72 protein-coding genes, 18 tRNA genes and 1 riboswitch are annotated in these 82,500 nt (G+C 28.5%); of the genes, 77 read left to right on the plus strand and 13 right to left on the minus strand.

All coding sequences use genetic code 11. From position 1 onward, the window contains the following. The first annotated feature begins 86 nt into the window (after positions 1-86). Entirely contained in the window at positions 87-1,271 is a 1,185-nt protein-coding gene (locus HCG70_RS06060) for a sensor histidine kinase KdpD (protein ID WP_221697562.1), read from the plus strand. Between the two features lie 41 nt (positions 1,272-1,312). Here the strand turns inward: HCG70_RS06060 and HCG70_RS06065 are convergent, their stop codons facing one another. Continuing rightward, the gene (locus HCG70_RS06065) at positions 1,313-2,152 is read right to left on the minus strand and encodes an undecaprenyl-diphosphate phosphatase (RefSeq protein ID WP_221697563.1); all 840 of its coding nucleotides are present in this window, start codon (positions 2,150-2,152) and stop codon (positions 1,313-1,315) included. Between the two features lie 210 nt (positions 2,153-2,362). Between HCG70_RS06065 and HCG70_RS06070 the strand changes: the two genes are divergently transcribed. Beyond that, complete coding sequence (locus tag HCG70_RS06070) at positions 2,363-2,908, plus strand: cysteine hydrolase family protein (protein WP_055276804.1); 546 nt, start codon at positions 2,363-2,365, stop codon at positions 2,906-2,908. Between the two features lie 146 nt (positions 2,909-3,054). After that, complete coding sequence (locus tag HCG70_RS06075) at positions 3,055-4,230, plus strand: ATP-binding protein (RefSeq protein ID WP_042394782.1); 1,176 nt, start codon at positions 3,055-3,057, stop codon at positions 4,228-4,230. Between the two features lie 32 nt (positions 4,231-4,262). On the opposite strand, the gene HCG70_RS06080 is transcribed toward HCG70_RS06075, so the two are convergent. Continuing rightward, a tRNA-Met gene (locus tag HCG70_RS06080) sits at positions 4,263-4,338 on the minus strand. Positions 4,339-4,533: 195 nt separating this feature from the next. On the opposite strand from HCG70_RS06080, the gene nifJ (HCG70_RS06085) reads away from it, so the two are divergent. Then, the gene (gene nifJ, locus HCG70_RS06085) at positions 4,534-8,049 is read left to right on the plus strand and encodes a pyruvate:ferredoxin (flavodoxin) oxidoreductase (protein ID WP_154820547.1); all 3,516 of its coding nucleotides are present in this window, start codon (positions 4,534-4,536) and stop codon (positions 8,047-8,049) included. Between the two features lie 16 nt (positions 8,050-8,065). Here the strand turns inward: nifJ (HCG70_RS06085) and HCG70_RS06090 are convergent, their stop codons facing one another. Beyond that, positions 8,066-8,632, minus strand: coding sequence for an NUDIX hydrolase (locus HCG70_RS06090; protein WP_042394774.1), 567 nt, complete (start codon positions 8,630-8,632; stop codon positions 8,066-8,068). Between the two features lie 141 nt (positions 8,633-8,773). Here HCG70_RS06090 and HCG70_RS06095 point away from each other — a divergent pair, with 141 nt between their 5' ends. Then, a complete protein-coding gene (locus tag HCG70_RS06095; RefSeq protein ID WP_042394771.1) occupies positions 8,774-9,412 on the plus strand; it encodes a lactate utilization protein in 639 nt (212 codons plus the stop codon). Positions 9,413-9,513: 101 nt separating this feature from the next. On the opposite strand, the gene HCG70_RS06100 is transcribed toward HCG70_RS06095, so the two are convergent. Further along, a complete protein-coding gene (locus HCG70_RS06100; RefSeq protein ID WP_042402889.1) occupies positions 9,514-10,668 on the minus strand; it encodes a 3D domain-containing protein in 1,155 nt (384 codons plus the stop codon). A 261-nt stretch (positions 10,669-10,929) separates the two neighbouring features. Here HCG70_RS06100 and HCG70_RS06105 point away from each other — a divergent pair, with 261 nt between their 5' ends. From HCG70_RS06105 to HCG70_RS06130, 6 genes are all read left to right on the plus strand, one after another. Beyond that, entirely contained in the window at positions 10,930-12,126 is a 1,197-nt protein-coding gene (locus HCG70_RS06105; protein WP_195951722.1) for a DHHA1 domain-containing protein, read from the plus strand. Between the two features lie 50 nt (positions 12,127-12,176). After that, on the plus strand, positions 12,177-12,608 hold the full coding sequence (locus HCG70_RS06110; RefSeq protein ID WP_221697564.1) for a hypothetical protein: 432 nt from the start codon (positions 12,177-12,179) through the stop codon (positions 12,606-12,608). 170 nt (positions 12,609-12,778) lie between these two features. Continuing rightward, positions 12,779-13,333, plus strand: coding sequence for a hypothetical protein (locus HCG70_RS06115; protein ID WP_195951721.1), 555 nt, complete (start codon positions 12,779-12,781; stop codon positions 13,331-13,333). An 89-nt stretch (positions 13,334-13,422) separates the two neighbouring features. Continuing rightward, a complete protein-coding gene (locus HCG70_RS06120; protein ID WP_042402897.1) occupies positions 13,423-13,734 on the plus strand; it encodes a phasin family protein in 312 nt (103 codons plus the stop codon). A 25-nt stretch (positions 13,735-13,759) separates the two neighbouring features. After that, positions 13,760-15,364: an AarF/ABC1/UbiB kinase family protein gene (locus tag HCG70_RS06125; RefSeq protein WP_042402900.1), complete on the plus strand. Its 1,605-nt coding sequence runs from the start codon at positions 13,760-13,762 to the stop codon at positions 15,362-15,364. 61 nt (positions 15,365-15,425) lie between these two features. Then, a complete protein-coding gene (locus HCG70_RS06130; protein ID WP_154820548.1) occupies positions 15,426-18,047 on the plus strand; it encodes a calcium-translocating P-type ATPase, PMCA-type in 2,622 nt (873 codons plus the stop codon). A gap of 40 nt (positions 18,048-18,087) precedes the next feature. Here HCG70_RS06130 and HCG70_RS06135 read toward each other — a convergent pair whose 3' ends face one another. Together HCG70_RS06135 and HCG70_RS06140 are read right to left on the minus strand one after the other, a co-directional pair. After that, positions 18,088-19,299 carry an FprA family A-type flavoprotein gene (locus tag HCG70_RS06135; RefSeq protein ID WP_055276817.1) on the minus strand — a complete coding sequence of 404 codons (1,212 nt, stop codon included), beginning with the start codon at positions 19,297-19,299 and terminating at the stop codon, positions 18,088-18,090. Between the two features lie 209 nt (positions 19,300-19,508). Beyond that, on the minus strand, positions 19,509-19,874 hold the full coding sequence (locus tag HCG70_RS06140) for a helix-turn-helix domain-containing protein (RefSeq protein ID WP_052330727.1): 366 nt from the start codon (positions 19,872-19,874) through the stop codon (positions 19,509-19,511). A 433-nt stretch (positions 19,875-20,307) separates the two neighbouring features. Here HCG70_RS06140 and nifJ (HCG70_RS06145) point away from each other — a divergent pair, with 433 nt between their 5' ends. From nifJ (HCG70_RS06145) to HCG70_RS06170, 6 genes are all read left to right on the plus strand, one after another. After that, a complete protein-coding gene (gene nifJ, locus HCG70_RS06145) occupies positions 20,308-23,847 on the plus strand; it encodes a pyruvate:ferredoxin (flavodoxin) oxidoreductase (protein WP_042400730.1) in 3,540 nt (1,179 codons plus the stop codon). A gap of 137 nt (positions 23,848-23,984) precedes the next feature. Beyond that, entirely contained in the window at positions 23,985-24,938 is a 954-nt protein-coding gene (locus tag HCG70_RS06150; RefSeq protein WP_243276498.1) for a hydrogenase small subunit, read from the plus strand. Positions 24,939-24,951: 13 nt separating this feature from the next. Further along, positions 24,952-25,212 (plus strand): nickel-dependent hydrogenase large subunit, encoded by a 261-nt coding sequence (locus HCG70_RS06155; protein WP_221697565.1) that lies wholly within the window; start codon positions 24,952-24,954, stop codon positions 25,210-25,212. Continuing rightward, positions 25,213-25,443: a nickel-dependent hydrogenase large subunit gene (locus HCG70_RS06160; RefSeq protein ID WP_042400724.1), complete on the plus strand. Its 231-nt coding sequence runs from the start codon at positions 25,213-25,215 to the stop codon at positions 25,441-25,443. A gap of 8 nt (positions 25,444-25,451) precedes the next feature. Next, positions 25,452-25,919: a hydrogenase maturation protease gene (locus tag HCG70_RS06165; protein ID WP_042400721.1), complete on the plus strand. Its 468-nt coding sequence runs from the start codon at positions 25,452-25,454 to the stop codon at positions 25,917-25,919. A 181-nt stretch (positions 25,920-26,100) separates the two neighbouring features. Continuing rightward, positions 26,101-26,937, plus strand: coding sequence for a metallophosphoesterase (locus HCG70_RS06170; RefSeq protein ID WP_042400716.1), 837 nt, complete (start codon positions 26,101-26,103; stop codon positions 26,935-26,937). 53 nt (positions 26,938-26,990) lie between these two features. Here HCG70_RS06170 and pflB read toward each other — a convergent pair whose 3' ends face one another. Further along, positions 26,991-29,222, minus strand: coding sequence for a formate C-acetyltransferase (pflB, locus tag HCG70_RS06175; protein WP_042400713.1), 2,232 nt, complete (start codon positions 29,220-29,222; stop codon positions 26,991-26,993). 450 nt (positions 29,223-29,672) lie between these two features. After that, complete coding sequence (locus HCG70_RS06180) at positions 29,673-29,852, minus strand: alpha/beta-type small acid-soluble spore protein (RefSeq protein WP_042400710.1); 180 nt, start codon at positions 29,850-29,852, stop codon at positions 29,673-29,675. 385 nt (positions 29,853-30,237) lie between these two features. On the opposite strand from HCG70_RS06180, the gene HCG70_RS06185 reads away from it, so the two are divergent. The 32 genes from HCG70_RS06185 to HCG70_RS06340 all read left to right on the plus strand — a co-directional run bounded on the left by HCG70_RS06185 (position 30,238) and on the right by HCG70_RS06340 (position 60,257). Continuing rightward, entirely contained in the window at positions 30,238-31,191 is a 954-nt protein-coding gene (locus HCG70_RS06185) for an ABC transporter permease (RefSeq protein WP_042400707.1), read from the plus strand. Next, positions 31,181-32,137 carry an iron chelate uptake ABC transporter family permease subunit gene (locus HCG70_RS06190; RefSeq protein ID WP_042400702.1) on the plus strand — a complete coding sequence of 319 codons (957 nt, stop codon included), beginning with the start codon at positions 31,181-31,183 and terminating at the stop codon, positions 32,135-32,137. Before HCG70_RS06185 ends, HCG70_RS06190 begins: the two co-directional genes overlap by 11 nt. Beyond that, on the plus strand, positions 32,134-32,889 hold the full coding sequence (locus HCG70_RS06195) for an ABC transporter ATP-binding protein (protein WP_042400699.1): 756 nt from the start codon (positions 32,134-32,136) through the stop codon (positions 32,887-32,889). Before HCG70_RS06190 ends, HCG70_RS06195 begins: the two co-directional genes overlap by 4 nt. A gap of 102 nt (positions 32,890-32,991) precedes the next feature. Beyond that, positions 32,992-33,933, plus strand: coding sequence for a siderophore ABC transporter substrate-binding protein (locus HCG70_RS06200; protein WP_042400696.1), 942 nt, complete (start codon positions 32,992-32,994; stop codon positions 33,931-33,933). 256 nt (positions 33,934-34,189) lie between these two features. After that, the gene (gene hisZ, locus HCG70_RS06205; protein WP_042400693.1) at positions 34,190-35,254 is read left to right on the plus strand and encodes an ATP phosphoribosyltransferase regulatory subunit; all 1,065 of its coding nucleotides are present in this window, start codon (positions 34,190-34,192) and stop codon (positions 35,252-35,254) included. A 20-nt stretch (positions 35,255-35,274) separates the two neighbouring features. Further along, positions 35,275-35,898 (plus strand): ATP phosphoribosyltransferase, encoded by a 624-nt coding sequence (gene hisG, locus HCG70_RS06210; protein ID WP_042400690.1) that lies wholly within the window; start codon positions 35,275-35,277, stop codon positions 35,896-35,898. 39 nt (positions 35,899-35,937) lie between these two features. After that, positions 35,938-37,230, plus strand: a complete 1,293-nt coding sequence (hisD, locus tag HCG70_RS06215; protein ID WP_042400688.1) for a histidinol dehydrogenase — start codon at positions 35,938-35,940, stop codon at positions 37,228-37,230. Continuing rightward, positions 37,217-38,290, plus strand: coding sequence for a histidinol-phosphate transaminase (gene hisC / locus HCG70_RS06220; protein ID WP_055291205.1), 1,074 nt, complete (start codon positions 37,217-37,219; stop codon positions 38,288-38,290). Before hisD ends, hisC begins: the two co-directional genes overlap by 14 nt. Continuing rightward, entirely contained in the window at positions 38,268-38,849 is a 582-nt protein-coding gene (hisB, locus tag HCG70_RS06225) for an imidazoleglycerol-phosphate dehydratase HisB (protein WP_042400681.1), read from the plus strand. The genes hisC and hisB overlap by 23 nt, the downstream gene beginning before the upstream one ends. A gap of 27 nt (positions 38,850-38,876) precedes the next feature. Then, positions 38,877-39,491 carry an imidazole glycerol phosphate synthase subunit HisH gene (gene hisH / locus HCG70_RS06230; protein ID WP_042400678.1) on the plus strand — a complete coding sequence of 205 codons (615 nt, stop codon included), beginning with the start codon at positions 38,877-38,879 and terminating at the stop codon, positions 39,489-39,491. After that, on the plus strand, positions 39,488-40,210 hold the full coding sequence (hisA, locus tag HCG70_RS06235; protein WP_042400673.1) for a 1-(5-phosphoribosyl)-5-[(5-phosphoribosylamino)methylideneamino]imidazole-4-carboxamide isomerase: 723 nt from the start codon (positions 39,488-39,490) through the stop codon (positions 40,208-40,210). Before hisH ends, hisA begins: the two co-directional genes overlap by 4 nt. A 19-nt stretch (positions 40,211-40,229) precedes the next feature. Beyond that, complete coding sequence (hisF, locus tag HCG70_RS06240) at positions 40,230-40,991, plus strand: imidazole glycerol phosphate synthase subunit HisF (RefSeq protein ID WP_055276831.1); 762 nt, start codon at positions 40,230-40,232, stop codon at positions 40,989-40,991. A 48-nt stretch (positions 40,992-41,039) separates the two neighbouring features. Continuing rightward, positions 41,040-41,360 (plus strand): phosphoribosyl-AMP cyclohydrolase, encoded by a 321-nt coding sequence (gene hisI, locus HCG70_RS06245; protein ID WP_042400668.1) that lies wholly within the window; start codon positions 41,040-41,042, stop codon positions 41,358-41,360. Positions 41,361-41,362: 2 nt separating this feature from the next. Then, the gene (gene hisE / locus HCG70_RS06250) at positions 41,363-41,683 is read left to right on the plus strand and encodes a phosphoribosyl-ATP diphosphatase (protein WP_042400665.1); all 321 of its coding nucleotides are present in this window, start codon (positions 41,363-41,365) and stop codon (positions 41,681-41,683) included. A gap of 265 nt (positions 41,684-41,948) precedes the next feature. Further along, positions 41,949-42,893 carry a hypothetical protein gene (locus HCG70_RS06255; protein ID WP_052330726.1) on the plus strand — a complete coding sequence of 315 codons (945 nt, stop codon included), beginning with the start codon at positions 41,949-41,951 and terminating at the stop codon, positions 42,891-42,893. A 546-nt stretch (positions 42,894-43,439) separates the two neighbouring features. After that, positions 43,440-44,090, plus strand: coding sequence for an HAD family hydrolase (locus HCG70_RS06260; RefSeq protein ID WP_042400664.1), 651 nt, complete (start codon positions 43,440-43,442; stop codon positions 44,088-44,090). A gap of 199 nt (positions 44,091-44,289) precedes the next feature. Further along, positions 44,290-44,721, plus strand: a complete 432-nt coding sequence (locus HCG70_RS06265; protein ID WP_042400659.1) for an Rrf2 family transcriptional regulator — start codon at positions 44,290-44,292, stop codon at positions 44,719-44,721. A 70-nt stretch (positions 44,722-44,791) separates the two neighbouring features. Further along, positions 44,792-46,168 (plus strand): cation:dicarboxylate symporter family transporter, encoded by a 1,377-nt coding sequence (locus HCG70_RS06270; protein ID WP_042400656.1) that lies wholly within the window; start codon positions 44,792-44,794, stop codon positions 46,166-46,168. Positions 46,169-46,360: 192 nt separating this feature from the next. Continuing rightward, positions 46,361-48,574, plus strand: coding sequence for a stage V sporulation protein D (locus HCG70_RS06275; RefSeq protein ID WP_221697566.1), 2,214 nt, complete (start codon positions 46,361-46,363; stop codon positions 48,572-48,574). A gap of 24 nt (positions 48,575-48,598) precedes the next feature. Further along, the gene (gene ftsW / locus HCG70_RS06280) at positions 48,599-49,798 is read left to right on the plus strand and encodes a putative lipid II flippase FtsW (RefSeq protein ID WP_221697567.1); all 1,200 of its coding nucleotides are present in this window, start codon (positions 48,599-48,601) and stop codon (positions 49,796-49,798) included. 95 nt (positions 49,799-49,893) lie between these two features. Then, positions 49,894-50,409 (plus strand): hypothetical protein, encoded by a 516-nt coding sequence (locus tag HCG70_RS06285; protein ID WP_042400648.1) that lies wholly within the window; start codon positions 49,894-49,896, stop codon positions 50,407-50,409. 64 nt (positions 50,410-50,473) lie between these two features. Further along, positions 50,474-51,349 carry a hypothetical protein gene (locus tag HCG70_RS06290; RefSeq protein ID WP_042400645.1) on the plus strand — a complete coding sequence of 292 codons (876 nt, stop codon included), beginning with the start codon at positions 50,474-50,476 and terminating at the stop codon, positions 51,347-51,349. 61 nt (positions 51,350-51,410) lie between these two features. Further along, positions 51,411-51,719: a hypothetical protein gene (locus HCG70_RS06295; RefSeq protein WP_042400642.1), complete on the plus strand. Its 309-nt coding sequence runs from the start codon at positions 51,411-51,413 to the stop codon at positions 51,717-51,719. A 359-nt stretch (positions 51,720-52,078) separates the two neighbouring features. Then, positions 52,079-52,366, plus strand: coding sequence for a DUF503 domain-containing protein (locus HCG70_RS06300; RefSeq protein WP_042400637.1), 288 nt, complete (start codon positions 52,079-52,081; stop codon positions 52,364-52,366). 102 nt (positions 52,367-52,468) lie between these two features. Then, positions 52,469-52,676, plus strand: a riboswitch (SAM riboswitch). Positions 52,677-52,775: 99 nt separating this feature from the next. Next, positions 52,776-53,738: a methionine ABC transporter ATP-binding protein gene (locus HCG70_RS06305; protein WP_055276837.1), complete on the plus strand. Its 963-nt coding sequence runs from the start codon at positions 52,776-52,778 to the stop codon at positions 53,736-53,738. Positions 53,739-53,751: 13 nt separating this feature from the next. Beyond that, the gene (locus HCG70_RS06310) at positions 53,752-54,387 is read left to right on the plus strand and encodes a methionine ABC transporter permease (RefSeq protein WP_042400736.1); all 636 of its coding nucleotides are present in this window, start codon (positions 53,752-53,754) and stop codon (positions 54,385-54,387) included. Positions 54,388-54,423: 36 nt separating this feature from the next. Beyond that, positions 54,424-55,260 carry a MetQ/NlpA family ABC transporter substrate-binding protein gene (locus HCG70_RS06315; protein ID WP_042400630.1) on the plus strand — a complete coding sequence of 279 codons (837 nt, stop codon included), beginning with the start codon at positions 54,424-54,426 and terminating at the stop codon, positions 55,258-55,260. A gap of 277 nt (positions 55,261-55,537) precedes the next feature. Next, positions 55,538-56,497 carry a YkvA family protein gene (locus HCG70_RS06320; protein ID WP_042400627.1) on the plus strand — a complete coding sequence of 320 codons (960 nt, stop codon included), beginning with the start codon at positions 55,538-55,540 and terminating at the stop codon, positions 56,495-56,497. 86 nt (positions 56,498-56,583) lie between these two features. After that, the gene (locus HCG70_RS06325; RefSeq protein ID WP_042400625.1) at positions 56,584-57,207 is read left to right on the plus strand and encodes a viroplasmin family protein; all 624 of its coding nucleotides are present in this window, start codon (positions 56,584-56,586) and stop codon (positions 57,205-57,207) included. Positions 57,208-57,324: 117 nt separating this feature from the next. Beyond that, positions 57,325-57,507 carry a YtxH domain-containing protein gene (locus HCG70_RS06330; protein WP_154820551.1) on the plus strand — a complete coding sequence of 61 codons (183 nt, stop codon included), beginning with the start codon at positions 57,325-57,327 and terminating at the stop codon, positions 57,505-57,507. 172 nt (positions 57,508-57,679) lie between these two features. After that, a complete protein-coding gene (locus tag HCG70_RS06335; protein ID WP_042400621.1) occupies positions 57,680-58,981 on the plus strand; it encodes a helix-turn-helix domain-containing protein in 1,302 nt (433 codons plus the stop codon). A 13-nt stretch (positions 58,982-58,994) separates the two neighbouring features. Continuing rightward, positions 58,995-60,257 (plus strand): helix-turn-helix domain-containing protein, encoded by a 1,263-nt coding sequence (locus tag HCG70_RS06340; protein ID WP_055276843.1) that lies wholly within the window; start codon positions 58,995-58,997, stop codon positions 60,255-60,257. A 344-nt stretch (positions 60,258-60,601) separates the two neighbouring features. Here HCG70_RS06340 and HCG70_RS06345 read toward each other — a convergent pair whose 3' ends face one another. Further along, entirely contained in the window at positions 60,602-62,668 is a 2,067-nt protein-coding gene (locus HCG70_RS06345) for a helix-turn-helix domain-containing protein (protein WP_055291215.1), read from the minus strand. A 225-nt stretch (positions 62,669-62,893) separates the two neighbouring features. On the opposite strand from HCG70_RS06345, the gene clpB reads away from it, so the two are divergent. Then, positions 62,894-65,494, plus strand: a complete 2,601-nt coding sequence (gene clpB / locus HCG70_RS06350) for an ATP-dependent chaperone ClpB (protein ID WP_042402780.1) — start codon at positions 62,894-62,896, stop codon at positions 65,492-65,494. Between the two features lie 58 nt (positions 65,495-65,552). Here the strand turns inward: clpB and HCG70_RS06355 are convergent, their stop codons facing one another. Beyond that, positions 65,553-66,725 carry an MFS transporter gene (locus tag HCG70_RS06355; protein ID WP_221697568.1) on the minus strand — a complete coding sequence of 391 codons (1,173 nt, stop codon included), beginning with the start codon at positions 66,723-66,725 and terminating at the stop codon, positions 65,553-65,555. Positions 66,726-66,910: 185 nt separating this feature from the next. Beyond that, positions 66,911-67,828 carry an aldo/keto reductase family oxidoreductase gene (locus tag HCG70_RS06360; RefSeq protein WP_042402776.1) on the minus strand — a complete coding sequence of 306 codons (918 nt, stop codon included), beginning with the start codon at positions 67,826-67,828 and terminating at the stop codon, positions 66,911-66,913. 148 nt (positions 67,829-67,976) lie between these two features. Here HCG70_RS06360 and HCG70_RS06365 point away from each other — a divergent pair. From HCG70_RS06365 to HCG70_RS06440, 16 genes are all read left to right on the plus strand, one after another. Then, a tRNA-Gly gene (locus HCG70_RS06365) sits at positions 67,977-68,050 on the plus strand. Positions 68,051-68,121: 71 nt separating this feature from the next. Then, positions 68,122-68,198, plus strand: a tRNA-Arg gene (locus HCG70_RS06370). Between the two features lie 4 nt (positions 68,199-68,202). Beyond that, a tRNA-His gene (locus HCG70_RS06375) sits at positions 68,203-68,278 on the plus strand. 3 nt (positions 68,279-68,281) lie between these two features. Continuing rightward, positions 68,282-68,356: transfer RNA gene (locus tag HCG70_RS06380), tRNA-Gln, on the plus strand. Positions 68,357-68,362: 6 nt separating this feature from the next. After that, positions 68,363-68,438, plus strand: a tRNA-Lys gene (locus HCG70_RS06385). A 7-nt stretch (positions 68,439-68,445) separates the two neighbouring features. Further along, positions 68,446-68,529 (plus strand) — tRNA-Leu (locus HCG70_RS06390). Between the two features lie 5 nt (positions 68,530-68,534). After that, positions 68,535-68,609, plus strand: a tRNA-Gly gene (locus HCG70_RS06395). A 130-nt stretch (positions 68,610-68,739) separates the two neighbouring features. Next, positions 68,740-68,813: transfer RNA gene (locus tag HCG70_RS06400), tRNA-Gly, on the plus strand. Between the two features lie 126 nt (positions 68,814-68,939). Further along, positions 68,940-69,016: transfer RNA gene (locus HCG70_RS06405), tRNA-Arg, on the plus strand. Between the two features lie 5 nt (positions 69,017-69,021). After that, a tRNA-Lys gene (locus HCG70_RS06410) sits at positions 69,022-69,097 on the plus strand. Between the two features lie 14 nt (positions 69,098-69,111). Beyond that, a tRNA-His gene (locus tag HCG70_RS06415) sits at positions 69,112-69,187 on the plus strand. Between the two features lie 3 nt (positions 69,188-69,190). Then, positions 69,191-69,265 (plus strand) — tRNA-Gln (locus HCG70_RS06420). A gap of 6 nt (positions 69,266-69,271) precedes the next feature. Beyond that, positions 69,272-69,347 (plus strand) — tRNA-Lys (locus HCG70_RS06425). Positions 69,348-69,354: 7 nt separating this feature from the next. Beyond that, a tRNA-Leu gene (locus HCG70_RS06430) sits at positions 69,355-69,438 on the plus strand. A gap of 5 nt (positions 69,439-69,443) precedes the next feature. Next, a tRNA-Gly gene (locus tag HCG70_RS06435) sits at positions 69,444-69,518 on the plus strand. Between the two features lie 129 nt (positions 69,519-69,647). Next, positions 69,648-69,721, plus strand: a tRNA-Gly gene (locus tag HCG70_RS06440). Between the two features lie 43 nt (positions 69,722-69,764). On the opposite strand, the gene HCG70_RS06445 is transcribed toward HCG70_RS06440, so the two are convergent. Further along, complete coding sequence (locus tag HCG70_RS06445) at positions 69,765-70,634, minus strand: AraC family transcriptional regulator (RefSeq protein ID WP_042402700.1); 870 nt, start codon at positions 70,632-70,634, stop codon at positions 69,765-69,767. Positions 70,635-70,834: 200 nt separating this feature from the next. Between HCG70_RS06445 and HCG70_RS06450 the strand changes: the two genes are divergently transcribed. The 11 genes from HCG70_RS06450 to HCG70_RS06500 all read left to right on the plus strand — a co-directional run bounded on the left by HCG70_RS06450 (position 70,835) and on the right by HCG70_RS06500 (position 81,984). Beyond that, positions 70,835-71,728 (plus strand): carbohydrate ABC transporter permease, encoded by an 894-nt coding sequence (locus HCG70_RS06450; protein ID WP_042402697.1) that lies wholly within the window; start codon positions 70,835-70,837, stop codon positions 71,726-71,728. 93 nt (positions 71,729-71,821) lie between these two features. After that, positions 71,822-72,679: a carbohydrate ABC transporter permease gene (locus HCG70_RS06455; protein WP_042402703.1), complete on the plus strand. Its 858-nt coding sequence runs from the start codon at positions 71,822-71,824 to the stop codon at positions 72,677-72,679. Positions 72,680-72,691: 12 nt separating this feature from the next. Next, on the plus strand, positions 72,692-74,851 hold the full coding sequence (gene gnpA / locus HCG70_RS06460; protein ID WP_221697569.1) for a 1,3-beta-galactosyl-N-acetylhexosamine phosphorylase: 2,160 nt from the start codon (positions 72,692-72,694) through the stop codon (positions 74,849-74,851). Between the two features lie 108 nt (positions 74,852-74,959). Then, positions 74,960-75,118, plus strand: a complete 159-nt coding sequence (locus tag HCG70_RS06465; RefSeq protein ID WP_156327501.1) for a DUF6903 family protein — start codon at positions 74,960-74,962, stop codon at positions 75,116-75,118. Positions 75,119-75,136: 18 nt separating this feature from the next. Beyond that, the gene (locus tag HCG70_RS06470) at positions 75,137-76,072 is read left to right on the plus strand and encodes a sugar phosphate nucleotidyltransferase (protein WP_055277952.1); all 936 of its coding nucleotides are present in this window, start codon (positions 75,137-75,139) and stop codon (positions 76,070-76,072) included. Further along, positions 76,054-77,184: a phosphotransferase enzyme family protein gene (locus HCG70_RS06475; protein WP_055277953.1), complete on the plus strand. Its 1,131-nt coding sequence runs from the start codon at positions 76,054-76,056 to the stop codon at positions 77,182-77,184. Before HCG70_RS06470 ends, HCG70_RS06475 begins: the two co-directional genes overlap by 19 nt. A 4-nt stretch (positions 77,185-77,188) precedes the next feature. Further along, the gene (locus HCG70_RS06480; protein WP_042402690.1) at positions 77,189-78,601 is read left to right on the plus strand and encodes a phosphoglucomutase/phosphomannomutase family protein; all 1,413 of its coding nucleotides are present in this window, start codon (positions 77,189-77,191) and stop codon (positions 78,599-78,601) included. Between the two features lie 115 nt (positions 78,602-78,716). Then, on the plus strand, positions 78,717-80,090 hold the full coding sequence (locus HCG70_RS06485; protein WP_055277954.1) for a carbohydrate ABC transporter substrate-binding protein: 1,374 nt from the start codon (positions 78,717-78,719) through the stop codon (positions 80,088-80,090). 137 nt (positions 80,091-80,227) lie between these two features. After that, complete coding sequence (locus HCG70_RS06490; RefSeq protein WP_055292337.1) at positions 80,228-81,016, plus strand: glycerophosphodiester phosphodiesterase family protein; 789 nt, start codon at positions 80,228-80,230, stop codon at positions 81,014-81,016. A gap of 76 nt (positions 81,017-81,092) precedes the next feature. Beyond that, entirely contained in the window at positions 81,093-81,458 is a 366-nt protein-coding gene (locus tag HCG70_RS06495) for a single-stranded DNA-binding protein (RefSeq protein WP_042403076.1), read from the plus strand. 262 nt (positions 81,459-81,720) lie between these two features. Next, positions 81,721-81,984 (plus strand): ATP cone domain-containing protein, encoded by a 264-nt coding sequence (locus HCG70_RS06500; protein ID WP_070098873.1) that lies wholly within the window; start codon positions 81,721-81,723, stop codon positions 81,982-81,984. Between the two features lie 49 nt (positions 81,985-82,033). On the opposite strand, the gene HCG70_RS06505 is transcribed toward HCG70_RS06500, so the two are convergent. Then, positions 82,034-82,110 (minus strand) — tRNA-Arg (locus HCG70_RS06505). Positions 82,111-82,500 lie beyond the last annotated feature (390 nt).

Below are 82,500 nucleotides of genomic sequence, written 5' to 3' on the forward strand. Positions count from 1 at the left end.
GCTACCCAGCCATGCTCCTGGCGGAACAACTGGTGCACCAGAGGTCAGTCCATCCCGGTCCTCTCGTACTAAGGACATTTATAGAAGTGAAATTAAATTTAAGCAATATATTTTCAATAAAAAGTATTAATTTTTGGAATATAATTCAATGTAGTTTGCTAATTTATTATGTAATATTATTACTTATCCTAGTAAAAAGGTGTATAAGAAAAAGTGAGTTTATTTACACTATATTTATTACTACGATAAGTATATTTACAATTAGAAGAATTTTTTATTTAAATATTTTCTCTAAATATGCAGAGAAAGTATTAGTTTATAATAGATTTTTAAGTACTATAGCATATTTAATTTTACTTGTTGGATTATATATTGAAGTTGTTAGAAGAATAGAAGTAAGTAATAAATTAAATAATCAAGTAAACAATTTAAAAGACTTTCAAAAAAAATATAATGAAATTAAAGAGATTGAAAAAGCAAAGACTCAGTTCTTTGCAAATTTATCACATGAAATTAAAACACCTATTAATATAATTTATTCATGTTTTCAATTACTTGAAATTAGCAAAAGCCAAGGTGAAAATGCTTTATGGAAAGCTTATTGCAAATATGATGGAACTATAAAACAAAATTGCTTTAGATTATTAAGATTAGTAAATAATCTTGTTGATATTACAAAGATAGATTCTGGATTTATGAATCTTAACTTTGGAAATTATGAAATCGTCAGTTTAGTAGAGGATATTACGTTGTCAATTATTCCTTATGTTGAAGCAAAAAATATTAATGTTTTATTTGATACATACGTTGAAGAACTTATAATAAAATGTGATCCTGAAAGTATAGAGAGAGTAATTTTAAATTTATTATCTAATTCAGTTAAGTTTACTGATGACAATGGAAACATAAGTGTTTTAATGGATGCGGATGATGAATTTGTTACAATCAGAGTTAAAGATGATGGAAGTGGTATATCAAAAGGAGTTAGTGAGCATATTTTTGAAAGATTTGTTCAAGAAGATAAATCTTTTAATAGAAAGAAAGAAGGAAGTGGAATTGGGCTTTCATTAGTAAAGTCCCTAATAGAACTTCATGAGGGAACAGTTTCTTTAGAAAAGGAAGTTGAAAAAGGTTGTGAGATTGTTATAAAGCTTCCAAATGTAAGAATGGAAGAAGATAATGATAATAATAGTAGGATAATAGATGCAGAAAATAAACCATTAGTACAAAAGATTAATATTGAGTTTTCAGATATTTATGAGTTGTACTAAAAAAGACTGAGTAAGTTTACTCAGTCTTTTTTATGTAAAGATTATCTTATTACATAGAAATATGCTAATACTAATATTCCAAGTACAATTCTATACCATCCAAATACTTTAAAATCATTATTTTTAATATAAGACATAAGGAATTTAATTGCTAGAATTGACACAATAAATGCAACAATCATTCCAACTAATAATATAGTAAGTTCACTTCCAGTCATAACAAAACCAGTCTTTAATCCAAACTTAACAAGTTTTAATGCGCTTGCACCTAACATAACAGGAATAGCAAGGAAGAAAGTGAATTCAGCTGCTACAGTTCTTGAAACACCTATTAATAATGCACCAACTATAGTTGCACCAGAACGAGAAGTACCAGGGAAAACAGCTGCTATTAATTGAAATAAACCTATCATTACGGCAACTGTATATGTTATTTCTGTTAAACTATTTATTTTAGGATTTTTACCCTTATTGTAGTTTTCAATAACAATAAATAGAATACCAAATAAAATTAACATAATTGCAACAGTAGTTGGGTTATAAAATAAAGCATTTAAATAATCATCCCATAAAAGTCCAACGATAGCTGCAGGAACACATGCAATTAATATTTTAATCCACATTATAATTGTATCTTTTTCAACTTTAACACCGTTATCAAATTTAAACGGGAAAATCTTTTTCCAATATAATAAAATAACTGCCAAAATAGCTCCAAGCTGGATAACTACTAAAAACATTTCCATAAATTCTTTTGAAACATTTAGTTTTAAAAATTCGTCAACTAAAATCATGTGACCAGTACTACTAACAGGAAGCCATTCGGTTACCCCTTCAACGATACCGAGAATTATGGCTTTTATAATTTCTAAAAATTCCATTAAATTACCTCCAAAATTTAACCATATAATTTATTACTTTACCATTATATAAAAGATTAACCTTTTAATAAAGGTAAAAAAGTTAAATATCAGAAATTTTTAAGAAAATAAATATGTAATTTTTAAAAATAAGTGTATATACAGAAGTAACATTTAGATAGGTGTTATGGTAAAATATATTTAATTAATTTATAGTTAGGAGGATGGATAATGAAAAGAGTATTGGTTGTAGTAGATTATCAAAAGGATTTTGTAGATGGAGCATTAGGATTTGAAAAAGCTAAAGAAATAGAAGAGGGAATATATGAAAAGGTAAATAGTTATTTGTCAAAAGGAGATAAAGTAGTATTTACATATGATACTCATACAGAGGATTATTTAGCAACTAGAGAAGGTAAGAATTTACCTGTAACACATTGTATTTTAAATACTGAAGGACATGAACTTTATGGAAAACTTAGTGAATTCATTAATAATAAAAATACAATTCATATAAATAAGGGTTCATTTGGTATTTCACCTAGTAAAATGATTGAATTAAGTGAAAAACTTGGAGAAAATATTAATTGTATTGAAATTATCGGTGTAGTAACAAATATTTGTGTAATAAGTAATGTAGTAATGTTTCAATCACAATATACTAATGCAGAAATTTTAGTTGATGCTAAGTTATGTGCGGGATTTAATGAAGAATTACATGAAAAAGCGTTTGATGTTATGGAAGGTATACAGGTAAAAGTAATAAATAGAAAATAGATAAAAGTAGGTATTATTAAAGAAGAGTATTAAGGATATAGATTATGGGTATAGAGTATTAAATAAATACTCTATATCTTTTTTATTGAATAAAAATGGATAAAAATGTATTATATAATTAATTTTGTTTTAATGGGGTGAGAAGAATGAAGAGGTTTATTTTATTTAATAGTTTAAATGATGACATAATTATATCTGAAGTGTTAAGTTATTTGGAAGAAGATAATTATGATAAACATCAATATATTTTAAATAGGTTATTAGAAAAGGCTTTGGATTTACCTATTGATGGTGATTTGTTTAAAATGTATTTATGTTATTTAGTAAGACAAGATGAAAATTTGTTCACAATAAAATCAGAAAAAGTTGGTAATGAAATTGATAAAAATTTATTTAATATAGCATTAAATGATATAAGAGTAATTAAAAGATTATTTGATATTTCAGAAGAGTTTTGTACACTAAATGATAATAAAATTTCAGATAATGATCCAATTTTTAATATTTTTAAATATAATGAAGATATAAATACCATAGGAAATTTACTAGTAGATTTTTATTATAAAAATGGTGCTGGTATTATGAATTATTATAAAGGATTTAAATGGGACAAAAATAAGGGGCTAATAGGAATAGAAAATTGTGATCCAATTACTTTTGATGAATTAATCGGAAATGAAATGCAATTAAAAATTTTAATTAATAATACAGAAAGTTTTATAAATGGTGAACTTTGCAATAATGTATTATTGTTTGGTGATAGTGGAACAGGAAAATCCTCTTCAGTAAAGGCTATTTTAAATAAATATTATAATAAAAAATTAAGAGTTATTGAATTAAATAAAAAAGATTTTATGGATTTAAACAATATTTTATCTTTAATTAAACATAGAGGTCTTAAATTTATTTTATTTTTAGATGATTTATCTTTTGAAGAGTTTGAATATGAATATAAAAATATGAAAGCATTAATTGAAGGAGGTTTAGAGGTAAGGCCTAAAAATGTTTTAATTTATGCAACATCAAATAGAAAGAATTTAATAAGAGAAGGGTTTAATGATAGACAAGGAGACGAAATTCATGCTAGAGAAACAGTTGAAGAAAAACATTCTTTAGCTGAAAGATTCGGAGTAACATTGACTTTTTCAGTAGGTAATCAAAATGATTATTTGAATACAGTATATAAGTTAGCTGAAATTTATAATATTAATTTACCAAAGGAAACATTAAAAAGAGAAGCAATTAAGTGGGCAGCATTAAGTAGTGGTAGATCTAATAGAGTAGCAAAACAATTTATTATGTCTGTAAATTCATTAGTATAAATAAAAAAGGATGTCATATGACATCCTTTTTGTGGTTGCGGGAGCAGGACTTGAACCTACGACCTTTGGGTTATGAGCCCAACGAGCTACCGACTGCTCCATCCCGCGTTGATATCTTTATTTATATTATTAGTATAAAACTAAAAAATTATGCAGTCAATACATCTGTTAAAAAAAGTAAAAAAACTTTAAAAGTAATATACATAATATTTTACATTTTTTCAATACTAATAAAGAATGAAAAAATTAATTGATAAAAGCCTAAAGTATAAAATTAAAAACTAATGAAAGAGAGGCAAAAATATGAGAAAAATGAAAACTATGGATGGAAATACTGCAGCTGCATATATTTCTTATGCATTTACTGAAGTAAGTTCTATTTATCCTATTACCCCTTCATCTCCAATGGCTGAACATGTAGATGAATGGGTAGCACAAGGAAAGAAAAATATATTTGGTGAGCCAGTTAAAGTTGTAGAAATGCAATCAGAAGCAGGAGCAGCAGGAGCACTTCATGGAATACTTCAAAGTGGGGCATTAGGAACTACATATACTGCATCTCAAGGATTATTACTTATGATTCCGAATATGTATAAGATGGTTGGAGAGAGATTACCAGGAGTAATTCATGTAGCAGCAAGAGCACTTGCAACTTCATCATTAAGTATATTTGGTGATCATCAAGATGTAATGGCTGCAAGAGCTACAGGATGTGCAATGCTTTCAGAAGGATCTGTTCAAGAAGTTATGGATTTATCACCAGTTGCACATTTAACAGCAATAAAAGCCAGAATCCCATTCGTAAACTTTTTTGATGGTTTTAGAGTATCTCATGAAATACAAAAGGTAGAAATTTTAGAATATGATGAATTAGCTAACCTTGTAGATTGTGAAGCAATTGATAAGTTTAGAAAAAATGCATTAAATCCAAGTCATCCAGTAACTAGAGGTACAGCGCAAAACCCAGATGTATACTTCCAATTATGTGAATCACTAAATAAGTATTATGACGATATTCCATCTGTTGTAGAAGAATATATGAGTAAAATTACAGAATTAACAGGTAGAGAATATCATTGCTTTGATTATTATGGAGATAAAGAAGCCGATAGAATTATAATTTCTATGGGAGCAGTAAGTGAAGTTGTAGAAGAAACAATTGATTATTTAATGAATAAAGGTGAAAAAGTTGGATTAGTAAAAGTAAGGTTATATAGACCTTTTAGTATTGAAAGATTATTAAATACTATTCCAAGTACAGTTAAAAAAATTGCTGTATTAGATAAAACAAAAGAACCAGGATCAATTGGTGAACCACTATATTTAGATGTATTAAGAGCAGTAAATGAAATGGATAACCCTCCAAAGGTAATAGGGGGAAGATTTGGATTAGGTTCTAAAGATCCATATCCAGCAGATATAGCTGCAGTTTATGAAAATTTAAAGAGTAATAATCCAAAGAATGGATTTACAATAGGAATTACTGATGATGTAACTAACTTATCATTAGCATCTGACAAAGAAATAGATGTAGCAGTTGAAGGAACAACAGCATGTAAGTTCTGGGGACTTGGATCAGATGGTACAGTTGGAGCTAATAAGAGCGCAATTAAAATAATTGGTGATCATACAAATATGTATGCTCAAGGTTATTTTGCGTATGATTCAAAGAAATCTGGGGGAATAACTATTTCACATTTAAGATTTGGTAAAAATCCAATAAAGGCTCATTATGAAATAGATAAAGCAGATTTTGTAGCATGTCATAATCAATCATATGTATATTCATATGATGTTTTGGAAGGATTAAGAAAAAATGGTGTATTTGTATTAAATACAATTTGGACTAAAGAAGAGTTAGATGAAAAATTACCAGCTAAAATGAAAAAATATATTGCTAAAAATAATATTAATTTCTATACAATAAATGCAGTAAAAATAGCTCAAGAAATAGGACTTGGAGGAAGAATTAATATGATAATGCAAGCAGCATTCTTTAAGCTTGCTAATATTATTCCAGTTGATGAAGCTATTAAATATTTAAAGGAAGCAGTAGTTACTTCATATGGTAAAAAAGGTGAAAAAGTAGTAAATATGAATTATGCTGCTATTGATAAGGGATTAGAATCATTAGTTAAGATAGATGTGCCAGAATCATGGAAATCAGCTACTGGAGATGAACAAAAAGAAAATATATCTGTTCCTGACTTTGTTAAAAATATATGTATTCCTATGAATAAGCTTGAAGGTAATAATTTACCTGTATCAGCTTTTGTAAATAATAATATAGAAGATGGTACTTTTATGCATGGAACTACTAAATATGAGAAGAGAGGAATAGCAGTAAATGTTCCAGAATGGATTCCAGAGAGATGTATACAATGTAATCAATGCTCATATGTATGTCCTCATGCATGCATTAGACCATTCTTATCTACAGAAGATGAATTAAAGAATGCACCCCAAAGCTTTAAAAAACTTCAAGCTAAAGGTGTTAAGGGAGATGTACCTTATTTCTATACAATAGGAGTTACACCACTTGATTGTACAGGATGTTCTAACTGCGCAGAAGTTTGTCCAGCACCAGGTAAAGCGCTTATTATGAAACCATTTGATTCCCAACATGATCAAATAGAAGCTTGGAATTATGCTGTAGAGGATATAAAGAATAAGAAGAATCCTATGAATAAGAATACAGTTAAGGGAAGTCAATTTGAACAACCACTTTTAGAATTCTCAGGAGCATGTGCAGGTTGCGGAGAAACACCATATGCTAAATTAGTTACTCAATTATTTGGAGATAGAATGGTAATTGCAAATGCAACAGGATGTTCTTCAATATGGGCATCTTCAGGTGCAGCAACAGCATATACAAAGAACCAAGAAGGTCATGGGCCTGCATGGGCTAATTCATTATTTGAGGATAATGCAGAATATGGGCTTGGAATGTTTATGGGGGCAAAGACAATAAGAGAAAGAATTGCTTCTAATATTAAGAAAGCATTGGATGAAAATTTATGTAGTAATGCAAAAGAAGCAATGGAAGATTGGTTAAATAATAAAGACATAGGTGAAGGATCTAGAGAAAGGGCAGAAAAATTAGAAACTGCATTACAAGGATGTAGTGATGAAATTGCAAAAGAAATATTAAAAGATAAGGAATTCTTTATTAAGAGATCACAATGGATATTTGGTGGAGATGGTTGGGCTTACGATATTGGGTATGGTGGTCTAGATCATGTACTTGCAAGCAATGAAGATGTAAATGTTCTTGTATTTGATACAGAAATTTATTCAAATACTGGAGGTCAAGCATCTAAAGCAACTCCAACTGCGGCAATAGCTAAATTTGCAGCTTCAGGAAAGAGAACAAAGAAAAAAGATTTAGGTATGATGGCAATGAGTTATGGTTATGTATATGTAGCTCAAGTTTCTTTGGGAGCTGATAAAAATCAAACAATAAAAGCAATAACAGAAGCTGAAAGCTATAATGGACCATCATTAATAATTGCATATGCACCATGTATTAGTCATGGAATTAAGAAAGGTATGACTAATACACCAGATGAACAAAAGAAAGCTGTTGATTGTGGTTACTGGAACCTTTATAGATATAATCCAACATTAAAGGGTGAAAAGAATCCATTTACATTAGATTCTAAAGAACCAAAATCAGATTTTAGAGATTTCTTAATGGGAGAAGTAAGATATGCAGCATTAGCTAAAGTATTCCCAGAGCTAGCAGAAGAATTATTTGCTAAGACAGAAAAGGATGCTAAGGAAAGATTTGAAAACTATAAAAAGTTATCACAAGAATAAGATAAAAGAGCTGAATTTATAAATTCAGCTCTTTTATCTTTTTATTAAATTTTGAATATACAGTATTTATTATGTAAGGTTCATTACAGTGAATGTCTAGCTCATTGATAGGTAGCCATTTAACACCACTAGTTTCTTCTTCATTGACAATTAGTTTATCTTCTTCATTAGCTTCCAATAGATAAGCAACAGATAAATGCAAATGAGATGATACATATTTACCTTTTTTTATATGACCGTTAACATTAAGTACATCTAATCCAAGTATATTAGTCATAACAGGAGTTACGTTTTTAAGACCTGTTTCTTCTTTAGCTTCTTTTATAGCAACGTGTAGTAAATCAGAATCACCATCTGCGTGACCACCGGTCCATGCCCAGCTCTTATAAATATTATGATAAATCATTAACACCTTTGTTCTTGATTTGTTTACTATATATCCTGAGCTAGTTATATGAGCAATTGTATTTTCTCTTGTTAATATATCATCGTGAAGATTTATACATTTTAGTATTAAATCTTTATCTTTAGCTTCTTGTTCGTTATAAGGTTTATAATTTTTTATATCTTCAATCCAATTCATAATATTAACCCTTTCAAAATTAAAATATACTAAATATAATATCATACATGGTAAGAAAAAAGAATTAGAATATTTATTGGATTGTAATAGATATTAGTTTAAAATTATTATATAAGTTAATTTCAAAGGGGAAAGATTAAAATGGATAATAATATAAAGTGGGTTAATGAAGTGAAAATTAATAGAACAATAGAAGCATTAAGAAAAAATAATATGGAGAGTTTTTTTATTAATACACAAGATGAATTGATTAATAAAATAAAAGAATTAGTTAAAGAAAATAGCAAAGTCACAGTTGGCGGTTCTATGAGTTTATTTGAAACGAAGATTATAAACCATTTAAGAAGTGGAAGATATGAATTTTTAGATAGATATAAAGAAGGATTGAAGCCAGAAGAAATAAAGCAGATATATAGAGAAGCATTCTTTTGTGATGCTTATTTTACAAGTACAAATGCAATAACAGAAGATGGAGAATTATATAATGTTGATGGAAATGGGAATAGAGTTGCTGCGATGTTATATGGTCCAGATAAAGTAATAGTTATTGCTGGTGTAAATAAGATAGTGAAGAATATTAATGAGGCAATTTCAAGAGTAGAAAATCTTGCAGCACCAGCTAATGCAAAGAGATTAAATAGAAAAACACCTTGTGTAATTACAGGAAAATGTATGAATTGCAATAGTCCAGAAAGAATTTGTAGAGAATATACAGTAATAAGAAAGCCAGCACCAAATAGAATTTTTATATTGTTACTTAATGAGAACTACGGATATTAAGAGAGTTAAGAGTTAAGGAAGAAATTCAGCTTAGGCTGAATTTCTAAATTTAAAAGAAACTCCGAAAGGAGTTTCTACATAAACTATAAACTATTAACTAATCAAGGGTATTCTAAAATTTGTACAGTAACTTGTCTTCTTCCCCATGACATACATTCTTCATAACTATTAAGATATACATCGATAATATTACCCTTAATAGCGCCACCAGTGTCAGCAGCAATAGCAAGTCCATATCCTGAAACATAAACTTTAGAGCCAAGTGGTATTACATTTGGATCAACGGCAATAGTACTTATACCGTCTGGATTTCTAACAGGTTTTAAGCCAGAAGCCGTTATACCATGTCCATAATAGGCAGTAGATTCCATAGATAATGTTTTAATTGCTTCTCCAACAGTAGTACCTGTCGTTGGTATAGATGGAGCGTTAAGCTCAGATATTTTTGCTTTAGCATTGCTAATACCTTCTTTAGCCATATTAATAGTTGTTGAACTATTTAATAATGGAATGTAAGAGTTTAATGTATCGATAGCACTTTGCAATTCAGATACAGAAGCAGAAGAAGAGTTAGCAATAGATAATGGCTTTGATATTAATAGCTTTTCATTTTCTTCTATAACTGAAAAAACTGCTTCCTTTTCAGAGTTTAATTGTTCAACATATTGTTCTTGTTCAGCCTTTTTATCTTCGATAGTTTTTAAATCTTCTTCAATAGTGTTTTTTAATAACACTAACTCTGAATTTTTTGTATTTAATGTTTCAATAGTAAGGTCTAATTCTACTTTTTTCTCATTTATATTAGAAAGTATTTGCTTGTCCGTAGAAACTATTTTTGAGATAGCTTGTACCTTAGAAAATAAATCAGATATACTTTTAGAAGTAATTATACTAACTAAAATATTAGAAGTCATATTTGTTTTATACATATTTCTTACTCTATTATCTAATACAACTTGTGCTTCATCTATATCTTCTTTTGTTTGTTCTAGTTTAGCTTCCGTTGTTTTTATTTCATCTTCAATATCTTCAATAGCTGCGTTATTTTCATTTAATTTTATTGTTGTTTTATCAATTTCAACATCTAAATCTTCGATTTTAGAATTTAATTCTAAAATTTGATTATCAAGGGTTTGATATTTTTCTAAGTTTTCATTTATCGTATCTTGTGGTGTAGCAGCATGTACAGAGACAAAACTTAATGATGATGTTAATAATGCTGTAGCAAGGGTTAAAGTAATTAACTTTTTAAACAATAAGTGCACCTCCTATAAGAATAATTATTCTTGACGTTACATTACTATAGAAATTTATATATGTCAAATTTACTGCATTAATATGTAAATTATGAGATATTATAATAAAATAAATAACATAATAGTAAAATTAAATATATTATAGCATATATATATGGAAAAAAATAGAATAAAAAGTAGAGAGTGAAATAGGTTGAATTATGATATGAAGTAATATAAAATTTATAAAATAATGCTTAGGAAATAGTTGGAGGTATTTTAATGGATAAGTTATATTATAAAGATCAATATTTAAAAGAATTTACAGCAGAAATACTTGATGTTATAGAAGTTAACGGTACGTTTCATGTAGTTTTAGATAAAACCGCATTTTTCCCAGGGGGAGGAGGTCAGCATTGTGATTTGGGTTACATAGAAAATCATAAGGTAATTGATGTTTTTGAGAAGGATGGATTAATTTATCATGTTACAGAAACAAAGCCAATTAAGATACATAAAGTAAAGTGTAAAATAGATTGGAATAGAAGATTAGATGGAATGCAACAGCACTTAGGACAGCATGTACTTTCAGGATGTTTTTTTACTTTATTTAATGCTAATACAGTTAGTGTTCATGTTGGAAAAGAAATAAGTACTGTAGATATTCAGGGATTTTTAGATGAAGAATCTATACGAAAAGCAGAAAAAATGGCAAATGAAATCATTCAAGAAAATATTGAAGTAGAGTTTTTAACACCTTCAAAAAAGGAGCTAAAAAAGTTAAAGCTTAGACGTGATTTACCTAATACAGATGAGCAAATTAGAATTGTAAAAATTGGTGATTTAGATATTAATGCTTGTTGTGGGGTTCATCCTAGTAAAACATTAGATCTTCAAATAATAAAAATTAGACGTTGGGAAAAGCATAAAGGTGCAACAAGAATAGAATATCTGACTGGAAAAAGGGCTGTTGAAGATTATTTTAGAAAAGATGAATTTAGAAATAAAATTTGTAAATTTTTAAATTGTGGTGAGGAAGATGCAATACATTCAATGAATAAATTATCAAATGAATTAAAAGATATTAAAGAGGAAAATAGAAAAATAAAGCTTGAAATGGCTGATTATCAAATTAAAGAAATGAAAGAAAATGCCATTAAGGTTAATAAATTAAATGTAGTAAAAAAGATTTATAATGATGGAGATTTAAAGTATCTAACAAAAATTGCAGAAAAAATAACATTAGATGATAATATGGTGGTACTATTTGCAATAAAGTTTGAAGATAAGGTTAATTTGATTTTTGCTTGTTCGAAAAATATTAAAGGTTTATCAATGAATGTATTGTTAAAGGATGCAATTACTTTAATAGATGGAAGAGGAGGAGGAAGTAATTTTCTAGCTCAAGGAGGGGGAAAAAATAGTAATAATTTAGATGGGGCAATGGATTATGCACTACGTAAAATAAACACCTTATAAAGTGATGTTCATATAATAGAGTATGAGATATATTCTAAGGAGATATAATTATGGACATAGAAGCTTCAAAAAATGATAATAATTTAGAAGAAGAATCCTATGAAAATTCTATAGAGGCTGAAGATGATGATAATCTAATAGAAGAAGTGGAAACAATACAAGAAGATTATATTACAGATGAATATGATAATGTTATAATTCATGATTCAGATATAGATAATGGTGAAGAAAATTATAACGATGTAGATGAGTTTAAAGCTGAATCTGAAGATAGTTTTTCAGAAAAGGTTTATTCAGAAAATTATTATGAAGATAAGAATTATAGTTCAGAACAAGATAATAGTAGAGTTATTAAAGAAAGAAAAGAAGCTTATGATGAAGGGTATAAAGATGGTTATGAAAAAGGAGCTAAAGATGCAATAAAAGCTGCTTTTAGAGCAGGTTTTAGATATGGTATAAGAAGAAGTAGATATAGCAAATAATTATAATATATGAGTATAGGTATTAAAGTGTATATCAATTAGGATATATATAATACTTATACTTATTTTATTTTTACAAAATAAGAATAATTAAATAATATATAGGAAAAATAAATATTAAGGGATTCAATTAGTGGTATTATCTTAAATAACCTTGGAGGATAATTATAATGAAAAGAAAAATTATAATATATGTACTTTCCATTTTGTATGTTTTCATGATTGGTTGTGATTCTACTGGGACTAAAGAAAACAATGAAGTAAGCAATGAGAAAGATGAGTTTCAAAATACTGAGTTTGTTAAAAATGAAGGAGAATTAACATATGCATTAACTAATGATTATAGCATCACAATTACTGATAATATTACTTCAGATAATCCTCTTATTATAGAAGGTGAATTCTTTAAAACAGATACAACAGAGGAAAATAATGTTGTAAAGGTTGGAAGAAAATTAAACTTATTTAGTAAAGATGAAGATAATAATATAATTAATAATTATGTTTTAGAGGCTCCTAGTTTAACTATACAAAGTGAAAATACCATAATAAAAGGTGGAACTTTTATAGGAGATATTTATATTAAGGCTAAAGGGTTTGAAATTGATAATACTAAAGTAAAAGGGAATTTATATTTTAAAGATGAAGAAACTAAGGGGACATTTATAAAAAGTAATGCTGCTAGTGTGCAAGGAAAAATAAGTGTTGAAAGAAAAGAGAGTTAGCAAATATATGCTAACTTTTATTTTTAGAATATATTTTAAATTAAAATACATAAATATAAATGTAAATGTAATTTAGGAGGTATATAAAAATGATGGATGAAATAAAAAAAGTATTACTGTTTGGTGTTGGAGCTGTTGCGAGTACCTATGATAAAGCCGCAGAAGTTGTTGAGGAATTAGTGAGTAAAGGAAAAATAACAGTTGAAGAAGGAAAAGAACTTGGAGAAGAGTTAAAAAGAACATTTAATGATAAATGTAAACATGAAGAAAAAAATCAAGTATCAACTACAATTAAAGATATGAATATAGAAGCATATAATTATGTAACTAGAGATGAATTTGAAATGTTAAAAGCAAGGGTATATAAAGTTGAAAGTATGTTAAATGACGAGAAAAAGTAAACTTATTAGATAATGGGAGGTAATTATGGAGGGGAGTTCAGTAACTAGATTCAAAGAAATATTAAAAGTATTCACAAATTATGGATTAGGATATTTATTAGGTAAAAAAGAAGAAAAAGAAAAAAAATCCCCTTCAAATCTTAGAAAGGCATTTGAAGAATTAGGACCAACTTTTATAAAAATAGGTCAAATATTAAGCACAAGACAAGAACTTATACCGGAGGAATATATAATAGAGCTATCTAAATTACAAGATAATGTACCAGCTGATGATTTTGTTAACATGTCAAAGGTATTTTATAATGAGTTTAATAAAGATATTGAAGATGAGTTTCTTTATATAGATAAAGTTCCAATAGCCTCTGCTTCAATAGCTCAAGTATATAGAGGGATGCTTAAAAGTGGTGAAGATGTTGTTATTAAAATACAGAGACCTAATATAAAAGAAACTATGAAGATGGATTTTGATATTTTAATTGGATTGAGTGAAAAGTTTACAAAATTTTTTAAGGATACAGTTGTTGATCCTAAAGAAATATTATTAGAAATTAAGGCATCAACTGAAAGAGAATTAAATTTTATTTATGAAGCTGAAAATATTGAGAAATTTCGAGAATTAAATAAGGATAGTGCTTGTATTTATGCTCCTTTTATTATTCATGATTATACAGGTGAAAATGTTTTGACTCAAGAAAATATTGAAGGGTTTAAAGTAAATGATAAAAAATCGATTGAGAGCTTAGGTTATGATAGAGATGATATTGCAAAAAAACTAACTCTTTCATATTTTAAGCAAGTATTGAGAGATGGATTTTTTCATGGAGATCCACATCCAGGCAATATATTAATTCGTGAAGGTAAAATATGTTTTATTGATTTTGGTATTGTAGGAGCATTATCTAAGGAAAAGCAAGAAGAACTAAATTCAGCTATTACAGCAGTGGCAAATGAAGATATAGATAAACTTACTGATTTTGTTATGAATATAGGTATTAAGAATGGTAAAACAGATAGAGAATTACTTTATAAGGATATTGAATACATGTTCAGAAATTACTATACTACTTCATTAAAAAATATAAAAATTTCTGTATTGTTTCAAGAAATGTCCGATATAGCTAAAAGAAATAATTTAAGAATATCTAGTGATTTTACAATGCTTATAAGAACAATGGTTATGGTAGAAGGATTAGTTGCAGAGCTTTCACCTGAATTAAATATTATTAATTTAGTAATACCATATGTTAAAGGATATTATAAAAATTATTTTTTTGAACAATTTGATGTTAATGATTATTTATTGAAAGGATATAAATTAACTAGGGATAGCTTAAATATTCCGTCACGTTTAATTTCTTTAGCAGATACTTTAATAAGAGGAAGAACAAAGATTAACATAGTAATTGAAGATAAAGATAAATATATAGATGTTTTAAATAAAATGGTTAATAGATTATCTTTTGCTTTGGTAATAGCGGGAATGATAGTGGGATCATCTTTAATTATTAACATAAATCCAGCACCGCGTTTATATGGGGTTTCGATTATTGGATTAATTGGATATTTTGGTTCAGCTGTCTTAGGGTTATGGTTACTGATTTCAATAATAAGATCAGGAAGTCTTAAATAATATAATCTTTAAATTAAGTAAATACTAACATTAGTACAAAAGAGAAGGGAAGGAGATTTAGATGCATTATAAAAAGGAATCTTCAGATGTATTGAATGAAGTAGGTAGTAATATAAATGGAATATCTGATCAAGAAGCAAAGATAAGGCTTGAGAAAAATGGATTCAATGAATTAAAAGAAGGAAACAAGGTTCCTATATGGAAAATGTTTTTAGAAAACTTTAAAGATCCATTAGTAATAATATTACTTATTGCGGCAATAGTACAAATTTTTTTAGGTGAATTTGTAGAATCTCTTATCATATTTGTAGTAGTAATTTTAAATGCTTTATTAGGAGTGACACAAACTCGAAAAGCAGAAAGTTCACTTGATAGTTTGAAAAAACTATCTTCACCTAATTCAAAGGTGTTAAGAGATGGAAAGAAAAAAACAATACCAGTAAGAGAAATTGTTGTAGGTGATATAGTATTTTTAGAGGCTGGAGATTATATACCAGCAGATGGAAGGTTAATAGAGGCACAAAGTCTAAAGGTTGTAGAAGGAATGCTTACTGGAGAAGCAGAAGCAGTTTTAAAGCATAGCGACAAAATAGAAGAAGAGGTTGGTATTGGCGATCAAAGAAATATGGTTTTTAGTGGTGCTACAGTAGTATATGGTAGAGGAACTTTAGTTGTTACAGAAACAGGAATGAATACTGAGGTAGGAAAAGTTGCTACATTATTAGAAAGTGCGGGTAATACACAAACACCACTTCAAGAAAGGTTAGATGATTTTGGCAAAAAGCTAGGTATAATAATTATGATATTAGCAGCAGCCATTTTTATTATCCAAGTAATTAGAGGGTATATTGATGGTGAAAATATGAAAAATCTAATATTTAATTCATTTATGTTTGCTATTGCCGTTGCTGTTGCAGCAATTCCAGAAGCTTTATCATCAATAGTTACAATTGTATTAGCTGTTGGTACAAAAGATATGGCTAAAAAGCAAGCAATAATAAGAAAATTGCCAGCGGTAGAGACACTAGGATCTACAAGTGTTATTTGTACAGATAAAACAGGAACATTAACGCAAAATAAAATGACAGTTGTTGACTTTTTTATGTATGGAGTAAATAAAGCTAAAGTAGAAGAAAAAAATAATAATTCAAGCCAAGTTGAGGCTATGGATTTGTCATCTACACTTTGTAATGATTCTGAAGTAACAGAAACTGGAAAAGAAATTGGAGATCCAACTGAAATAGCATTATTAAGGTTTGCTGAAAAGAGAGGAATTGATTATAAAGAGTTACGAGAAAAATATGATAGGTTAAGTGAAATACCATTTGATTCTGATAGAAAATTAATGTCTACTGTTAACTCTATTAACGGAAATGCAATTATGTTTACAAAAGGAGCTCCGGATGTTGTTTTTGCAAGATCTAATACAGTTCTTAATAATGGTGAAGTAGAAGAAATGACGGAAGAAATTAAAAATGAATATAGAAAGGTGAATGAAGATTTTTCAAATAGAGCATTAAGAGTATTGGCATTTGCAGTTAAAGATGTTCCTGACGAAAATTTTGTTCCTTGTTTAGAAGATGAAACTGAAATGACCTTAGTAGGACTTATGGCTATGATAGATCCACCAAGAGAACAAGTTTATGATGCTGTTAAGGAAGCAACTGGTGCAGGAATAAAAACAGTAATGATCACGGGAGATCATAAAACAACAGCTTCTGCTATAGCAAGAGAGATAGGAATAATGAGTGAAGATGATATTTCTTTAACTGGAAAAGAATTAGATGAATTATCAGATATAGAGCTTAAAGAAAAGCTTGAGCATATTACAGTTTATGCTAGGGTATCACCAGAAAATAAAATACGTATAGTAAAAGCTTGGCAGGAAAAAGGATATATTACTGCTATGACTGGTGATGGAGTTAATGATGCTCCAGCTTTAAAACAAGCAAATATAGGTATAGGTATGGGTAGTGGAACAGATGTAGCAAAGGATGCATCAGCTATGATTTTAACAGATGATAATTTTGCAACTATTGTATCTGCAGTTGAAATTGGTAGAACAGTTTATAGCAATATTAAAAAAGCAATTACATATTTATTCGCAGGAAATTTAGGAGCAATAATTGCTATTTTATTTGCTGTATTTGTAAATTGGTCAAATCCATTTTCCGCATTACAATTACTATTTATAAATTTGATAAATGACTCTTTGCCTGCAATTGCTTTAGGATTAGAAATGGCTGAGCCTAATATAATGAAAGAAAAACCAAGGGATGTTAACGAGGGAATATTAGCTGGTGGAACATGGCAAGCAGTTATAACAAGAGGAATAATAATAGGGGTTTTTGTTATACTTGCACAATATGTTGGAAATTTAACATCGCCAATGTTAGGAGAAGCAATGGCATTTTCAACTGTAACTCTTGCAAGAATTTTTCAAACATTACCTGCAAGATCAAATTATGAACCAGTGCTTAAGGTAGGACTATTTAAAAATAAATACGTTATAGGTGCAATAATAGTATGTTTGTGCTTATATAGTATTGTATTAATACCAGGAGTAAGAGGGATTTTTGATATACCAGATAGCTTTGGTTTATTACAATTAGGAATTTGCTTAGCTTTTGCAATAATTTCAGCATTGATTATGGATATAAGTAAACTATTTAAAAGAAAGTAATAAAAAGATAAGGCTGATGCTTGACATCAGCCTTGTTTTTTTATTTTAAAACTTTATTTGCAAATTCTAATCCAAAATCATAAGCAGATTTTAAGTTTTCTTCACTAGGTCTAAATACTATACCTAGTGGTTCACATACTACATTAAATTTAAGTTGTTTATATCTTTCGTTAATATTTTTAAGAGCTTCTCCACTCCAACCATATGATCCAAAGCAACTTGCTGGTAATCCTTTATGAATTACTGGATTTAATGAAGATAAAATAGTCCATATTTGTGGTAAAGTATCAGATAATAATGTAGGAGAACCTAGTAATAAACCACTACATTGATTAATTTCATTTAATACTTCATTCATGTCTGCTGTAACTAAGTTATACATTAAAATATCAACATCAAAGTTTGAAGCTTCAATACCTCTTTTTATTTCTTTAGCAATTTCTTCAGTATATCCGTATGCAGTAACATATGGTATTACTATGCTTTGTTTTTCTCTTTTTGTTGGTTGACACCATTCTCTATAAAGATTAACAAACTTTTCAATATTAGTATGATCTAATACTAATCCATGTCCAGGACAAATGTACTTTAAGTTTAAATCCTTAATTTTATCAAGTGCTTTAAGCATAAAAGGTTTGAATGGTCCCATAATCATTCTAAAGTAATAATTATAAGCTTCTATATAGTCATCTTCTTTGCTATCTTCAATTGCACTTTTTAAAACACGTTCATCGCAATAATGAGCACCAAAAGAATCACAAGTAATTAATGTTTCATCTTCTATTACGTATGTGTACATTGTATCAGGCCAATGTAATTGAGGGGCACTAATAAATTTTAAAGTTTTATTACCTAAAGATAATGTTTCCCCATCTTTAACTACTTTACTTTTGAAAGGTTTATTAATAATTTCACTTAAATATTTAATAGCTAAAGTGCTTCCAACTACAGTAGCATTAGGAGCATACTCAAGTATTTTTTCAACTGATCCAGCATGATCAGGTTCTGTATGATTAACAACAACGTAATTTATATCCTCTAAATTCACAATAGAGCGAATTTTATCTAAATGTTCATCAAAGAATTTTTCTTTTACAGTTTCAAACAATGCAATTCCATCAGAACCCTTTAAAAGATAAGAGTTGTAAGATGTTCCAAATTTAGTTTCCATTATTATGTCAAAAATTCTTAGGTTTGGGTCAAGGGCTCCTACCCAAAATAGGTCTTCAGTTATTTTGAATGTATTAGACATGTAAAAATCTCCTTTTTTTTATTTATTATTAAATACCTCTATGGTCTATAATAATAATTATAATCTATCAATAACTATTGTCAATAAATAAACAAAGCAAGTGAATCAGTTTAACAGATTTATTTTAGTATTTGCAATAAAATATTAATATATTATAAATTAAAAGAAACTAGCTAACTCAATTACAATTTGCTGTTAGCTAATTTCTTTTAATTTTTTGTATTAGAGTATTCAACTCCATATGAATACATAGATTCAAGAAGAGGAATTATTTTTTTGCCGATATCAGTAAGTCCATATTCTACTTTAGGTGGAACAACAGGATAAACTTTTCTAAATATAAGATTATCTTCTTCTAAACTTCTTAATTGATTGGTTAGCATTTTCTGCGTTGTACCTGGCAACTTTCGTTTTAATTCGCTAAATCTTAGAGTATCATTACTTAAATACCATAAAATTAAAATTTTCCATTTACCAGATAATATTTTATGAACAAGTATCATTGGACATGTTTCATATTTGGCACAACGATCATTAAGACGGCAATCATTATGAAAAGTAAGTATTTTATTCATGATAACACCTCCTTTATTCGTACAAATATAAATAATAACATAAAACCAAGTATAAAACTATATACTTAGTATCTTTTTTGACACTATATATAAAAAAAGTGCCTTCTTGTAGAAAAATAACATAAAGAGTAATATTATGTATGGTCAAAATATCTAATTAATTAGTTTAAGTGTAATTACTTAGATATATAACCATTTAAAAATTTTTTAATTACTATTTAAAAATTAAATGTATAAAGATGGTAGTTTTCTATTGAAGAAATGAAAGTATGTTATTATACTAATAAGTGACAAAAGATTACAAAATTATACTAAGGAATATTTCTAAGAAAAGTACTAGAAAAAAAATAAAAATGAAGTATAATAATTATTATTAAATAACAATTATAATTATTTAAGAAACATTTAGGATGATGAAAGAAGGTATATTATCATGGCAAAGAGAATGATGACTATTGATGGTAATACGGCTGCTGCTCACGTAGCATATGCGTTTACAGATGTAGCTGCAATATTCCCTATAACTCCATCTACTACAATGGCAGAAGTTGTTGATGAATGGGCTGCTCAAGGGAAGAAAAATATTTTTGGACAAACAGTTAATGTTGTAGAAATGCAATCAGAAGCAGGAGCTGCTGGTACATTCCACGGTTCACTTCAAGCTGGTGCATTAACAACTACTTTTACTGCATCACAAGGTCTATTACTTATGTTACCAAACATGTACAAGGTAGCAGGAGAATTATTACCAGGTGTATTCCATGTAAGTGCTAGAGCAATAGCATCTCAAGCATTATCAATATTTGGAGATCATCAAGATGTTATGGCAGCAAGAATGACAGGATGTGTTATGCTTGCAGCTGGATCAGTACAAGAAGTTGCTGACTTAGCTCCAGTATCTCACCTTTCAGCTATTAAAGGAAGATTACCTTTTGTAAACTTCTTTGATGGATTTAGAACATCTCATGAAATTCAAAAAGTTGAAGTATTAGATTATGAAGATTATGCAGAAATGTTAGATAGAGAAGCTTTAAAAGAATTTAGAAGTAGAGCGTTAACTCCAAATAACCCTGTTACAAGAGGAACAGCTCAAAACTCAGATATTTATTTCCAAACAAGAGAAGCTTCTAATAAATTCTATAATGACATAATTCCAATAGTTGAAGAATACATGGCTAAAATGGAAGAGAAGACAGGAAGAAGCTATGGATTATTCAATTACTATGGAGCAGAAGATGCTAAAGAAATAATTGTTGCTATGGGTTCAGTAACTGAAGCTATAGAAGAAACTATAGATGAATTAAATGCTAGAGGAGAAAAATATGGATTAGTTAAAGTTCATTTATTCAGACCATTCTCTGTAGAGCATTTATTAAAGGTTATACCACAATCAGTAGAAAAGATTTGTGTAATTGATAGAACAAAAGAACCAGGATGTAATGGTGAACCATTATACTTAGATGTATGTTCTGCATTCTATGGAAAAGAAAATGCACCTAAGATAGTTGGTGGACGTTATGGATTAGCTTCTAAGGATGTTACACCATCTGATATCAAAGCTGTATTTGATAACTTAAAGAAAGAAAATTCTAAGAACTTCTTTACTGTAGGTATAGAAGATGATGTTACTTTCACTTCAATTCCAGTAGAAGATGAATTAAGAATTGCAACACCAGGAACAGTTAGATGTAAGTTCTGGGGATTAGGATCAGATGGTACAGTAGGAGCTAATAAGCAAGCTATTAAGATTATTGGTGAAAATACAGATAAATACGTACAAGCTTACTTTGCATATGACTCAAAGAAATCTGGTGGGGTAACTATGTCTCACTTAAGATTTGGAGATACACCAATAAGATCAACTTACCTTATTGATGAAGCTGATTACATAGCATGTCACGTGCAAGCTTACGTAAATCAATATGATTTATTAAAAGGTCTTAAAAAAGGTGGAAACTTCGTATTAAATACAATTTGGAACGAAGAAGAAATTGAAAGAAAATTACCAGCTAAGATGAAGAGATACATAGCTGAAAATGAAATAAACTTCTATACAGTTAATGCAACTAAGATTGCTTCTGAAATAGGATTAGGTAGAAGAATTAATATGATAATGCAATCTGCATTCTTTAAATTAGCAGAAATTATCCCACAAGAAGAAGCTACAGAATACTTAAAAGCTTCAATTAAGAAGGCTTACGGTAAGAAGGGTGATAAGGTTGTTAACATGAACTACGAAGCTGTTGAAGCTGGTATGAATTCATTAGTTAAGATTAATGTACCTGAAAGCTGGAAGACTGCTACTGAAGAAGCAAAAGTAGAAACTAAAGAAGTAACAGATTTCGTTAAAAACATAATGAATCCGATGAATGCTTTAGAAGGAGATAAACTACCAGTAAGTGCATTCAATGGATTAGAAGATGGTACATTCCCAGCAGGAACTGCAGCATATGAAAAAAGAGGTGTTGCTACAGATGTTCCAGAATGGAATATGTCAAAATGTATTCAATGTAACCAATGTGCTTTCGTTTGTCCACATGCATGTATTAGACCAGTTCTAGTAACTGATGAAGAATTAGCAAAAGCACCAGCAGGATTTGAAACTAAGAAAGCTACTGGTAAAACATTAGCAGGATTAAACTACAGAATTCAAGTAAGTACATTAGATTGTACTGGATGTAATAACTGTGTTGATATTTGTCCAGCACCAGGTAAGGCATTAGAAATGAAGCCACTTGGAACACAAGTAGAAACAGAAGTAGCAAACTGGGATTTCTCAGTATCAAAAGAAGTATCAAACAAAGAACACTTAACTCCAGGTAAAACAGTTAAGGATAGCCAATTCAAACAACCACTTATCGAGTTCTCAGGAGCATGTGCTGGTTGTGGAGAAACTCCATATATTAAGTTAGTAACTCAATTATTCGGTGATAGAATGATGATTGCTAATGCAACTGGATGTTCATCAATATGGGGAGGTTCAGCACCTTCAACACCATATACAAAGAACCATGAAGGTAAGGGACCAGCTTGGGCTAACTCATTATTTGAAGATAATGCTGAGTTTGGATACGGTATGTTCTTAGCAGCTGATCAAATGAGAAAGAAAATAGCTTCAAATATGGAAAGCTTAATTTCTATGGATATAGCTGAAGAATATAAAGAAGTATTCAAAAACTGGTTAGAAAATAAAGATAACGGAGAGCTTTCAAAAGTTCATTCAAGAGAAGTTGAAGCTATTTTAGCTGAAAACAACATTGAAAATGAAGAAGCAAAAGTATTAGTTGAAGAAATTAAGGAAAGAGCTGATTTCCTTGTTAAGAGATCACAATGGATCCTTGGAGGAGACGGTTGGGCTTATGACATCGGATACGGTGGATTAGACCATGTATTAGCATCAGGACAAGACGTAAATGTATTAGTATTTGATACAGAAATTTACTCTAACACTGGTGGACAATCTTCTAAATCAACTCCTGCTGCAGCTATGGCTAAATTAGCAGCTTCAGGTAAGAAGACTAAGAAGAAAGATTTAGGAAGAATGATGATGTCTTATGGAAATGTTTATGTTGCACAAGTAGCTATTGGTGCTGATAAGAACCAAGTAGTTAAAGCAATGCTTGAAGCAGAAGCTCATAATGGACCATCAATCATTATTGCTTACTCAACTTGTATCAGCCATGGATTAAAGAAGGGAATGGGATTCTCTATAAGAAACATGGATGAAGCAGTTAAGGCTGGATACTGGCATTTATACAGATACAATCCAGAATTAAAAGAACAAGGAAAGAATCCATTTAGCTTAGATTCTAAAGAACCACAAGGAAGCTTTAGAGACTTCATAATGGATCAAGTAAGATACTCTGCAATTGCTAAGCAATTCCCTGAGCAAGCGGAAGAATTATTCCAAATGACAGAAGAACATGCTAGACAAAAATATGCAGAATTAAAGAAGTTAGCAGAACAAGAATAATATATAACTGTGAAATAAATCCGATATATGGATTTATTTCACAGTTTTTTATTTTATTTAACTTTATTTTTATTGATTATTCTATTATGAAATAAAATAAAATAAACATAAATATAATAAAAATAAGGAAAGGTTTTATGTTTATATTTAAAAGTGATAAATATATTATACCTATAGAAGAAATAGATTTTTGGGAAAATAGAATTTTTGATAAAGATACAAAAGATCAAAAGAAAAATAAATTAGCTATGAATATGATAAATAATGCCATAGATAATGTTGAAAATAACAGAGTAAAAAAGATTAATGCTATATGGTTAGAAACTTCAGGGTGCTTTGGTGAAGTTATTTCACTTTTAAATTCAGAAGATCCTAATCTTATATATATGCTGGAGAAATTTGTGGATATGAAGTATTTTGGAAGTATTCAAGGAGATCAAGGTGAGGAAGCTTATAAAAATATAATTGATAATTTAGATACAGAATATATTTTTATAGTATCTGGAGCTATACCAACAAGGGACAATGGTCTTTATACAACAGTAGCTACTTATAAAGGTGAAAAGATAACTGCTATGAAAGCTGTGAGTGATATTTCTAAAAATGCACGTATAATAATTACTGTAGGAACCTGTGCATGTTTTGGAGGGCCTACAGCTGCAAAGCCAAATTTATCAAAGGCTTTAAGTGTAAGCGAATTTTTGAAAAGAACAGATATTATAAAAATTCCAGGATGCCCGGCTAATCCAGTTTGGGTAGCAGGAATATTAGGATATATAGCTTCTGGTGGAATTCCAGAACTTGATAGTAATGGAAGACCATTAGTTTATTATGATACTTTAATACATGATATATGCCCTAGAAGAAAATTTTTTGATCAAGGAATTTTTGCAAAAAAATTTGGTGAAAAAGAATGCATGTTTAAATTGGGATGTAGAGGACCCGTCACTTATGCATATTGCCCAGTAAGTAGGTGGAATAATACTTTTAATTGGCCTATTGAAGATAATACAACATGTATAGGATGTGCATCACCAGGATTTCCAGATGACTATGAACCTTTTGTAAAGTATGACTCTAGTAATGTGTAATAAGGGGATAAATATGACTACTATAAGAATAGTTCCTGTAACAAGAATAAGTGGATTACTTAATATAGAAGTACAAGTTGAAAATAATAAGATTGTAGATGCTAAAGTAAGTGGAAGCCAATTTAGAGGTTTTGAAAAAATGTTTGAGGGAAGGCCACCATTTGACATTATAAGATTAGTTCCAAGAGTTTGTGGAATATGTTCAACACATCATGCAATTACATCTGTAAGAGCTTTTGAAAATGCAATGAATATTACTCCTGATTTAAATTGAATGATATCAAATTATACATTAATACCTCCATCAGCATGGAATTTTTCACCTACAGATAGAAAGGGGTTAAAAGGAACTGTTGAACAAGCTTTAATTGGAGCAGAGATTAATGATATAAATGCTCCAGTAGAAATAGGAAGAATAGTTAGAAGTTTTGATCCATGTTTAAATTGTGCTGTACATGTGACAAGTAATAGGCATAAACCCATAAATATAATAATTAATTCATAGGAGTAACTATGGTTAAGGTTTTTGGAATAGGAAATATTCTTTTAAAAGATGATGGAATAGGTGTAAGGTTAGCAAGAAATATAAAAAGGAGAGTAGATAAAGATAATATTAATGAAATAGAAGTTTTTATTGGAGAAACTGATTATTTATATTGCTTAGAAAACATAAATGATGATGAATTTATAATAATATTAGATTCAACTTATTTTGGAATAAATCCTGGTGAAATTACTTTTAAAAAGCTAGAAGAATGTGATAAGCTAATTAGTAAAGAGATAACTGCACATGAAACAAGCCTCTTAAGTCTGGTGAGGCTTGAGAAAACAAATGTAAATGGCTATTTTATTGGTATAGAAATAGATAGTATAGAATATTCATTGGAATTATCAAATATTTTACAGAAAAGATTTAATTCTATATATGATGAAGTTTATGAATTTATTGTAAAAATAGCTAAAGAGCTTTATTTTTTATAAAAAAAAGTATATTATTAGATTTTAATATAAAATAGAAATTATATTTTAAGTATATAATTTCTATTTTTTAATTTTAAAGTAAAGTACAGTGAGAGAAAATTAATTATATAATACATATAATATAAGCAATTTACTATTTATAGCTTGATAAAAAACTAACAACTTAAAGGAGGATAGGGTTATGGAAATAATAATTGCTATAGCTATGCTTACAGGAGTGTTTTGTTATTATCAAAATAATAAAATTGTAATAACAAATATAAAATTAAAGCAGAAGATAAATAATAAAGTTAGAATAGCACAAATATCAGATTTACATAGTAAAGAGTTTGGAAAAAATAATTATATTTTATATAAAAAAATTATTGAACAAAAACCTGATATTATTGTTGCAACAGGGGATTTGATAGATTCAAGTATGAAAAAGCTTGATGAAATAATTGAATTTTGTAGCAGTATAAATAAAGACATTCCTATGTATTATATATTAGGAAATAATGAAATGAGATGTAGTAGAGTAAGTGAAATAGTAGAGAAGTTGAAAAAAAATAAAATATGTGTATTAGAAAATGAAATAGAATCTATAGAAGTAAAAGGAAATAAGATTAATATTTTAGGATTGGAAGAAAAAAGAATAGATGAAGGTGAATTATTTTATAGTAAAGTTAATAGCAGATATGGCACTGAAAATATAGAAAAAATATTTAGCAGATTAGAAAGATTAGATGGAATAAAAATTGTACTATCACATTATCCTGAAAATTTTGAGTATGTAGAAGAAGGAGCCTATAGTAAATATAATTTTGATATTATGTTTTCAGGTCATGCACATGGAGGGCAGTTTATATTACCAGGAATAGGTGGAATATTTGCCCCAGGACAAGGATTATTTCCTAAGTATTATAAAGGAGTATATGGAGAAAAAAATAAATTAATAGTTAGTAGAGGATTGGGTAATAGCGGATTTCCATTGAGACTATTTAATAGACCAGATTTAGTAATTGTTGATTTAATTTAAAAAATAAGAGCTTATTGCGTGTGCAATAAGCTCTATTTAATATTATAAACAAATTACATTGATTTGTGGAATGTTCTGTTTATAACGTCTAATTGTTGTTCTCTTGTTAATTTAATGAAGTTAACAGCATATCCAGAAACTCTGATTGTTAATTGTGGATATTCTTCTGGGTGATCCATAGCATCTAATAAAGTTTCTCTATTAAATACATTTACGTTTAAGTGTTGAGCACCTTGAGAGAAGTATCCATCCATCATAGTACCTAAGTTATGGATTCTGTTTTCAGGTGTTTTTCCTAATGCATCTGGAACGATTGAGAATGTATTAGAAACACCATCTTGTGAATGTTCATAAGGGATTTTAGCAACTGAGTTTAATGATGCTAATGATCCGCTACAGTCTCTTCCGTGCATTGGGTTAGCTCCTGGTGCAAATGGTTCTCCAGCTTTTCTTCCACATGGAGTTGTACCAGTTTTCTTACCGTAAACAACGTTTGAAGTGATTGTTAATACTGATTGAGTGTGGTAAGCATTTCTGTAAGTCTTGTTTTGTCTGATCTTATTCATCATGCTTTCAACTAACCATGCAGCAATTTCATCAACTCTGTCATCGTCGTTTCCGTATTTAGGGAAATCACCCTCAACTTCGAAATCTACAGCTATTCCTTCTTCATTTCTTATTGGCTTAACTTTAGCGTATTTGATTGCAGAAATAGAGTCAGCACAAACTGATAAACCAGCTATACCACAAGCCATAGTTCTGAATACGTCTCTGTCATGTAAAGCCATTTGTAATTTTTCATATGAATATTTGTCATGCATGTAGTGGATAACATTTAATGTATTAACGTAAAGGTTAGCTAACCAGTCAGTCATAACATCGAATCTATCCATAACTTCATTGTAATCTAAGTATTCACCAGTTAATGGAGCAGTCTTAGGTCCAACTTGCATTCCGTACTTTTCATCTTTACCACCGTTTATAGCGTAAAGTAAAGTTTTAGCTAAGTTAACTCTAGCACCGAAGAATTGCATTTGCTTACCAACTCTCATTGCAGATACACAACAAGCGATAGCGTAGTCATCTCCCCAGTATGGAGCCATTAAATCATCATTTTCGTATTGAACTGATGATGTATCAATAGAAACCTTAGAACAGAAATCTTTAAATCCTTGAGGTAATCTAGTTGACCATAAAACAGTTAAGTTTGGTTCTGGTGATGGTCCTAAAGTATATAATGTGTTAAGTACTCTGAATGAGTTCTTAGTAACTAAAGTTCTACCATCTAATCCCATACCACCGATTGATTCAGTAACCCAAGTTGGATCTCCTGAGAATAAATCGTTGTATTCTGGAGTTCTTAAGAATTTAACTAATCTTAACTTCATTACGAAGTGGTCCATTAATTCTTGAGCTTCTTCTTCTGTGATAACACCGTTTCTTAAATCTCTTTCAATATAGATATCTAAGAATGTAGAAGTTCTTCCTAAAGACATCGCAGCACCATTTTGGTCTTTGATAGCTCCTAAGAATCCAAAGTATAACCATTGTATAGCTTCTTTAGCGTTAGTAGCTGGTTGAGATATATCAAATCCGTAGCTAGCAGCTAATCCTTTTAATTCTTTTAATGCAAGAATTTGATCAGATATTTCTTCTCTTAATCTGATTACATCTTCATCAATTGTTTTAACTTCTAAGCTTAATTTTTGTTGTTCTTTATCTTGGATTAATCTATCAACACCGTATAAAGCAACTCTTCTGTAGTCACCTATGATTCTTCCTCTACCATAAGCATCTGGAAGACCAGTGATAACACCAGATTTTCTAGCTAATCTCATTTCTGAAGTATAAGCATCGAAAACACCTTGGTTGTGAGTTTTTCTGTATTTAGAGAATATTTCAGATATTCTTGGGCTTACTTCATATCCATAAGCTTTAGCTGCATTTTCAGCCATTCTTATACCACCGTATGGCATTACAGCTCTCTTTAATGGAGCATCAGTTTGTACACCAACGATTTTTTCAAAAGCTTGATCAATGTAACCAGGCTTGTATTCATTGATTCCAGATATAGTTTCTGTATCTACATCTAAAACTCCACCATTTTCTCTTTCTTTTTTGAATAGTTCACTAACTTCAGCCCAAAGCTTGTTTGTATCTTCAGTAGCTCCAGCTAAGAAACTATCATCACCTTCATATGGAGTATAGTTAGTTTGAATAAAGTTTCTTACGTCAATACTTTTTGTCCATGAACCTGTTTTGAAATCATTCCATTCTTCTCTCATCATAGCGCCTCTTTTCTAACATTTTATAAATATATATAAGTATTGTCATTTATGTTAAACAATAATTAAATAATAATAATTATTATTTAACAATGGCATATTTAAACTATATCACTAATTTTTGAAATTTTCAAGATAGAAATTAAAAAAATTTATTATAAAAAATATAGCGAAATAGTACATAAATTATAATATCATAGTATTACATGATAAGCAAAGGGAAGAAGTGGAGTAGTTATGATATATATTAAAGAAATTTAGCCAATTAATTATTAAAATGTAAAAAATAATTAAGATACAGGTGTGATAGTTAAAAAATTAACAATAAATTATAATTAATTTGTAAATATTATAAAATTTAATTAAAAAGAGTCTATATGAATATCCTATTAATTTTAAATAAGATATTATAAAGACTCTTTTTCCTAATTAATAATATTTATTCAATTTTTAGATTCCTTTTTCGTATTGTTCTACCATTCTTTTAACCATTTCTCCACCAACACTTCCGCATTGTTTAGAAGTAAGGTTACCATTGTAGTCAGTGAAAGGAACTCCCATTTCGCTTGCTACTTCATTTTTGAATTTAGATAAACCATTTTTTGCTTCTGGAACTAATTTTTGTGCCATTATAAAGTTCCTCCTTTATGATATTTATTTATAAAGTAATCATTTACTTTACACTATTATGTTGTGCAGAAAAGCGTTAAATACTCTATAAAAAAGTAGGGAATAGTACCAAAAAAGTTATTTCTGTATAACGAATACCTTAATTAATATGCTTTTACTAAATTGTAATAATATTCAATATCAATGAGAAAAAAATCAAAATTAACTAAAAAAGTTTTAAAGAAAATAAAAAATATAAAAAATAGAAAAAATACCTAGACAATAGAAGAATAGAATGATAAAATGTGTAAGAAATAAATGAAAATTAATATCAATTAATAAATAATTTCAAATAGAATTATTTATTGTTTTTTGAGATAAGGTAAGGCAATATGGGGGAAAGCAAATGAAGAAAAGATATTTATTTATTGTATTAATAATATTATGTATTGCTTCAATATTTATAGGGGTAACTAATATCAATATTAATGATATATTAACTTTTAATATTGATAAGATTGAAATATTACTAATTAGTAGATTACCAAGGCTTATTGCAATAATCGTAGCAGGAGTTGGATTAAGTATTAGCGGTTTAATAATGCAGCAAATTAGTAAAAACAAATTTGTTTCTCCTACAACAGCAGCAACAGCAGATTTCGCTAAGCTAGGAATTTTATTTTGTATAATGATAATTCCAGGAGCAACGATTATGCAAAAGATGATAGTATCTTTTGTTTTTGCAGGATTAGGCACTGTACTATTTATGAAAATGATAAAAGCAATCAAAATAAAGAATATAGTATTTGTACCTTTAATAGGTATGATGCTAGGAAAAATTGTTGGATCAATAACTACATTCTTTGCATATAAATATGATTTAGTTCAAAATATTTCATCATGGATGGAAGGGGACATGTCTTTAATAATGAAAGGAAGTTATGAATTATTATACTTAAGTGTTCCTATGGTTATTATAGCATTTTTATATGCAAATAAATTTACTATTGTAGGAATGGGGGAAGACTTTGCAATTAATTTAGGATTAAATTACAACTTTGTAATTAATGTAGGCTTAGCAATAGTTTCATTAATTTGTGCAGTTACAATAATTACAGTTGGTAATATACCTTTCTTAGGTCTTATAATTCCCAATATAGTAAGCTTATATAGTGGAGATAATTTAAAGAAAACACTATATCATACAGCTTTATTAGGGCCTATATTCTTACTTGCCTGTGATATTTTAGGAAGAATAATAATATTCCCATTTGAAATGTCAATTAGTTTAACAGTAGGAGTTATAGGAAGTATAATTTTCCTTTATATGATAGTAAGGGGGACAAAAAATGAAGACTAAAGATAAAAAGAGTATAATAATTTTAACAGTTTTAGCTCTAATATTAATAACTTCGTTTTTATTTATTGGTGTAAATAGTGTTAATTTTAAATATGCTTTATATAGAAGAATTCCTAAAATATATGCAATGATATTAACTGGTGCAGCAATCGGTTTTTCATCATTAATATTCCAAACAGTTACAAACAATAGAATATTAACTCCTAGTATATTAGGAATAGATTCACTATATGTATTATTACAAACAACTATAGTGTTTTTATTAGGATCATCATCTGCAATAATAAGCAATGGAAATATAAATTTCATTATTACAATAGTATCTATGCTTTTATTTTCAAGTTTAATATATAAATTTATATTTAAAAAAGGAAGTAAAAATATATTTACATTGTTATTAGTTGGTGTGGTATGCGGTACTTTATTTGAAAGTTTAACTACATTTATGCAGGTTCTTATAGACCCAGTAGAGTTTCAAGTAGTACAAGATAAAATGCAAGCTAGCTTTAATAATATAAATACTGATTTATTATTTGTATCAAGTATTGTAATAATACTATGTATAGGATATGTTTATGATTATTTAAAAATACTAGATGTTATGTCATTAGGAAGGGATGAAGCTATAAATCTTGGAGTAGACTATGACAAAATGGTAAAGAAAATGTTAATAGTAGTAGTTTTATTAACTTCAGTTGCAACTGCATTAGTTGGACCTATAACTTTTTTAGGGCTACTTGTAGTAAATATAGCAAGGCAGGTTATATCAAGTTACAAACATAGTACCTTAGGCATAGGAACTATATTAATTAGCATAGTAGCATTGATAGGTGGACAATTATTTGTTGAACAAGTAATGAATTTTGGTGTATCAGTAAGTGTAATAATTAACTTTATTGGAGGAATTTATTTCATTTACTTAGTAATGAAGGAGAGAAATAGATGATAGAAGTAAAGAATATAAGTAAAGCCTATGGAAATAAAAAAGTAGTAGATAATGTATCTTTAAATATTCAAGAGGGTAAAATAACTTCTTTCATTGGTCCAAATGGAGCTGGAAAAAGTACTCTTCTTTCAATAATGAGTAGACTTTTAAAGCGAGATTCTGGAGAAGTTTTATTAGATGGAAAAGATATTTTAAGTTGGGATAATAAAGAATTAGCGAAAAAAATAGCTATATTAAGACAATCTAATAATATTAATATTAGATTAACAATTAAAGAGTTAGTTAGCTTTGGTAGATTTCCTCATTCACAAGGAAATTTAAAAGAAGAAGATTATAAATATATAGATGAAGCAATTAATTATATGCAGCTTAAGGAATTTGAAGATAGATATTTAGATGAATTGAGTGGTGGACAAAGACAAAGGGCTTATATTGCAATGGTAATAGCTCAAAATAGTGATTATATATTCCTTGATGAGCCATTAAATAATTTAGATATGAAGCATTCAGTAGAAATAATGAAAACTTTAAGAAAGCTTTGTGATGAATTAAATAAAACCGTTGTAATAGTTATACATGATATTAATTTTGCTTCTTGCTATTCAGATTACATTGTTGCATTAAAAGATGGTAAACTTGTGAAAAATGGTGTAACTGAAGAAACTATACAAAAGGAAGAGTTAGAAAATATATATGAAATTGACTTCCATATAGAAAATATTAATAACAGAAATATTTGTGTATATTTCTAATAAAAAGAGAAGTGTATTTTATGGCAAATTATTAAATTTGCCTTTAAATAAGAAATATATTGATAATGAGTATCAATATTAAAAACAAGGAGTGTTTTAAGGATGAAGAAAAAAACAATTTTATCAATAGTAGTTTTATTAGTTATAGTTTTAGGTATATTTGGTATAACTAAATTTGTTGGAGCTGAAGGTAATGCTGAAGGAGAAACTTTAGTGGTTACACATGAGTCAGGAGAAACAACAGTTAATAAAAATCCTAAAAGAGTAGTAGTATTTGATTACGGTATATTAGATTCATTAGATAAATTAGGTGTTGAAGGAATAATAGGTGTAGTTCAAGATGGAATTCCAGAATATTTAAGTAAATATGCTAGTGAAGAATATTCAAGTATAGGAACTTTAAAAGAACCAGATATGGAAAAAATATTTGAATTAACTCCAGATTTAATAGTAATTTCTGGTAGACAAGCTGATTATTATGAAGAGTTAAATAAAATTGCACCAACTATCAATTTAAGCTTAAATAATGAAAATTATTTAGAATCATTTGAAACTAATATGAATATATTAGGAGAAGTTTTTGGTAAAGAAAAGGATGTAGAAAAAGAACTTGCTACAATTAAAGAATCTATTCAAGAGTTAAATACTAAGGTAACAGAAAAAGGTATTAATGGCCTTATTGCATTAGCTAACGATGGTGCATTTAGTGTTTATGGAGCAGAATCAAGATTTGGAATAATCCATAACGGATTTGGTGTTACTCCAGTTGACACAACAATTGAAGGGTCAACACATGGACAAAAGGCTTCATTTGAATATGTAGTAGAAAAAAATCCAGATTATTTATTTGTTGTTGATAGAGCTGCTATTGCAGGAGGAACAACATCAGCAAAAGAATTATTTGAAAATGAATTAATGGAAAAAACAGATGCTTATAAAAATGGAAATATTGTTTATTTAGATCCAAGTATTTGGTATACAGCAACAGGTGGTTTTACATCAACAATGAAGATGGTTGAAGAAATTAATAGTGCTATAAAATAGGTTTAAAGACTAGTTACGTTTTAAGTAACTAGTCTTTTGTTATGTAAAAATTAATAAAATGTAAAATAGTTGATTATGATTAAAACAAATTGATATTTATGTATAAATAAGATTAAAAAAATAGTAATAATATATGAAAATGGAAGATAAAATAATAATTGACAAATAAAACCATATAAGGTATTATTGATAATAACTTTAACACTTTAATCTGCTAAAGGGGGCGATTTGAATTAAAAATATTATACCAGAAGGAATGCGAGATTTTACGGTTGATGAGTGTAAGAGAAGAAATAAGATTATAGAAACTATTACTGAAAGGTTTAGTAAATGGGGATATAGTGAAGTTTCTACTCCAATAGTTGAATATTATAAAACTTTCAATCATAAAACTCAAGATTTAAAAGAAGAAGAAATGTACAAGTTTTTTGATAGCAGAGGAAGAATTTTAGTATTAAGGCCTGATATGACTGTACCTGTTGCAAGATTAGTTAATACTAAATTAAAAGATATGAAGTTACCTCTAAAGCTTTTTTATAATGCAGAGGTTTTTAGAGTACATGAAAGCTTTGAGGGAAAGAGAAATGAATATTTAGATTGTGGAATAGAGTTAATTGGGGCATCTGGAGAAAAAACTGACTTAGAAGTGTTAGTGACTGCATTAGAAGTATTAAAGGCATTAGATACTAAAAAAGAATTTAAGTTAGAGATAGGTAATGTAAATATATTGAAATCAGCATTAAAAGATATGAATTTATCTATTGATAATCAAAATAAGGTTATTGAGTTAATTAATAAAAAAAGTTTAACAAGTTTAAGGGAATATTTAGATGATATAGAAATTAGAAAAGAGTATAAAGAATTTTTAAATAAATTTCCTTGGCTTTTTGGTGGTTATGAAATGATTAAAAAAGCTAAAGGTTTAGCATTTAATGAGGATATGAAAAAAAATATAGAGTATCTTGAAAACTTATATTTAAACTTGCAAAAGCTTGGATATGAAAAGTATTTATCTGTTGATATTAGCATGGTACCAAGAGTGAATTATTATTCAGGAATAATTTTTAAAGGATATGTAAAAGAAATAGGTTCAACTGTTATTAGAGGTGGAAGATATGATAATTTACTAGAGAGTTTTGGTAAAAGTATTCCTGCAATAGGATTTTCAGTAGATGTAAATTTGCTCATTGATTCTTGTGATTATGAAGAAAAAGTTAATTCAGAAAAAATTATTTTAAGTAAAGATAATTATTTGGAAGAATTAAGAAAAGCAATAAATAAAACTAGAAATGGCGAAAAGATAGAAATAATTTATAAATAGAATTAAAAGGTGTGGGTGATTTGATTAGTATAGCGCTTACAAAGGGTAGGATAGAAAAAGGAGCAATTAAGTTATTAGAGCAAGCTGGATTTGGAGTTGAAGAATTAAAAGATAAGGGCAGAAAGTTGATTTTTAATGATACCAAAGAAGATATACGATATTTTTTAGTTAAAGCAAATGATACTGTTACCTATGTAGAACATGGAGTAGCAGATATTGCAATAGTAGGTAAGGATACGTTATTAGAAAAAGAAGAAAATTACTATGAGGTATTAGATTTAGGAATGGGAAAGTGTAAATTTATTGTAGCAACATTACCAGGTACTAATATTTTTAATAAAATAGGCCATATAAAAATAGGTACAAAGTATCCAGCGGTAGCAAAGAGCTATTTTGAGGGCAAAGGAATGGATGTTGAAATCATAAAAATAGAAGGATCTGTAGAGCTTGCACCTATACTTGGAATTAGTGAAGGTATTGTAGACATAATGGAAACTGGTACAACATTAAAGGAAAATGGTCTAGTTGTTGTAGATGAGATTTGTGATATTAGTTCAAGAGTGATAGTAAATAAATCAAGTTTTAAATTAAAAAGAAATGAAATAAATAGTTTTATAGATAAAATAAGAGAAGTATGTAACTAATAGTGTTTATTATATAAAACTAAAGGGGGCAAGGTTAATATGATAGACATAATAGAATTGGACAATAAGAGTATAAAAGAAATTGTAAAATGTTTAAAAAAGAGAAATAACACAGCTGATGTAAGAAGAAATGTTGAAGATATTATTGAAGATATTAAGGAAAATGGAAACAAAGCGTTAAGAGAATATACATTAAAATTTGATAAAGCAGATTTAAAGGATTTTTTAGTTTCTGAAGAGGAAATTAATAATGCTTACAACAAATGTGATAAGTCAATATTAGAGATATTAGAAGAAAGCAAGAATAATATTACTAAGTATCATGAAAAACAAAAAAAGACAGGCTATCTTTATCAAAAGGAATTAGGAATTTATATGGGGCAAAGAATAATTCCTGTTGAAAGTACAGGGGTGTATGTTCCAGGGGGGAAGGCAGCATATCCTTCATCAGTATTAATGAATGTAATTCCTGCAAAGGTTGCAGGTGTTAAAGAAATTATAATTGCAACACCACCTAATAGTGATGGTGAAGTTAATCAAAATATATTAGTAGCAGCTAAAATTTGTGGCGTTAATAAAGTTTATAAAATTGGAGGCGCACAAGCTATTGCAACATTAGCTTTTGGAACAGAAAGTATTAATCCTGTGGATATGATAGTAGGGCCAGGAAATGCATATGTAGCAGAGGCAAAGAGGCAGGTATACGGAATTGTTGGCATAGATATGGTTGCTGGACCTAGTGAAATTTTAGTTATTGCTGAGAATGATGCAAATCCAAGATATATAGCTGCTGATATGATGTCACAAGCAGAACATGATGAATTAGCATCATCAATTTTATTAACAACATCTAAAGAGTTGGCTTTGAATGTTAAGAAAGAAATTAGTATTCAAATTAAAAATCTTTCAAGAAAAGAGATAATAGAAAAATCCTTAAGTGATTATGGAAAAATAATTGTGTGTAATGATATTGATGAGTGTATAAAGCTAACTAATTTAATTGCACCAGAACATTTAGAGATTTTACTTGAAAATCCTTTAGATTACTTAGATGAAATAAAAAATGCAGGTTCTGTTTTTTTAGGATCATATACACCAGAACCTATAGGAGACTATTTTGGTGGTACAAATCATGTATTGCCTACTAGTGGAACAGCAAAATTTTCATCACCATTATCAGTTGATACTTTTGTAAAAAAATCATCATTTTTATCTTATTCAAAGCGTGCATTATATAGGGATGGCAATAAGATAATAAAATTTGCAAACGAAGAAGGATTAACTGCTCATGCAAATTCTGTAAAGGTAAGATTAGATAATGAAGAAAATTAAAAGTTATAAAGGGATAATGAATGATGAATTTGGTATAAGAGTAAATGGTAATGAGAGTTATAAAAATATTACAAAGGATGAATTAAATGAGATTATTGAAGAAGTAAAAAAAATAAATTTTAATAGATATCCGGATAATGATTCTATAGATATAAGAAAAGCATATGCAAATGTAATTGGAGTAAGTGAAGAAAATATTATTGCTGGCAATGGATCAGATGAAATGATTTCTTTAATAATAGATACTCAAATAACTAAAAGGAAAACTGTATTAACTATTAATCCAGATTTTTCAATGTATGATTTTTATACTTCTTTAAATGATGGGATAATTAAAAAATATAATACAGAAAAAGATGGCGAGTTCTCAGTTAGTAAATTTATAACATATGGTAAGAAAGTGGAGCCAAAAGTTATTATCTTTTCTAATCCTAATAATCCAACAGGTCATGTAATAAGCTCAGAAGATATTATTTTTATTTTAGAATCATTTAAAGATACTTTAGTGGTAGTTGATGAAGCTTATTATGAATTTTATGGACAAAGTATGATTGGGTATATAGAAATGTATAAAAATTTAGTTGTTACAAGAACATTATCTAAAGCATGGGGATTAGCAGCACTAAGAATAGGATTCTTAATTGCAAATAAAGAATTGATTAAAAGCTTAAACTTAAGCAAGGTTCCATATAATTTAAATACATTTTCTCAACTAGTAGGATGTATTGTTTTGAGACATCCAGAAAGGATATTAAAAAATGTCGAAGAAATAGTGCATGAAAGAGAAAGATTATATAAAAGATTAAATGAAATACAAAAGAATAGTAATGATGAAATCAAATTTTATAAATCAAAGTCTAACTTTATTTTTGGTAGAACAAAAAATAAAGAAAAATTAAAAAAGGCGTTAGAGGATAAAGGAATATTAATAAGATATTTTGAAGATGATAGCTTTAGAATTTCAGTAGGTTCACCTTTGGAAAATGACTTTATTGTAAATATTATAGGAAATAATATGTGTGAAGTGAGGGAGAAGTGTGAAGAGAATATCTCAAATTAATAGAAAGACTAATGAAACAAATACTATTTTAGACATTGACTTAGATGGAGAGGGAATAAGTAATATACAAACTAATATAGGATTTTTTAATCATATGATTGATTTACTGGCATTTCACAGCAATATAAATATTAATTTAAATGCAGATGGAGATATTGATGTTTGTGATCATCATTTAATAGAGGATGTTGGAATTGCTTTGGGAAAATGCATGAATGAAGCATTAGGAGAAAGAAGAGGAATAAAAAGATATGGAACTTTTTTTCTTCCAATGGATGAAGCATTAGTAATGGTATCAGTAGATATTAGTGGAAGAAGTTATTTGCATTTTGAAGGGGACTTTAAAAGAGAAAATATAGGTGATTTTTCTACAGAAATGGTTAAAGAATTTTTTAGAGCTGTTGCCTTTAATGCAGGAATTACATTGCATATAAGGGTTTTATATGGTGAAAATGATCATCATAAAATCGAAGGGATATTCAAAGCTTTTGGAAGAGCATTAAAAGAAGCTATTACTATTGAAGGTAATAGCATACCTTCTTCTAAAGGTGTTCTTTAAAAAAATTAAAGAATTGTGGGAGGATATATGATTACAATTATTGATTATGGAATGGGCAACTTAAAAAGTGTATATAATGCTTTAGTTAAGATTGGTTTTAATTGTCGTATTTCCGGGGAAATAAAAGATATAGAAAAATCGGATAAATTAATATTACCTGGGGTTGGAGCTTTTAAAGATGCAATGGATAATTTAGAGAAAATGAACTTAATTCCTATAATAAATAAAAAGGTTAATGAGGGATGTCCATTACTAGGCATTTGTTTAGGAATGCAAATGCTTTTTGAAGAAGGATATGAAGGGCAGCCTAGAAAAGGTCTTGGTTTTATAGAAGGAGAGGTTAAGCTAATAGAACCAAATGAAGAAGTAAAAATACCTCATATAGGCTGGAATAGATTAGAAATAAACAAAAAAAGTAAAATATTTAACGGACTTAACGAGGAGAGTTTTGTTTATTATGTTCATAGCTTCATGTCAACAAATATGTCAGAGGATAATTTAATTGCATATTCAGAGTATGGTGGAATTAACATACCAGGAATGGTGAATAAGAGAAATATATATGGGGCACAATTTCATCCAGAAAAAAGTGGGGAAGTTGGATTAAGAATACTTAAGAATTTTGGGGAGTTGATTGTATGATTATAATTCCAGCTATAGATATTATAGATGGTAAACCTGTGAGACTTTATCAAGGTGACTATGATAAGAAGGAAATAGTAGGTAAAGATATATTAGAAATAGCTAAGAGTTTTGAAGAAACAGGAGCAGAATATATTCATTTAGTAGATTTAGATGGAGCAAAAGTTGGAAAATTAGTCAATAAGGAAATAATTATTAAAGTTGCTAAAGAGATAAATGTGCCTGTTGAAGTTGGTGGGGGAATTAGAACTTATGAAGATATTAAGTATTTAATAGATAATGGAGTAAGTAGGGTTATTTTAGGTACAGTTGCAATGGAAGATTCTGAATTTGTTAAAACTGTTGTAAATGAATTTGGAGAAAAAATTGCAGTTGGAGTAGATTGTAAGAATGAATATTTATGTGGAAGAGGTTGGCTTCAAGAGAGTAGGATTCATTATATTAGTTTTTCTAAAAAGATGGAAGACTTAGGAGTTAAAAATATTATTTTAACTGATATTAGTAAGGATGGAACTTTAAAGGGTACCAATATAGATATGCTTAAAAAGTTAAGTGAAAATGTAAAAATCAATTTAACAGCTTCAGGAGGAGTGGCTGGAAGTGATGATATTAAAGAACTTAAAAAATTAAATATATATGGTGTAATTGTTGGGAAAGCAATTTATTCAGGATACATAAATTTAAAAGAAGCTATTGATTTATGTAAAATAAATTCCTAAAAAGATTGAAGGTGAAAGTATGCATACAAAAAGAATAATTCCTTGTCTAGATGTAAGGGCAGGAAAAGTTGTTAAGGGTATAAACTTTGTAGGAATAAAGGAAGTTGGAGATCCTGTTGAGCTTGGGGAATATTACTATAAGCAAGGTGCTGATGAACTTGTTTTTTTAGATATTACTGCCACGCATGAAGGTAGAGGGATAATGGAAAAAGTAGTTGAAAGAGTATCAGAAAAGATTTTTATTCCTTTTACTGTAGGTGGAGGATTAAGAAATATTGATGATATAAAGAGAATACTAAGAGCTGGAGCCGACAAAGTGAGTTTAAACTCAGCTGCTGTAAGAAATAAGGAATTAATAAAAGAAGGTGCTTATTATTTTGGAAATCAATGTATTGTTTTAGCTGTGGATGCAAAAAAAAGAGATGATAATAGTGGTTGGAATGTTTTTGTGAATGGTGGAAGAATTGATACAGGGATAGACGCACTTAAATGGATAGAAGAAGCAACTAAATTAGGAATAGGTGAAATACTATTAACTTCAATGGATACAGATGGAACTAAGAAAGGCTTTGATTTAGAGCTTACTAGAAAGGTAAGTGAACTTACTAATGTTCCAGTAATTGCTTCTGGTGGATGTGGAGCATTAAAAGATTTTGAAGAGGTATTTAAAGATGGGATGGCAGATGCTGCATTGGCTGCTTCATTATTCCATTATGGTGAATTAAGTATTAGAGAAGTAAAAGATTATTTAAAACAAAGAAACGTTAATGTGAGAATGTAGTTATGTGATTTATTAATATGAAGAGAAGTAATTAATGGGAGGTGTGAAATGGAGAAAATAGCTTTAGATTTTGAAAAAGGAAATGGATTAATACCTACTGTTATTCAAGATTATGAAAGTAATGAAGTATTAATGGTTGCTTATATGTCTGAAGAAAGTTTAAAACTTACTTTAGAAAGTAAAAAAACATGGTTTTATAGTAGAAGTAGAAATGAACTATGGAATAAAGGGGTAACCTCGGGGCATTTTCAAGAAGTTAAAGAAATTTGGACAGACTGTGACAATGATACTTTATTAATTAAGGTAATTCAAAATGGAGCAGCTTGTCATACAGGTAAAAAGAGTTGTTTCTTTAGGAGGGTGTGTTAAATATGGTATTAGAAGATATATTTGAAATTATTAAAGATAGAAAAGAAAATGGAGAAGATGGGTCATATACTAAATATTTATTTGATAAGGGTACAGATAAGATATTGAAAAAAGTTGGAGAAGAATGCACTGAAGTAATAATTGCTGCTAAAGGTGAAGATAAAAATGAGATAGTAAATGAAATTTGTGATTTAGCATACCATGTACTTGTACTTATGGCAGATAAGGAAATAACCTTAGAAGAATTAAATGAACAATTAAAAATTAGAAGAAATAAGATTAATAATTTTAAAGGTGAAAGAAAAAGTATTGATAATGTTTAATCAATTTTAATTATTAAGGCGAGTGAATATATTTTCTAATTCAATAAAAAGATTTAATATATAAATTAATGCAAGATAGTTCAAATTAAAATTAATATATTAATGTAATAAGGAGCTAATGTTTTTATGTAAATATAAAAGCATTAGCTTTTAAAATATTTTAATGTAAAAAATATAGAATACATTAAATAAGAAATTAATGAATTTTATTAATTAATGTTTAAAATTATATATATAAGTTAATAATCACAATTGGTGATGTATTGTGATTAATATGTATAGGACATTGGTCAATAGCATAAAAGATGATGAAAATTTTAAAAAATGCAATAATAATTTTAATATAACTAAAGAAGATAAAGAAAAAGGTAAAATTGAATGCCCTAAATGTCATAGTGAAAAAGTGATTAAATTTGGATTTTATAATGGAATTCAAAGATATAAATGCAAGAATGAAGATTGTTGTAAAACATTTATTGATGAGAAAAGTAATCCTTTTAGATATTCTAAAAAGTTTAAAGAAAATTGGGAACAATATTTTGAACTTTTTATTAAAGGGTTATCATTAAGAGAATGTGCTGCTAAAATGGGAATTACGTTAGTAACGGCATTTTTTTGGAGACATAGATTTTTAGCAGATTTATGTGAAAAAAGTTATATCAAAAAAATAGGATCTTATGTTGAATTAACTAAATTGGTTTTATATGAAAATTTTAAAGGTGATAGAGGATATCATGGGGAAGAAAGAGATAAGATTATAGTTGTTAATGCATTAAATGATTATATGGATATAAGTTCAATAATTGCTGGTAGAAAGTTTTTAGGATTTTACGAAATTAGAGATAATATTATACCTAGAATAGATGCTAAAGCTTATGTAGTTGGATTCCAAGATAGTAGATTAAAGATGTTTGCTAATGCTTTAAATGAAATTAGGAATGTAAAGTTAAGAGAAGATATTAATGAGTTAAAAATAGATTTGGCATATTCAAATAAAGTGAAGAAATGGCTTATTAAATTTAATGGAGTTGCAAGTAAGTATCTGGATCATTATTTAAGTTGGAGAGCTTTTGAATATAAAAATAATACAGAATATGAAAGAAAGAATATATTTTCAATGAAAAAAGTATATTCTCAAATTAATGTAAAAGCTAAAATTAGCACATATATATCATGGGGAAATATAAAGAAAAGGACTATAGAAATATGAGTTATTAGATAAAATAAAAAAAGATAGATTTCTACTTATTATAATAATTTATTTAAGAATGTGATGTGAAATTTATAGCTTTTTATTGGGACACTATTTTCTATTTAGAGAATAGTTTATTTTTCATGTTTAAAATTGAAAAATATTTAGTGTTTGTAATACTTTTACATATAGAATTAAATTAAGATAGTATTTAGTGAAGGAGTGTATAATGTTAGATACTTAAGCGTATAGAGTAATGTTATATCAAAATGTTGTTAACAACATTTTGATATAACATTACTCTATATAGAAAAGAATATTAGTACTAAGAAGTTGTAGATTTAAGTTGTTGTTCAATGGCTAAATAACTAGAAATATTAATAAAAGATAATGAAATATTAAAATTAGGTATTCTGTAAAAAAAATATAATGTTATATGAGTATTGAATAAAAAAGTATTTACTAATAAGGCATAAGAAAAACTATGATATAATGAGATTAATACTGTTTGATATAAAAAATCAAAAGTTAATATAAAATTCAAGGGCAATAAGGAGAAATAAAATGATTAAAGCTGTAATTTTTGATTTAGATGGAACGTTGTTAGATACATTAGAGGATTTAGCTAATGCATGTAATTATGCATTAAGAAGTTGTGGATATAAGGAACATGCAGTAAAAGATTATGTGAGATTTGTTGGAAGTGGAAGATATGTTTTAATTCAACGTATATTGCCAGAAGCTGATAGAGAAAATAAAGATATAATCAATAAGGTTTTAGCCTTTTTTGATGAGTATTATGGAGAGCATATGTTAGATACTACAAAACCATATGATGGCATTAGTGGTATGATTGATGAATTAAAGAAAAATAACATAAGGCTTGCTGTTGTATCAAATAAGCCAGATGAGTTTGCAGGCGAAGTAGTTAAAAAGTATTTTGATGATAAATTTGAAATTACTTATGGACAGAGACCTAATCATGCGGTTAAACCAGATCCAAGAACTGTATATGAAGTTATTGACTATTTAAAAGTTAGTAAAGAAGAATGCGTATATGTTGGGGATTCTGATGTTGATATGCTTACTGCAAAAAATGCTAATGTTAAATCAATAGGTGTGGCATGGGGCTTTAGAGGAGAAGATGAATTAATAAATGCTGGTGCAAATCATATTATTCAAAATCCTAATGAGTTATTAGAATTAATAAAATAGATGATCAATAAGAAAATAAACTAGATTAATTAAAATCAATATAGGGTAGTTAGTAATAATAAACTAACTACTCTATATTTTTTACTTTTATTGCTAACAATATAAATATATTGACATTTTATAAAAAAAGAGATAGCATTAACATATTACCGATAGGAATAGTGGGTAATATCTAAAATGCTATAAAGAAGGTGAGTTTATGAAGATTTCAACTAAATCAAGATATGGAATAATTGCATTGATTGACTTGGTAATTAATTCAGAATATGGTTCTGTAACTTTGAAAGCTATATCAGAACGTCAAAATATATCAGAGAGATATTTAGAGCAAATATTTTCATTACTTAGAAAGTCAGGATTAATAATTGGGAAAAAAGGGGCTCAAGGTGGATATACTTTAACTAAACACCCAAATGAAATTACAATAGGAGAAATTTTAAAAGTCTTAGAGGGTGATTTACTTTTAATAGATGTAAAGGAGTATGAAGCAAATGAAATGGAGGGATTTGTAAATAGAGAAATTTGGAGTGAAATAAATAAAAAAATAAATGATTATTTTGAATCAATAACATTAGAGGAAATTGTTAATAAATATAAAAAAGAGAAAGTAGAAATTGTATATTATATATAATTTAAACTAGTATAATATATAATTTTGATGTAATATATAAATGGTATTTATAGACATATAGGAGGGCAAAATGAATAATACTTTTTTATCAGATTTTATAATGATAACAAATTTTAAAACCATAGCATTTATTGCTGTACTAGTAGCTATATTATTTGGTGTAAACCTTATGGCTAAAAAGAAAGTTAAATTTTCAACTAGAATGATAGTTTCTACTATCGCAGGATTAATTTTAGGAGTAATAATACAATTAGTAGCAGGACTGCCAAGTGATCCAAGCGAAGTTCAATGGATTAATGAAGTAAACAAGTGGTATGGACTTATTGGTTATGGATTTATGGATTTATTAAAGATGCTTGTAGTTCCTTTAATATTTGTATCTATTATCAGAGTTATTATAAATATGAAGGCTGGTGAGAATCTAGGAAAATTAACAACAAGATCAATTTTTACATTACTAGGTACTACTGCAATTGCAGCCATAGTAGGTATTATAGTAGGAAATTTATTTAAACTTGGGGTTTCTTCAAATGTAGTTCAAAGTACAAGTGAAATAAGAGAAATAACTCCAGTTGTTGATACATTAAGAGGATTACTTCCATCTAATCCTGTTGCGGCAATGGCTGAAGGTAATGTAGTTGCTGTTGTAATATTTGCAGCATTTATTGGTAACTCAATGAAGATATTAAATAAAAAGTACAGTGATGTTATTAAGCCTGTAACTGATTTAGTTAATGCTTCATATAAGATTATTACTAGTCTTGCTATGACTGTTATTAAATTTATGCCATATGCTGTAGTTGCATTGCTTGCGAATACAATAGCAGGAAGAGGACTAGCAGCAATAAAAGAAGTTGTTTGGTTTATAGTTGCACTTTACTTAAGTATTATTATAGTATTTATAATTCATTTAATAATTATAGCTATGTTAGGTTTAAATCCTATTACTTATGTAAAAAAGGCAATGGAACCTTTGATTTTAGCTTTTACTTCACGTTCTAGTCTTGGTACTTTACCAGTTACTATTGAAACACTAACTGATAAAATTGGTGTTGATAATGGAATTTCTTCATTTGTTGGAAGTTTAGGTTCTAATATGGGGATGAATGGATGTGCAGCTATTTATCCTGCATTAATGGCAGTTACATTAGCTAATATGTCAGGAACTAAAATGGATATTAGCTTCTATGGAATGCTTATAGTTATAATTGTAATTGGATCTTTAGGTATTGCTGGACTACCAGGAAGTGCAACAATGGCTGTTTCAGTAGCAATTTCAGGAATGGGAATGGGAGCATATTTCCCATTAGCAGGAGGAATAATAGCAATTGACCCTATATTAGATATGGGACGTACTATGCTAAATGTTAATGGAACAATGGTTACAGCAGTTGCTGTTGGGAAAAGTTTTAATAAAATTGACAAAGAAAAATATAATAGCAAATAAAATGTATATTTTGGAAGAAAGACCTCTGTAAAAGTGTTTACAGAGGTTTTTATTATGAATTTTATATAAAATTTTCGCGGAAAAAATAGAATATTAATATTAGTATCTTTTGATATAAAGCAAAATGTAGTAGAATAATAGTTATGTAACATAAATGGAATATATGTTAAATCTATGATGGGAGATAGAGGAATGGTAAACAAAAAGAAAAAGAAGAAAAAAGATAAAAAATCATTAGGCTATAAGCAGAGATTGAATTTAGTTTATTCTATTGTATTTTGCTTGTTAGGTTTTTTAGTTATTAGATTAGGATGGTTAATGTTAGTAAGTGGTAGAGCGTTAGAAGCTAAGGCAAATTCAGAGTGGCAAAGAGAAATCAGCGTGACTGCAACTAGAGGTGATATTTTAGATAGAAATGAATCAGTATTAGTATCTTCTGCTAATGTTTATAGACTTGATTTTGATTTGGATGCCATTAGAACTCATATAAAAAATAAAGATGTAACTAAAGAGGAAATTGCAACTCAAATAGCCTCTGTGGTAACAGAAGTAAGTTATGATGAAATTTTGGAAGCATTAAATAAAAAAAATAGTGATGGCAGTGATGCAACATACGCAAGACTTGCAAGAGGAATAACAAAGGATGTTGCAGATAGTGCAGATGATTTAGGTATATATGGATTAATTGTGTCAAGAGATGTTAAAAGATATTATCCAAATGGAAATTTCTTATCAACAGCTTTAGGTGGAATTAATTCTGAAGGGGTTGGATTAACGGGAATAGAATTACAATATGATGAATATTTAGCTGGTATTTCAGGAATGAAAATCGGAGCCTATGATAGTTGGGGAAATAGATTACCATTTGAAACATATAAATTTACACCTCCTGTAGATGGAAATGATATTATATTAACTATAGATGAAAACTTACAATATGTTGCTGAAAAAATAGCACAAAAAGGTTTAGAAGAGCATAATGCAAAGGGAGTTCATGTTTTAATAATGGATCCTAATAATGGAGAAATTCTTGCGATGGTAAATAAACCTGACTATGATCCTAATACGCCTTATGAAGGATATGAATCTTTTGAGGGTGAAACTGAAAATGATCAAATTCAAAATATGTGGAGAAATTGGCTGGTAAGTGATACTTTTGAACCAGGATCTACTTTTAAGACAGTTACAATGGTAGCAGCATTAGAAGAAGGTTTAGTAAGTGATGATGATATATTTGTTTGTAATGGATCAGTTAAGTTTGGAAATACAACTGTTCATTGTTGGAAGCGTGAAGGTCATGGAACTCAAACTTTAGCTGAAGTATTAAAAAACTCATGTAATGTTGGTATGATGGAAATTGGACAAAGACTTGGAATAGAAAAATTAAATAAATATATTTATAAATTAGGATTTGGAAAAACAACAGGAATAGATTTGCCAGGGGAAGCATCTGGTATAGTTAAATCAAGTGATACTGTATCAGCTATTGATTTAGCAACAATTTCGTTTGGACAAACTAATACAGTGACATCATTACAACTTATGACGGCATTTAATGCAATTGCAAATGGTGGTGATTTAATACAACCTCATATAGTTAAAGAAATTTCACATGAAGATGAAAGTGGAAATAGAATTATAGATGAGGAAATAAAGGCAGCTATAAAGACAGATGTATTATCAGATGAAAGTACAGCTTTATTAAGAAGTTATTTGGAAAGAACTGTAACTAAAGATGGTCCAGATGGATCTTTTGTTCAAGGATATAATGTTGGTGGAAAAACTGGTACAGCTCAAAAGGTTGACCCTGAAACGGGAACTTATTCAAAGGATAAGTATATTTCATCAATGATAGCATTGGCTCCAGTAGAAAATCCACAAATAACGGTATTTATTGCAGTAGATGAACCAAGTAATGGAGCTTATTATGGTGGTGAAGTTGCAGCACCATTAATGAAAGAATTATTTGAAGAAGTATTTAAGTATATGGATTCGCCACTTGCTAAAGAAAGATTTTCAATTTATAAGAATGTAATTATTCCTGATGTAAGAGGAAAATCTATAGAAGAAGCAAAAGAAATATTAAAAGCAAATAATTTAGAAGCTGAAGTAAAAGGAAATGGAAAGACTATAGTTTCTATGGATACTTATCCAGGAGCTACAGTTAAAGAAGGAACTACTATTACAATAACAGCAAAAGATAGTGGTCAAGTTGAAAAACAAGTAATAATGCCAGATTTAAAAGGAAATACAGAAGAATTCGCAACTTCTATCTTAAATAATTTAGGGTTGGTTTATGAATTTGAGGGAGAAGGAAATGTTTATTCACAAAGTGTTACAGCAGGTAATAAAGTAGTTAAAGGAACAAAAGTTACTATAACGCTTAAGAAAGAATTTGAATATTAATAAGTATATTCTGAGGAAGGTAATATGAAAAGTAATGGAAAAAATATAAAAAAGGGAAATGTGAAGAAAAAAAGACGTGTAAAACGTAAGCGAAGATATAAAGCTGTGAATTTATATATACTTTGCTCTGTTATGGCTTTAGTTGCTATTGGAATAATTATGGTTTTTTCAGCAAGTTATTATGATGCCTTATATAAACATAAAGATGTTTTTTATTTCTTAGGTAAAGAATTGACATGGGCTCCTATTGGGATTGTTGCAATGATAGTAATGATGTTGGTTGATTATCATGTGTGGAAAAAGTTCACTGTACTCGGATATGGGATAACGATTGTGGCATTAGTTGCAGTATTATTGTTTGGAGAAAATATTAATGGTGCAACACGTTGGCTTAATATAGCAGGTATATCTTTCCAACCATCGGAGCTTGCAAAATATATAATTGTATTTTTCTTAGCAATGATGATTGAAAAGTATGGACAGGTAAAAAAGAATTGGATAGTTCCATTAATATACTTAGGAGCCGCAGGTGTATTTTCTATATTAGTTTTTATGGAGAATAATTTAAGTATTGCAGCTATAATAATGTTTGTAGCATTTATTATGGTTTTTGTATCAGGAATGAATGGAAAAGAAACAATTGCATTAATGGGAGCTGGTGGAGTTTTAGGTGCCATGGGAATTTTTAGTTCTGATTATAGAAGAGAAAGATTTATGAGTTTTACAAACCCATGGAAATATGCTAATGATGAAGGGTATCAATTAGTTCATTCACTTTATGCAATAGGATCAGGTGGATTGTTTGGAGTTGGACTTGGCAATTCTAAACAAAAGGCATTATATATGCCAGAACCACATAATGACTTTATATTTGCAATAATAGCAGAAGAGTTGGGGTTAGTTGGATGTATTATAATTATGGCAATTTTTGCTGTATTGATTATTGCAGGTATTGATGTTGCTATGAAGGCTAAAGACAAGTATGGAAAGCTATTGGCAGCAGGTATTATTTCAGTAATAGCAGTACAGGTAATAATTAATATAGCAGTTGTTACAGGAAGTATGCCAGTTACAGGGGTGCCTTTACCTTTTGTAAGTTATGGTGGTACATCACTTGTATTTAACTTAGCTGCAGTAGGAGTATTACTTAATATATCAAGACAAACAAAAAGTCATAAAGATGAAATTCAAGAAAAAATAATTAAGAGTAAAATGAATGTTTAATAATTTAGAGGCTGCAAGTGTAGCCTCTTTTATTTAAAAAAATATGGTTAATATAGTAGAAGATATATTTTGATGGTTTTAATGGGGGGAAAATAATGGGTAGCAAATCAGGTGATTTAATTAGAAATACTATAATAATAGTTTTAAGTAGTATTATTTATGGAATAATTATTACTGGTTGTAGTGATAATACAAGTTTTAAAAGTACAGAATTAAACAATGTTTTTATTGATAATTTAAATATAGGAAGTTCTATACAAAATATTAATTTGAAAAAATATACAGAAAGTAATAGATATTCTGGTGACTATATGTGTAAATTTGAAGAACTTATAATTGATTCAGAAGATAATAAAGTTAAGTATTTATTTGGAAGATTTGATGAGAAGAGGATAGTTATATCTATAAATAATAAAAGAAATTTAAGCTATATATATGAAGTGTCAGAGATACTTGGATATAATTATAAAGAAAAGTGGAAAGATAGGGAACAGCAGTTAAAAGAATATATTTATTATGATAATATAAATGGTATAAAAGCTGAATTTATATATTCAGATTTTGATAGTAGTTTAGCTTGGGTTACTTTATCTAAGGTTAAAAATTATTAAATGTACATAATGGAAAATATTGTGTTGAAGATGATTAAGTTAGTTAGAGTAACGGGGGATGAGTATGTCAGGATATAGAAATTTGAGAGAGGTAAGATTAGTACCAATAGTTTTAATATTTTTAAATTTATTTGCTGTAGTAATTTTTTATTTAAAAAAAGCTGGGTTAAATTATAATTGGTTAAACGTAATTAATGAAACTGACTTCATTAATATAGGAACATTTTTATTATTATTTGTAGGATTTTTAATTTTGACTAATATTAAGGTAGAAGCTACTGAAGAAGTATCTGATTTTATAAATAAAAAATTAAGTTATATGAATTATTTAAATATTATCTATTTGATAATCGTTCTTATCGCTGTTAGGGATAAAATAGTAATGATGGCAGCATTTAATATAGAGGTATATTTATTAGCTATATATTTAACAACAAGAAATATGTATGCTGAAAGGCTTAGATATGTAAAGGGAGAATGTGAACATGTATTAAAAAAACAAGAAAGTAGCGTATGGTGGAGATGGAAAATATGGATTAATCCTTATGAAAAAGTAAAGTTTTCAGAAAGATTATCAGCAATTAAACTTTTTGATATCATTAGTATAATTATAGTTGCTTCTATATTTTCAAATAGATCTGTTGATGGAATAATATTTTTACTTCTTATAATTAGACCTATAGCTTTTATATTGGAATTAATAATTCCTGTACAAACATCTATTTGTGGTATATGTACAGATATAGTTGAAAAATCTGAAAGCAAAAGCTCTAGAATTTATTATGCAATTTATATAACTGATTACGAAAAGAAAAGAGAGTATATTCTTTATGTTAGAGATTATCCATATATTAGTAGTGGACAAAAAATAACGGTAGTGCATGGAGCCATATCTAAAAGAGCAATTTATGTAAAAGAGATGAATTTAGACATAAGATAAAAATTGCTTACTTAATGGGGAATTAAAATATAATTAAATAAAATAATGGAGTGAAGAGAGTATGAACATTTTTAGCTTATTAAATAATGATACATCAGAATTAAGTGAAGAGGAAAGAGAACTTGTAGAAAGTTTTAATGAAGCAATAAGAGAAAAACTGATAGAGGCATTAGCTGAATGTGAAATAAATGAATTAATAAATGAGTTAAATTATGATGAAAATGCTTTTAGAGAAAAACTAACAGATATTTTTATTAATGGAAAAAAGGGATATATTAAAATGCCTACTAAGACTTTGATAGATATATTTCTAGATAAAAAAGATGAAGGTGAATTTATAAATTTAATTGAAAGCTTAGGTGGTATATAAAATTGAATTGTTGGATTTTTATGTAAAATCATACTTCAAATTAAATGATACAAGTATGGATAAGTTAGAATTAGAAATTGGATGAATAATGAAGGATAACGTTAAAGGAAATTCAATAGAATTAATTAAAAAATAAATTAGTATTATAAGATAAAATAATAGTAAAATTTTATTAAAAGGCAATGGATAATAGGAGAATTCATTGCCTTTTTGGTATACTATAATAATATATGGTTGATAAGTGGTTAATATATTATTGTGTATACTTTAATTCTTAGCTTAAAGTTAAATATTTATTTTATAATTTTAGTTTTGTAATTAGTAGTTGTGTAATTAAGTTTAAATTGGAGGATTGGAATATGAAGATATTATTAATGAAGTTAGAATTAAGAGCTGAATGGGTTCATTCATTAAAAGAAAAAAGAATGGTAGTTTTAAGTTTGACTAAGAGGTTATCTAATAAATTTAATGTTTCTGTATCAGAAGTACAATATCAAGATATTCATCAACAAATAGGAATCGGTATTTGTGCAGTAGCAACTTCAAAGGATGTGTTGAGCGCATTACAAGAAAAAATACTTGATTTCGTGGAGGACAATACTGATGCTGAATTAATTAAAATAGAAGGTGATATTACAGAGTTCTAATTTATTCCATGAATCTATGAAAAAATTTCTAAAGGAATTATTGACAAAATAGACAAACTAATGTATATTAATATCAACAAAGCAAAACAATTAAATATTTGAATCTTATCCAGAGTGGTGGAGGGACTGGCCCTGTGAAACCCGGCAACCTGTTAATAGTTAAAACTTAACAGTTAATAGTTGAAATAAAAACAAAAATGTTTTTATTTTTTAGAAATTTAGTAAAATTTCATAAATAACTATTAATTATAAACTAAAAACTATTGACGTTGGTGCTAATTCCTGCAGTTTTATAACTGAGTGATGAGAGAGTAAATTAGTAGTGATTTTTATACGCGCTTGAGTTTATTCTCTAGCGCATTTTTTATTATCTAAAATTAGATGTTTAGTAATATGGAGGTGGACAACTATGATTAAAATGCAAAATGTGAAGAAAAGTTTTGGAAAAACAGAGGTATTAAAAGATATTTCTTTAAATATAAATCAAGGTGAAATTTATGGGCTTATAGGACATAGTGGAGCAGGAAAATCAACTCTTTTAAGATGTATAAATGCCTTAGAGGATTATAACGAAGGTTCAATTAAAGTTATGGACAAAGAGGTAAAACTTTTAAGTGAAAAGGGTAAAAGAGAATTAAGAAAAGAGTTAGGAATGATATTCCAAGGCTTTAATCTTTTAAGTAGAAAAAATGTGTTTCAAAATGTGGCATTACCATTAGAAGTATGGGGATATGATAAAGCATTTATAAATAAAAGAGTAAATGAACTTCTTGAGATAGTAGGACTTTCTGAAAAGGCTAAAAGCAAGCCGGCGGAATTAAGTGGTGGACAAAAGCAAAGGGTTGCAATAGCAAGAGCTTTAGCGTTAGAGCCAAAAATTCTTTTATGCGATGAAGCTACTTCAGCATTAGATCCAAAAACAACAAAGGATATACTTTCATTATTAGAAGATATAAATAAAAAATTAGGAATTACTATAGTAGTAGTTACACACCAAATGGAAGTTGTTAAGCAAATATGCCAAAAAGTTGCGTTACTTCAAGGAGGAGTACTTGTTGCAGAGGGAAAAGCTGAAGAAGTATTCCTAAGGCCAGAAGTATCATTGAAGAAATTTTTAGGAGAGTTAGATGATGATACTTTACCAAGAGAAGGAGTTAATATTAAATTGTTCTTCCCAAGTGATTCATCAGAAAATGCACTTATAACAAAAATGGCAAGAGAACTTAATATTGATTTTTCTATTGTAGGAGGAAAGCTAGAGAAATTTAGAGATAAAGTTTTAGGAACTTTAACTATAAACATAAATGAAAAGGATAGGGAAGAAGTAATGAAATATCTATCAGCTAAAGATATTATATTGGAGGTGTTATAAAATGGATAGTAAAATGATAAATATTATAATTGAAGCACTTGGACAAACTATTTATATGGTATTTTTCTCAACATTATTTGCAAGTGTTTTAGGCTTTATACTAGGGATAATAGTAACTGTTACATCTCCAACTGGATTAAGACCCAATATTTTTATATACAAGTCTTTAGATGTAATAATAAATGTACTTAGAAGTTTTCCATTTATAATCTTAATAGTTTTTATTATTCCATTAACAAGAGCTATTGTTGGTACACCAATTGGTGAAACGGCAGCAATAGTACCGTTAACAATAGCGGCAGCGCCATTTGTTGCAAGAATAATAGAATCAGCGCTTAAAGAAGTTGATCCAGGAGTAATTGAGGCAGCTAAATCATTTGGAGCTTCAAATCTTCAAATAATTTTTAAGGTAATGCTTAAAGAAGCAGTGCCAGCAATAATTTCAGGTTTAACATTAACTATAATTAATATAATAGGATATTCTGCAATGGCAGGTAGTGTTGGAGCAGGAGGATTAGGAAAGGTAGCAATAAGTTATGGATATCAAAGATATCAAACAGATGTAATGATTGTTACAGTTATTATTTTAATAATAATGGTTCAAGGACTTCAAAGTTTAGGAAACTATTTATATAAAAAATTAAGTTAATTAGTATATTTATAATAAATTTAGGGGGAATTCAAAATGAAAAAAAGAAGTATTTTAACAGCAATAATAGCAGGAATAGTATCAATTGGATTAATTGGGTGTGGAAATAGCGAAGGATCATCTAATGATAGTTCTTCAAATGGGGATGATAAAGTAATTAAGGTAGGGGTTTCACCAGTTCCACATGAAGAAATTATGGAAGTTGCAAAACCACTTTTAGAAGCAAAAGGATATACAGTAGAAATAGTTGAATTTACTGATTATGTATTACCAAATACAGCATTGGAATCAGGAGAAATAGATGCAAACTATTTCCAACATATAGCTTACTTAAATTCATTTAATGCAGATAATGGAACTCATTTAACTTATACAGCGGAAATTCATTTAGAACCAATGGGTGCTTTCTCAAAGAAATATAAGACAGTAGATGAAGTTGAGGAAGGAGCAGTGGTAGCAGTACCAGATGATCCATCAAATGAAGCAAGAGCATTAAGAGTTTTAGCTGCAGCAGGATTAATTGAGGTTAATGATGGTGAATTAATTACTACAGCAGATATTACTTCAAATCCTAAAAATTTAGAGTTTAAAGAGTTAGAAGCAGCAACTTTACCAAGAGTATTAGAAGATGTTGATATAGCTGTAATTAATGGTAACTATGCTTTAGAAGCTGGTCTTGATGTTAATAATGATGCATTTTATGCCGAAGATAAGAATGTTGAAAGCTTAAAAGAAAGAAGAAATGTTTTAGCAGTTAAAGAAGGTAATGAAAATAGTCAAAAGATAAAAGATTTAACAGAAGCTTTAACTTCTGATGAAGTTAGAGAATTCATAGAAGAAAAATATAAGGGGGCAGTTGTTCCAGTATTTTAATCATATAAAAGCAATAAATAAAAAAATATAATAATTACTTGGGGAATTAGTTATTATAAGGGGCTTAAATAGAGAAGAGGGATTTACAATTAATTTTGTAAGTCCCTTTTATAGTTTTTTATAAATGTTTAAATGGTATTTCAAATAGCAAGAATATGAAGACATGCTTTAAAAATACCAACAAATAAAGTATACTGTATATTATGTATAAATATAGAAAAATATTATGTAGATAATAGCACAAGTTTAAAAGGTTTAGTTAGAAGGGAGACAAGCTATGAATGTTTCAAGTATAAATGTAGGATTAACAGGAGAAGATTTAATAAGTATATATAATGATTTTGTAGCGATTAAAGAAATTAAAATTAGTAATATTGATGTAAAAGAGGACATAAGAATTTCAGGATCTTTTACGAAAGGATTAACAATAAACTTTGAAGTGAAAGTTAAGCTGAATTCTATGGAAAATGGATTGATTAATGGGGAGTTAACTGGATTTAAAATATTAAATATAGGAATACCTTCATTTATAAGAAAGACAATATTAAAATTTGCATTAAAATCGCTAAGTGATGTAGGAATTAATTATGATAAAGGAAAGGTTATTATTCAATATAAATATTTATTGAAAGATATACCATATGTAGATTTTGATATATATAGTATTTATTGTGCTTATGGAGTTTTTAATGTTGAACTTAGAAATGCTAAATTCTCTTTAGGAGGAGAATTAAAGAAAGAAATCGAATTGTTAAACTTTGAAAAGGAAAAAGTACCAGAGTTTAATGAAGAAGATATAAGTAAAACAGAAGATTCGTATACTAAAGGAAGAGAGAAGATAAAAGATAAGTTGCCAAATAATGCAAAGAAATATAGTGACTATATCTTTGTATTACCAGATATTGCAGCGTTAATATATAGATTACTTAAAGATAAAAGAGTAAGCATGAAAACAAAGTTAGTTATATCAGCAGCTGTAGCATACATTGCAGTGCCATGTGACATTATTCCAGATAAGGTGCCTTTTATAGGGAAAATAGATGATATTGCAATAGGCGTTTTTGCATTAAATGTTATAATGACAGATGTTCCATTAAATGTAGTATTAGAAAATTGGCAAGGTAAAAATGATATATTAATAGTGTTGAAAAACGTTATTGATTATGCAACTAATTTTACAGGAGCAAAAAATATTGATAGTATTTATAGGGTTATGGAAGAGGTTTTATCAGTATAAATAAAATATTTAATTTTTAAATTAAAATATAAAAATTGATAATTATAGAAAATATAATATGAATAAATAAGAAAGGATGATTGAACTTGAAGTATTATGCTGTTTACAGAGGTAAGTCAGGAGCACCTAAAATTTTTACTTCATGGGATGAATGTAAAAAAGAAGTAATAGGCTTTAAGGGAGCAATATATAAAAGTTTTCCAACGGAACAAGAAGCGGTGAATTTTATTTCTATAAATTCTAATGGGAAGTTAGGATTTAAAGATGATGCTGAAGCTACAGAAGATGAAAAGGGGCTATTTATTTATGTTGATGGTAGTTTTGCTGTTGATAAGGGAAATTTCTCTTATGGGTTAGTTGCTGTACAGGATGGCAAAATTATTTATGAAGATAAAGGTGAGGGTTTCGACAAAGAAGCAATTGCTTTAAGAAATGTATCAGGAGAAGTTCTTGGAGCAAAAATGGCTGTTGAATTCGCACTTAAAAATAATTTTAAAGAAGTAACAATAGCATATGATTATCAAGGTGTTGAATCCTGGGCTTTAGGAACTTGGAAAAGAAATAATAGAATAACTTCAGAATACAATGAATATATGCAAAATAAGATGAAAGAAATAAATGTGAAATTTAAAAAAATAAAGGGTCATAGTGGACATAAATATAATGATTTAGCAGATAAATTAGCTAAAGAAGCTTTAGGGATAATATAATTTCTACATTGTTAAGGAATATGTACTTATTTGACGAAATTAAGGACTATAATACTTTAAAAAATGATTATTTTATAATAAAAATACACATACTACTTTTAGAAATTAAAAAGAGAGGTGTTTTTTTTGGGAAAAATAATTAAAAGTTTAGCAATAGGAACTGTTTTTGGAGTAGCAATGGGAATGATGATTTTACCAGAGCTAGATAGAAAGACTCAAAGAAACATAAAAAAGACAAGTAGAAAAATTATGGGTGCTGCAGGAGATGCATACGATAATATTTTAGATTATATTTACTAATAAAAAAAAGGTTAAAACTGTTATAGAATTCTATAACAGTTTTTTTGAGTTATTTTAAATATAATTGAAATTAAAAGTCAAAAAATATATTTTTTTGGATTTCTTTATGTTATAATATAATTATTAATGAATGTGTAATTAATATAAATGTAGATAAAGGAAGAAAAAAGCTATGGAGATACTTACTTTAGGTGAAAAGATAAAAAGGCGAAGAAAAGAATTAGAAATGACACTTAAGGACTTAGCAGGAGACAGAATTACACCAGGACAAATTAGTTTAGTTGAGTCAGGAAGATCAAATCCTTCAATGGATTTATTAGAGTATTTAGCAAATGCGTTACAGACATCAGTAGAATATTTGATGGAGTCAGAAGAAACTCAGGCAGAGAAGATATGTGTATATTATGAACAAATGGCAGAGACATATATTTTAAATCAGGACTATATAAGTGCTGAAAAATACATAGAAAATGCATTGTATTATGCTGAAAAGTACGATTTAGAGTATAGGAAAGCAAAAAATTTATTTTTAAGAGCGAACATATGTAAAGCAAAGAATGAATTGGTATTAGCACAACAATTATATTTATCAGCAAATGTAATATTTATTAAGAGAAATAATTTTGAACAGGTAATAAATACTTTTTTAAATTTGGGGAAGATAACTTTAAGTTTAAAAGCATATCATTCGGCAACAAGTTATTTAAAACAAGCTGAAAAGGTATATTTAGATAATAATATTGGAAATGATTCTTTATTAGGTGAAATTTATTATGAAATGGCTGAAAGTTATTTTAAAATAGATGACATAAAAAAGGCGATAGATTATACGTTTTTAGCTAAGCAAAAATTTGAACAAGTTCAACATCGCGAAGAATATGGAAAAGCATTATTATTATTATCTCAAGAATATAATAAAAAAGGTGACTTAGTAAATGCAATAAAATACTCTAAGAAGACATTAGAAGTATATAGAGAATTAGAAGAAGAAAAAAATATTTCAGCAATTGAAAATAATCTAGGAAAGTTATTTTTTGAATTTGATAATATAGAAGAAGCATTTAGACATTATAATGTTGCAAAAGAAATACGTATGAGAAATAACGATACTAATGTAATAGAAACATTGATAAATATTTGTGAAGGATATATAAAAATCAAAGAAATTGATAAATGTGAAGAAGTATTAGAAGAAATAAAAACGTTAATAGATGGAACTGATGTTGAACAGATAATAGAACAAAATTTATTATGGTATAGAGTATATACTATTAAAGAAATGGCAGATGAAGCAGAACTTGTATTATTAGAAACATTTAATTTAGCTAAAGTAAATGGCTTAGAGAAAAGGGCAGCGGAGTTAGCTATACTTTTAGGCAGATACTACATAGGGATTAAGAAAGACTATGAAGCAGCTAAATACCTAGATGAAGGTGTTAAAATATTTAGAAATTTAGGCATACTAAATAACTAAACTGGGGGTAGCTATGGAGATATTATCAACAGGAGAAAAAATAAAAAGAGCAAGAGTTTATAAGGGCATTACTCTTAAGGAGTTGTGTAGGGATAGAATTTCTATTTCTAAAATGAGTTGCATTGAAAATGGTAAAATTAAAGCGGATGAAGAGTCACTTAAGTATATTGCTGAAAAGTTACAGATTGATTATAATTATTTAACCCAAGATGTATATGAGCAAATTAAATCAAATATAGAAAATATTAAAACAAATAATTATTCTTTAGAAAAATTAGATAAAATGATTGGCTATAATTTAGAATATTCATGTAAGCATAATTACAATGATTTAGCATTAGAGCTAATACATATTTTATTTGAAGTATATATACAAAATAATAAGTTAGAGAAAATACAGCTAATAATATCAAAATATTATGAGCTGTATCAAGGCTCTAAAGATAATGAAGAGATTATTATTTATTATAATGATATGGCAAGATTCTTTATGAAAACAGGTGAGTATCATGAAGCAATAAGTTATTACTCAAGAATAAGGGATGTTTTTGAAAAAGAGGAATTAAGTTATAATGATAAGTATATTTATGCGTGTTTTTATGAAGGGATTTGTTATAAAAATATCAATTTAATAGAAAAATCATACGATTGCTTAAAGAAAGTAATTAATTATACTGAGAAATTTAAAACAGATAAAGATAAAGGTGATTATTATCACGAATTTGCTATTGTTAATATATTATTATATAAGGTTGAAGCGGAAAAATATTTAAATATGGCGCTTCAATATAAAAAGAATGATTCTATTGAATTGGCAAGATTTAAAGAAAAAAATGGTGAAATTTATTTTAAGGTTTATCAAGTAGATAAAGCTATGGAGGAAATAAGAGAGGCTGTTAAAATATATCCTAGAGCTGAAAAACGTGGATGTGGAGAGTTCTTAATACAAGCTATATCAACTTTATATAAAAATAGGCAATTTGATGAAGCATTTAAATATACTGATGAAGCACTAGATTTAGCTATTAATATAGATGATGAAAAGTTAATAGAAAAAGCATATTATTTTAAAGGCATGGTGCATCAGAAAAGACATGAATATATTCAAGCTGAAATGTACATGAATTTAGCAACAGATTTTTTATTAAGATTTGCTAATAATGAGGAAAGATATATAAGATATAATGAAATGGCTGAGTTATATTATAATTTAAATGAGTTAAAAGACTCAATAAAATATTTCACTTTAGCAATACAGTTAGAGAAAAAGTTATAAAAATAAGAGGGAGAAAAATATTTTTCTCCCTCTTATTTTTATATTTATATATTAAACTTATAGAGCTCATAATAATTATTTAGTTGTCATGATGTAAAAGGTTTGACATCCATATCCAAAATGACCACTTTGTTTTAGTGTTATTTAATAAAGATGGATTAAAAAATAGTCCCCTCATAAAAAAAACGCCCCTTTGCTTTAAACTTTATATTATTAGTATATAGCAAAAAAATAAATATTGTATTCACGGTAATGCTTTAGATTTTGTACAATAAGTGTTAAATGAAGAAAAGGAAATTTTCTTTAAAAGCATAAAAACACCTAAAAAAGGTGTTTTTAGTACATTATTTAGTATTTTTAAGTACAATTAGTTTAGCACCATATCCTTTTAGTTCGGTTATAACATTTAAAACTGAACTTTTCTTTGAATATTTAAATTCTATTTTAGGATAGGAAGCTTTATGAAGTATTTCTTTTTCTTCCTTACTAAGTCTATCAGGAGAGCCCATAGAAAGCCAGTAATTATAAGAAGAGCCTGTTGTTTCATTAACTTCATAAGTTATTATCCTTGAAGAGCTTTTAATATTAACTATATTAAGTGAATATTTTCTCTCAAATGATTTTTTTACTCCACTTTTTTGGTAAATATTTTCATAACTTGCTAAAGTGTTAACATCATCATTGTGAGAATATAATAAAATTGCATAATAGTTGTCAGCTTTAGTTACTATATAGCCATCATCTAAAGAAATTATATCATTGCCAAGTTTACTGAAAAGATAATAAGCATAGTAAGAGGGTTTTCTAATTCCCATATCATTTACTATCCCAGGAGCACCAATAAATACCTCGTTAGTAATATTGATTTCCTTTTCTAAAACATCAAATGCCTTTAAAAAACTTAGTGAATTACCTTTGAAAAGCATATTGTGAATAATATAAGGTAACATATAGGCAGTATCATATATAGAGTTTAAGTGTGAACTAGAAGAAAAATCAGTAGTAGCTACATCTAGTTCATAGTTAATAGTTATAAACTCTCTTAGATTTTCTTTTATAGAAGATGATAAGCGGGAATCAAATTGAAATTTAAATTCATTTATATCCACTATATCTAATTCGTTAAAATAATCAATAAAACTACTTAGTATATTTTTATATTTTTCTAAAGAGTATTCAAGGTTATCTAGTAAAATTAAAGGCTTAAGAGAAATTGTTGATAAAAAGTCTAAAACACCTTTAGCTTTATTCCAGTTATAAAAATCTGAGTCTAAAAATACTCCCATATCACTATGGAACATTTTTTCAAGTCTTCCATATTCAAAATGAATTTCTTCTTGAATTTCTTCTAATATATCTTTATTATCTTCTATAAGTAAGTCAAATGATTCGCCTAAGTTGATACACTCTTTAAAGTTTTTTTCTAAAGGTTTAATAACTTTATCCATGTCTACGTGAATATTCCACAACTTATTTTCAAAGTTAAATCTGCTATAATTATCTAAACAATATGATAATGAATCTAAAGCGTCGGCTAATGAAAGTTCCGTATATTGTTTAGATGCTTCGTATTGCTTTTCAGTAGTTGCATTTTTCTTTCTATATTGAAGAGGAGTACACCCATAATAAGATTTAAAATTTTTATTGTAATAACGAACATGAGAAAATCCTATTTCATCTGAAATTTCTGATATACTCATATCACTATCTAATAATAACTTGATAGATTCTTCTATTCTTGTTAAGTTAATTAAATCTGTAAAGCTATAACCGGTTGCATATTTGATTTCATGAGAAAGATAATGTGGACTTAAAAATTCTTTCTTTGCAATTTCTTGTAAGGTTATATTATTGTTGTAGTTATTAAATATATATTTAGATATTCTATGATACCTATCTAATTGTTCTGTCTTTTCTTTAAGCTCCTCTTTTTCATGTGTTAGATAATGAAAATTATTAATAAGATGATAAAGTAATTTTATTAGTAGTTCTTCTATTTCCTCATCGTAATCTTCAAGTTTTTGTACATATTCACAAAGCGTTTCTGAAAGAAGTGTTTTTAATTCATCGTATTCCTCGCCATTTTGATTTTCATTAGCATTAGAATTTGTATAAAAAAATACATTATTTATATCTTTATAATATTTACCAAAAAAGTACGGATCTATATTAAAAATTAAAACTTTATTATCATCATCGCTTTTTATTTCATGTGACTCATCTGAATTTATAATTTCCACTTCCTTTTCGTTAAGCACAAAAGAGTCAGTATCTATTTTTATATGTAATGAACCCTTCAAAACATATATAATCTCAATAGAATTATGCCAGTGAGTTGGATAGTTCTTTATATTTAAGTAGGAGATTTTTATTGGTAAATCAAAAGGATAGTTTATATATTCTCTTCTCAAAAGTTCCACCTCAAATTTCTTATAAATTAATTCTGTAATTATTATAACAATAAGTTCCAATAAAAACAAAAAAAGAAATAGTAATAAGGTATAATTAGAGGAAAATAAGTTATAATTAGTATAGAAAAAATTATTAAAAAAAATAATCAAATTTACTTTGACTTTCTTTGACTTTTGTATTAAAATAAAATTAAAGTTAAGAATACTAATAAGAGGTGATTATAAATGAATGTTGAAAGAATGACATTAAGAGTACAACAAGCACTAAATGATGCAAATTTAATAGCAGTAAAATATAGTCATCAACAAATTGATGTAATTCATTTATTTGCTGCATTAGTAGAGGCTGATGACGGATTAATACCTAATATTTTCACTAAAATGGGAATTAATGTGAAGATGATGAGGGTTGATATAAAAAATGCTTTAGATAAAATGCCAAAAGTTATGGGAGAAGGAGCAAATAGCTCTGGAGTTTATATAACAAGACAAGTTGATGAAGTACTTGTAAAAGCAGATGAGTTAGCTAAAAAGTTTGGAGATTCTTATATTAGTGTAGAACATTTAATATTAGCAATAATGGATGTTGATAAAAGCGGACCTGCTAAACAAATTTTAAATAAATATAATATAAATAAAGATAATTTCATGAAGGTTTTATCGGAAGTTAGAGGAAGTCAAAAAGTTGATACTCAAGATCCAGAAGGAACTTATGATGCGCTTGCAAAGTATGGTACAAATTTAGTAGAGCTTGCTAAAAAGCATAAATTAGATCCTGTAATAGGAAGAGATGAAGAAATAAGAAGAACTATTAGAATTCTTTCAAGAAGAACTAAAAATAATCCAGTTTTAATTGGTGAACCAGGAGTAGGTAAAACTGCTATAGTAGAAGGATTAGCTGAAAGAATAGTAAGAGGAGATGTACCGGAAGGTTTAAAAGATAAAATTATTTTCTCATTAGATATGGGTTCACTTATAGCAGGAGCTAAATATAGAGGAGAATTTGAAGAAAGATTAAAGGCTGTATTAAAGGAAGTCCAAAATAGTGAAGGAAAGATTATATTATTTATAGATGAAATTCATACTATTGTTGGAGCAGGTAAAACAGATGGCGCAATGGATGCAGGTAATTTAATTAAGCCTTTACTTGCAAGAGGAGAATTGCATTGTATTGGTGCTACAACTTTTGATGAATATAGACAATATATTGAAAAAGATAAAGCACTTGAAAGAAGATTCCAACCTGTTATTGTTGATGAACCATCAGTTGAAGATGCAATTTCAATTTTAAGAGGATTAAAGGAAAGATTTGAGATTCATCATGGAATTAGAATTCATGATTCTGCAATAGTTGCAGCTGCTAAACTTTCAGATAGATATATTCAAGATAGATATTTACCAGATAAGGCAATCGATCTTATTGATGAAGCTGGGGCTATGATAAGAACTGAAATAGATTCATTACCAGCAGAACTTGATGCTATAAGAAGAAGAATAGTACAGTTAGAAATTGAGAAAGAAGCTTTAACAAGAGAAAAAGATGAGGGTTCTAAAAAGAAATTAGAAGCACTAGAAAAGGAATATTCAGAGTTAAAGGCTAAAAATGATGAAATGACAGCTAAGTTTGATAGAGAAAAAGGTGCTATTCTAAAATTAAAAGAATTAAAAGGTAAGCTTGATGAAGCAAGAGGTAATTTAGAAGCAGCTCAAAGACAATATGATTACAACAAAGCTGCAGAAATTCAATATGGTGAAATTCCAAGTCTTGAAGCAGCTATTAATCAAATGGAAGTAGAAGTAAAAGAAAACTATGAAGGTGCTTTATTAAAAGAAGAGGTTACTGAAGAAGAAGTTTCACAAGTTTTATCTAAATGGACTGGAATTCCAGTATCTAATTTACTTGAAGGAGAAAGAGAAAAATTATTAAGGCTTGAATCTGAAATGGAAAAGAGAGTAATAGGGCAAGAAGAAGCTATTAAATCTGTTACTTCATCAATTTTAAGAGCAAGGGCAGGTCTTAAAGATATTAATAGACCAATAGGTTCATTTATTTTCTTAGGTCCTACAGGAGTTGGTAAAACAGAACTTGCAAAAACTTTAGCAAGAAACCTATTTGATTCAGAAGAAAATATTATAAGAATTGATATGTCTGAATATATGGAGAAGCATTCTGTATCTAGATTAGTTGGAGCGCCTCCAGGATATGTTGGATATGAAGAAGGTGGTCAATTAACAGAAGCTGTTAGAAGAAAACCTTATAGTGTAATATTATTTGATGAAATAGAAAAAGCACATGAAGATGTATTTAATATGTTCTTACAAATACTTGATGATGGTAGACTTACAGATAACAAAGGTAAGACTGTAGATTTTAAAAATACAATAATAATTATGACTTCTAATATAGGAAGCAGTTACTTACTTGAAAATAAAGATGAGGATGGTATTGAACCACAAATCAGAGATCAAGTAATGAATGAAATGAAAATGAGATTCAAACCAGAATTCTTAAACAGAGTTGATGATATTATTATGTTTAAGCCATTATCTGAAAATGGAATTACTAAGATTATTGATATCTTTGTTAATGAAGTTGCCAACAGGTTAAAAGATAGAAATATATCATTAGATATTACACCGGCTGCTAAGCATATATTAGCAGTTGAAGGTTATGATCCAGTATATGGAGCAAGACCACTTAAGAGATATATTCAAAATACTTTAGAAAATAAGCTTGCAAGATTAATCATTGCTGGAGAAATTAATTATGGTTCACATGTTACTATTGATGGGGTTGATGATGAGATAATAATTAAATCTGAATAATATAAATTAAAAGGCTATGTCATAATAAAAATGGCATAGCCTTTGTTAATTATTCAAATTAATTCTTTTCTGTAATAGTTCTAGAACATAAAGGAAGTAAAATAATAAATGAAATTAAAATTATTATTGATGAAATAAGGAAAGGTAATTTGTTTCCTAAATCAAATATAAATCCTGCAAGTAAAGAACCAGTTACTTGTCCTACAGCTTTTGAGGAGTTGAAAATTCCCATGAGTGAACCGTAATTACCTTTAGAAAGTCTAGTTATTATACTTTGTTGTAAAGGAATATGAATGCTAGCAAAGGATGTAAATATAACTGCACAAGTTAAGAATAAAATAACATTATTTGATATAACCATAAGTGCTAAAGATATACTAATGCAAAAAGTAATAACTTTAAATATATTTATTTCTTTGAAAAATTTTGCAAGTAATGGAGTAAATATTAAGTTTATAATAAAGCCTAATACTCCTGTAAATGCCATAAATCCACCTATAAATGTTGGGGATAATTTTAGAACATCTTCTATATAATAATTAATGCTTGAATTATAGCTAGTTGATGCAAAGTAAAATGCTATTATAATTATGAGCATGATAATTAAATTCTTATTTAGAAATTGACTATAATTTACTTTTTCATGTTTTAAAGAATTAGAAATACTTATTTTTTCTTTAAGTGGTTCCTCTAAAAGCAAGAAAACTAAAATGCCTAAAATTACACAAAGTATAAATTGTGTAAAAAAAGTATATTTAAAGTTGTTATTACCAATTACACCACCTAATAATGAACCCATGGCTGAGCCTATTGTATTGGCAGCGGAATAGTATGTAATATATTTTACTCTATTTTCTTTTGTTGTTACATCAGTTAAATAAGCCATAGAAGTAGTTAAATAACTAACTACAAAAAATCCACCTGTAAATCTAAATATAAGTATTATAAAAGGATTTGTATTAAAACCAAATCCAAGCTGACTAATACCATAGCCTAGTGCACCTAATATTAAGAATTTAATTCTTCCTTTTTTATCAGATAAAGAACCCCAAAATGGTGAACCAATAAAATTTCCTATAGACATTGTTGCAAAGAATAATCCAAACATAAATGTTGGTAATCCAAGTTTATTTATGAACATAGGGGTAACTGGATGAGCCATGTTAAATGTAAGTGAACTAAATATAGTTAAAACTATAATAAAAATTAATGATTTATTTTTTGTTTTCATTATTCCTCCTTAAGTTATTGATTTAAATGATAAAATTTTTCATATTCTTATAGTATATATTTAAAATTAAGAAAATCAAATGTTTTTAATATAATAAAAAACCATAAAAAAACAAGTGTAAAATCTAAAAAAAGATGTACACTTGTAATAAAAAATATTGTAAAATGGAAAAAATAATTTAAAGGTTAAGGTAATTCATTGCCAGCTGCAAGATAAATATCATACCATTCCTGTCTAGATAAAACCACATTTGAAGCAGTACATATATCCTTTAATCTATTTTCGCTAGTTGTTCCAACAATAGTTTGTATTTTGGCTGGATGTCTAAGAATCCATGCAGTAGCGATTGCTGTTGAACTAACATTGTATTTTTCAGCTAATTCATTAAGCTTTTTATTAAGAACAGGGAATTTTGGATTATCTATAAAAACTCCTTCAAAGAATCCGTATTGATAAGGTGACCAAGCTTGAATATTTATATCTTTTAGACGGCAATATTCTAAAATAGATCCATCTCTATCAATTGAAGCTGAATTCTTCATATTAACATTTAATCCAGAATCAATAATTCCAGTATGCATAATACTAAATTGAAGTTGATTTATAGTAATTTTATTAGTTAAATATTTATTTAATAACTCTATTTGCATTGAATTATGGTTACTAACACCAAAATTTCTAACTTTACCTTCTTTATATAGTTTTTCAAAGGCTTCATTTACTTCTTCAGGTTCCATCAAAGTATCAGGTCTGTGTAGTAATAATATATCTAAATATTCAGTATTTAGTCTTTTTAAAATTCCATCTACAGAATTGATAATATATTCTTTAGAAAAGTCGTACATACCAGGTCTAATTGAACACTTTGATTGTATAATCATCTTTTCTCTTAATGAAGGGGTTAAAGATATAGCTTCACTAAATATTTCTTCAGATTTTCCTTTACCATAAATATCAGCATGATCAAAAAAGTTAATTCCACAATCTAAAGCTGTATTAATTAAATTATTTACAGTGTTTTTTTCTAAGTTTGCAATTCTCATACACCCTAATCCAATTTCAGATGCTTTTAAATTACCATTTGCCATAATTATTTCTTTCATAGTATAATCCTCTCAATCTATTAGTTAATCATTTACATTATACCATTTTCAATAATTACTAGTCTATTAAAAAAGATATTAAAAAATTTTTAAAAATAATGTTGACAAACGTCGACAAACATAATATACTAAACAGCGTAGTCGATGCGCGGGTATCGTATATCGGTAATACTCCAGCCTTCCAAGCTGGAAAGGTGGGTTCGATTCCCACTACCCGCTCCATTATATTTGAATAAAAATCAGCTATGCTGAAAAATTCAAATAGCTAAATCAAAGATTTAGATTTTCATTTTGCGTGTTTAGCTCAGCTGGATAGAGCAACGCCCTTCTAAGGCGTGGGCCAGGAGTTCGAATCTCTTAACACGCACCATATGGTGAACGTAGTTCAGTTGGTAGAGCGCCAGTTTGTGGCACTGGTTGTCGTGGGTTCGAGTCCCATCGTTCACCCCATTTAGGGATATCGCCAAGCGGTAAGGCACCACACTTTGACTGTGGTATTCGTAGGTTCGAATCCTGCTATCCCTGCCATTATTTGGTTTACTAGCTCAGTCGGTAGAGCACTTGACTTTTAATCAAGGTGTCCGGGGTTCGATTCCCCGGTAAGCCACCAAAAAAATGCAGATGTGGCGAAATTGGCAGACGCACTAGACTTAGGATCTAGCGCCTTTGGCGTGGGGGTTCGACTCCCTTCATCTGCACCAATTATGCGAAAGTGGCTCAATGGTAGAGCGCCACCTTGCCAAGGTGGATGTTGCGGGTTCGAGTCCCGTCTTTCGCTCCAATTTTAAAACATTAGGAACGAGTAGTACAAGGAAATGAGGAAGGAGCACCGGAGCTTATATAGTATAAGTGAGGAGCGCAATGACGAAATTGACGCAGTAATACGAAGTTAATAATGATTAAAAAAATATGCGGGTATCGTATATCGGTAATACTCCAGCCTTCCAAGCTGGAAAGGTGGGTTCGATTCCCACTACCCGCTCCATTTTTAAAGTATTAGAAACGAGCAGTACAAGGAAATGAGAAATGAGCACCAGAGCTTATATAACATAAGTGAGGAGCGCAATGACGAAATTGACGAAGTAATGCGAAGTTAATAATAATTTGAAATGCGTGTTTAGCTCAGCTGGATAGAGCAACGCCCTTCTAAGGCGTGGGCCAGGAGTTCGAATCTCTTAACACGCACCATATATGCGCTATTAGCTCAGTTGGTAGAGCACCTGACTCTTAATCAGGGTGTCCCCGGTTCGAACCCGTGATGGCGCACCATTAAAAAAAATAAGGTGAACGTAGTTCAGTTGGTAGAGCGCCAGTTTGTGGCACTGGTTGTCGTGGGTTCGAGTCCCATCGTTCACCCCATTTAGGGATATCGCCAAGCGGTAAGGCACCACACTTTGACTGTGGTATTCGTAGGTTCGAATCCTGCTATCCCTGCCATTATTCGGTTTACTAGCTCAGTCGGTAGAGCACTTGACTTTTAATCAAGGTGTCCGGGGTTCGATTCCCCGGTAAGCCACCAAAAAAATGCAGATGTGGCGAAATTGGCAGACGCACTAGACTTAGGATCTAGCGCCCTTGGCGTGGGGGTTCGACTCCCTTCATCTGCACCAATTATGCGAAAGTGGCTCAATGGTAGAGCGCCACCTTGCCAAGGTGGATGTTGCGGGTTCGAGTCCCGTCTTTCGCTCCAATTTTAAAACATTAGGAACGAGTAGTACAAGGAAATGAGGAAGGAGCACCGGAGCTTATATAGTATAAGTGAGGAGCGCAATGACGAAATTGACGTAGTAATACGAAGTTAATAATGATTAAAAAATATGCGGGTATCGTATATCGGTAATACTCCAGCCTTCCAAGCTGGAAAGGTGGGTTCGATTCCCACTACCCGCTCCATTAGAAAAGACAATCGTTAAGATTGTCTTTTTTTTATTTAAAATCATTTTAAAGATGAATATAAATTTTTATAATTTCTAGGAGAATCACCAGTTGTTTTTTTAAACATTTGACTGAAATAAGATGAATTAGAAAAACCAACTATAGTAGATATATCTCTAATTGAATGATTTGTAGTTGTTAAAAGATTTTTAGCTTCTTCAATTCTTTTATTGATTAAATAATTAATAGGTGAGGTTCCCATTTGCTTTGTGAATAAATGAACTAAATGAAATTTATTCACATAACTCAAATTTGATAAAGTATCTAAAGTAATATTTTCAGAATAGTGAGAGTCAATATAATTTTTAATTTTAACACATTCAATATTTAATTTTTCGGGATTAGTGGTAATAAGTAAATTAGACTTAGCTTTTCTAGATATATATATAATAAATAGAGTTAAGATACTTTTGCATGCCAATTCATAGTTAGAATCCTTATTTTCAACTTCGCGCACTAAATTATTTAAATAATTTAATATTTCAACTTTATCATTATTAAAATTCATTATTTTATAGTAAATAGGAGTTTCTACTTCAATACCTAAACAAGAAATATTATCATTGGCTAAAGCCAAGTTATTTATTCCAAACACAATATATTCTAATTGATCAAAAGAATTATTAGTAGATTTTTCTGTATGAGAACAGTTAGGATTAATAATAATTAAGTCACCCTCCTTTATAGAAACGATCACATCATCTATATCCATAAATCCATGCCCATGAGTTATGAAGAAAATTTCAGTAAATGGATGTGAATGAGATGTACTATGCCAATCATCACCATATTTAGATTTGCTTATATAAAGCAATTCAAAATCAATATCATATATGTTCTTTTCATTAACTGTATATCTTGTATTACTCATAAATCACCTCAAAATAATGCTTAATAGCTAAATTATAGCATTATTTATATTAAATAGAAAAGAATAAAATATATTTAGGATATATTGCGGAAATAGCAATATAACTAAAAAAATAAGCAATAAATTTGTTGTGTAAAAGTTTACAAATAAGTAAAATAAAATCAAGGGATGTAAGAAAAAGACAAGGGGAGTGGTTTTATTTGAAAAAGAATAGTAAATCTAAAAAACTATTTATAGCTTTATCAGTTATTCCATCATTTATTTTATTTTTTGTATTTATGATTATTCCAACTTTAAATGTATTTTGGATGTCATTATTTAAATGGGGTGGACTAACAAATAATAAGAAATTCGTAGGATTAAATAATTTTATTATATTGTTTAAAGATGAAAAGTTTATAAAATCATTTCAAAATACACTATTTTTAATAGTATTTGTAACTATTGTTACTTTAATATTAGCAATAGCATTAGCAGCAGTATTAATACGAAAGGATATTAAATTCAATAATTTATTTAGAATAATTTTTTACTTACCAAATATTTTATCCGTAGTTGTGATATCAGCAATATTTTCAGCAATTTTGGATCCAAATCAAGGAATATTAAACGCGACTTTAGATTTATTAAAGTTAGAAAATTGGAAACGAATGTGGCTTGGAAATCCAAGTACAGTAGTATGGTGTATTGCAGTAGCAATGATTTGGCAAGCTGTTGGTTATTATATGGTTATGTACATGTCAGCAATGAGTAGTATTCCGGAAAGTTTATACGAAGCGGCAGATTTAGAAGGAGCTTCAAAGTTTAAACAATTTTTTAGTATAACATTGCCTCTTGTATGGGGAACAATAAGAACTACATTAACATTCTTTATAATAAGTTGTATCAATTTAAGTTTCTTATTTGTAAAAGTAATGACTGGTGGAGGACCTGATGGAGCATCAGAATCTTTCTTAGGATATATGTATAAACAAGCTTATGGTAATTCATCATATGGGTATGGGATGGCAATAGGAGTTGTAATATTCTTATTTTCATTTGGATTATCATTAATAATTAGCAAAATAACAGAAAGAGATGTAATTGAGTATTAGGGGGTGGTAATTGTGGAAAATATACCAGAAAGTAATTTAAATATAAATCCTGTAATTACAAAAAAGAATAAGAAAAAATCAACTAATAAATTAATGAAGGCTTTTATATATTTATGCTTAATACTATTTGCATTAAGTATATTAATACCATTAGGATGGTCGATACTTGCAGCATTTAAACATAAATCTGAATTTTATGGAAATCCATGGGCTCTACCAGAAGGACTTTATTTAGAAAACTTTAAAACTGCATTTATTAAATCGCATATGGGAGAATATTTTTTTAACTCTTTATTTGTAACTGCTTTGGCATTAGTAATTCTTTTAGTAATTTCAATTCCAGCAGCATATGTGTTATCAAGATTTAACTTTAAAAGTAAAAAGCTTTTAAATACTATATTTGCAGCAGGATTATTTATAAATGTTAACTATATTGTAGTGCCAATATTCTTATTAATATTAGATGCAGATAAAGCAATAAAACAAATATTTGCACTTCCATTATCAATGACTGTATTTTTAGATAACAAAATTGTACTAGCTCTGGTTTATGCTTCAACAGCACTACCATTTACTATTTATTTACTATCTAATTATTTAAAAACTTTACCAAGAGCTTATGAAGAAGCAGCGATGATAGATGGTTGTAGTTATTTGCAAACTTTAATTAAAGTAATAATACCAATGGCTAAGCCAAGTATTATAACTGTAATATTATTTCAATTTTTAGCTTTTTGGAATGAATATATTATAGCATTAACATTACTTCCTAATTCATCAAAAACCTTACCAGTTGGTTTATTGAATTTAATGCAAGTACAAAAAACAGCAACAGATTATGGTGCAATGTATGCTGGATTAGCTATAGTAATGATTCCAACAATAATACTTTATATTTTAGTGCAAAAACAATTAACTGAAGGAATGACAGTAGGCGGTATAAAAGAATAGGGGGAAATGATGATGAGTAAAGGAAGAGTTACGATACCAACAGATGATAATTTTATAAAAGAAACTATGGAAATAGCTGAAAAGTGGGGGGCTGATGGGATTAGAGATTGTGATGGATTTAAGCTACCAAAAGAAATAAAAGGATTGGCTGAAAGAATATATTCAACTTATTTCGTTGCTCGTGGAGATAATAAATGGGCAGAGGCTAATAAAGAAGAATTACAACAAACATATTTAATGACAAAGCATCATGTTGCAACTGAAGATAAGCTAGTAATAAAAATAATGGATGGATATTTTGAACAGCAGGTTCAACCAGATATTTATCATGATATAAAAGTTTGGTGGGAAGTAATTGATAGAACGAGCAATGAGGTTATAGATGCTTCCTTGTGGAAATATAATGAGAAAACTCAAGAAGTTATTATAGAAAATACAATTAAATGGCATGAATATACAGTAACATTTTTGGCTTATTGTATATGGGATCCAACCCAAATGTATAATCACATTACAAATAACTGGGGAAATAAACCACATGAAATGCCTTTTGATGCAAGAAAGCCAAAAACTAATAAATATATTTTTGAAGCTATGCATAAGTGGCTTGATGAACATAAAGAATCAAACATAGTTAGATTTACTACTTTCTTTTATCATTTTACTTTAGTGTTTAATGATTTAGCTAAAGAAAAGTTTGTAGATTGGTTTGGATATAGCTCAAGTGTAAGTCCAGAGTGTTTAGAAGAATTTAAAAAGGAAAAAGGTTATGCATTAAGGCCAGAGCATATTGTTGATCAAGGATATTATAATTCTTCATTTAGAGTTCCTTCTAGAGAATATTTAGATTATATTGATTTTCAACAAAAATTTGTTGCAGAAAATGTGAAAAAACTTGTAGATATTGTGCATGAGGATGGAAGGGAAGCTATGATGTTTTTAGGTGATAATTGGATCGGTACAGAGCCTTATGGAAAATATTTTTCTTCTATAGGAATAGATGGAATAGTTGGCTCTGTTGGTGGTGGAGCAACACTTAGAATGATTTCAGATATTCCAGGTGTCAAATATACAGAGGGGAGATTCTTACCATATTTCTTTCCAGATACATTTTATGAAGGGAATGATCCTACAATAGAAGCGAGAGAAAATTGGGTAACTGCAAGAAGAGCCTTAATGAGAAAACCTGTAGATAGAATTGGATATGGGGGATACTTATCATTAGCATATAAGTTTCCGAAGTTTGTTGATTATATTGAAAACGTTTGTGATGAATTTAGAGAAATATATGATAATATTGGAGGAAATAAGCCTTACTGCGGATTAAAGGTAGGAGTACTTAATTGTTGGGGAAAACTAAGAAGTTGGCAAACTCATATGGTTGCACATGCATTATGGTATAAGCAAATATATACTTACTTAGGAATAATAGAATCACTAAGTGGTATGAATTTTGATGTTGAATTTATAAGCTTTGATGATATCAAGGAAAACGGAATCTCAAGTGACATAGATGTGATAATTAATGCTGGAGATGCAGGAACTGCATTTAGCGGAGGCGATAAGTGGCTTGATAAAGAAATAATAAGTACTTTAAGAGAATGGATTTATAATGGTGGAGGTTTTGTTGGAGTAGGGGAACCTTCAGCAGTATTAGAAGGAGGACATTTCTTTCAATTAGCAGAAGCATTAGGCGTAGATAAAGAATTAGGATTCTCATTAAGTACAGATAAATATTTCAATACGCAACTTGATAAACATTTCATTACAGAAGATGTTATTGAAGAAATTGATTTTGGTGAAGGGCAAAAAAATATTTATTCAAAGAGTAAAGAAACAGAAATAATTTGTTATAGAAATGGAGATTTATTGATGTCTTCAAATGACTACGGAAAAGGAAGAGCAGTATATATTGCAGGACTTCCATATTCACTTCAAAATACCCGTATACTTATGAGAAGTTGTTTTTATGCATCACATAAGGAAAAGGAAATGAAAAAATGGTATGCAGATAATTTGAATTGTGAAGTATCAGCATATTTAGAAAGTAATAAATATGCTGTAATTAATAACTCCCATGAAAAGCAAAGTACAATTATATATGATGGAAGTGGCAATAAAATAAAATTTGAATTACAGCCAGGGGAAATTAAATGGAGCAAAATTAGTTAGTGTTTAGAAGTTAGTGGTTAATTAATGAATTGTGTTATAAAGGCTAAATTGAAAAGATAGCTCATAACTTCTAACTAAAAATTCATAACTACCTATAGGAGTGATTTTATGATTAAAAAAGTAATCTATAGTTTAGTATTTATAGTATCGGTATTCTTAGTTATAAAAGGAAATGCGATTCATGGATATAAGGGATTGTTTATTATGTTGGTAGGATTAACATGTTTGCTTGCAGAGTTATATTTATACAATAGAAAATATCAATAAAGGAGGGAGAGAATATATATGAAACCAATATTATTAATAATGGCAGCTGGATTAGGAAGTAGATATGGTGGATTAAAGCAGATAGACAAAATTGGGCCAAATGGTGAGGTATTATTAGAGTTAGCTGTGCATGATGCTATAAAAGCAGGATTTGAAAAAATAGTATTTATTTTGAGAAAAGAAATTGAAGCTGAATTTAAGAATCTTATAGGAAATAAATTAGAGAAATATGCAGAAGTAAAATATGCAATTCAAGAAATAGAAAATCTCCCAAAGGGATATAAAGTTCCGAATGAAAGAACAAAACCGTGGGGAACTGGACAAGCTATATTGTGTGCAAGAGATATTGTGGATGCACCATTTGTAGTGATAAATGCAGATGATTTTTATGGGCAAGAGGCATTTAGAAAGATATATGAGTTTTTAATCAATAATAAAGATGAAAATACGTATGGAATGATAGGGTATAAGTTGAGTAATACACTTTCAGAAAATGGGCATGTTGCAAGAGGGGTTTGTAAGGTTAAAAGCGGATACTTAGAAGAAGTAGTTGAAAGGACAAAAATAATAAAAAAGGGGGAGGCAGCTTTTTATACAGAGGATGATGAAAATTGGGCAGAACTTGATTACAATTCAACTGTATCAATGAATATGTGGGCATTTAATACTAACATATTTGAAGAATTAGAAGTTGGATTCAAAAAATTCTTAGATACAGAGGTTAAATTAAATCCAAAGAAGAGTGAGTATTTTATACCTTCAGTTGTAAGTAATTTATTAAGTGAGAATAGAATATCTGTTAAGGTTATGGAATCAGGGGATAAATGGTATGGGGTAACTTATAAAGAAGATAAATACATTGTAAGATGTGCTATTGAAAATCTGATTAAGGAAGGGGTTTATCATAAGAATTTATGGGAGGAAATTAGGGCGAAATGTGTGACAAATGTTTAGATAAAACAGTAGAAGCGCTAAAAAAATTTAATTTCAAGGGAGATATTATAAGGGTAACACCATTTGGAAGTGGAATAATTAATGATACTTTCTTAGTTGTTTGTAATGATAAGGGTAGTAAAAATAAATATATTCTTCAGAGAATAAATAATTCAGTTTTTAAAAATGTTAATAAGTTAATGGAAAACTATTGTAATGTATGTGATTATCTAAAAGATATAATTTGCAAAAGAGGTGGGGATATAGATAGGCAGACTATTACTGTAGTTCTAACTAATGATGGCAAGAGTTTTTATTGTGATTCCAAGGGGAATTACTGGAGAGTTATTAAATTTATTAAGAACACAGTAACTTATGATGTTAGTGAATCAACAGGAGATTTCTACAAAGTAGGAAAAACATTTGGAGAGTTTCAAAATATGCTAATAGATTATAATGCAGAAAGTTTATATGAAACAATACCTAATTTTCATAATACAAAAGAAAGATATAAATCATTTATAAATGCTATTGAAAGAAATAAGGCAAATAGATTAGATAATGTAATAAATGAAGTTAACTTTATTATTGAAAGAAAGAGTGATACATCAATTTTAGTGGATTTACTTCAGAAAGGTAAATTACCATTAAGGGTAACACATAATGACACTAAAATTAGTAATATTCTTATGGATGCAAAAACCAAGGAAGGGATTTGTGTTATAGATTTAGATACTATAATGCCAGGACTTTCTTTATATGATTTTGGAGATGCTATTAGAAGTGGAGCAACACATGTTTCGGAGGATGAAAAGGATTTAAACAAAGTATTTATTGATTTAGAATTTTTTGAAGCATTTACAAAAGGTTTTTTAGAGGGGACAGCAAATAGTTTAACTGAAAAAGAAATTGAATTATTACCGATGGCAGTAAAAATAATTACATTAGAACAGGGAATTAGGTTTTTAACAGATTATTTAAATGGAGATGTTTATTATAAAACAAACTATAATGATCAAAATCTTGATAGGACTAGAACACAACTTAAACTTGTTAAGGATATAGAAGAAAAGTTAAATGAAATGAAAAATATAGTAAATAAATGTTTAAGTAATAATATAGTAGAGGTGTGATAGTATGATTAAATTTGGTACTGGTGGATTTAGAGCAATAATTGGAGAGGATTTTACAAAAGATAATGTTCAGCAATTAGCTAGAGCTGTGGCTAGAAAAATGAAAGATGAAAAGGTTGAAAATAAAACTATAGTTGTAGGATATGATAGAAGATTTTTATCAAAAGAAGCTACAATGTGGATATCAGAAGTTTTAGCATATGAGGGAATTAAAGTTTTGTTTATTCACAGAGGGGTGCCTACGCCATTAATTATGTTTGAAGTTAAAAGGTTAGGTTTAGACTATGGAATGGCAATAACTGCAAGTCATAATCCTGCACTTTATAATGGGGTAAAACTATTTACTAAGGGAGGAAAGGATGCAGATGAAATAGTAACAAATGATGTTGAAAATTATATTTCTAAATATGAAAATGAAGAGTTAAAATCAATAGATTTTGAAGAGGCTATAGAAAAAGAATTAATAATTTATGATAATCCATTTAATGAATATATAGACTGTATTTTATCTCAAATAAATGTAGAAGCAATTAGAAATGCACATTTAAGGGTTGTTTTAGATCCAATGTATGGTGTAAGTCAAACATCACTTAGAACTATACTTGCAACTGCAAGGTGTGAATTAGATGTTATTAATGAAAGACATGATACTTTATTTGGTGGAAAACTACCTACCCCAAATGCAGCTAATTTAAAATCTCTTCAAAATTATGTTATAGATAGAAAATATGATATTGGGATAGCTACTGATGGAGATGCAGATAGGCTTGGTGTAATAGATAATAACGGAAGGTTCCTACATCCAAATGATATTTTAGTTTTATTATATTATTATTTATTAAAATATAAGGGGTGGAATGGACCTGTTGTTAGAAACATTGCTACGACAGAACTTTTAGATAGAGTTGCACAAAGCTTTGGAGAAGAATGTTATGAGGTGCCAGTTGGTTTTAAGCATATTTCTTCAAAAATGATAGAAACTAATGCAATAATAGGTGGAGAATCTAGTGGGGGATTAACAGTCAAAGGTCATATTCAAGGAAAGGATGGTGTTTATGCAGCTTCATTATTAGTTGAAATGATAGCGGTAACAGGAAAATCTTTATCGGAAATATATGAAGATATATGTAATGAATATGGAAGATTATATATGACTGAAAGGGATTATAAAATGACCCAAAAGAAAAAGCAAGATCTTATTGATATATTAATGGCTAAGAGAGAGCCAATTGAATTTAATTATGATGTTGAAAGAGTTTCGTATGAAGATGGATATAAGGTTTATTTTAAAAATGGTGGTTGGATAATAGTTCGTTTTTCAGGAACAGAACCTGTATTAAGGGTATTTGCTGAAATGGATACTTTAGAAAAGGCAGAGGAAATAAGAAAAATAGTTGAAGAAAGGTTTAATTTGTAAAATAAAGTTAAATTGCTAAAAACGCAAAATAACTAAAAAATATAACAATAAGCTTATTGATTAAACGTTTACAATTATGTAATATATAGTTATAAAAGGTGAGGGGGAGAATTTTATGAAGTTTAAGAAATTGTCAATGATATTAAGTGCACTTATGGTGGCAACATTATTTGCAGGTTGTGGGAGCTCAACATCGAGTAAAGAAGGTGAGACTGATGAAGAGGCTGCAACTTCAGCTACTGAAGAAACAGTTTTAAAAATAGCTGCATTAGATGGTGGGCGTGGAGTTGAACATTGGAATAAGCTTGCTGAAAAGTTTGAAGAAAGTCATGAAGGGGTTACAGTTGAATTAACAGCTGCTTCTAATTTAGAAGAAATAATTAGACCTCAAATTCAAGGTGGAAATGTACCTGATTTAATATATTTAGCAACTGGAAGACCAGAGGCTTTAACAGAAACTTTTATAAATGAACAAGCTCTGCATGACTTAACTAATGTTATGAATATGACTGTACCAGGTGAAGATGTTACTGTAAAAGATAAAATATTACCAGGATTTTTAGAAACTTCATCTACAGCTCCATATGGTGATGGAAAAGTTTATTTAGCACCTTTATTTTATAGTCCAACTGGATTGTTTTATAACAAAGGATTATTTGAAGAAAAAGGATACGAAGTACCAAAGACGTGGGACGAGTTCTTTGCTTTAGGAGATAAGGCTAAGTCAGAAGGCATTTATTTATTTGCATATCCAACAGCAGGATATTTTGATTCTGTAATGCCAGCAATGTTAGCTGCTTCTGGAGGAATAGAGGCATTTAATAAAGCAATGAATTATGAAGAGGGATTCTGGACTTCAGATGATGCAACTAGAGTATTAGAAATTATAGCAAAATTAAAAGATTATACAGAACCTTCAGTAGTGGCAAATGCAAATGGTGATAACTTTAAAAAGAATCAACAATTAATTTTAGATAATAAAGCTTTATTTATTCCAAATGGTGATTGGTTACCAAGTGAAATGGAAGATGCCCCTAGAGCAGATGGATTTGAATGGGGATTTAGTGCATATCCAGCATTTGAAGATGGTGGAGATATGTATTCTTATAACTATTTTGAACAAATGTATATACCGGCTGATGCAGCTAATACATCATTAGCAGAAGAATTCATGGCTTATATGTATAGTGATGAAGCTGTTGGAATAATTGCTGAATTAGGTAAGTCAGTAGTTCCTGTAGAAGGGGCAATTGATATTGCTAGTAAATATTTAGATGATTTACAAATTGAGATGTTAAGTGTTTATGATAATGGAGCAAAACCGGTTATGGGTGGATTTGCAGCAACAGAGCCAGTTGAAGGATTAGTTTGGAATGATTCTTATATATTAATCATTGATTCTATAATGAATGGAACTAAAACTGTAGAAGATTGGCAAACTGCATTAACAAGTGCATCTGATAAATTAAGAGAAGCTATAATTAAATAGTATTATTTAGGCGTTACGGAAGTAACGCCTATTTTTATGACATTATTTGTGTATTTTTAGGACGATAAAGATTAATAATATATTTAATAGTTAGGGGAGGAAAATATGAAAAAGGTATAAAAGAAGGAAGAGGTAAAATGAAAATAATTAATAAGGGTTTTAGGGTATTAATATTAACTTTAATATTAATATTACCTAGTAGTAGTATTAAGGCATTCAATCATGAAAATATTGATGTAAAATTAATAGGACATAGGGGTGCAAGTGCATATGAACCAGAAAATACAATTCCCTCTTTTGTGAAAGCAGCAGATCTTGGAATGTGGGGAGCTGAATGTGATTTGTATTCACTTAGGGATGGAAGTCTTATTATATTCCATGATAATGATGTTGATAGAATGACAAACGGTGTTGGTAAAATTCAGAGTATGAGTTTAGTTGAGGTTAAGGCACTAAATATTGATAGTGGAAATAATATTAAAAAGTATAAAAATTTAAAGATACCTACTTTAGATGAATATTTAATTTGCTGTAAAAAAAATAAGTTAGTTCCAGTAATTGAGTTTAAGGATATAAATGTTAATAATGTAAAAGAAGTTGTGGATAAGATTAAGGGGCATGGACTAGAAGATGAATCTATAATAATTTCAACATCATATGAATGGATAAAATATATTAGACAGTATAGTTATAAGATTCAATTTCAATATTTAAGTGATATAAGTTTAGAAAATATTAATTTATTAAAAGAGTATGGTAATTATGGAATAGATGTTAGAAAAGATAGAGTAACTGCTGAAAATGTACGTCTAGCCCATGAAAATGGAGCAGTAGTTAATGTATGGGATGTAAAGACTGAAGAAGAGGCTAATATGCTTATAGGTATAGGTGTAGATATGATTACTAGTGATTATAAATTAAAATAAAAAAATATAATTTATATGTATAATAACAAGAAAGCTTGTCAAGAATTAAAATAAATAATTCTTGGAGGTTAGAAATATGAATAAAGTTTCTTTAGTTGGTAATGTGGTAAATGATTTAGAGTTAAAAGAGTATAAGAATGATGAAGGTGAAGGAAAGTATGTTAGATTTACTTTAGCAATTAATGAGTACAGTGTTAGAAAGAATGAAAGAATTGCAACGTTTGTTGAAGTAGTAGCATTTGGTAAGAAGGCTGTAATATTGGCTCATAATGTTGGTAAGGGAAGTAAGCTAGCCGTTGAAGGGAAATTAAGAACTAGTAGTTATTTAAATAGTGAAGGTGAAAAGAAATACAAGGTAGACATAATATTAAGTGAATTTACTTTTATTGATAGTAAGAAAAAAGCTGTTAATGAAGTAATTCAGGAAGAAGTTCCATTTTAATATATAATAATGACATAATAAAACTTCAAATTTACTTTAGATTATTTTATAGAAAATAATTGTTGGTAAATTTGAAGTTTTTATTTTTGTTTATTAGGTTTATTTATATAGTTAATATTATTTTATAGTAAATTCATAAATTGGTAACTATTGAACAGCGAATTTAAGTGGAGTAAAATATAAAGTAATATAAGGTCTTAAAAAAATTATTACTTTATAAGTATAAGAGTATATTATGAAAGAAAAAAGGGGTAGGGTACATATGAGAGTTGTAAAAAGAAATGGGAAGTTTGAAGATTTCCAAATACAGAAGTTAGAAAGAAGTATAAAAAATTCAGCAAGTGATATAAACATTGTTTTTAATAATTCAGATATAAAATTATTATGTAATGAAATAATGAAAGAATTGTCAGTTGCATGTAAGGATAATGATCTTACGAGTAGCTATGAGATTGTGGGAGTTACTTTAAGTGTTTTAAAGAATAATAATTTTGGAAAAGTTATAAATAGTTATTTAGGTATATAATAATATGAAAAAGGTATCGCATCATTAATAATGCGATACCTTTTTTAGATGGTGCACCTAAAGGGATTTGAACCCCTGACGCCTGGATTCGAAGTCCAGCACTCTATCCAACTGAGCTATAGGTGCATAGAATATATTACTTATTATAATATTAAAAAATATAAAATTCTATAAAATTAGTTTTTTTATATAATATTTAGCAAATTTATTGATAAGCATATTATGTATATATAAGTTATAAATAGATAAAAATAACTATTGGAATGTAGAAAACAGAAAAAATACTATAGATTATACCATACTCTATACCTGGTGTATCAATAATAGAAAAAAAGAGAAAAATAACGAAAAAACATAGTAAATGATGAATAAATTTTAATAATTATACTTATAATATATTTGAGGCGGAAAAGCTGTGATAGAATAGTCCTTGTCCTTGAGGGAAACATTTAAGAACTGAAACAAGTTAAAAAAACTTGAAAAAATAAGTTCAAAAAAATGTTGACACGAAAGTGA

Origin of the sequence: Clostridium sp. K04, assembly GCF_019734375.1 — a bacterium.
Classification (GTDB): Bacteria; Bacillota; Clostridia; order Clostridiales; family Clostridiaceae; genus Clostridium; species Clostridium saudiense.

Excerpts from the sequence above, each read along its gene's own strand:
- hisC (WP_055291205.1), top strand. The coding sequence starts at position 37,217 with ATGAAGAAAATTAAAAGTTATAAAGGGATAATGAATGATGAATTTGGT.
- gnpA (WP_221697569.1), top strand. The coding sequence starts at position 72,692 with ATGAGTAAAGGAAGAGTTACGATACCAACAGATGATAATTTTATAAAA.
- HCG70_RS06115 (WP_195951721.1), top strand. The coding sequence starts at position 12,779 with ATGAAAAGAAAAATTATAATATATGTACTTTCCATTTTGTATGTTTTC.
- HCG70_RS06480 (WP_042402690.1), top strand. The coding sequence starts at position 77,189 with ATGATTAAATTTGGTACTGGTGGATTTAGAGCAATAATTGGAGAGGAT.
- HCG70_RS06105 (WP_195951722.1), top strand. The coding sequence starts at position 10,930 with ATGGATAAGTTATATTATAAAGATCAATATTTAAAAGAATTTACAGCA.
- HCG70_RS06445 (WP_042402700.1), bottom strand. The coding sequence starts at position 70,634 with ATGAGTAATACAAGATATACAGTTAATGAAAAGAACATATATGATATT.
- nifJ (WP_042400730.1), top strand. The coding sequence starts at position 20,308 with ATGGCAAAGAGAATGATGACTATTGATGGTAATACGGCTGCTGCTCAC.
- HCG70_RS06275 (WP_221697566.1), top strand. The coding sequence starts at position 46,361 with ATGGTAAACAAAAAGAAAAAGAAGAAAAAAGATAAAAAATCATTAGGC.
- HCG70_RS06090 (WP_042394774.1), bottom strand. The coding sequence starts at position 8,632 with ATGAATTGGATTGAAGATATAAAAAATTATAAACCTTATAACGAACAA.
- HCG70_RS06320 (WP_042400627.1), top strand. The coding sequence starts at position 55,538 with ATGAATGTTTCAAGTATAAATGTAGGATTAACAGGAGAAGATTTAATA.
- HCG70_RS06315 (WP_042400630.1), top strand. The coding sequence starts at position 54,424 with ATGAAAAAAAGAAGTATTTTAACAGCAATAATAGCAGGAATAGTATCA.
- HCG70_RS06095 (WP_042394771.1), top strand. The coding sequence starts at position 8,774 with ATGGATAATAATATAAAGTGGGTTAATGAAGTGAAAATTAATAGAACA.
- HCG70_RS06290 (WP_042400645.1), top strand. The coding sequence starts at position 50,474 with ATGTCAGGATATAGAAATTTGAGAGAGGTAAGATTAGTACCAATAGTT.
- hisH (WP_042400678.1), top strand. The coding sequence starts at position 38,877 with ATGATTACAATTATTGATTATGGAATGGGCAACTTAAAAAGTGTATAT.
- HCG70_RS06295 (WP_042400642.1), top strand. The coding sequence starts at position 51,411 with ATGAACATTTTTAGCTTATTAAATAATGATACATCAGAATTAAGTGAA.
- HCG70_RS06485 (WP_055277954.1), top strand. The coding sequence starts at position 78,717 with ATGAAGTTTAAGAAATTGTCAATGATATTAAGTGCACTTATGGTGGCA.
- HCG70_RS06470 (WP_055277952.1), top strand. The coding sequence starts at position 75,137 with ATGAAACCAATATTATTAATAATGGCAGCTGGATTAGGAAGTAGATAT.
- hisF (WP_055276831.1), top strand. The coding sequence starts at position 40,230 with ATGCATACAAAAAGAATAATTCCTTGTCTAGATGTAAGGGCAGGAAAA.
- HCG70_RS06125 (WP_042402900.1), top strand. The coding sequence starts at position 13,760 with ATGGAGGGGAGTTCAGTAACTAGATTCAAAGAAATATTAAAAGTATTC.
- hisI (WP_042400668.1), top strand. The coding sequence starts at position 41,040 with ATGGAGAAAATAGCTTTAGATTTTGAAAAAGGAAATGGATTAATACCT.
- HCG70_RS06110 (WP_221697564.1), top strand. The coding sequence starts at position 12,177 with ATGGACATAGAAGCTTCAAAAAATGATAATAATTTAGAAGAAGAATCC.
- HCG70_RS06160 (WP_042400724.1), top strand. The coding sequence starts at position 25,213 with ATGATATCAAATTATACATTAATACCTCCATCAGCATGGAATTTTTCA.
- HCG70_RS06495 (WP_042403076.1), top strand. The coding sequence starts at position 81,093 with ATGAATAAAGTTTCTTTAGTTGGTAATGTGGTAAATGATTTAGAGTTA.
- HCG70_RS06270 (WP_042400656.1), top strand. The coding sequence starts at position 44,792 with ATGAATAATACTTTTTTATCAGATTTTATAATGATAACAAATTTTAAA.
- HCG70_RS06305 (WP_055276837.1), top strand. The coding sequence starts at position 52,776 with ATGATTAAAATGCAAAATGTGAAGAAAAGTTTTGGAAAAACAGAGGTA.
- hisA (WP_042400673.1), top strand. The coding sequence starts at position 39,488 with ATGATTATAATTCCAGCTATAGATATTATAGATGGTAAACCTGTGAGA.
- HCG70_RS06260 (WP_042400664.1), top strand. The coding sequence starts at position 43,440 with ATGATTAAAGCTGTAATTTTTGATTTAGATGGAACGTTGTTAGATACA.
- HCG70_RS06150 (WP_243276498.1), top strand. The coding sequence starts at position 23,985 with ATGTTTATATTTAAAAGTGATAAATATATTATACCTATAGAAGAAATA.
- HCG70_RS06170 (WP_042400716.1), top strand. The coding sequence starts at position 26,101 with ATGGAAATAATAATTGCTATAGCTATGCTTACAGGAGTGTTTTGTTAT.
- HCG70_RS06140 (WP_052330727.1), bottom strand. The coding sequence starts at position 19,874 with ATGAATAAAATACTTACTTTTCATAATGATTGCCGTCTTAATGATCGT.
- clpB (WP_042402780.1), top strand. The coding sequence starts at position 62,894 with ATGAATGTTGAAAGAATGACATTAAGAGTACAACAAGCACTAAATGAT.
- HCG70_RS06285 (WP_042400648.1), top strand. The coding sequence starts at position 49,894 with ATGGGTAGCAAATCAGGTGATTTAATTAGAAATACTATAATAATAGTT.
- HCG70_RS06065 (WP_221697563.1), bottom strand. The coding sequence starts at position 2,152 with ATGGAATTTTTAGAAATTATAAAAGCCATAATTCTCGGTATCGTTGAA.
- HCG70_RS06190 (WP_042400702.1), top strand. The coding sequence starts at position 31,181 with ATGAAGACTAAAGATAAAAAGAGTATAATAATTTTAACAGTTTTAGCT.
- HCG70_RS06465 (WP_156327501.1), top strand. The coding sequence starts at position 74,960 with ATGATTAAAAAAGTAATCTATAGTTTAGTATTTATAGTATCGGTATTC.
- HCG70_RS06195 (WP_042400699.1), top strand. The coding sequence starts at position 32,134 with ATGATAGAAGTAAAGAATATAAGTAAAGCCTATGGAAATAAAAAAGTA.
- HCG70_RS06335 (WP_042400621.1), top strand. The coding sequence starts at position 57,680 with ATGGAGATACTTACTTTAGGTGAAAAGATAAAAAGGCGAAGAAAAGAA.
- ftsW (WP_221697567.1), top strand. The coding sequence starts at position 48,599 with ATGAAAAGTAATGGAAAAAATATAAAAAAGGGAAATGTGAAGAAAAAA.
- HCG70_RS06075 (WP_042394782.1), top strand. The coding sequence starts at position 3,055 with ATGAAGAGGTTTATTTTATTTAATAGTTTAAATGATGACATAATTATA.
- HCG70_RS06265 (WP_042400659.1), top strand. The coding sequence starts at position 44,290 with ATGAAGATTTCAACTAAATCAAGATATGGAATAATTGCATTGATTGAC.
- pflB (WP_042400713.1), bottom strand. The coding sequence starts at position 29,222 with ATGAGAGAAGAATGGAATGATTTCAAAACAGGTTCATGGACAAAAAGT.
- HCG70_RS06200 (WP_042400696.1), top strand. The coding sequence starts at position 32,992 with ATGAAGAAAAAAACAATTTTATCAATAGTAGTTTTATTAGTTATAGTT.
- hisD (WP_042400688.1), top strand. The coding sequence starts at position 35,938 with ATGATAGACATAATAGAATTGGACAATAAGAGTATAAAAGAAATTGTA.
- HCG70_RS06310 (WP_042400736.1), top strand. The coding sequence starts at position 53,752 with ATGATAAATATTATAATTGAAGCACTTGGACAAACTATTTATATGGTA.
- HCG70_RS06185 (WP_042400707.1), top strand. The coding sequence starts at position 30,238 with ATGAAGAAAAGATATTTATTTATTGTATTAATAATATTATGTATTGCT.
- HCG70_RS06300 (WP_042400637.1), top strand. The coding sequence starts at position 52,079 with ATGAAGATATTATTAATGAAGTTAGAATTAAGAGCTGAATGGGTTCAT.
- HCG70_RS06490 (WP_055292337.1), top strand. The coding sequence starts at position 80,228 with ATGAAAATAATTAATAAGGGTTTTAGGGTATTAATATTAACTTTAATA.
- HCG70_RS06475 (WP_055277953.1), top strand. The coding sequence starts at position 76,054 with ATGTGTGACAAATGTTTAGATAAAACAGTAGAAGCGCTAAAAAAATTT.
- HCG70_RS06070 (WP_055276804.1), top strand. The coding sequence starts at position 2,363 with ATGAAAAGAGTATTGGTTGTAGTAGATTATCAAAAGGATTTTGTAGAT.
- HCG70_RS06135 (WP_055276817.1), bottom strand. The coding sequence starts at position 19,299 with ATGTCTAATACATTCAAAATAACTGAAGACCTATTTTGGGTAGGAGCC.
- HCG70_RS06455 (WP_042402703.1), top strand. The coding sequence starts at position 71,822 with ATGAAGGCTTTTATATATTTATGCTTAATACTATTTGCATTAAGTATA.
- HCG70_RS06165 (WP_042400721.1), top strand. The coding sequence starts at position 25,452 with ATGGTTAAGGTTTTTGGAATAGGAAATATTCTTTTAAAAGATGATGGA.
- HCG70_RS06355 (WP_221697568.1), bottom strand. The coding sequence starts at position 66,725 with ATGAAAACAAAAAATAAATCATTAATTTTTATTATAGTTTTAACTATA.
- hisZ (WP_042400693.1), top strand. The coding sequence starts at position 34,190 with ATGCGAGATTTTACGGTTGATGAGTGTAAGAGAAGAAATAAGATTATA.
- HCG70_RS06340 (WP_055276843.1), top strand. The coding sequence starts at position 58,995 with ATGGAGATATTATCAACAGGAGAAAAAATAAAAAGAGCAAGAGTTTAT.
- HCG70_RS06130 (WP_154820548.1), top strand. The coding sequence starts at position 15,426 with ATGCATTATAAAAAGGAATCTTCAGATGTATTGAATGAAGTAGGTAGT.
- HCG70_RS06360 (WP_042402776.1), bottom strand. The coding sequence starts at position 67,828 with ATGAAAGAAATAATTATGGCAAATGGTAATTTAAAAGCATCTGAAATT.
- HCG70_RS06155 (WP_221697565.1), top strand. The coding sequence starts at position 24,952 with ATGACTACTATAAGAATAGTTCCTGTAACAAGAATAAGTGGATTACTT.
- HCG70_RS06500 (WP_070098873.1), top strand. The coding sequence starts at position 81,721 with ATGAGAGTTGTAAAAAGAAATGGGAAGTTTGAAGATTTCCAAATACAG.
- nifJ (WP_154820547.1), top strand. The coding sequence starts at position 4,534 with ATGAGAAAAATGAAAACTATGGATGGAAATACTGCAGCTGCATATATT.
- HCG70_RS06120 (WP_042402897.1), top strand. The coding sequence starts at position 13,423 with ATGATGGATGAAATAAAAAAAGTATTACTGTTTGGTGTTGGAGCTGTT.
- HCG70_RS06180 (WP_042400710.1), bottom strand. The coding sequence starts at position 29,852 with ATGGCACAAAAATTAGTTCCAGAAGCAAAAAATGGTTTATCTAAATTC.
- hisE (WP_042400665.1), top strand. The coding sequence starts at position 41,363 with ATGGTATTAGAAGATATATTTGAAATTATTAAAGATAGAAAAGAAAAT.